Annotated in this window: 105 protein-coding genes and 1 pseudogene (2 of these 106 cut by a window edge); 41 read left to right on the forward strand and 65 right to left on the reverse strand. The window is 68.9% G+C overall.

The window, feature by feature from the left end:
• Positions 1-878, forward strand: partial view of a bifunctional tRNA (5-methylaminomethyl-2-thiouridine)(34)-methyltransferase MnmC2/FAD-dependent 5-carboxymethylaminomethyl-2-thiouridine(34) oxidoreductase MnmC1 gene (gene mnmC / locus QWJ38_RS16395; RefSeq protein WP_290360174.1) — the final stretch only. 1,045 nt of this gene lie to the left of the window's left edge; the window shows 878 of its 1,923 coding nt (coding positions 1,046-1,923); its start codon lies beyond the left edge, outside the window; it ends in the stop codon at positions 876-878.
• 121 nt (positions 879-999) lie between these two features.
• A complete protein-coding gene (locus QWJ38_RS16400; protein WP_290360175.1) occupies positions 1,000-2,742 on the forward strand; it encodes a methyl-accepting chemotaxis protein in 1,743 nt (580 codons plus the stop codon).
• A gap of 7 nt (positions 2,743-2,749) precedes the next feature.
• Here QWJ38_RS16400 and rpiA read toward each other — a convergent pair whose 3' ends face one another.
• The 3 genes from rpiA to QWJ38_RS16415 are packed head-to-tail and all read right to left on the reverse strand — an operon-like array spanning position 2,750 to position 5,497.
• Positions 2,750-3,409 (reverse strand): ribose-5-phosphate isomerase RpiA, encoded by a 660-nt coding sequence (gene rpiA / locus QWJ38_RS16405; RefSeq protein WP_290360176.1) that lies wholly within the window; start codon positions 3,407-3,409, stop codon positions 2,750-2,752.
• A 13-nt stretch (positions 3,410-3,422) separates the two neighbouring features.
• A complete protein-coding gene (locus QWJ38_RS16410; protein WP_290360177.1) occupies positions 3,423-4,550 on the reverse strand; it encodes a 3-deoxy-7-phosphoheptulonate synthase in 1,128 nt (375 codons plus the stop codon).
• A 29-nt stretch (positions 4,551-4,579) separates the two neighbouring features.
• Entirely contained in the window at positions 4,580-5,497 is a 918-nt protein-coding gene (locus QWJ38_RS16415) for a DMT family transporter (protein WP_290360178.1), read from the reverse strand.
• 108 nt (positions 5,498-5,605) lie between these two features.
• Here QWJ38_RS16415 and QWJ38_RS16420 point away from each other — a divergent pair, with 108 nt between their 5' ends.
• A complete protein-coding gene (locus QWJ38_RS16420) occupies positions 5,606-6,562 on the forward strand; it encodes a LysR family transcriptional regulator (RefSeq protein WP_290360179.1) in 957 nt (318 codons plus the stop codon).
• Positions 6,563-6,586: 24 nt separating this feature from the next.
• A complete protein-coding gene (locus QWJ38_RS16425; protein WP_290360180.1) occupies positions 6,587-7,627 on the forward strand; it encodes a quinone-dependent dihydroorotate dehydrogenase in 1,041 nt (346 codons plus the stop codon).
• A 48-nt stretch (positions 7,628-7,675) separates the two neighbouring features.
• Here QWJ38_RS16425 and QWJ38_RS16430 read toward each other — a convergent pair whose 3' ends face one another.
• From QWJ38_RS16430 to QWJ38_RS16455, 6 genes are all read right to left on the reverse strand, one after another.
• Positions 7,676-8,152 (reverse strand): FxDxF family PEP-CTERM protein, encoded by a 477-nt coding sequence (locus QWJ38_RS16430; protein WP_290360181.1) that lies wholly within the window; start codon positions 8,150-8,152, stop codon positions 7,676-7,678.
• 169 nt (positions 8,153-8,321) lie between these two features.
• Positions 8,322-10,652 (reverse strand): DNA topoisomerase IV subunit A, encoded by a 2,331-nt coding sequence (gene parC / locus QWJ38_RS16435; protein WP_290360182.1) that lies wholly within the window; start codon positions 10,650-10,652, stop codon positions 8,322-8,324.
• Positions 10,649-11,320 (reverse strand): lytic transglycosylase domain-containing protein, encoded by a 672-nt coding sequence (locus QWJ38_RS16440; RefSeq protein ID WP_290360183.1) that lies wholly within the window; start codon positions 11,318-11,320, stop codon positions 10,649-10,651. The genes parC and QWJ38_RS16440 overlap by 4 nt, the downstream gene beginning before the upstream one ends.
• Positions 11,317-11,859, reverse strand: a complete 543-nt coding sequence (locus QWJ38_RS16445; protein WP_290360184.1) for a GNAT family N-acetyltransferase — start codon at positions 11,857-11,859, stop codon at positions 11,317-11,319. The genes QWJ38_RS16440 and QWJ38_RS16445 overlap by 4 nt, the downstream gene beginning before the upstream one ends.
• The gene (locus tag QWJ38_RS16450; RefSeq protein ID WP_290360185.1) at positions 11,856-12,893 is read right to left on the reverse strand and encodes a histone deacetylase family protein; all 1,038 of its coding nucleotides are present in this window, start codon (positions 12,891-12,893) and stop codon (positions 11,856-11,858) included. Before QWJ38_RS16450 ends, QWJ38_RS16445 begins: the two co-directional genes overlap by 4 nt.
• A gap of 7 nt (positions 12,894-12,900) precedes the next feature.
• A complete protein-coding gene (locus tag QWJ38_RS16455) occupies positions 12,901-14,889 on the reverse strand; it encodes a DNA topoisomerase IV subunit B (protein ID WP_290360186.1) in 1,989 nt (662 codons plus the stop codon).
• A 453-nt stretch (positions 14,890-15,342) separates the two neighbouring features.
• On the opposite strand from QWJ38_RS16455, the pseudogene QWJ38_RS24030 reads away from it, so the two are divergent.
• From QWJ38_RS24030 to QWJ38_RS16485, 6 genes and pseudogenes are all read left to right on the forward strand, one after another.
• Positions 15,343-16,170 (forward strand): annotated as a pseudogene (locus QWJ38_RS24030) (amidohydrolase family protein); the annotation flags it as partial.
• Positions 16,171-16,417: 247 nt separating this feature from the next.
• Positions 16,418-17,641 carry an MFS transporter gene (locus QWJ38_RS16465; RefSeq protein ID WP_290360188.1) on the forward strand — a complete coding sequence of 408 codons (1,224 nt, stop codon included), beginning with the start codon at positions 16,418-16,420 and terminating at the stop codon, positions 17,639-17,641.
• A 106-nt stretch (positions 17,642-17,747) separates the two neighbouring features.
• Positions 17,748-18,296, forward strand: coding sequence for a class I SAM-dependent methyltransferase (locus QWJ38_RS16470; protein ID WP_434063997.1), 549 nt, complete (start codon positions 17,748-17,750; stop codon positions 18,294-18,296).
• A 55-nt stretch (positions 18,297-18,351) separates the two neighbouring features.
• Positions 18,352-19,233, forward strand: coding sequence for a 4-hydroxy-tetrahydrodipicolinate synthase (gene dapA / locus QWJ38_RS16475; protein WP_290360190.1), 882 nt, complete (start codon positions 18,352-18,354; stop codon positions 19,231-19,233).
• Between the two features lie 78 nt (positions 19,234-19,311).
• Positions 19,312-20,484, forward strand: coding sequence for an NlpB/DapX family lipoprotein (gene bamC, locus QWJ38_RS16480; protein WP_434063990.1), 1,173 nt, complete (start codon positions 19,312-19,314; stop codon positions 20,482-20,484).
• Positions 20,485-20,579: 95 nt separating this feature from the next.
• Entirely contained in the window at positions 20,580-21,359 is a 780-nt protein-coding gene (locus tag QWJ38_RS16485) for an MBL fold metallo-hydrolase (RefSeq protein WP_290360192.1), read from the forward strand.
• 119 nt (positions 21,360-21,478) lie between these two features.
• Here the strand turns inward: QWJ38_RS16485 and QWJ38_RS16490 are convergent, their stop codons facing one another.
• From QWJ38_RS16490 to QWJ38_RS16500, 3 genes are all read right to left on the reverse strand, one after another.
• Positions 21,479-21,685, reverse strand: a complete 207-nt coding sequence (locus tag QWJ38_RS16490) for a hypothetical protein (protein WP_290360193.1) — start codon at positions 21,683-21,685, stop codon at positions 21,479-21,481.
• A gap of 156 nt (positions 21,686-21,841) precedes the next feature.
• Positions 21,842-22,336 (reverse strand): hypothetical protein, encoded by a 495-nt coding sequence (locus QWJ38_RS16495; RefSeq protein ID WP_290360194.1) that lies wholly within the window; start codon positions 22,334-22,336, stop codon positions 21,842-21,844.
• Position 22,337: 1 nt separating this feature from the next.
• Positions 22,338-23,465: a JmjC domain-containing protein gene (locus QWJ38_RS16500; RefSeq protein WP_290360195.1), complete on the reverse strand. Its 1,128-nt coding sequence runs from the start codon at positions 23,463-23,465 to the stop codon at positions 22,338-22,340.
• A gap of 32 nt (positions 23,466-23,497) precedes the next feature.
• Between QWJ38_RS16500 and QWJ38_RS16505 the strand changes: the two genes are divergently transcribed.
• A complete protein-coding gene (locus QWJ38_RS16505) occupies positions 23,498-24,016 on the forward strand; it encodes an FKBP-type peptidyl-prolyl cis-trans isomerase (RefSeq protein WP_290360196.1) in 519 nt (172 codons plus the stop codon).
• 81 nt (positions 24,017-24,097) lie between these two features.
• Complete coding sequence (locus tag QWJ38_RS16510; RefSeq protein WP_290360197.1) at positions 24,098-24,766, forward strand: hypothetical protein; 669 nt, start codon at positions 24,098-24,100, stop codon at positions 24,764-24,766.
• Between the two features lie 32 nt (positions 24,767-24,798).
• Here QWJ38_RS16510 and dut read toward each other — a convergent pair whose 3' ends face one another.
• From dut to QWJ38_RS16565, 11 genes are read right to left on the reverse strand one after another with little or no spacing between them, the layout of a single operon-like run.
• The gene (gene dut / locus QWJ38_RS16515; RefSeq protein ID WP_290360198.1) at positions 24,799-25,251 is read right to left on the reverse strand and encodes a dUTP diphosphatase; all 453 of its coding nucleotides are present in this window, start codon (positions 25,249-25,251) and stop codon (positions 24,799-24,801) included.
• Positions 25,248-26,459 carry a bifunctional phosphopantothenoylcysteine decarboxylase/phosphopantothenate--cysteine ligase CoaBC gene (gene coaBC, locus QWJ38_RS16520; protein WP_290360199.1) on the reverse strand — a complete coding sequence of 404 codons (1,212 nt, stop codon included), beginning with the start codon at positions 26,457-26,459 and terminating at the stop codon, positions 25,248-25,250. The genes dut and coaBC overlap by 4 nt, the downstream gene beginning before the upstream one ends.
• Before the next feature lie 14 nt (positions 26,460-26,473).
• A complete protein-coding gene (gene trmB / locus QWJ38_RS16525) occupies positions 26,474-27,163 on the reverse strand; it encodes a tRNA (guanosine(46)-N7)-methyltransferase TrmB (protein ID WP_290360200.1) in 690 nt (229 codons plus the stop codon).
• Between the two features lie 39 nt (positions 27,164-27,202).
• Positions 27,203-28,519 carry a thymidine phosphorylase gene (gene deoA / locus QWJ38_RS16530; RefSeq protein ID WP_290360201.1) on the reverse strand — a complete coding sequence of 439 codons (1,317 nt, stop codon included), beginning with the start codon at positions 28,517-28,519 and terminating at the stop codon, positions 27,203-27,205.
• An 11-nt stretch (positions 28,520-28,530) separates the two neighbouring features.
• Positions 28,531-29,298 carry a deoxyribose-phosphate aldolase gene (deoC, locus tag QWJ38_RS16535; RefSeq protein WP_290360202.1) on the reverse strand — a complete coding sequence of 256 codons (768 nt, stop codon included), beginning with the start codon at positions 29,296-29,298 and terminating at the stop codon, positions 28,531-28,533.
• A complete protein-coding gene (locus tag QWJ38_RS16540; RefSeq protein WP_290360203.1) occupies positions 29,298-30,143 on the reverse strand; it encodes a purine-nucleoside phosphorylase in 846 nt (281 codons plus the stop codon). Before QWJ38_RS16540 ends, deoC begins: the two co-directional genes overlap by 1 nt.
• Before the next feature lie 7 nt (positions 30,144-30,150).
• Positions 30,151-30,573: a cytidine deaminase gene (gene cdd, locus QWJ38_RS16545; RefSeq protein ID WP_290360204.1), complete on the reverse strand. Its 423-nt coding sequence runs from the start codon at positions 30,571-30,573 to the stop codon at positions 30,151-30,153.
• Positions 30,573-31,532, reverse strand: a complete 960-nt coding sequence (locus QWJ38_RS16550; protein ID WP_290360205.1) for an ABC transporter permease — start codon at positions 31,530-31,532, stop codon at positions 30,573-30,575. Before QWJ38_RS16550 ends, cdd begins: the two co-directional genes overlap by 1 nt.
• A 3-nt stretch (positions 31,533-31,535) precedes the next feature.
• The gene (locus QWJ38_RS16555) at positions 31,536-32,651 is read right to left on the reverse strand and encodes an ABC transporter permease (protein ID WP_290360206.1); all 1,116 of its coding nucleotides are present in this window, start codon (positions 32,649-32,651) and stop codon (positions 31,536-31,538) included.
• Positions 32,648-34,201 carry an ABC transporter ATP-binding protein gene (locus QWJ38_RS16560; protein WP_290360207.1) on the reverse strand — a complete coding sequence of 518 codons (1,554 nt, stop codon included), beginning with the start codon at positions 34,199-34,201 and terminating at the stop codon, positions 32,648-32,650. The genes QWJ38_RS16555 and QWJ38_RS16560 overlap by 4 nt, the downstream gene beginning before the upstream one ends.
• Before the next feature lie 14 nt (positions 34,202-34,215).
• The gene (locus QWJ38_RS16565; RefSeq protein ID WP_290360208.1) at positions 34,216-35,202 is read right to left on the reverse strand and encodes a BMP family lipoprotein; all 987 of its coding nucleotides are present in this window, start codon (positions 35,200-35,202) and stop codon (positions 34,216-34,218) included.
• Between the two features lie 305 nt (positions 35,203-35,507).
• Here QWJ38_RS16565 and QWJ38_RS16570 point away from each other — a divergent pair, with 305 nt between their 5' ends.
• Positions 35,508-35,774 (forward strand): FeoA family protein, encoded by a 267-nt coding sequence (locus QWJ38_RS16570; RefSeq protein WP_290360209.1) that lies wholly within the window; start codon positions 35,508-35,510, stop codon positions 35,772-35,774.
• The gene (feoB, locus tag QWJ38_RS16575; protein WP_290360210.1) at positions 35,771-37,657 is read left to right on the forward strand and encodes a ferrous iron transporter B; all 1,887 of its coding nucleotides are present in this window, start codon (positions 35,771-35,773) and stop codon (positions 37,655-37,657) included. The genes QWJ38_RS16570 and feoB overlap by 4 nt, the downstream gene beginning before the upstream one ends.
• Here the strand turns inward: feoB and QWJ38_RS16580 are convergent.
• Both QWJ38_RS16580 and QWJ38_RS16585 read right to left on the reverse strand, forming a co-directional pair.
• The gene (locus tag QWJ38_RS16580) at positions 37,649-39,001 is read right to left on the reverse strand and encodes an MATE family efflux transporter (protein WP_290360211.1); all 1,353 of its coding nucleotides are present in this window, start codon (positions 38,999-39,001) and stop codon (positions 37,649-37,651) included. The genes feoB and QWJ38_RS16580 overlap by 9 nt on opposite strands.
• Positions 39,002-39,079: 78 nt before the next feature.
• A complete protein-coding gene (locus QWJ38_RS16585) occupies positions 39,080-39,547 on the reverse strand; it encodes a BON domain-containing protein (protein WP_290360212.1) in 468 nt (155 codons plus the stop codon).
• A 66-nt stretch (positions 39,548-39,613) separates the two neighbouring features.
• On the opposite strand from QWJ38_RS16585, the gene QWJ38_RS16590 reads away from it, so the two are divergent.
• A complete protein-coding gene (locus tag QWJ38_RS16590; protein ID WP_290360213.1) occupies positions 39,614-40,087 on the forward strand; it encodes a thioesterase family protein in 474 nt (157 codons plus the stop codon).
• Here QWJ38_RS16590 and QWJ38_RS16595 read toward each other — a convergent pair.
• Positions 40,072-41,349: an MFS transporter gene (locus tag QWJ38_RS16595; protein WP_290360214.1), complete on the reverse strand. Its 1,278-nt coding sequence runs from the start codon at positions 41,347-41,349 to the stop codon at positions 40,072-40,074. The genes QWJ38_RS16590 and QWJ38_RS16595 overlap by 16 nt on opposite strands.
• Before the next feature lie 49 nt (positions 41,350-41,398).
• Between QWJ38_RS16595 and QWJ38_RS16600 the strand changes: the two genes are divergently transcribed.
• The 7 genes from QWJ38_RS16600 (at position 41,399) to bla (ending at position 47,810) form a co-directional block, all read left to right on the forward strand.
• On the forward strand, positions 41,399-41,875 hold the full coding sequence (locus QWJ38_RS16600; RefSeq protein WP_290360215.1) for a protein-tyrosine phosphatase family protein: 477 nt from the start codon (positions 41,399-41,401) through the stop codon (positions 41,873-41,875).
• 1 nt (position 41,876) lies between these two features.
• Positions 41,877-42,482, forward strand: coding sequence for an RluA family pseudouridine synthase (locus QWJ38_RS16605; RefSeq protein WP_290360216.1), 606 nt, complete (start codon positions 41,877-41,879; stop codon positions 42,480-42,482).
• A 1-nt stretch (position 42,483) separates the two neighbouring features.
• Positions 42,484-43,092 carry a DUF938 domain-containing protein gene (locus QWJ38_RS16610; RefSeq protein ID WP_290360217.1) on the forward strand — a complete coding sequence of 203 codons (609 nt, stop codon included), beginning with the start codon at positions 42,484-42,486 and terminating at the stop codon, positions 43,090-43,092.
• Positions 43,089-43,853, forward strand: coding sequence for an SDR family NAD(P)-dependent oxidoreductase (locus tag QWJ38_RS16615; protein ID WP_290360218.1), 765 nt, complete (start codon positions 43,089-43,091; stop codon positions 43,851-43,853). The genes QWJ38_RS16610 and QWJ38_RS16615 overlap by 4 nt, the downstream gene beginning before the upstream one ends.
• An 83-nt stretch (positions 43,854-43,936) precedes the next feature.
• On the forward strand, positions 43,937-44,833 hold the full coding sequence (locus tag QWJ38_RS16620; RefSeq protein ID WP_290360219.1) for a Tim44 domain-containing protein: 897 nt from the start codon (positions 43,937-43,939) through the stop codon (positions 44,831-44,833).
• A gap of 92 nt (positions 44,834-44,925) precedes the next feature.
• The gene (locus tag QWJ38_RS16625) at positions 44,926-46,938 is read left to right on the forward strand and encodes a S9 family peptidase (protein WP_290360220.1); all 2,013 of its coding nucleotides are present in this window, start codon (positions 44,926-44,928) and stop codon (positions 46,936-46,938) included.
• Positions 46,938-47,810 (forward strand): class A beta-lactamase, encoded by an 873-nt coding sequence (gene bla / locus QWJ38_RS16630; protein WP_290360221.1) that lies wholly within the window; start codon positions 46,938-46,940, stop codon positions 47,808-47,810. The genes QWJ38_RS16625 and bla overlap by 1 nt, the downstream gene beginning before the upstream one ends.
• A gap of 13 nt (positions 47,811-47,823) precedes the next feature.
• On the opposite strand, the gene QWJ38_RS16635 is transcribed toward bla, so the two are convergent.
• From QWJ38_RS16635 to rpsP, 8 genes are all read right to left on the reverse strand, one after another.
• Positions 47,824-48,531, reverse strand: coding sequence for an SDR family oxidoreductase (locus tag QWJ38_RS16635; RefSeq protein WP_290360222.1), 708 nt, complete (start codon positions 48,529-48,531; stop codon positions 47,824-47,826).
• Positions 48,532-48,609: 78 nt separating this feature from the next.
• Positions 48,610-49,197, reverse strand: a complete 588-nt coding sequence (locus QWJ38_RS16640) for a TetR/AcrR family transcriptional regulator (protein ID WP_290360223.1) — start codon at positions 49,195-49,197, stop codon at positions 48,610-48,612.
• A 75-nt stretch (positions 49,198-49,272) separates the two neighbouring features.
• Positions 49,273-50,262 carry a CobD/CbiB family protein gene (locus tag QWJ38_RS16645; protein ID WP_290360224.1) on the reverse strand — a complete coding sequence of 330 codons (990 nt, stop codon included), beginning with the start codon at positions 50,260-50,262 and terminating at the stop codon, positions 49,273-49,275.
• Positions 50,263-50,299: 37 nt separating this feature from the next.
• Complete coding sequence (locus QWJ38_RS16650; RefSeq protein WP_290360225.1) at positions 50,300-51,001, reverse strand: NUDIX hydrolase; 702 nt, start codon at positions 50,999-51,001, stop codon at positions 50,300-50,302.
• A gap of 68 nt (positions 51,002-51,069) precedes the next feature.
• A complete protein-coding gene (gene rplS, locus QWJ38_RS16655; protein WP_088481338.1) occupies positions 51,070-51,423 on the reverse strand; it encodes a 50S ribosomal protein L19 in 354 nt (117 codons plus the stop codon).
• Positions 51,424-51,527: 104 nt separating this feature from the next.
• Positions 51,528-52,277, reverse strand: coding sequence for a tRNA (guanosine(37)-N1)-methyltransferase TrmD (gene trmD, locus QWJ38_RS16660; RefSeq protein WP_290360226.1), 750 nt, complete (start codon positions 52,275-52,277; stop codon positions 51,528-51,530).
• Positions 52,278-52,377: 100 nt separating this feature from the next.
• On the reverse strand, positions 52,378-53,001 hold the full coding sequence (rimM, locus tag QWJ38_RS16665; RefSeq protein WP_290360227.1) for a ribosome maturation factor RimM: 624 nt from the start codon (positions 52,999-53,001) through the stop codon (positions 52,378-52,380).
• Positions 53,002-53,005: 4 nt separating this feature from the next.
• Positions 53,006-53,257 carry a 30S ribosomal protein S16 gene (rpsP, locus tag QWJ38_RS16670; protein WP_290360228.1) on the reverse strand — a complete coding sequence of 84 codons (252 nt, stop codon included), beginning with the start codon at positions 53,255-53,257 and terminating at the stop codon, positions 53,006-53,008.
• A 184-nt stretch (positions 53,258-53,441) separates the two neighbouring features.
• Between rpsP and QWJ38_RS16675 the strand changes: the two genes are divergently transcribed.
• Positions 53,442-53,993: a GNAT family N-acetyltransferase gene (locus QWJ38_RS16675; protein WP_290360229.1), complete on the forward strand. Its 552-nt coding sequence runs from the start codon at positions 53,442-53,444 to the stop codon at positions 53,991-53,993.
• Positions 53,990-54,433 (forward strand): NINE protein, encoded by a 444-nt coding sequence (locus tag QWJ38_RS16680; RefSeq protein ID WP_290360230.1) that lies wholly within the window; start codon positions 53,990-53,992, stop codon positions 54,431-54,433. The genes QWJ38_RS16675 and QWJ38_RS16680 overlap by 4 nt, the downstream gene beginning before the upstream one ends.
• A gap of 47 nt (positions 54,434-54,480) precedes the next feature.
• Here QWJ38_RS16680 and QWJ38_RS16685 read toward each other — a convergent pair whose 3' ends face one another.
• From QWJ38_RS16685 to murJ, 9 genes are all read right to left on the reverse strand, one after another.
• Positions 54,481-55,491: an inorganic phosphate transporter gene (locus tag QWJ38_RS16685; protein ID WP_290360231.1), complete on the reverse strand. Its 1,011-nt coding sequence runs from the start codon at positions 55,489-55,491 to the stop codon at positions 54,481-54,483.
• A 19-nt stretch (positions 55,492-55,510) separates the two neighbouring features.
• A complete protein-coding gene (locus tag QWJ38_RS16690; RefSeq protein WP_290360232.1) occupies positions 55,511-56,158 on the reverse strand; it encodes a DUF47 domain-containing protein in 648 nt (215 codons plus the stop codon).
• A gap of 160 nt (positions 56,159-56,318) precedes the next feature.
• Positions 56,319-56,681, reverse strand: a complete 363-nt coding sequence (locus QWJ38_RS16695; RefSeq protein ID WP_290360417.1) for a DMT family protein — start codon at positions 56,679-56,681, stop codon at positions 56,319-56,321.
• On the reverse strand, positions 56,681-57,196 hold the full coding sequence (folK, locus tag QWJ38_RS16700; protein WP_290360233.1) for a 2-amino-4-hydroxy-6-hydroxymethyldihydropteridine diphosphokinase: 516 nt from the start codon (positions 57,194-57,196) through the stop codon (positions 56,681-56,683). The genes QWJ38_RS16695 and folK overlap by 1 nt, the downstream gene beginning before the upstream one ends.
• A 7-nt stretch (positions 57,197-57,203) precedes the next feature.
• On the reverse strand, positions 57,204-58,772 hold the full coding sequence (pcnB, locus tag QWJ38_RS16705) for a polynucleotide adenylyltransferase PcnB (protein ID WP_290360234.1): 1,569 nt from the start codon (positions 58,770-58,772) through the stop codon (positions 57,204-57,206).
• Entirely contained in the window at positions 58,769-59,437 is a 669-nt protein-coding gene (locus QWJ38_RS16710) for a histidinol-phosphatase (protein ID WP_290360235.1), read from the reverse strand. The genes pcnB and QWJ38_RS16710 overlap by 4 nt, the downstream gene beginning before the upstream one ends.
• Before the next feature lie 11 nt (positions 59,438-59,448).
• Entirely contained in the window at positions 59,449-60,111 is a 663-nt protein-coding gene (gene hda, locus QWJ38_RS16715) for a DnaA regulatory inactivator Hda (RefSeq protein WP_290360236.1), read from the reverse strand.
• A 95-nt stretch (positions 60,112-60,206) separates the two neighbouring features.
• Positions 60,207-61,079, reverse strand: a complete 873-nt coding sequence (locus QWJ38_RS16720; protein WP_290360237.1) for a SirB1 family protein — start codon at positions 61,077-61,079, stop codon at positions 60,207-60,209.
• A gap of 9 nt (positions 61,080-61,088) precedes the next feature.
• Positions 61,089-62,651: a murein biosynthesis integral membrane protein MurJ gene (murJ, locus tag QWJ38_RS16725; RefSeq protein WP_290360238.1), complete on the reverse strand. Its 1,563-nt coding sequence runs from the start codon at positions 62,649-62,651 to the stop codon at positions 61,089-61,091.
• A gap of 231 nt (positions 62,652-62,882) precedes the next feature.
• Here murJ and rpsT point away from each other — a divergent pair, with 231 nt between their 5' ends.
• On the forward strand, positions 62,883-63,179 hold the full coding sequence (gene rpsT, locus QWJ38_RS16730; protein ID WP_290360239.1) for a 30S ribosomal protein S20: 297 nt from the start codon (positions 62,883-62,885) through the stop codon (positions 63,177-63,179).
• A gap of 102 nt (positions 63,180-63,281) precedes the next feature.
• Here the strand turns inward: rpsT and QWJ38_RS16735 are convergent, their stop codons facing one another.
• Both QWJ38_RS16735 and QWJ38_RS16740 read right to left on the reverse strand, forming a co-directional pair.
• Entirely contained in the window at positions 63,282-64,091 is an 810-nt protein-coding gene (locus tag QWJ38_RS16735; RefSeq protein ID WP_290360240.1) for an alpha/beta fold hydrolase, read from the reverse strand.
• 175 nt (positions 64,092-64,266) lie between these two features.
• The gene (locus tag QWJ38_RS16740; RefSeq protein ID WP_290360241.1) at positions 64,267-64,608 is read right to left on the reverse strand and encodes a DUF3579 domain-containing protein; all 342 of its coding nucleotides are present in this window, start codon (positions 64,606-64,608) and stop codon (positions 64,267-64,269) included.
• A gap of 205 nt (positions 64,609-64,813) precedes the next feature.
• On the opposite strand from QWJ38_RS16740, the gene QWJ38_RS16745 reads away from it, so the two are divergent.
• The 4 genes from QWJ38_RS16745 to QWJ38_RS16760 all read left to right on the forward strand — a co-directional run bounded on the left by QWJ38_RS16745 (position 64,814) and on the right by QWJ38_RS16760 (position 69,362).
• The gene (locus tag QWJ38_RS16745; RefSeq protein WP_290360242.1) at positions 64,814-66,028 is read left to right on the forward strand and encodes an aspartate aminotransferase family protein; all 1,215 of its coding nucleotides are present in this window, start codon (positions 64,814-64,816) and stop codon (positions 66,026-66,028) included.
• Positions 66,025-66,987: an ornithine carbamoyltransferase gene (argF, locus tag QWJ38_RS16750; protein ID WP_290360243.1), complete on the forward strand. Its 963-nt coding sequence runs from the start codon at positions 66,025-66,027 to the stop codon at positions 66,985-66,987. The genes QWJ38_RS16745 and argF overlap by 4 nt, the downstream gene beginning before the upstream one ends.
• 157 nt (positions 66,988-67,144) lie before the next feature.
• A complete protein-coding gene (locus QWJ38_RS16755; protein ID WP_290360244.1) occupies positions 67,145-67,891 on the forward strand; it encodes a metallophosphoesterase family protein in 747 nt (248 codons plus the stop codon).
• Between the two features lie 10 nt (positions 67,892-67,901).
• Positions 67,902-69,362 carry a bifunctional serine/threonine-protein kinase/universal stress protein gene (locus QWJ38_RS16760; protein WP_290360245.1) on the forward strand — a complete coding sequence of 487 codons (1,461 nt, stop codon included), beginning with the start codon at positions 67,902-67,904 and terminating at the stop codon, positions 69,360-69,362.
• 17 nt (positions 69,363-69,379) lie between these two features.
• Here the strand turns inward: QWJ38_RS16760 and QWJ38_RS16765 are convergent, their stop codons facing one another.
• Entirely contained in the window at positions 69,380-69,841 is a 462-nt protein-coding gene (locus QWJ38_RS16765; RefSeq protein WP_290360246.1) for a copper chaperone PCu(A)C, read from the reverse strand.
• A gap of 64 nt (positions 69,842-69,905) precedes the next feature.
• Here QWJ38_RS16765 and QWJ38_RS16770 point away from each other — a divergent pair, with 64 nt between their 5' ends.
• A complete protein-coding gene (locus QWJ38_RS16770) occupies positions 69,906-70,238 on the forward strand; it encodes a YkgJ family cysteine cluster protein (protein ID WP_290360247.1) in 333 nt (110 codons plus the stop codon).
• 63 nt (positions 70,239-70,301) lie between these two features.
• Here the strand turns inward: QWJ38_RS16770 and QWJ38_RS16775 are convergent, their stop codons facing one another.
• Together QWJ38_RS16775 and QWJ38_RS16780 are read right to left on the reverse strand one after the other, a co-directional pair.
• Positions 70,302-71,471, reverse strand: coding sequence for a tetratricopeptide repeat protein (locus QWJ38_RS16775; RefSeq protein ID WP_290360248.1), 1,170 nt, complete (start codon positions 71,469-71,471; stop codon positions 70,302-70,304).
• A 130-nt stretch (positions 71,472-71,601) separates the two neighbouring features.
• Positions 71,602-74,328, reverse strand: a complete 2,727-nt coding sequence (locus QWJ38_RS16780; protein WP_290360249.1) for an alpha-1,6-glucosidase domain-containing protein — start codon at positions 74,326-74,328, stop codon at positions 71,602-71,604.
• 127 nt (positions 74,329-74,455) lie between these two features.
• On the opposite strand from QWJ38_RS16780, the gene QWJ38_RS16785 reads away from it, so the two are divergent.
• Both QWJ38_RS16785 and QWJ38_RS16790 read left to right on the forward strand, forming a co-directional pair.
• Complete coding sequence (locus tag QWJ38_RS16785) at positions 74,456-76,018, forward strand: alpha-amylase family glycosyl hydrolase (RefSeq protein ID WP_290360250.1); 1,563 nt, start codon at positions 74,456-74,458, stop codon at positions 76,016-76,018.
• Positions 76,018-77,880 carry a glycoside hydrolase family 13 protein gene (locus QWJ38_RS16790; protein ID WP_290360251.1) on the forward strand — a complete coding sequence of 621 codons (1,863 nt, stop codon included), beginning with the start codon at positions 76,018-76,020 and terminating at the stop codon, positions 77,878-77,880. The genes QWJ38_RS16785 and QWJ38_RS16790 overlap by 1 nt, the downstream gene beginning before the upstream one ends.
• Before the next feature lie 68 nt (positions 77,881-77,948).
• On the opposite strand, the gene malQ is transcribed toward QWJ38_RS16790, so the two are convergent.
• From malQ to QWJ38_RS16815, 5 genes are read right to left on the reverse strand one after another with little or no spacing between them, the layout of a single operon-like run.
• Positions 77,949-79,463, reverse strand: coding sequence for a 4-alpha-glucanotransferase (gene malQ, locus QWJ38_RS16795; protein ID WP_290360252.1), 1,515 nt, complete (start codon positions 79,461-79,463; stop codon positions 77,949-77,951).
• A 27-nt stretch (positions 79,464-79,490) separates the two neighbouring features.
• Positions 79,491-81,587: a glycogen debranching protein GlgX gene (glgX, locus tag QWJ38_RS16800; protein ID WP_290360253.1), complete on the reverse strand. Its 2,097-nt coding sequence runs from the start codon at positions 81,585-81,587 to the stop codon at positions 79,491-79,493.
• The gene (locus tag QWJ38_RS16805; RefSeq protein WP_290360254.1) at positions 81,587-82,510 is read right to left on the reverse strand and encodes an alpha/beta hydrolase; all 924 of its coding nucleotides are present in this window, start codon (positions 82,508-82,510) and stop codon (positions 81,587-81,589) included. Before QWJ38_RS16805 ends, glgX begins: the two co-directional genes overlap by 1 nt.
• Complete coding sequence (gene glgB / locus QWJ38_RS16810; protein ID WP_290360255.1) at positions 82,507-84,666, reverse strand: 1,4-alpha-glucan branching protein GlgB; 2,160 nt, start codon at positions 84,664-84,666, stop codon at positions 82,507-82,509. The genes QWJ38_RS16805 and glgB overlap by 4 nt, the downstream gene beginning before the upstream one ends.
• A gap of 28 nt (positions 84,667-84,694) precedes the next feature.
• Positions 84,695-87,211 carry a glycogen/starch/alpha-glucan phosphorylase gene (locus QWJ38_RS16815; RefSeq protein ID WP_290360256.1) on the reverse strand — a complete coding sequence of 839 codons (2,517 nt, stop codon included), beginning with the start codon at positions 87,209-87,211 and terminating at the stop codon, positions 84,695-84,697.
• Between the two features lie 328 nt (positions 87,212-87,539).
• On the opposite strand from QWJ38_RS16815, the gene QWJ38_RS16820 reads away from it, so the two are divergent.
• The 6 genes from QWJ38_RS16820 to QWJ38_RS16845 all read left to right on the forward strand — a co-directional run bounded on the left by QWJ38_RS16820 (position 87,540) and on the right by QWJ38_RS16845 (position 94,512).
• A complete protein-coding gene (locus QWJ38_RS16820; RefSeq protein WP_290360257.1) occupies positions 87,540-88,640 on the forward strand; it encodes an ABC transporter ATP-binding protein in 1,101 nt (366 codons plus the stop codon).
• On the forward strand, positions 88,637-89,842 hold the full coding sequence (malE, locus tag QWJ38_RS16825) for a maltose/maltodextrin ABC transporter substrate-binding protein MalE (RefSeq protein WP_290360258.1): 1,206 nt from the start codon (positions 88,637-88,639) through the stop codon (positions 89,840-89,842). The genes QWJ38_RS16820 and malE overlap by 4 nt, the downstream gene beginning before the upstream one ends.
• 5 nt (positions 89,843-89,847) lie before the next feature.
• Positions 89,848-91,497, forward strand: coding sequence for a maltose ABC transporter permease MalF (malF, locus tag QWJ38_RS16830; RefSeq protein ID WP_290360259.1), 1,650 nt, complete (start codon positions 89,848-89,850; stop codon positions 91,495-91,497).
• 10 nt (positions 91,498-91,507) lie between these two features.
• Positions 91,508-92,398: a maltose ABC transporter permease MalG gene (malG, locus tag QWJ38_RS16835; protein WP_290360260.1), complete on the forward strand. Its 891-nt coding sequence runs from the start codon at positions 91,508-91,510 to the stop codon at positions 92,396-92,398.
• A 168-nt stretch (positions 92,399-92,566) separates the two neighbouring features.
• Positions 92,567-93,454 (forward strand): aldo/keto reductase, encoded by an 888-nt coding sequence (locus tag QWJ38_RS16840; protein ID WP_290360261.1) that lies wholly within the window; start codon positions 92,567-92,569, stop codon positions 93,452-93,454.
• A complete protein-coding gene (locus QWJ38_RS16845; RefSeq protein WP_290360262.1) occupies positions 93,436-94,512 on the forward strand; it encodes a protein kinase family protein in 1,077 nt (358 codons plus the stop codon). Before QWJ38_RS16840 ends, QWJ38_RS16845 begins: the two co-directional genes overlap by 19 nt.
• Here QWJ38_RS16845 and QWJ38_RS16850 read toward each other — a convergent pair.
• The 3 genes from QWJ38_RS16850 to glk all read right to left on the reverse strand — a co-directional run bounded on the left by QWJ38_RS16850 (position 94,502) and on the right by glk (position 99,365).
• Positions 94,502-95,275 carry a sugar nucleotide-binding protein gene (locus QWJ38_RS16850; RefSeq protein ID WP_290360263.1) on the reverse strand — a complete coding sequence of 258 codons (774 nt, stop codon included), beginning with the start codon at positions 95,273-95,275 and terminating at the stop codon, positions 94,502-94,504. The genes QWJ38_RS16845 and QWJ38_RS16850 overlap by 11 nt on opposite strands.
• A 25-nt stretch (positions 95,276-95,300) precedes the next feature.
• Positions 95,301-98,069 (reverse strand): TonB-dependent receptor, encoded by a 2,769-nt coding sequence (locus tag QWJ38_RS16855; RefSeq protein WP_290360264.1) that lies wholly within the window; start codon positions 98,067-98,069, stop codon positions 95,301-95,303.
• Positions 98,070-98,375: 306 nt separating this feature from the next.
• On the reverse strand, positions 98,376-99,365 hold the full coding sequence (gene glk / locus QWJ38_RS16860) for a glucokinase (RefSeq protein WP_290360265.1): 990 nt from the start codon (positions 99,363-99,365) through the stop codon (positions 98,376-98,378).
• Positions 99,366-99,779: 414 nt separating this feature from the next.
• On the opposite strand from glk, the gene QWJ38_RS16865 reads away from it, so the two are divergent.
• The 3 genes from QWJ38_RS16865 to QWJ38_RS16875 all read left to right on the forward strand — a co-directional run bounded on the left by QWJ38_RS16865 (position 99,780) and on the right by QWJ38_RS16875 (position 102,710).
• A complete protein-coding gene (locus QWJ38_RS16865; RefSeq protein ID WP_290360266.1) occupies positions 99,780-101,708 on the forward strand; it encodes a glucokinase in 1,929 nt (642 codons plus the stop codon).
• Between the two features lie 95 nt (positions 101,709-101,803).
• A complete protein-coding gene (locus tag QWJ38_RS16870; protein WP_290360267.1) occupies positions 101,804-102,376 on the forward strand; it encodes a diguanylate cyclase domain-containing protein in 573 nt (190 codons plus the stop codon).
• Positions 102,377-102,395: 19 nt separating this feature from the next.
• A complete protein-coding gene (locus tag QWJ38_RS16875; RefSeq protein WP_290360268.1) occupies positions 102,396-102,710 on the forward strand; it encodes a DUF6172 family protein in 315 nt (104 codons plus the stop codon).
• Positions 102,711-102,717: 7 nt separating this feature from the next.
• Here the strand turns inward: QWJ38_RS16875 and QWJ38_RS16880 are convergent, their stop codons facing one another.
• From QWJ38_RS16880 to QWJ38_RS16920, 9 genes are all read right to left on the reverse strand, one after another.
• Complete coding sequence (locus QWJ38_RS16880) at positions 102,718-103,899, reverse strand: acyl-CoA dehydrogenase (RefSeq protein ID WP_290360269.1); 1,182 nt, start codon at positions 103,897-103,899, stop codon at positions 102,718-102,720.
• 37 nt (positions 103,900-103,936) lie between these two features.
• Positions 103,937-104,350: a RidA family protein gene (locus QWJ38_RS16885; protein ID WP_290360270.1), complete on the reverse strand. Its 414-nt coding sequence runs from the start codon at positions 104,348-104,350 to the stop codon at positions 103,937-103,939.
• Positions 104,347-104,772, reverse strand: a complete 426-nt coding sequence (locus QWJ38_RS16890) for an acyl-CoA thioesterase (protein ID WP_290360271.1) — start codon at positions 104,770-104,772, stop codon at positions 104,347-104,349. Before QWJ38_RS16890 ends, QWJ38_RS16885 begins: the two co-directional genes overlap by 4 nt.
• A complete protein-coding gene (locus QWJ38_RS16895) occupies positions 104,769-105,479 on the reverse strand; it encodes an ABC transporter ATP-binding protein (protein ID WP_290360418.1) in 711 nt (236 codons plus the stop codon). Before QWJ38_RS16895 ends, QWJ38_RS16890 begins: the two co-directional genes overlap by 4 nt.
• A 5-nt stretch (positions 105,480-105,484) precedes the next feature.
• A complete protein-coding gene (locus tag QWJ38_RS16900) occupies positions 105,485-106,255 on the reverse strand; it encodes an ABC transporter ATP-binding protein (protein WP_290360272.1) in 771 nt (256 codons plus the stop codon).
• Complete coding sequence (locus QWJ38_RS16905; RefSeq protein WP_290360273.1) at positions 106,248-107,189, reverse strand: branched-chain amino acid ABC transporter permease; 942 nt, start codon at positions 107,187-107,189, stop codon at positions 106,248-106,250. The genes QWJ38_RS16900 and QWJ38_RS16905 overlap by 8 nt, the downstream gene beginning before the upstream one ends.
• 2 nt (positions 107,190-107,191) lie before the next feature.
• A complete protein-coding gene (locus tag QWJ38_RS16910; RefSeq protein WP_290360274.1) occupies positions 107,192-108,112 on the reverse strand; it encodes a branched-chain amino acid ABC transporter permease in 921 nt (306 codons plus the stop codon).
• Between the two features lie 113 nt (positions 108,113-108,225).
• Positions 108,226-109,392 carry an ABC transporter substrate-binding protein gene (locus tag QWJ38_RS16915; protein WP_290360275.1) on the reverse strand — a complete coding sequence of 389 codons (1,167 nt, stop codon included), beginning with the start codon at positions 109,390-109,392 and terminating at the stop codon, positions 108,226-108,228.
• Between the two features lie 27 nt (positions 109,393-109,419).
• Positions 109,420-110,980, reverse strand: partial view of an AMP-binding protein gene (locus QWJ38_RS16920; RefSeq protein ID WP_290360276.1) — the 3' portion only. The gene runs 62 nt beyond the window's last position; 1,561 of the gene's 1,623 nt are visible here — the last part of the coding sequence; the start codon falls outside the window, past its right edge; the stop codon is at positions 109,420-109,422.

The raw sequence follows: 110,980 nt of genomic DNA on the forward strand, positions 1-110,980 counted from the left end.
CGATGCGCGCGCTGATCGCGCGCCAGCGCCTGCCGGCCGACTATGTGCAGGCGCTCGATGCCGCGGCGGCCGCCGCGCTCAGCGGCCTGCCGCTGCGCCAGCCGGCCTGGTTCTATCCGGCGGGCGGTGCCCTGCCACCGGCGGCCTATGTGCAGGCGCTGCTGCGCGCTTCCGGCGCAAGCCTGAGGACCGCGTGCACGGTCGTCCGGATCGAGCGTGCCGGCGAGCGCTGGCGGCTGTTCGACGCGCAGGATGGCCTGCTGGCCGAGACCGAAGCCCTGCTGCTGGCGGGCGGGCACGAGAGTCTCGCGCTGCTGCGCGACTGGGCGCCCGATCTGCCGCTGATCCGCCAGCGCGGGCAGCTGAGCCATCTGAGCCCGGCGGAGCCCCGGCCGCGGCTGCCGGTGGCCGGTGCCGGCTATGCGATCGACGATGGCGCCGGCGGCCTCTGGTGCGGCGCCACGAGCGAGGACGAGGACTTGGACCCGGCGCTGCGCAGCGCCGACCACGCGGCGAACCTGCGCCAATGGGCCCAGCTGGCCGGCCTGCCCGAGACGCCCAGCGGCGCGCCGGCCGGCCGCGTCGGCTGGCGGCTCTTGACGCCGGACCGGCTGCCCTTGGTGGGCGGCCTGGCCGATCCGGCCGCCCCGGCCGATCCGCAGCGGCTGGATCAGCCGCGCTTCGTGCCACGGCTGCCGGGCCTCATGCTCTGCACCGCCTTCGGCTCGCGCGGCATCAGCTGGGCGGCGCTCGCCGGCCGGGTCGCCGCCGCCCTGCTGAGCGGCGCGCCGGCGCCGCTGGAGGCCAGCCTGCTCGACGCGATCGATCCTGTGCGATTTGCGGTGCGACGCGCACGGAACGGCGCCGGCAAGCCCTAAAGATTTCGGCGCTGCGGTCGCAATAAAAGGGGTGGAGGCCCGTCCTGATCGATGGCCAGCGGCCTCCCACGCCGGTCTTGCCTCCCATACCTGCCCCTCCCACCGCCCCGCAGAAGTCCTCATGCTCGATTCCATCTTCTCCGGCCGCTCGATCGGCCACCGCCTGGGCGCCGTGCTGGCCCTGGTGCTGCTGATCTCCTTTGCCGGCTCTGGCATCGGCTACTGGGCGCTGAACCGGGCGGCTCAGGAGTCGTCCCAGATGTACGAGAACACCCTGGTCAGCGAGCGCATCGCCAGCGACTGGTACCGCAACATCACCAATGGCGTGAACCGCACCAGCGCGATCGCCGCCAGCGCCGACCCGGCCCTGGCCCAGTTCTTCGCCGTCGCCGCGGCCGAATCGAGCAAGCAGTCGGGCGAACTGCAGAAGAAGCTCGAGGGCCTGCTCAGCTCGCCCGAGGAGCGCGCCAAGTTCGAGAAGCTGTCCGAGGCGCGCAAGGGCTATCTGGCCGGCCGCGAGGCGGTGACCGCGGCCAAGAAGGCCGGCGACGCCGACCAGGCCAGGCAGCTGTTCGAGAGCCAGTTCCAGCCGGCCGCGGCCGCCTTCGAGGCGGCGATCAAGGACGTGGTCCAGCAGCAGCGCGACCAGCTCGATGCCGCCGCCAGGCGCCTGGACGAATCGAACCGCACCGCCCGCACCGGCCTGGTCGTGTTCGCGATCAGCGCGCTGGCCGTCGCCGTCGCGCTGGCCGTCTGGCTGACCCGCTCGATCACCGGCCCCCTGCGCGAGGCCGGCGAGCTGGCCGACGCGATCGCCCATTTCGACCTCAGCCGCAGCATCACCCCGCGCTCGAACGACGAGACCGGCCGCCTGCTGCGCTCGCTGCAGACCATGCAGGCAGCCCTGCTGAAGCTGATCGGCGAGGTGCGCGGCTCCACCGACAGCATCAGCACCGCCAGCAGCGAGATCGCCGTCGGCAACCACGATCTGTCGGCGCGCACCGAGCAGACCGCCTCCAATCTGCAGCAGGCCGCCGCCTCGATGCTGCAGCTGACCGGCACCGTGCAGCAGACGGCCGAATCGGCGACGACGGCCAATCAGCTGGCGAGCTCGGCCGCCGACGTGGCCCAGCGCGGCGGCGCGGTCGTGGCCCAGGTGGTGACGACGATGGACGAGATCAACGCCAGCTCGCGTCGCATCAGCGACATCATCGGCACCATCGACGGCATCGCCTTCCAGACCAATATCCTGGCCCTCAACGCGGCCGTCGAGGCGGCCCGCGCCGGCGAGCAGGGGCGCGGTTTCGCGGTCGTCGCCAGCGAGGTGCGCTCACTGGCCCAGCGCTCGGCCAGCGCGGCCAAGGAGATCAAGACCCTGATCGGCGCCAGCGCCGAGCGGGTCGAATCGGGCAGCCGGCTGGTGCAGGACGCCGGCGCGACGATGAGCGACATCGTCGCCAGCGTGCAGCGCGTGTCCGACATCATCGGCGAGATCAGCGCCGCCTCGCGCGAGCAGAGCGACGGCATCCACCAGATCAATGCCGCCGTCGGCCAGCTCGACCAGATGACGCAGCAGAACGCCGCCCTGGTCGAGGAATCGGCCTCTGCCGCCGAGAGCCTGAAGGACCAGGCCGGCCGCCTGGCGCAGGCGATTGGCGTGTTCCGCCTCGGCCAGGGGACTGCGCCGGTGCTCGCCGCGGCGCTCGTACCGGCTGCGCGGCCGGCACCGGTCGTCAAACCCGCCGTGAAGCCGGTACCCGCCAAGGCCGCGGCTCCGAAGCCGGCCCCCAAGCCCGCTCCCGCTCCCGCGCCTGCCCCGGCGACGGCGAGCGCCGGTGCGGACGGCGACTGGGAAACCTTCTAAGCGCCGCTCAGAAGTCCAGCGTCCTCACGCCCTCGGCCGTGCCGAGCAGGCAGACGCTGGCGCGGTTGCGCGCGAACACGCCGACCGTCACGACGCCCGGCCATTGGCTGACCTCGGCCTCGAAGCCGGACGGATCGACGATCTGCAGGCCGCGCACGTCGAGGATCTGGCAGCCGTTGTCGGTCGTCACGCCCTCGCGCAGCCGCGCCTCGCCGCCCAGCGCCGCGAAGCGCCGCGCGATCTGCGCCGTCGCCATCGGGATCACCTCGACCGGCAGCGGGAACTTGCCCAGGGTCCGGACCAGCTTCGACTCGTCGGCGATGCAGACGAAGCGCTGGGCCAGGTCGGCGACGATCTTCTCGCGCGTCAGCGCCGCACCGCCGCCCTTGATCATGTGGCCGCCATGGTCGATCTCGTCGGCGCCGTCGATGTAGACCGGCAGGCTCTCGACCTCGCCGGCCTCGAACACCCGGATGCCCAGGGCCTTCATCCGCTCGGTCGAGCGCACCGAGCTGGACACCGCGCCGGCGATCTGCATGCCGCTGGCGGCCAGCGCGTCGATGAACTTGTCCACCGTCGAGCCGGTGCCGACGCCGACGATGGTTCCGGGCGTCACATACTGCAGGGCGGCCTGGCCGACCAGGGTCTTCAATTCGTCTTGGGTCATGGTGAGGAACTCGTCAGGAAATCTGGCGGCGCGCACGCACGGCGGCGGCCAGCTCGCGCAGCAGCGGCTCGGTCTGGCTCCAGCCCAGGCAGGCGTCGGTGATCGACACGCCCGGCCGCAGATCGGCCTTGGTCTGGCCTGGGGCCAGGTCTTGCCGGCCCGGCTGCAGATGGCTCTCGATCATCACGCCGGTGATGCGGCGATCGCCGGCGGCCATCTGCGCGGCGACGTCACGGCCGACCTCGATCTGGCGCTCGTACTGCTTGCTTGAATTCGCGTGCGAAAAATCGATCATCACCTGCTCGCGCAGGCCCGAGGCGCGCAGCGCAGCGCAGGCGCTGTCCACCGAGGCGGCGTCGTAGTTGGGCGTCTTGCCGCCGCGCAGGATCACATGGCAGTCGGCATTGCCGCGCGTCTCGAAGATGGCCGCGGCGCCCATCTTGGTCATCCCCATGAATGCATGGCTGGCCCGTGCCGCCAGCACCGCGTCGGACGCCACCTTGATGCCGCCGTCGGTGCCGTTCTTGAAGCCGACCGGGCAGCTCAGGCCGGAGGCCAGCTGGCGGTGGCTCTGGCTCTCGGTCGTGCGCGCGCCAATCGCGCCCCAGGCGATCAGGTCCGAGATGTACTGCGGCGACAGCAGGTCGAGGAACTCGGTGCCGGCCGGCAGGCCCAGCGCGGTCACGTCCAGCAGCAGCTGGCGCGCCAGGCGCAGACCCTCGTTCATATGGAAGCTGCCGTCCAGGCGCGGGTCGTTGATATAGCCCTTCCAGCCGACCGTGGTGCGCGGCTTCTCGAAGTAGACCCGCATCACGATCAGCAGCTCGCGGCTCAGTTCCTCGCGCAAGCCCTTCAGCAGATGGGCGTATTGCATCGCCTGCTCGTGGTCATGGATCGAGCAAGGGCCGACGACGACCAGCAGGCGGTCGTCGCGGCCGTGCAGGATCGCGCCGATCTCCTCGCGGGCGCGTTCGACCAGCTCCAGCGAGGCATCGGGCAGCGGCAGCTCGTCCAGCAGCAAGGCCGGCGAGATCAGCGGGCGCACGGCGCCGATGCGGGTGTCGTCGGTGCGGGTCGTGTCGCGGGTCGCGTCGCGCGATCCGACTTCGCGGTCGTGCGCGGGGTCATCCAAAAGCTTCATGTCGGCGGGGTCCAGAGATCGGCCCGGCATTATCGGTGCTTGGCCGCCGCCACGCACACGGCCGCGGCCGACAGGGCAAAGCCCAGCAGCGCCAGCACCGGCAGCCGCTCGTCCAGCAGCAGAAAACCGAGCAACGCCGACATGCCCGGGATCAGGTAGAACAGCCGTGCCACCTGCGCTGCCTGGCCACGCCGCATCATCAGGAACATCAGGCTGAAGGCGCCGATCGAGTTGACCAGGGCCAGCCACAGCACGGCGAACACCAACTCCCCGCTCCAGCGCAGCGCGAAGCCCTCGACCGGCCCGGCCAGCACCGCGACCGCCAGCGCCGAAACCGCCATCTGCACCGCGGCGCCGCTGCGCAAATCCATCTGGGCGCAGAAGCGCTTCTGGTACAGCGTGCCGGCCACCAGACCGACCAGGCCCAGCAACGCCGCCGCATAGGCCGGCCAGCCGCCGTCCCCCTGCAAGGGCTTGCCGGCGACGACCAGGGCCACGCCCAGCAGGCCGCCCAGCAGGGCCAGCGCCTGGCGGCGACCAAGCCGCTCGGCCAGCCACAGCTGCGCGCCCAGCGCCGTGGCCAGCGGCATCAGCCCGATCAGCAGGCCGGCGACGCCGGCCGACAGGCCCAGGCGCAGCCCATAGTAGATGCCGGAGAAATGCAGCACCTGCATTAGCAGCCCGGCCACGGCCAAGTGCCCCCAGGCATGACGCCCGCGGGGCCAGCGCGCGTCGCCGGCCAGCGCAAGCAGGGCCAGCAGCAGCGCGGCAATGCCGAAACGCAGGCTCAGCAGGGTGAAGGGCCCGCTGTGCGCCAGGCCCAGCCGGCCGGCCACATAGCCGCTGCTCCACAGCAGGATGAAGAGCAGCGGCCCGCTGACCGCCGCCAGTGCGGCAAAGGGGTCCCGGCGCGGGTGCGGCAAGCGGGTGGAAAGGGTGGACAACATGGCGGATTCCTAGACAGAACGGTCAGGTGCTCACTGTAGAAATCTCCTTTTGAGGACACAATCTGCTTACTTGGAACAGCAGTGTTTCCAAACAGAGAACAAAGGACAATGAATATGGGCCGCCTGGAAGACCTGCAAGCCTTTGCCCGCGTCGTCGACGCGCGCGGTTTCTCGGGTGCGGCCCGCCTGCTGGGCAGTAGCAAATCGGCCGTCAGCAAGCAGGTCGGCCGGCTCGAAGCCCAGCTGGGCACCCGGCTGCTGCAGCGCACCACCCGCAGCGTCAGCCCGACGCCCGAGGGTCGCGGCGTCTACGAGCGCGCGCTGCGCCTGCTGGAGGAGGCGCAGCGGCTGGAGGACGAGCTGGCCGGACGCGCGGACGCGCCGCAGGGCGTGCTGCGCCTGTCGACCTCGACCGCATTCGGCAATCTGCAGTTCACCGCGCTGATGAGCGAGTTCTGCGCACTTTATCCGCGGCTGCAGGTCGCGCTGGGCTTGAACGACCGCTATGTCGACCTCGCCGAGGAGGGTTTCGATGTGGTGCTGCGGCTGACCGGTACGCCCGGGCCAGGGCTGGTGGCGCGCCGGCTGGCTGCGATCCGCTACCGGCTCTGTGCGGCGCCGGCCTACCTGGACGTGCAGGGCGAACCCGCCACGGTGGCCGAGCTGGCCGGGCACCGCTGCCTGCGCTTCGGCTATCTGCAGGCCCCCGACCGCTGGCGCTTCCGACACGAGAGTTCGGGCGAGGAGGCGGAGGTTCCGGTTCAGGGGGCGCTGCGCTTCGGGAGCGGGCTGACCGCCAACAGCAGCGAGTCGCTGCGCATCGCTGCCCTGGCCGGCATGGGGTTGGCAATACTGCCAACCTACGCGATCGGGCCGGACCTGCGCGCCGGCCGTCTGCGCGCGCTGCTGCCCGGCTGGGCGCCCCAAGGTGGCCTGGCGGACGCGCACACGCTGTACGCGGTCTACCTGCCGCATCGCCAGCCCAGCCCCAAAGTGCGGGCGCTGATCGACTTCATGCTGGAAAGGCTCGGGGAGTTGCCGCCCTGGGATCGGGACGCGGGCTGAGCCGGAATGCGAGAATCGCGCGCTATGCCTCTCGTTCCCTACGCCCTCACCCGCCCCTTCCTGTTCGGCCTCGATCCCGAGCATGCGCATGAGCTGACCCTGAACAGCATCGCCCGGCTGCAGAACACGCCTGCCCAATGCCTGTGGTCGCAGAGCCGCATCAGCGATCCGCTGCAACTGGCCGGGCTGAAATTCCCGAACCGCATCGGCCTGGCCGCCGGCCTGGACAAGAACGGCCGCTGCATCGACGGCCTGGGCGCGATGGGCTTTGGCTTCATCGAGGTCGGCACGGTGACGCCCAAGGGCCAGCCGGGCAACGACCGGCCCCGCATCTTCCGCCTGCCCAAGGCGCAGGCGCTGATCAACCGGCTCGGCTTCAACAACGAGGGACTGGACAGTTTTCTGGCCAATGTGCAGCGCGCGCATTCCTTCCGCGCCGCCGGCGGCCTGCTGGGCCTGAACATCGGCAAGAACGCCGCGACGCCGATCGAGAACGCCGTCGACGACTATCTGCTCGGCCTGGACGGCGTGTTCCCGCATGCCGACTACATCACCGTCAATATCTCCAGCCCCAACACCAAAAATCTGCGTGCGCTGCAGAGCGACGAGGCGCTGGATGCGCTGCTCTCCAGGCTGCAGGAGCGCAAGCTGAAGCTGGAGGCCGGCAGCGGCCGCAAGGTGCCGATGTTCGTCAAGATCGCGCCCGACCTAGACGAGGGCCAGGTCGGCGTGATCGCCAAGACCTTGCGCGGCAATGGCATTGACGGCGTGATTGCGACCAACACGACCATTTCCCGGGACGCGGTAAAAGGCTTGCCCCATGCGGACGAGGCCGGCGGTCTGTCCGGTCGACCGGTCTTCGAGGCGAGCAACCGGGTGATCGTCCAGCTGCGCGCAGCGCTGGGCAACGGCTACCCGATCATTGGCGTCGGTGGCGTGCTCAGCGGCGCCGATGCGCGCGCCAAGCTCGCCGCTGGGGCTGATCTGGTGCAGATCTACACCGGCCTGATCTACAAGGGCCCGGCCCTGGTGCGCGAGTGCGCCGCGGCCATGACCGCCGCATAAAAAACAAAGCGAACCGAAGTTCGCTTTGTCGATGGGGCAGAGTTCCGCTCAGTCGAAACGACGGCGACGCGCCAGGAAACCAACGACGCCAAGACCGGCCAGCAGCATGGCATAGGTCTCGGGCTCGGGCACGGCCGCAACACCGACTGTTGCAGAGGTCAGAACATAGCCGGCCGAGGCACTGGCCAAGCCACCGATCGCGTACACATAGGTGCCAGGATCAAGCAACCAGGTACCGGACTTTGCAGTCGTTCCACCAAAAGCCGCGCTGAACAGGGCCGTCGTGCCGGTTTCGTCATAGACGCCGAACGAACCGAAGGTGATGCCAGTCGCGACCAACGCTCCAGCCAGCGTCGACTGTTCGGTGAGAGTGAACTTGTAGGTATCCAGGAAGGACCCCACAGCCGGAGTAACCAGACCGCTAAGTTCAAAAACGTCATGCGCGCCCCAGTCAATATCGGCTGCTTGGCTGCTGAGCGCGGTGAAAGCAACCAGCGATGCGGCTACTAAAGGTTTCAGCTTCATAAAAGCACTCCCGTGGTTAGAGGTTGTGGGAACTGTCGGGGCTTATTGTGCGCAGCAGCACGTGAATTAATCCACAGACGGAACCCTTCAGCCTAGGGAGAACACTCGCCTTAATTGTGAGGGGCGGTAAGACGCCACCCCTAGTTCGTAAATACGGAGCCGCCGCCTATCAGGCAGGCAGAACCCGAACCACCTTCTGCAGCCCCTCGACGGGCTTGCCCTTGCGGGCACGCTTGCCGGCGTGGGCTGCCAGCGCAGCGCCCTTCAGTACGTCCTCCTTGGGCTTGCCACCACGGCCGCTGCCCAGCAACTGCAGCGCCTGGGTAAAGGCCGCAACGCTCAACAGTGCGTCCTTGGGCTCCAGATCCATCAGGGTCAGGCCGCGGCCGCCCTTGGGCTGGTGCTTCAGTTCGTCCAGCGCGTAGGTCAGCAAACGCCCCTGCAGCGACAGGCAGGCCAGTTGCAAACCCAGCACCTCGCCCATGGGCACGGCGGCCGGCGGCAGCGGTTTCTCCTCGCCCTCCAGGCTCAGGAAGGTCTTGCCGGCGCGCTTGGCGCTGATCAGATCGCCGACCTGGGCGATCAGGCCGAAGCCGCCGGTGCCGGCCAGCACCAGGCGCTGCGCACCGCCGGCGGCGTAGTAATGCGCGATCTGCGTGCCCGACTCGAGTTCGATCAGGGTCGTGATCGGCTGGCCGTCGCCGCGGCCGCCCGGCAGCAGCGAGACCGGCACCGAGTAGACCCGGCCGTTGCTGCCGAAGACGATCAGCGGATCCACGCTGCGGCAGGGGAAGACGCCGTAGAGCTGGTCGCCGGACTTGAAGGCCAGCGCGGCCGGGTCGATCTCATGTCCCTTCAGTGCCCGCACCCAACCCTTCATCGAGACGACCACCGTCACCGGCTCGTCGACGATGCGGACCTCGGCGACCGCCTTCTTCTCGGCCTGGATCAAGGTGCGGCGCTCGTCGCCGTACTGCTTGGCATCGGCCTCGATCTCCTTGACGACGGTGCGCTTGAGCACGCCCGGGTTGGCAAGGATGTCCTCCAGCTTGGCGCGCTCCTCGCGCAGCTTCTCGAGTTCCTGCTCGATCTTGATCGCCTCCAGCCGCGCCAGCTGGCGCAGGCGGATCTCGAGGATGTCCTCGGCCTGGCGGTCCGAGAGCCTGAAGCGCTCGATCAGCGCCGGCTTGGGCTCGTCGGCATTGCGGATGATGCGGATCACCTCGTCGATGTTCAGCAGCACCAGCTGGCGGCCTTCCAGCACATGGATGCGGTCCAGCACCTTGTCCAGGCGATGCTGGGTGCGGCGCTGCACGGTCGCGAGCCGGTAGCCCAGCCATTCGGACAGGATCTGGCGCAGGTTCTTCTGCGTCGGCCGGCCGTCGGCGCCGATCATGGTCAGATTGATCGGTGCCGAGGTCTCCAGGCTGGTGTGCGCCAGCAGGGTCGTGATCAGCTCCTGCTGCTCGACCGTGCGGCTCTTGGGCTCGAAGACCAGGCGCACCGGCGCGTCCTTGCTCGACTCGTCGCGCACGCCGTCCAGCACCGCCAGCACGCTGGCCTTCAGCTGCAGCTGCTCCTGCGTCAAGGCCTTCTTGCCGGTCTTGACCTTGGGGTTGGAGAGTTCCTCAATCTCTTCCAGCACCTTCTGCGAGCTGGTGCCATGCGGCAGCTCGGTGACGACCAGCTGCCACTGGCCGCGGGCCAGGTCCTCGATCTTCCAGCGCGCGCGCAGCTTCAGGCTGCCACGGCCCGAGGCATAGGCGGCGCGGATGTCCTCGGCTGCACTGATCAGCTGGCCGCCACCGGGGAAATCGGGTCCCGGCAGCAGGCCATAGAGCTCGTCGTCCGACAGCTTCTCGTTCTTCAGCAGCGCGACGGCGGCGGCCGCGACCTCGCGCAGATTGTGGCTGGGCACCTCGGTGGCCAGACCGACCGCGATGCCCGAGGCGCCGTTCAGCAGCACGAAGGGCAGGCGCGCCGGCAGGGTCTTGGGCTCCTCGGTCGAGCCGTCGTAGTTGGGCTGGAATTCGACCGTGCCCTCGTCGATCTCGTCCAGCAGCAAGCGCGCGATCGGTGCCAGCCGCGCTTCGGTGTAACGCATCGCCGCCGCGCCGTCGCCGTCGCGCGAACCGAAATTGCCCTGGCCGTCGATCAGCGGATAGCGCTGCGAGAAGTCCTGCGCCATGCGCACCAGCGCGTCGTAGACCGACTGGTCGCCATGCGGGTGAAAGCGGCCCAGCACGTCGCCGACGACGCGGGCACCCTTGACCGGCTTGGCGCCGGAGGTACCGGAGAAGCTCAGGCCCATGCGCTCCATCGAGTAGAGGATGCGGCGCTGCACCGGCTTCTGGCCGTCGCAGACATCGGGCAGCGCCCGGCCCTTGACGACCGAGAGCGCATATTCGAGATAGGCCCGTTCGGCGTAATGCGCCAGGGTCAGCGCGTCGCTGCCGTCTTCGGCGGCCGGGCTTCCAAAATCGATAGTGGTCTGGTTCATGGTTTGCTGCTGTGAATCTGCAGGTGCTGGGCCTGGGCCGGCAGGCTGCGCTGCAACAGGGCCCAGTACAACTCCAGCACCAGATGGACATGGGCCTGGGTTTCTTCGATGGCCGGCATCTGCCCGCCCGCCCGGCGCACCGCGCCCTCGCCGGCATTCCAGGCGGCCAGGGCCGCGTCGATGCGGCCGAAGCGTTTGATCAGATCGGCCAGCATTCTGGCGCCGGCCTGGACATTGGTGCGCGGGTCCAGCAGGCGCTGGCGCTCGCCGGTCGCGGCATAGCGCAGGCCCGCCTCGGGCGTCAGCTGCATCAGGCCCAGCGCGCCGCGCGGCGAGACCGCATCGTGCCGGTAGCCCGACTCGACGGCGATCACCGCCTTCAGCAGCTCCGTGTCGACGCCATGGCGCGCGGCCGCCTCGCGCAAAAATGGCTGGACCGCCTTGACCTCGGGCGCGATCTCCAGCCAGGTCAGCAGATGCAGGCTGCCGTCCTGCTTGCCCGGCACGCGGCCCTGGCCGGCCTCGGCCTGGCCCATCAAGAGCGCGTAATTGCCGTCCAGCGGCCGGCTGGCCAGATGCGCGACACCCTGACCGTCGACATAGCCCCACAACTCGGCGCGGGCCGCCAGACTCAGGCCGGCCAGCACGATGAGCAGCAGCCACCTCATGCGCCCTGCTCCTGGCCCAGCGCGACGCGGGCCTGGTATTCGCGATCGAGCATGGACATCACGATCAGCGAGTCGTAGCCGTCGGCCCCCTCGATGCTGACCCGCACGCTCTCGCGCAGCCGGCCTTCCTCGACGAAGCCCTCGCTGCGGTACAGGGCCTGCGCGCGGGTGTTCAGCGCCTTCACGTCCAGCCAGAAGCGGTGCGCCTTCAGCTGGGTGAAGGCGAGCTTCTTCAGCAGGCGCACGCTGGCGCGCCCCAGGCCCTGGCCCGTCCCTTGGAATTGAGGCGCCAGCACGATGCGCTTGAGCTCGACCGAGCCATGCGGGTTGCGACAGCCCTGCAGGATGACGAAGCCGGCCTGCTGCTGGCCGACCTCGATGATGAAGTGGCGCGAGTCCGGAAAGCGCAGCGCGCCCTCGTGCTGCGTGCGCTCCCAGGGCGTGATGAAGGGCAGGTTCGCCGCGTCGCGCTCGACCGAGACGACGAAGTCGAGGTCCGACAGCATCGTCGGCCGCAGATGCACCAGCGGCGGCGTCATGAGCCCGACTCGAAGCCCTGCAAGACCGCGACGACATTGAGGCCGATCGCCTCGGTCGCATAACCGCCTTCCTGCAGGAACAGCGTGCGCGGCGCGCCGAAGGCGGCCAGGCGCCGGCCGAGCGCGGCGAACTCGGGCCGGTCGAGCTTGAAATGCGAGATCGGGTCGCCGCCATAGGTATCGACGCCCAGCGAGACGATCAGCAGTTCGGGCGCATAGTCCGCCAGCCGCGCCAGCAGGCGCTCCAGCGCGGCAAACCAGGCCTCGTTCGAGCAGCCGGCCGGCAGCGGCTCGTTGGCGTTGAAGCCCAGGCCCGTGCCGGCACCGCGCTCGTCGGCATGGCCGAGGAAGAACGGATATTCGGTCTGCGGATCACCATGCAGGCTGGCGTAGAGCACATCGGCACGCTCGTAGAAGATCGCCTGCGTGCCATTGCCGTGGTGGTAGTCGACATCGAGGATGGCCACCTTCTGGAGCCCGGCGTCGAGCGCCGCCTGCGCCGCCACGGCCGCGTTGTTGACGAAGCAGTAGCCGCCGAAGAAATCGGCGCCGGCATGGTGGCCGGGCGGGCGGGTCAGCACATAGGCGGTCTTCTCCTCGCCCAGCGCGATGTCCAGGCCGGCCAGGCTGGCCTGCGCGCCCCAGTAGGCGGCGTCCCAGCTGCCCGCGGTCAGCGGCGTGCCGCTGTCCATCGAATACAGACCCATCCGGGCGGCGAAGCTTTTCGGCTCGACATCGGTGCGCAGCGTGCGCACCGGCCAGACGGCCGGGAAGGCGTCGCCCTCGCCGCCCAAGGCCCGCCATTCGGCGAAGGCGCCCTGCAGAAAACGCAGATAGGCCGGCGCGTGGACGCGTTCCAGCGGCGCCAGGCCCCGGTCGACCGGACTCAGGATCTCGCCCAGCCGCGCATCCTGCAGCGCCTTGAGCACATAGTCGGCGCGCGCCGGCACCTCGAAGGCCGGCACCAGGCGGCCGCGGAAGAACTCGTGCGTGGCCGCGTGCTGGCCATGGCGCTCGTTGTAGACGGTCTTCATCGCGGTCTCAGACGTCGATCTCGACCGAGTCGCCATGGATCTCCATCAGTTCGCGACGCGAGGCCGCCTCGCCCTTGCCCATCAGCTTGTTGATCGCCTCCTCGGTCTGGCCGAAGTCGAACAGGCCGTAGGCGACCGGACTCAGCCGCCGCGTCTCTGGGTTCAAGGTCGTGTCCCACAGCTGCTCGGCGCTCATCTCGCCCAGGCCCTTGAAGCGGCTGATGCTCCACGAGCCCTCGCGCGCACCTTCCTTGCGCAGCTTGTCCAGGGTCGCGGTCAGCTCGCCCTCGTCCAGCGCATAGAGCTTGGCGGCCGGCTTCTTGCCGCGCGCCGGCGCGTCGACGCGGTACAGCGGCGGCCGCGCCACATGGATGTGACCGGCCTCGACCAGCTTGGGGAAATGGCGGAAGAACAGGGTCAGCAAGAGCACCTGGATGTGCGAGCCGTCGACATCGGCGTCGGACAGGATGCAGACCTTGCCGTAGCGCAGGCCGGAGAGATCGGGGCTGTCCTTCGGCCCGTGCGGATCGACGCCCAGGGCCACCGAGATGTCATGGATCTCGTTGTTCTTGAACAGCAGGTCGCGCTCGACCTCCCAGCTATTCAGCACCTTGCCGCGCAGCGGCAGGATGGCCTGGGTCTCCTTGTCGCGGCCCATCTTGGCCGAACCGCCGGCCGAGTCGCCCTCGACCAGGAAGATCTCGTTGTGCAGCAGGTCGCGGCTTTCGCAATCGGTCAGCTTGCCGGGCAGCACGGCCACACCCGAGCCCTTGCGCTTCTCGACCTTCTGGCTGGCGCGCTGGCGCGTCTGCGCCTGCTTGATCACCAGCTCGGCCAGCTTCTTGCCGTAATCCACATGGTGGTTCAGCCACAGCTCCAGCGCCGGCTTCACATAGGCCGACACCAGGCGCAAGGCGTCGCGCGAATTGAGGCGCTCCTTGGTCTGGCCCTGGAACTGCGGATCCAGCACCTTGGCCGACAGCACGAAGCTGGCGCGCGAGAAGACATCGTCCGGCATCAGCTTGACGCCCTTGGGCAGCAGCGAATGCATCTCGATGAAGCCCTTGATCGCGCCGAACATGCCGTCCTTCAGGCCGGACTCGTGCGTGCCGCCGGCGACGGTGGGGATCAGGTTCACATAGCTCTCGCGCATCACCTGACCCTCTTCGGTGAAGGCCACCGCCCAGGCCGCGCCCTCGCCCTCGGCGAAGTTCTCGCTCTCGGCGCTGCTGGCGTATTGCTCGCCCTCGAACAGCGGGATCAGCGGATCGGCCGTCAGCGTCTGCATCAGGTAGTCGCGCAGGCCGCCCTGGTAGGACCAGGTCTGCAGCTCGCCCGACTTCTCGTTCTTCAGGGTGACGGTGACGCCCGGCATCAGCACCGCCTTGCTGCGCAAGAGATGCACCAGCTCGCCCTTGGGCAGCTCGGCCGACTCGAAATACTTGGCGTCGGGCCAGACGCGCACCGTCGTGCCCTGCTTGCGGTCGCCGCCGGCCGCGGCGCGCACGGCCACCGGCTCGACCACGTCCCCATGCTCGAAGGCCAGGGTCGCGACCTGCTTCTCGCGCCAGACCGTCACCTCCAGGCGCTTGGCCAGCGCATTGGTGACCGACACGCCGACGCCGTGCAGGCCGCCGGAGAAGCTGTAGGCGCCGCCCGAGCCCTTGTCGAACTTGCCGCCGGCATGCAGGCGGGTGAAGACGATCTCGACCACCGGCACGCCCTCCTCGGGGTGCAGGCCGAAGGGAATGCCGCGGCCGTCGTCGGCGATCGAGACCGAGCCGTCGGCATGCTGGGTCAGGTCGATGCGCTTGCCGAAGCCGGCCAGGGCCTCGTCGGCCGCGTTGTCGATCACTTCCTGGATGCAGTGCAGCGGGTTGTCGGTGCGGGTGTACATGCCCGGCCGCTGCTTGACCGGCTCCAGGCCCTTGAGGACGCGGATCGAGCCTTCGCCATAGGCGGCGGGCGTGCTGCTGTTCGCTTTGTTCGTTGCCATGGCGGCGATTGTAGGGAGGCTCGCGGTGGAGCCCCGGCGGACATCTGCTCACAGGCGCTGGCGGCAAAGCGGCGTAGCATGCGCGCCTGCTTTCCCCGCCTGCCCACCGCGACCCCGATGCGCTTTTCTCTCGCCGTCCTGCTCAGCTGCCTGTTTCTCGCGTCGGCCCGGGCCCAGACCGCCCCGGAACCGTTCAAGGCCAGCGCGCCGCTGGCGCTGGAGCTGCGCAACGCGCAATGGTTCGACGGACAGGCCTTCAAGCGCGGCACGCTCTATGTCGCCGACGGCGTCTTCAGCGCGCAAAAACCCAAGCGCGTCAACCGCCGCATGGACCTGAAGGGCCAGTTCCTGATCCCGCCGCTGGCCGAGGCGCACAACTACAACCTGCAGAACGACTGGGGCGTGACGAACTACGCCCAGCGCTATCTGCAGGACGGCGTGTTCTACGCCTCGATGCTGTGCGCCGACCCGGCCGAGGTGGCCGCCGTGCGGCCGCGCCTGAACGGCGAGGCCAGCCCCGACGTGCTGTTCGCCAGCGCCTGCATCACCTCCAGCGATGGCCAGCCGCTGGCCAGCCTGCTGGCCGCCCCCCCGGGTGCGCCCAAGCCGCGCCTGCAGGACATTGCCGACAAGGCGCTGATCCTCATCGACAAGCCCGAGCAGCTGGAGCAGAAATGGCCGCTGGTGGCGGCGCGCAAGCCCGACTGGGTGAAGATCGTGCTCAGCTACAGCGAGCGGCCCGAGCTGCGCGCGCGGCCCGAGCTGCGCGGAAAGCTGGGCCTGAGCCCGGAGACGGCCGCCGCCATCGTCCGCCAGGCGCACCAGGCGGGTCTGCGCGTCAGCGCCCATGTCGACAGCGCGGCCGATTTCGATACGGCCGTGCGCGCCGGCGTCGACCAGATCGCCCATCTGCCCGGCTATTTCAATCATCTGGGCGACGCGCCGGAGCGCTACCAGCTGGGCGCGGAGGCGATCGCCCTGGCGGCGCGCAACAAGACCGCCGTCGTCACCGCCACCGCCGCCACCAGCCTGTTCAAGACCACCCCCGAGCAGATGGAGGCGCTGCGCCAGGTGCAGGGGCGCAATCTGCAGGCGCTGAAGACGGCCGGCGTGCCGCTGCTGCTGGGCTCCGACGTGTTCACCGGCACCGTGCAGCTGGAACTGCGCAATCTGCTGGGCCTGGCCGTGTTCAGCAATGCCGAGCTGCTGCGCATCGCCACCGTCGACACCGCCCGCGCGCTCTATCCGAAGCGGCAGCTGGGCTGCTTCGAGCCCGGCTGCGAGGCCAGCTTCCTGCTGTTGTCCGGCAATCCGCTGCTGGACATGGAGGTGCTCGAGCGGCCGATGCTGCGGGTCAAGCAGGGCCGCATCCTGACGCAGATGGAAGACGTCGCCGCGTCCGCCGACGCCAGCAGCGTCTCGACCGAGGCGGCGGCCGCGGCCGCCAAGAAATCCAAAAAGATGGCCAAACCCAAGCCCAAGAGCGCCACCCCGGCAAAAAAACCCCGATTTGGCTACATTGCAGCGCATGAACGCCCATCCCCAAGCCGCAGCGGCCAAGCTGTCCATGACCCAGGTGCTGCTGTGCGGCGCGATGATCGTCACGATGTCCATGGGCATACGCCATGGCTTCGGCCTGTGGCTGCAGCCGATCACCTTGGAACGCGGCTGGACGCGCGAGACCTTCGCCTTCGCGCTGGCGGTGCAGAACATCGCCTGGGGCATCGCCGGGCCGGTGGCCGGCATGGTGGCCGACCGCTTCGGCGCCTTCCGCGTGATCGTCGTCGGCGCGCTGCTGTATGCGCTGGGCCTGGTGACCATGGCCCTGTCGACCTCGGGCCTGGCCTTCACCGGCAGCGCCGGCCTCCTGATCGGCATGGCCCAATCGGGCACCACCTATGCGGTCATCTATGGCGTGATCGGCCGCAATGTGGCGCCGGAGAAGCGCAGCTGGGCCATGGGCGTGGCCGCGGCGGCCGGCTCCTTCGGCCAGTTCCTGATGGTGCCGGTGGAGAACTGGCTGATCGGCCACAGCGGCTGGCAGAACGCGCTCTTCATCCTGGCCTGCCTGGCCCTGGTGATGCTGCCGCTGGCCTTCGGCCTGCGCGAGCAGCGCGCGGCCGGCGTCCCGGTCCAGCAGCAGAGCATCGCCAGCGCGCTGCGCGAGGCCTTCGGCTACCGCAGCTTCCAGCTGCTGATGGCCGGCTATTTCGTCTGCGGATTCCAGGTCGTCTTCATCGGCGTGCACATGCCCAGCTATCTGAAGGACCAGGGTCTGAGCCCCCAGGTCGCTACCTATGCGCTGGCGCTGATCGGCCTGTTCAATGTCTTCGGCACCTATGGCGCCGGCGTGCTGGGTCAGCGCTGGCCCAAGCGCTATCTGCTGTCGGCGATCTATGCGCTGCGCTCGGTCGCGATCGTGGTCTTCCTGAGCGTGCCGCTGACGCCCATGACGGTGTACGTCTTCTCGGCCGTGATGGGCCTGCTGTGGCTGTCGACGGTGCCGCCGACCAATGCGGTGCTGGCGCAGATCTTCGGCGTCCAGCATATGTCGATGCTGGGCGGCTTTGTCTTCCTCAGCCACCAGGTCGGCAGCTTCCTGGGCGTCTGGCTGGGCGGCAAGCTCTACGACGCCAGCGGCAGCTATGACATCGTCTGGTGGCTGGCGGTCGCCCTGGGCGTGTTCGCCGCCATCGTCAATCTGCCGGTGCGCGAGAGCGCGATCCCGCGCGCGGCGGCGCAGCCCGCATGAAGCTGCGCCTGGCGCTGTGGATCGCGGCCGGCCTGGCGCTGGCCCTGGTCTTCCTCGCCTATGCGCAGCCGGCGCTGATGCAGCAGCTGTCCGAACAGCTGTGGGCCTGCTTTTGAGCGGCGCCCCCTCCCCCTGGCTGCTGCGCTGGCGCCAGGCGCTGCGCCCCGGCGCCACCGCGCTGGACCTGGCCTGCGGCTCCGGCCGCCATCTGCGTCATCTGGCCGCCGCCGGCATGCAGGTCACCGGTGTCGATCGCGACGCGGCGGCGCTGGAACCGCTGCGGGAGCTGGCGGAGATCATCGTCGCCGACGTCGAGGCCGGCCCCTGGCCGCTGGCCGAGCGCCGCTTCGATCTGGTGCTGGTGACGAACTATCTGTGGCGGCCGCTGCTGCCGCGGATCGCGGCCGCCGTCGCACCGGGCGGCTGGCTGATCTATGAGACCTTCGCCGACGGCCAGCAGACGATAGGCCGGCCGGCCCGCGCCGAGTTCCTGCTGCGCCCCGGCGAACTGCTCGAGGCCTGCCGCGGGCTGCGCGTCCTCGGCTACGAAGACGGCTACGAGGAGCAGGCCGTCAACCCGCGCTTCGTCCAGCGCGTTGCTGCGGTTCGCGAACAAGCCGAGCCAGGGGTTTACCAGCGCTACGTCCTGGGCTGAGCCGTACGGCCGGCCGGCTTCAGTAGAATCGCCGGATTACGAGGAACCCTCCACAATGAACCCGATAGTAGGCAGCATCGTCGCCCTGGTGACGCCGATGCAGGAAGACGGCAGCGTCGATTACCCGGCGCTGCGCAATCTGATCGACTGGCATATCGCCGAGGGCACGGCCTGCGTCTGCGTCGTCGGCACGACCGGCGAATCGCCGACCGTCAGCATGGAGGAGAACCGCGAGATCATCCGCGCCGCGGTCGAGCATGCGAAGGGCCGCATCCCCATCATGGCCGGCACCGGCGCCAACTCGACCGCCGAGGCGATCGAGCTGAGCCACTACGCCAAGCAGGTCGGCGCCGACTGCACGCTGTCGGTCGTGCCCTACTACAACAAGCCCTCGCAGGAAGGCATCTACCAGCATTACAAGGCGATCGCCGAGGCGGTCGACATCCCGATGATGCTGTACAACGTGCCGGGCCGCACGGTCGCCGATATGGCGCCCGAGACGGCGCTGCGCTGCGCCGCCCTGCCCGGTGTGTTCGGCGTCAAGGAGGCCAGCGGCAATATCGAGCGCGCCGCCTTCCTGATCAAGAATGCGCCCAAGAGCTTCTCGATCTATTCCGGCGACGACGGCACTGCCGTCGCGCTGATGCTGCTGGGCGGCCATGGCAATGTCAGCGTGACCGCCAATGTCGCGCCGCGCGCGATGGCCGAGCTGTGCCGCGCCGCGCTGGCCGGCGACACGCGCGAAGCCAGCCGCATCCACTTCCAGCTGCTCTCGCTGCACAAGCAGCTGTTCTGCGAGCCGAGCCCGGCCCCGGCCAAGTGGGCGCTGTCGCGCCTGGGCCGCTGCGGCGCCACGCTGCGCCTGCCGATCACGCCGCTGACCGCGGCCGGCCAGGCCAGCGTCGAGCAGGCGCTGCGCGAAGCCGCTCTGCTCTAATCCCACCCCGGCAAGCCTGCCTGACCGCGTTTTTTGAAGACCGCCCCGCCGCGGTCCGGACCTTCGGAGATGTCTAGCGTGACTCGTTCTTCCATTGTTGTTTCCTCCCAGCCTGTGCGCCTGGCCTGCCTCGTCCTGGCGGCCTCGCTGGCCGGCTGCAGCTCGACGGACCTGTTCTCGTCCGACAAGGTCGACTACCGCAGCGGCGCCAAGCAGACCAGCGGCCTGGATGTGCCGCCCGATCTGACCCAGCTGGCCCGTGACAGCCGCCAGCCCGGCACCGTCGTCAGCGCCGCCGCGCTGCAACAGCAGCAGACCGCCGCGCCCAAGGCCGCCACCGCCGGCGCCGCGCCGAACTCGGTCGCGCTGAGCGCCGCCGGCGATGTGCGCCTGGAACGCGCGGGCAGCGACCGCTGGCTGCGCAGCTCGCAGACGCCCGAGCAGCTGTGGCCGCAGGTGCGCGCCTTCTGGCAAGAACGCGGCTTCGAGCTGAGCAAGGAGCAGGCCGAGGTCGGCGTGATGGAGACCAACTGGGCCGAGAACCGCGCCAAGCTGCCGCAGGACATCATCCGCTCGACGATCGGCAAGGTCTTCGACGGCCTGTACTCGACCGGCGAGCGCGATATGTTCCGCACCCGCATCGAGCGCGGCCCGAACGGCGGCACCGAGATCTTCGTCACCCACCGCGGCATGGTCGAGGTCTACAGCACGCCGCAGAAAGACCAGTCCGTCTGGCAGCCGCGCCCCAGCGATCCGCAGCTGGAGGCCGAAATGCTGTCGCGCCTGATGCTCAAGCTCGGCGCCAAGGAAGAGGAAGCCAAGGCCGTCGTCGCCGGCACCAAGGCCCCGCCGACCGCCACCGCCTTCGGCGCCCAGCCGCCGGTCAATGCGGCCACCCGCCCGCTGTCCGAGGTGCCCGACAGCCTGCAGATCAACGAGGGCTTCGACCGCGCCTGGCGCCGCGTCGGCCAGTCGCTGGACCGCCATGGCTTCACGATCGAGGACCGCGACCGTCCGCAAGGCCTGTTCTACCTGCGCTATGCCGACCCGAGCCAGGCCGGCAAGGAAGAGCCGAACTTCTTCCAGAAGCTGTTCAGCAGCGATGCCGGCCAGACCGCGCAGCGCTACCGCGTCTCGGTCAAGTCCGAGGGCGAGCGCACGACGGTGATGATCCTGGACAGCACCGGCAAGCAGCAGACGAACGAGAACGCCAAGCGGATTCTCAGCATGCTGATGGACGATCTGCGCTAAAACGCGCCTCAGTCCTCCACGCCACGCCGTCGCGCCGCAGGGCCGGCGGCGTTTTCATTGATTGATCGATCGATCCCAGCGATCTCCGGGCCACCATGCGTTTTTGCAGTCTGGGCAGCGGCAGCGGCGGCAACGCCACGCTGATCGAGGCCAGCCAGGGCATCACCAGCACCGAGTTGCTGGTCGACTGCGGCTTCAGCCTGCGCGAGCTGACGCGCCGGCTGGCGCGGGCCGGCAGCGCGCCCGAGCGCCTGGCCGGCGTCTTCATCACCCATGAGCACGGCGACCATGCCGGCTGCGCGCTGGCGCTGGCGCGCCGGCACCGCGTGCCGATCTACTGCAGCCGCGGCACCTGGCGCGCGATCGGCGACGCAGCGATCGACCCGGCGCTGATCCGCTTCGTGCGTGACGGCGAGGTGCTGGCACTGGGCGATCTCGAGTTGCGCCCCTTTGCCGTGCCGCACGACGCCAACGAGCCGCTGCAGCTGCGCCTGTCGGACGGCTGGCGCAGCCTGGGCCTGATCACCGATCTGGGCTCCCTGACGCCGTCGGTGGCCGCCGCGCTGCAGGCCTGCGAGGCGCTGCTGCTGGAATGCAATCACGACGAGCAGATGCTGCGCGACTCCAGCTATCCGGCCAGCCTGAAGCGCCGCATCCTGGGCAGCCACGGCCATTTGTCGAATGCCATCGCGGCCCAGTTGCTGGGCCAATGCCTGCACGGCGGGCTGCGCCATGTGGTCGCCGCGCATTTGAGCGAGCGCAATAACCGGCCCGCGCTGGCGGCCGCGGCATTGGCCGAGATACTGGCCTGCGACGCGGGCCAGATACCTATTGCAAGCCAGGAACTGGGACTGGCCTGGTTGTCATTGAGCTAGAGATACCAGTCAAAAACCGCTGGTTTACCAGTCGAGACCGGACACGGGACTCTCGTACGCCACAAAAGAAAAAGCCGCCCGGCTTGCGCCAAGCGGCTCTTGCAGCGATCGACGAGCGATTACTTGCTGGCAGCAGCCGAAGCAGCGTCGACGGCGGCCGAAGCGGCAGCCGAAGCGGCGTCAGCGGCAGCGGCGACGTCCGAAGCGGCCGGAGCCGGCGTGGCGACCGGAGCCGGCGGCACGACAACAGCGGTCTCTTCCTTCTTACCGCAAGCGGCCAGGGCAACAGCGGCAACCAGGGAAGCCAACAGGATCGACTTTTTCATATTTGTCCTCAAGAATCGTTAAACGACGATGCAATTACCGGTAATTTTTGAGGCCGCACCTGCAAACATTTGCGAACCCCAGCAATACAAGACGAGAAAAACCTCGAGCGCTTCTCCCGCCTAGCCGTTAATTATAGCGGGTACTTTCGTCACCCTTCAAAGCCCCAGAGTGGTCGCGGCGAATGATTCGCTCGATCGTTGCGCAAGGGCATCAAACCATTCCCTTGTGCGCAGCCCGTCCGAGGCCTCCCGCGAGACGCTGCCGCGCCATTGCTGGGCATCGAACAGTCGCAGCGACAGCAGGGCCCCGCCGCCGGTGAAAAGAGCCGCCGCCAGGCCCGCGCCGCCGCTCTGCGGCTCATAGGCGCGCGCCTCGACGCAATGGCCGAAGGCGGCCCGCCATTGGACAAAACGTGGATGGCGGCGGCGCAGATCCTCGTAGTCCAGCGCCAGCAGGTGCAGGCGCCGGCCCGGCAGGCGCGCCCAGCTGCTCAGCGCCTCGAGCAGCGCCGGCTCGGACAGCGGCCAGTCGACAAAGCCGGCATCGATCCAGAACTGCTCGCGACAGCCGCTGGCGCAGGCCTGCAAAAGCGTTTCGCGCAAGGCCTCGCCATAGGCCACATAACCCTCGAAGAGACCGGACGCGGCCATCTCAGCGCGCCTCCATCAGCGGCTGCAGCCAGCCGTCCTCCAGCCATTGCCCGAGCAGTTCGCGCGCCGGCTCGGACAGCTGGGCCAGTTGACGCGCCGCCAGCCGGCGCTCGTCGGCCAGCGTGCGCATCAGCCGCGCGTCGCGGCCACCGGCGCGAAACGATTCACCGTTGATGAAGACATGGGCGTCGTCGTACATCATGCGGCTGCGCCGATCGAGCGCGACGCCCTCGTCCGGCGCCAGCGCCGCCTCGCCCGGTTCGAACCAGACCTGCGGTTTCGGCTCGGTCAGCGCCTCGCCGAGCGCCCGTTCCAGCGCCAGCGGCTCGCGCAGCGCGCGCTCGGCGGCATCCTTGGCAAAGATTTGTAAAGCCGGCGGAATCAGCCCCGGCTGGGCGGTGGCTGCCTGCTTCGGGTCGGCGTACATGCGGTTCGAGTAGGGTCGGTCCTCGTCGTCCATCAGGCGCTGCAACAGCTCGCGCGCCAGTTCGGCCCGCCAGGGCGAGCGGAAGCCCACCGAGCAGGTCATGCACTCGCCCTCGGCCACGCCGTCGTGCGCCCAGCCGGGCGGCAGATAAAGCATGTCGCCGGGCTCCAGCAGGTATTCCTGCTCGGGCCTGAAGTTGGCGATGATCTTCAGCGGTACGTCCTCGCGCAGCACCGCATCCTTCTGCGCCGCTATGCGCCAGCGCCGCTTGCCGTGGACCTGGATCAGGAACACGTCGTAGGAATCGAAATGCGGGCCGACGCCGCCGCCATCGCTGGCGTAAGAGATCATCAAATCGTCGAGCCGCGCCTCGGGCACGAAGCGAAAGCGGTTCAGCAACTCGTGCGCCGCCGGCAGGTGCAGATCCAGCCCCTGGACCAAGAGGGTCCAGCCCGGCTTGGAGAACGGCGGCAGCTTGGGCAGCGGCCCCTGGCGCATCGCCCAGCGGCCCTCGAAGGCGCTGACCAGGCGCGACTCGACCTCGTCGCTGGCCGCCATGCGCGCCAGCTCGGCGCGCGTCGCCGGTGCCGCGATGCCCGGCAGCGCCTGGCGCACCAGCAGCGGTTTCTTCTGCCAGTGGCGGCGCATGAACTGCTCGGGCGAAAGCCCGCCGAGCAGCGGCAGGGAAGCGGTGATATCCATGGCGCGATTGTCGAGTATGAAACAATTGGGCCATGCAAATTTCCGCTCCCTGCGTCGTCTCCCTGAGCTGGAGACTCGAGGACGCCCAAGGCCAGTTGATCGACGAGCTGGCCGAACCGCTCGAGTTCCTCTACGGCGGCGACGATCTGTTCGCCAAGGTCGAGGAAGCGCTGGCGGGCCAGGAGACCGGCTTCGAGACCAGCCTGGCGCTGGAGCCCGAGCACGCCTTCGGTGACTACGACTCGAACCTGGTCTGCTTCGAGGCCAAGAGCCTGTTCCCCGACGGCGTCGAGCCCGGCATGCAGTTCGACGGCCTGCCCGAGGGCGCCGCCACCGAGGACATGCCGCCGGCCATCTACACGGTCACCGAGGTCTACCCGGAGCATGTGGTGCTGGACGGCAACCACCCGCTGGCCGGCGTCGGCCTGCGCATGCACCTGAAGGTGCGCGATGTGCGCGAGGCGACCGAGCAGGAGATCGAGGCCGGCAGCCTCGGCGAGGCGGTGTTCAGCGTCGTCACCGGCGCGCCGCCGGACGAACCGCTGCATTGAGCCCTCGCCCATGACCTGAAGCACAGGGCGCGCAAGAGCCCTTCCCCTAGCATGCGCGGACATTCATTCCGGAAGCCCCGCATGCCCGCTGCTCGCCTTCGCTGCTCCGCCATCCTGCTGCTCGCTGCCGCCCTTGCCGGCTGCGCGAGCATCCAGCCCGCGCGCATGGCCCTGCCCGAGGGGCTGGCGGCCGGCAGCGATCAGTTGCAGGTCCATGGCGTCGGCGGCGGTACGCGCGGCCAGATCAGCGTCGAGGGCCGCGAGCTGCGCTACGAGCGCAGCGCCTCGCGGCTCTCGCTGTTCGACGATCTCTACAGCAGCGAACGCAGCGCGCTCGCCTTCAGCTGGGGCGCCGACACGGCCAGCTGCAAGCTGCGCCAGCGCGACAGCCAGATCAATGTCGTCGCCATTCCGCTGAAGCCCTGGACCCTGAACTGCGGCCTGCCCGGCGGCGCGACGCTCACCGTCGTCGAGGCCAGCAAAGGCCCGCGCACGCTGCAGCGCGAGCGCCGCGGCGAGTTGCGCCAGGGCGAGCAGCGCTGGACGCTGCGCTCGGTCCACAAGCTCGAGGGCAGCGACTGGCCGGTGGCCGAGCCGATCGGCTATGTGCTGGAAGACCAGGGCCGCGCGGTCGCCGCGGTCGAGACCAATGGCGGCGATCTACGCCTCTTCCTGCCGCGCGATACGGCGGCACGCGCGGCGGCCGCCCCGGCGCTACTGGCCGTGGCCCTCTTATGGAGCCCGCAGTAGGGCCAGGAAAGCCTGAGAAAGCGGGGCCGGGGTCAGGCCTTGCCGGTTGAGCCGAAACCGCCCTCGCCGCGATGCGAGGCGTCGAAATCGTCGACACGGCGGAAGCTCGCCTGCACGACCGGCACCAGCACCAGTTGGGCGATGCGCTCCATCGGCTCGATGCGGAAGGTCGTCTGGCCGCGGTTCCAGCAGCTGACCATCAGCTGGCCCTGGTAGTCGGAATCGATCAAGCCGACCAGATTGCCCAGCACGATGCCATGCTTGTGGCCCAGTCCCGAGCGCGGCAGGATCAGCGCCGCCAGGCTCGGGTCGGCGATATGGATGGCCAAGCCGGTCGGAATCAGCGTGGTCTGGCCCGGTTCCAAGGTGATCGCCGCGTCGAGGCAGGCGCGCAGATCGAGGCCGGCGCTGCCGGGGGTGGCATAGGCGGGCAGTTGCTCGGCCATGCGGGCGTCGAGCACTTTCAGGTCAACGGTAGCGGTCATTGCAGTCTTGTGGCGATGTCGCGGATCAGCTCGCGCGCCAGGCTCAGTTTGTCGTTATGGGGCAGCTCGCGCTCGCCGTTCGCATCGACGAGCAGGAGCGCGTTGTCGTCGCGGCCGAAGGTGGCCGGGCCGATATTGCCGACGATCAGCGCCGCCTTCTTGCGCTCGAGCTTTGCACGCGCATGCTCGGCGAGCTTCTCGCTCTCGGCCGCGAAGCCGACGCACAAGGGGCGATCGGGCAAGGCGGCCACCGTCGCGAGAATGTCCGGGTTCTCCGTCATCTCGAAGCTGGGGATCCTGCCGCTGCCATCCTTCTTGATCTTCTGCTCGCCCACCTTTGCCGGCCGCCAGTCGGCGACGGCGGCCGTGGCGACGAAGACATCGCTCTGCGGCGCCAGCGGCAGCACGGCGTCGAACATCTGTTGCGCCGTCTGCACATCAATGCGGCGCCGCACGCCGCGCGGCGTGTCCAGATGGACCGGTCCGGCAACCAGGGTTACCTCGGCGCCGGCCTCGGCGGCGGCGCGCGCGATCGCAAAGCCCATCTTGCCGCTGGACCGGTTGCTCAGGCCACGCACCGGGTCGATTGGCTCGAAGGTCGGGCCGGCCGTGATCAGGAGCTTCTTGCCGGCCAGGCGCTTGGGCTGGAAGAAGGCGATCAACTCGTCGCGTAGCTCTGCCGCCTCCAGCATGCGGCCATCGCCGATCTCACCGCAGGCCTGATCGCCGGTGCCGACGGCCAGGACATGGGCGCCGTCGGCGGCGATCTGCGCGAGATTGCGCTGCGTCGCCGGGTGCGCCCACATCTCGCGGTTCATCGCCGGCGCCACCAGCAGCGGGCAGCGCTCGATCGGACGCGCCAGGGCGGTCAGGCTCAGCAGATCATCGGCGCGGCCCTGGGCCAGCTTGGCGATCAGGTCGGCGCTGGCCGGCGCGATCAGCATCGCATCGGCCTCGCGGCTCAGATTGATGTGCGCCATATTGTTGGGCTCGCGCGCGTCCCACTGGCTCGTGAAGACCGGTCGATTGGACAGCGCCTGCATCGTCACCGCGGTGATGAAGGCTTCCGCCCCCTCGCTCATGATCACCTGCACCGTCGCGCCGGCCTTGACCAAGAGGCGCACCAGTTCGGCGGACTTGTAGCAGGCGATGCCGCCGGACAGACCCAGCAGGATGTGGCGGCCGGCGAGTTGTGTGGCTTCGGACATGAAGCGGGACTCTATCAGCGCTTGCGGAAGACCAGGTCCCAGACGCCGTGACCCAGCTTGAGCCCGCGGTTTTCGAACTTGGTCAGCGGCCGGTAGCTCGGCTTTTCGGCATAGTCGGCGGCCGTGTTCTGCAGCAGCGGCTCGGCGGCCAGCACTTCCAGCATCTGCTGGGCATAGGGCTCCCAGTCGGTCGCGCAATGCAGATAGCCGCCCGGCGCGATGTGCCTGACCAGCTTGGCGACGAAGTCCGGCTGGATCAGGCGGCGCTTGTTGTGGCGCTTCTTGTGCCAGGGATCGGGGAAGAAGATGTGCACGCCGGCCAGCGAGGCGGGCGCGATCATCTGCTCGAGCACCTCGACCGCGTCGTGCTGGAAGATGCGGATGTTCTCGATCTGCTGCTCGCCGATCAGCTTCAGCAAGGCGCCGACGCCGGGCTCGTGCACCTCGCAGCCGATGAAGTCGTGATCGGGCAGGGTCTGGGCGATCTGCGCCGTCGCGCCACCCATGCCAAAGCCGATCTCGAAGACCAGCGGCGCCTGGCGGCCGAACACCGCCGCCGGGTCCAGCGTCCTGCCGGCTTGGAAAGGCAGCACATAGCGCGGCCCCAGCTCGGCCAGGGCCTTGATCTGGCCGGTGCCCATGCGGCCGGCGCGCACGACAAAGCTCTTGATGCCGCGGCGCGGACTTTCGGGGGTATCGGACATCGGCGGCAGACTCGGTCGGTCGAAATGCGGGCCGGCAGTTTAGCCGACGCGCTCCATCACGATGGGCTGCCCGGTCCAGGCGCTGCCCGGCTCGGCGAAATCGCAGGCGGCCTGCACGGCCGCGATCGCGCGCTCGGCCGCGGCCTCGTCGGCCGCATGGACGATGGCGATCGCCTCGCCGGCGGCCAGCTCGTCGCCGAGGTGGCGGAAGCGGCCGAAGCCGACGCTCATGTCGATCGCGTCGGCGGCCTTGCGGCGGCCACCGCCAAGTTCGACGACGGCCAGGCCGATGTCGCGCGTGCGCAGGCCCGTCAGCACGCCGGCGCGCGGCGCCGGCACCGGGCGCACGACCGGCGCCAGGCACAGATGGGCATCGGGCCGCTCGAACAGATCGGCCGGGCCGCCCAGCGCGGCCACCATCTGCGCGAACTTCTCGGCCGCGGCGCCGCTGTCCAGCGCGCGCTGCAGCTTGCTGCGCGCCGCCGCTTCGTCGGCCGCCAGGCCACCGATCACCAGCATCTCGGCGGCCAGCGCCAGCGTCACCTCGTGCAGGCGCGGCTCGCGTTCATCGCCGCTCAGGTAGGCGATCGTCTCGGCGATCTCCAGCATATTGCCGGCCGTGCTGCCCAGCACCTCGTTCATGTCGGTGATCAGCGCGCGGATCTTCAGGCCGGCGCCCGAGCCGACGGCGACGATGCTCTCGGCCAGTTCGCGCGCCATCTGCGGCGTGTCGCAGAAGGCGCCGTTGCCGCACTTGACGTCCATTGCCAGGCCCTCGAGGCCGGCCGCCAGCTTCTTGCTGAGGATGCTGGCCGTGATCAGGGGCACGCTTTCGACGGTGGCCGTCACGTCGCGCGTCGCGTAGAAGCGCTTGTCGGCCGGGGCCAGATCGGCCGTCTGGCCGATGATGGCGCAGCCCAGCGAGCGCACGATGCGGTCGAAATCGGCCGGCGCGGGCATGGTGGTGTAGCCCGGGATGGCCTCCAGCTTGTCGACGGTGCCGCCGGTGTGGCCGAGGCCGCGGCCGGCGATCATCGGCACATAGCCGCCGCAGGCGGCAACAAGAGGCGCCAGCATCAGGCTCACCTTGTCGCCGACGCCGCCGCTGGAATGCTTGTCCAGCACCGGGCCCGGCATGTCGGGCCAGCGCATCACGCGGCCCGAGTTCATCATCGCGCGGGTCAGCAGCACCGCTTCCTCGCGGCCCATGCCGCGCAGGAAGACGGCCATGCCCAGGGCCGCGACCTGGCCCTCGCTCCAGGAGCCGTCGACCAGGCCGCGCACGAAATGGGCTATCTGCGCCGCGTCGAGCGCACCGCCATCACGCTTGGCGCGGATGATTTCTTGAGCAAGCATGGGTTGTTGGTTCAGTACGCGCTGCCGGAGCCGGCGGCGGTCTTGCCGGACAGGACGGCCTCGATATCGTTCAGCAGGCCGCTGGCGCCGAAGCGGAAGCGCCGCGCATCGATCGCCGCCGCACCCAGGCTGGCCTCGACCAGCTGCAGATACTGCCGCGCATCGGCGACGGTGCGGATGCCGCCGGAGGCCTTGAAGCCGGCCGCCGGCAGGCCGCTGGCCTTGATCTCCTGCAGCATCACGGCCGCTGCCTCGGGCGTGGCCGAGACGGGCGTCTTGCCGGTGCTGGTCTTGACGAAGTCAGCGCCGGCCACCAGGGCCAGACGCGTCGCCTCGGCGATCAGTTCCGGCGTCTTCAGCTCGCCGCTCTCGATGATGACCTTCAAGGTCAGCGGCCGGCTGGCGAAGCGCACCTCGGCCAGGAACTCGGCCACCTCGCTGCGCTCGCCGGCGATCAGCGCGCGCCAGGGCAGCACGACATCGACCTCGTCGCCGCCGGCCTGGGCGATCAGCTGCACATCGGCCACCGCGCGGGTCAGGTCCAGCGCGCCGTCGGGAAAATCGGCCACCGCGGCGACCTTGATTGCGGCCGGCAGCGCCGCCCTTGCCTGCGCGACGAAGCGGGGCCAGACGCAGACCGCCGCGACCGGGCCCTGAGCCGTCTGCGCGCGCCGGCACAGCACCTCGATATCGGCCGGCGTGTCGGCGTCGTTGAGGCTGGTCAGGTCCAGGCAGGCCAGCGCCTGCCGGGCCGCCGCCTGCAGCTCGGCATCCATCATCAGCCCTGCAGCGAGGGCAGCTCGCTCAGGCCGGCGACCACGGCGCCCAGGAAGGCCGCTGCGCGCTCGCCCGAGGCGTTCGCCTGCTGCAAGGTCAGCGCATGGGTCAGCGCCTCATCGGACATGCCGGCCGCCATATTCGTGATCAGGGCCAGGCACATCACGCGCAGGCCGCAGTGGCGGGCCAGGATGGTCTCCGGCACCGTGCTCATGCCGACCGCGTCGGCGCCCCAGGCGGCGAACATGCGGATCTCGGCCGGGGTCTCGAACTGCGGGCCGACGGCCCAGCAGTAGACGCCCTCGTTGAGCACCATATTGCGCGATTGCGCCACCTTCAGCGCATGGGCGCGCAGCTCGGCGTCGTAGGCGGCGCTCATGTCGACGAAGCGTTCGCTGCCGGGCTCGCCCATGATGGGCGAGCGCTGCGGCGCATTAATGTGGTCGCTGATCAGCACCAGCGAGCCGGGCGGATTCTGCGTGCGCAGCGAGCCCGAGGCATTGGTCTGCAGCAGGGCCTTGACGCCCCAGCGCTTGAGCGTGCGCAGGGCGCCGGCCATGCCGGTGCAGTCGCCGCTTTCGTAGGTATGGGCGCGGCCGCGCAGCATGACGACGCGCTGCGCGCCTATGGTGCCGACGACGATCTCGTTGACATGGCCCTCGACCTTGGGCTGCGGGAAGGCCGGCAGCTCGGTATAGGCCAGGTGCTGCGCCCCCTCGACCAGGCTGACCGCGCCGGCCCAGCCGGAGCCCAGCACCACGGCCACTTCGGGCGCGGCGCCGAACAGTGCGTTCAGCTTGGCGACGCTGTCGCTGATCTTCGGTTCCAGGGTCTTGTTGTCGATCATGTTTTTTTCACTCCACTGATTTCAGATTGTCCGGCCCGAAGCTGAAGGGCAGCAACTCGGCCAGGGTCCACTGCTGGCGGATGCCCGAGGGGTCGCCGGCGATGATGATCAGCTCGGGCGCGCCGAACTCGCGCAGCTTCTGCCGGCAGCCGCCGCAGGGCGTGATGAGGTCGGGGCCAGGGCCGGTCACCAGCAGCGCCCGCGCCTGCCGGCCGCCGGCCATCAGCATCGCGCTCAGCGCGGTCGTCTCGGCGCACCAGCCTTGAGGATAGGCGGCGTTCTCGATATTGGCGCCGGCATGGATGCGGCCCTGCTCGTCCAGGATGGCCGCGCCGACCGCGTACTTCGAATAGGGTGAATGCGAGCGAGCGCGCGCAGCCAGCGAAGCGGCCAGCAAGCGCTGCCGCAGATCTTCGTTCAGGGTGAGCATCAGCGCTCCTTCACATAAGGCCGGCCCAGCGCCTTGGGCGCGAGGGCTTGGCCGATGAAGCCGGCCAGCAGCACGACGGTCAGGATATAGGGCAAGGCCTGGATCAGCTGCACCGGCACCTCGCCGATGCCAGGTAGCGCGACGCCCTGCAGGCGGATCGCCAGCGCATCGAGGAAACCGAACAAGAGGCAGGCGGCCATCGTCGGCAGCGGCTTCCACTTGCCGAAGATCATCGCGGCCAGCGCGATGAAGCCACGGCCGGCGGTCATATTCGGGCTGAAGTTGGCGTTCTGCGCCAGCACCAGATAGCTGCCGGCCAGGCCGCAGAGCACGCCGTTGATCAGCAAGGCGCCGTAACGCAGCGCCGGCACCGAGACGCCGGCGGCGTCCACCATGGCCGGGTTCTCGCCGACCGCGCGCAACCTCAGGCCCGGCTTGGTCCGCTCGAGAAAGAACCAGACGCCGGCCACCAGGGCAAAGGCCAGGTAGACGAGGATGTTGTGGCTCAGCAGGCCGTGGCCGATGAGCGAGCCGAACCAGCTGCCGGCCACCGGCTCGGCATAGGCGGAGCCGGTCAGGCGCACGGCCGCGTCGACCGGCGGCGTCTGGCCGCCCTGGGCGAACCAGGCAATGCCCAGGACGACGGTCAGGCCGGCCGCGACCATGTTCAGCGCCACGCCGGAGACCACCTGGTCGCCGCGATGGCTGACGCAGGCAAAGCCATGCACCAGGGACAGCAGGCAGGCAACGGCGATCGCCGCCGTCAGGCCCAGGGCGGTCGAATGGCCGACGCTGGCGGCGGCGCCGGCGGCGAAGGCGGCAAACAGCATCTTGCCCTCCAGGCCGATGTCGACCACGCCGGAGCGCTCGCTGACCAGGCCGGCCAGCGCGCACAGCAGCAGCGGCGTCGTCACGCGCAGGGTCGAGGCCAGGATGGAGCCGATCAGAATTTCATCCATCGCTCAGGCTCCCTTGCCGGCGAACTTGCCATACAGCTTGGCGAACATCGGCGCGCTGACGGTCGCCATCGCACCGGCGAACAGCACGATCAGGCCCTGGGCGGTGACGACCATCTCGCGGCTGAAGCCGGGAATCTCGAAGGACACCTCGACGCCGCCCTGGTAGAGCACGCCGAACAGCAGCGAGGCCAGCACGATGCCGACCGGATGGTTGCGGCCCATCAGCGAGACGGCGATGCCGGTGAAGCCGGCGCCGGCGACGAAATCCAAGGTCAGCTTGCCCTGCACGCCGGCGATCTCGTTGACACCGACCATGCCGGCCAGCGCGCCCGAGATGCCCATCGCGATCAGCACCTGCAGGCGCGGCCGGATGCCGGCGTAATGCGCGGCACGCGGCGCGCTGCCGACCGCGCGCAAGGCATAGCCGGCGCGGCTCTTCCACAGAAACCACCAGACGAAGACGCAGGCGGCCAGCGCGAGGATCAGGCTCAGGTTCAGCGGCGAGGACGGCAGCTCCAGGCCCATCTTGGCGGCCAGTTCGTGCAGCGCCGGCATGCGCGCGCTCTCGGCGAACTCGGCGCTCTCGACCGCCATGCTGCCCTTGGGGCGCAGCCAGTTGACCAGCAGATAGACGTTCAGGCTGCTGGCCAGGAAGTTGAACATGATGGTGGTGATGACGATATGGCTGCCGCGCCAGGCCTGCAGATAGGCCGGCACCGCCGCCCACAGCATGCCGAAGGCGGCCGCGGCCAGCACCACCAAGGGCAGCATCAGCACGGCCGGCAGATGCGGGCCGAGCGCCAGGCCCAGCAGCGCGACGCCCAGGCCGCCCAGCGTCGCCTGGCCCTCGCCGCCGATATTGAACAGGCCGCCATGCGCGGCCACCGCGACGGCCAGGCCGGCGAAGATGAAGGTGGTCGTGTAGTACAGCGTGTAGCCGAGGCCGCGCACGCTGCCCAGGGCGCCCGGCAGCAGCACGCTCAGCGCCTGCCAGGGGCTCTGGCCGATCGCCAGCACGACCAGGCCGGTGACCAGCAGGGCCACGGCCAGATTCCACAAGGGCAGCAGACCGATATCGATCCAGCGCGGAAGCACGATGGGTTGACTGCTGCTGCTCATGAATGGGCCTTGTCCGCGGCCATCAGCAGGCCCAGGGTTTTCTCGTCGCAATCGGCGATGTCCAGCTCGCCGGTGACCCGGCCGCCGTTCATCACGACGACGCGGTCGGCCAGGGCCAGGATCTCGTCGAGCTCGCTGCTGACCAGCAGCACCGCGCAGCCGGCGTCGCGCAGCGCGCGCAGCTGGCCATGGATGAATTCGATCGCGCCGATGTCGACGCCGCGCGTCGGCTGGCCGACCAGCAGCACCGTCGGTTGCTGGCCGATCTCGCGCGCCAGGATCAACTTCTGCTGGTTGCCGCCGGAGAACTTGGACGAGCCGAGGTTGACGTCGCGCGGCCGCATGTCGAAGCGCTCCTGCATCGCCGCCGTCTGCTCGCGCATCACCGCATGGTTGAGGCTGGCACCGCGGCCGTAGACCGGCAGATGCTGGTAACCGAGCACCGCCGTCTCCCAGGCCGGGAAGTCCAGCACCATGCCGCAGCTGTGGCGGTCTTCCGGCACATGGGCCAGCTTCAGCTCGCGTGCGCGGCCGGGCTCCAGCCAGGCCTCGGCGGCGAAGCGGGCCTCGCCCAGCTGCAGCGTGCCGCTGTCGGGAGCCCGCATGCCGGACAGCACCTCGAGCAGCTCGCTCTGCCCATTGCCGGAAACGCCGGCGACGCCGACGATCTCGCCGGCGTGCAAAGTGAGATGGACGCCGTCGAGCTGGGGCACGCCGTTGGCGCCGCGCAGGCTCAGGCCTTCGGCGGCCAGCCGGGTCTGCCGGCCGCTGCTGCGCACGCCGGCCTGGCGGCCCAGATTGACCTTGCGGCCGACCATGGCCTGGGCCAGGTCCTCGGGGCTGGTGTGCGCTTTTGGCGTCGTCTGCACGACCTGGCCGGCGCGCATCACCGTCACCGCGTCGCACAGGGCCATCACTTCCTTCAGCTTGTGCGTGATCAGGATGATGGTCGTGCCCAGCGCCTTCAGCCGGCGCAGGGTCTCGAACAGCTGCTGCGTCTCCTGCGGCGTCAGCACCGCGGTCGGCTCGTCGAGGATCAGGATCTTGGCGCCGCGGTACAGCGCCTTCAGGATCTCCAGCCGCTGCAGCTCGCCGACCGGGCAGTCGCCGACCAGCGCGTCCAGATTCACCTGCAGGCCGGTGTCGCGCATCAGCGCTTCCAGCCTGGCGCGCACCTGGCGCTGGCCCGGCTTCAGGAAAAAGCCCGGCTCGGCGCCCAGCATCACGTTGTCCAGGCAGCTGAGCGTGTCCACCAGCATGAAGTGCTGGTGCACCATGCCGATGCCCAGGGCAATCGCCTGATGGGAGTTGTGGATCGCGACCTGGCTGCCATGGACCTCGATATGGCCGGCGTCCGCCTGGTAGTAGCCATAGAGAATGGCCATCAGCGTGCTCTTGCCGGCGCCGTTCTCGCCGACCAGGCCATGGACGCTGCCGGCGGCGATGTCGAAGGAGACCTCGCGATTGGCCTGCACCGCGCCGAAGCGCTTGGAGATCTCGCAGAGGCGGACGGCCGGTGGCTGTGCACCGGCCTGGACAGCTGCTGTCATGTTGCCGGGGGCGCTCAGTACTTGCAGGCGTTGTCGGCCATGTAGTCGGCGACCTTGATCTTGCCGGCGATGATGTCGGCCTTGATCGCGTCGACCTTGCCCTTCAGCGCCGGCGTGATCAGCTTGGCGTTGTGCTCGTCCAGCGCGTAGTCGACGCCGCCCTCCTTCAGGCCCAGCACGCTGATGCCGGGCTTCCAGCCCTTCATCACGTTGTAGACGGCCACGTCCACGCGCTTGACCATCGAGGTCAGCATGGTGCCGGGCTGCACATGGTTCTGGTTGCTGTCGACGCCGATGGCCAGCTTGCCGGCGTCCTTGGCGGCCTGGTAGACGCCGATGCCGGTGCCGCCGGCGGCGGCGAAGACCACGTCGGCGCCCTTGGCGAACTGCGCCTTGGTCAGCTCGGCGCCGCGGGTCGGGTCGTTCCAGGCGGTCGAGGTCGTGCCGGTCATGTTCGAGAACACCTCGGCCTTGGGATTGGTCGCCTTGGCGCCCTGCTCGTAGCCGCACTGGAACTTGCGGATCAGCGGGATGTCCATGCCGCCGACGAAGCCAACCTTGCCGGTCTTGCTGGACAGGATGGCCATCGCGCCGACCAGATAGCTGCCCTCATGCTCCTTGAACAGCACCGACTGCACATTCGGCTTGTTGACCGAGGCGTCGATGATGGCGAACTGGGTCTTGGGGAAGTCCTTGGCCACCTGCTCCAGCGCCGAAGCCTGGGCGAAGCCGATCGAGATGATCGGATTGGCGCCGCGCTCGGCCATGCGGCGGATCGCCTGCACGCGCTGCGTGTCGTTGCTGATCTCGAATTCGAGATAGGGCTTGCCGGTCTCCTTCTTCCACTGCTCCGCGCCCGCATAGGCGGCTTGGTTGAAGGATTTGTCGAACTTGCCGCCCATATCGAAGATGACGGCCGGCGACTGCGCCCGCGCTGCGCCGGCGGACAGGGCCAGGGTCGCGGCGACGATGCCGAGGATGCGGAAACGGGCAAGCTTCATGGTTTGAGCAGGCTGGCTGGAGGGTTTGGCTGCGCGCCCGGGGGCGCGGGACCCGCGGCAATCGCGGCGACCGCGCATTGTAGGAAATCTCAGTGTATCGACTCCCGCAGGAAAACGCTAAACGTTTGCGCGCTCCAAATTATGCATTTGCGCAAAGGCGAAAAGCGGCTCGACTCCCCCTGGATGGAGGACTTGCCTTTGATCAAAAAACGGCGGTCCGGCGCCGCAGCGGCGAGTCCGAACAGGACATACAATGCGAATAATTCTCGATTGCAAACGACCGCCTCGCGGCACGACAGCCACCCATGCCCATTGAAGTCCCCGCCAGCCTCGCCCTGGCCGACATTGGCGACGCCCTCTGCGTGCAAAGCGTCAGCGCGCCCAGCCATGCCCCGGAATGGGCCGGCTGGCTCGAAGAGATCGGCTTCCTGCCCGGCGAGCCGGTGCGCGTGATGGCACGCGGCGTGCCGGGCGCCGATCCGCTGGTCGTGCGCGTCGGCGAATCGACCTTTGCGCTGCGCCGCGCCGAGGCGGAATGCGTGAAGGTCGGCCGCGCCGAGGCGGCGCAATGAGCGCCGCCGAAGCCGTCGTCCACGTTCACCCGGCCGGCCGTCTGCTGGCCCTGGTCGGCAATCCGAACTGCGGCAAGACCGCCCTCTTCAACCGCCTGACCGGCAGCAACCAGAAGGTCGCCAACTACGCCGGCGTCACCGTCGAGCGCAAGGAAGGCCGCCTGAAGAGCGCCGCCGGCAAGACGCTGCGCCTCTTGGACCTGCCCGGCACCTACAGCCTGCATCCGCGCTCGCCCGACGAACGCGTCACCTGCGATGTGCTGGCCGGCCGCGCGCGCGGCGAGAAGCGGCCCGATCTAGTCGTCTGCGTGCTCGACGCCACCAATCTGCGCCGCAATCTGCGTCTGGTGCTGGCCGTCAAGCGCCTGGGCCTGCCGGTAGTCATCGCGTTGAACATGGCCGATCTGGCCGCGCGGCGTGGCCTGGCCATCGACGTCGAGGCGCTGGGCCAGCGACTGGGCGTGCCGGTCGTGCGCACGGTGGCGACGCAGGGCGAAGGCATAGACGAGTTGAAGGCCTTGCTGGACCGGCCCGATGTCTGGTCGCCCAGCGGTGGCGTCGCCGTCGCCAGCCCGGCCAGCCAGGAGGCCGATCACGCGGCCGTGCGCCAGATCCTGCAATCGCTGAATCTGGACCGCCACCTGCCCCATCTGCCCAGCGACCGGGTCGACCGCGTGCTGCTGCATCCGCTCGTTGGCCCGCTGATCCTGATGGTCGTGCTCTTCCTCCTCTTCCAGGCGGTGTTCTCCTGGGCCGAGGCGCCGATGGATGCGATCAAGGCCGGCATGGCCGCGCTCGGCGAAGCCGTCGGCGGCGCCCTGCCCGACGGCTATCTGCGCAGCCTGATCGTCGACGGCGTGATCGCCGGCGCCGGCAGCGTGCTGGTCTTCCTGCCACAGATCTTGATCCTGTTCTTCTTCATCCTGGTGCTCGAGGAATCGGGCTATCTGCCGCGCGCCGCCTTTTTGCTGGACCGGCTGATGGGCAGCGTCGGCCTCTCGGGCCGCAGCTTCATCCCGCTGCTGTCCAGCTTCGCCTGCGCGATCCCCGGCATCATGGCCACGCGCTCGATCGCCAATCCGCGCGACCGCCTGGTGACCATCATGATCGCGCCGCTGATGACCTGCTCGGCACGGCTGCCGGTCTATGCGCTGCTGATCGGCGCCTTCATCCCGAACCGCGAGGTCGGGGGCGGGCTGGAACTGCAGGGCCTGGTGCTGTTCGGCCTCTACCTGGCCGGCATCGTCGGCGCGCTGGCGGTGGCCTGGGTGCTCAAGCGCTTCACCAGCGCCGGCTCGCAGGTGCGGCCGCTGATGATGGAGCTGCCCAACTACCACTGGCCGCATCCGCGCAATATCGCCATCGGCCTGTGGCAGCGCACCGAGATCTTCGTCAAGCGCGTCGGCGGCATCATCATGATCCTGACGATCGCGCTGTGGGCGCTGTCCAGCTTCCCGGCGCCGCCGGCCGGCGCGCCGGGCCCGGCGATCGAGTACTCGATCGCCGGCTGGCTGGGCCGCGGGCTGGCGACCGTGCTGGAGCCGATCGGCTTCAACTGGCAGATCAGCCTGGCCCTGGTGCCCGGCATGGCCGCGCGCGAGGTTGCCGTCAGCGCGTTGGGCACCGTCTATGCGCTGTCGTCCACCGCCGAGGACGCGGCCCAGGCGCTGAGCCCGCTGATCGCCGAGAGCTGGAGCCTGCCGACCGCGCTGTCGCTGCTGGCCTGGTATGTGTTCGCGCCGCAATGCATCTCGACGCTGGCGGCCGTCAAGCGCGAGACCGGCGGCTACAAGCTGCCGGCCATCATGCTCGGCTATCTGTTCGCGCTGGCCTACGCGGCCTCCTTCATCACCTACCGCGTCAGCAGCTGGCTGCTAGGCTGAGCCGGCCAGGCGCCTGACGCGCCGGTGGGTGGCGCGCGCATGCGGCACCCAGCCCAGCGTCACCCAGCGACGCCACATGATCAGGCCGCGTATCCACTCGTCGGCCGCATAGGCGATCCAGACGCCGACCAGGCCCAGGCCCAGGTGCACGCCCAGGAGCCAGCTGCCGCCGGCCAGCACGATGAGCATCGAGGCGGCCCCCGCGGCCACCGGGAAGCGCGCATCGCCGGCCGCGCGCAAGGCATTGATGACGACCAGATTGAAGGTGCGGCCCGGCTCCAGCAGCACGGTCCACCACATCAGCGTCGTGCCCAGCGCGATGATGTGCGCGTCCTGCGTGAAGGCGCGCAAGAGCCAGGGCGCGGCCAGCGCCGCCGCCGTCGCGACGACCACGCTCACCGCCAGGCCCAGCGCCAGCGTGCGCCGCACCAGCCGGTAGGCATCGTGCAGATGACCGGCGCCTATCATGTGGCCAACGATGATCTCGGCCGCAAAGCCGGTCGCCAGGCCGAACAGCAGCACGCCATACATCAGCTGCGAGGCATAGGCCTGCGTCGCCAGCGCCTGCGCGCCCAGGGTGCCGACCACCGCCACCGAGACCATGAAGGCGAGCCGGTAGGCAATGTTCTCGGCCGCGCCGGGCAGGCCGATATGCAGGATGGCCGCCAGCTCGGCACGCGGCAGCCGCCACCAGTCCGGCGCATGCGGCCGCAGATTCAGCCGCGCCCGCCACAGCCATAGATGCAGGCCCAGGCCCAGCGCACGCGCGGCAATCAGCGCCAGCGCATAGCCGGGCAGGCCCAGGCGCGGCATCAGCGGCAGGGCCAGCGCCAGCGTCGCCAGCTGCATCGCGACGATCACCATCAAGGTGTCGCGCGTGCGCAGATGGGCGCGCATCACGCTGCCCATCGAGGCATTCCAGGCATCGAGCAGCAGCGCTGGCGCCAGCCATTGCAGCAGCGGCGCGGCCAGCGGCAGCAGGCCCTCGGGCGCGTTCAGCAGACGTAGCAACGGCGTTGTCGCCAGCAGGGCCAGGCTGGCCGAGAACAGGCCCAGCCAGCTGCTGGCGCCGACGGCGGCGCGCGCCAGCGCATCGGCCTGGTCACGCCGGCCGCCGCCCAGGCTTTGCGTGACGACGACGCTGACGCCGGCGCCAACGATGCGGAACAGGATGAACAGCGTGCCGCCGACATGGTTGGCCAGCGCGAAGGCGGCGCCGCTGTCGTCGGACAGCCGCGCGGCCAACGCCGTGCCGACGACGCCGACGCCGATGCCCAGCAGCAGTTCCAGAAACAGGGGCCAGGCAAGCGAGAACAGGGGGGGACGGGAGGCGGTGGCGGACATCGGGAACACAGGCGGTTGCGGGCGCCACTGTAGCCGGCGCGGCCGTAACCGTGCCGTTACCGCGCCCTGATCGGCCCCTCAGCGGGCCCGGACCTGCAGCTCGTCGATGACCTGCTCGACCTCGTCGACGCCGCCGAGCAGTTCGACCAGCGCCCTCGCCTGCTCGCGGCTGCGCACGCAGCCCTGCAAGACGATCCAGCGCCGCTGGCCCGTTGCCCAGACGCTGCTGTCGGCGAAGCGCCCGTCGGCCGCCACCGCGCGAACGACGCGCGCCATGATCTCCTTGTCGTAGAGATAGGAGTTCGGCAAGCGGCAGCGGCCCGCCTGGTAGCAGCTGGTGCCGCGCTCGGCGCGGCCATGCGCCTGCGCGCGCATCTGCGCCTCGGTGATCAGCGGCCCCGCGGGCAGCGGGCAGGCGGCAATGCCGGCGCTCAGTCGCTCGAAGGGATCATTGAAATAGTTGGCGCGGGGCTGCGCCGCCGCCAGCGCCGGCAGCAGGAGCGCAAGCCATAGCGCGAGCCAGATCGAGAGGCGGCAGGGCGTCATCGCGGGCAGCCTAGCTAGGGCACACCCGCTGCGCAAGCGGGCGCCGATGCGCTAGCGTGAGCCCCCATGAGCTGCCCCTCCTCCGTCTTCGAGCCCGAGTTCACCGAGCGCCTGTGCGCGATCTTCGAGGAGCACATCGCCTTCAACAAGGTGCTGGGCCTGCAGATCGACGCGCTGGAGGCCGAGCTCGTGCGCGCGCACATCACCATGAAGCCCGAGCTGATCGGCCATTTCACCCACCAGCGCCTGCATGGCGGGGTGATCAGCGCGACCCTGGACGCGATGGGCGGCCTGGCGGTGATGGCGGCGATCGGCGCGCGCCATCTCGACGAAGCGCCGGCCGCGCGGCTGCAGCGCTTCGGCAAGCTCGGCACCATCGATCTGCGCATCGACTACCTGCGCCCGGCCACCGGCGCGCGCTTCGGCGCCACGGCCCAGGTCTTGCGCCTGGGCAGCCGGGTCGCGTCCACGCGGATGGAGTTCTTCGATTCGGAAGGCCGCCTACTCAGCAGCGGCGCCGGCGCCTACATCGTGTCCTGAACCGGCGCGCGGCGCTCGCTCCGCGACAGCCGCAACAGCTGCAAGGCGGCGCCCAGCGCCGTCGCGCCGCCCAGGCCCATGATCCAGCGCGTGTCCAGCAGCGCCAGCAGCCCGCCGGCAATGGCGATCGCGACATTGGCCAGGCAGAAGATCGTCGACAAGAGACCCATCACCCGGCCCTGGCCATGGGCGGCAAAGCGCTCCGACATCCAGGCCGGCAGCAAGGTGTTGTAGATCGCCAGCGGCACGCCCAGCGCAACGATGACCAGCATGCCGGCGCGGCCGGGCAGCAGGGCCAGCGCCGTCAGGCCCAGCGCGGCAACCAGGGCCATCAGGCTGGCGCGGTGCAGCGGCTGGCGCGCCTGGCCGGCGACGCGGCCGGCAATCACGCTGGCCAGGGTCATGGCCAGGCATTGGCAGGCGGTCACGAAGGCGATGCCGCGGCCGTCCAGGCCCATGTTCTGCAAGAGCCACAGCGGGGCGAACTCGTACAGCGCATTGCAGCCCAGGCCGTAGCAGAGCTGCAGCCAGAACAGGCGCCGCAGCACCGCATCCTGGCGCAGCAGGCCCAGCGACTGGCGCTCGCGCATCGCGGCCCAGAGCCCCTGCCCCGGCTGCAGCGGGGAGCCCGGCACCGCCCAGCCGAGGATGGCCAGGCAGGGCAGCATCGCCAAGGCCGCCAGCAAAAAGGGCACCGGCTCGCCCCAGCCCACCGTCAGGCCGCCGATCAGCGGCCCCAGCAGCCAGCCGCCGTACAGGCAGGCATTGAGCCAGGCGAAGCCCTTGCCGCGGTCGATACGCGGATGCAGATCGGCCAGCAGCGCCCGCGCGACGGCCACATTGCCCTCGGTCAGGCCGGTGACGAAGCGGGCGGCCAGGAAGAGCGGATACCAGCGCTCGGCCAGCCCCCAGGCGGTCAGCAGATAGCCCAGCAGGGTCGCGCTCAAGGTCACCGTCAGCACGCGGCGGCGGCCGTAGCGGTCCGACAGCGGGCCGACAAAGAGGCTGCCGATCAGGATGCCCAGCGGATTGGCGGCCAGCGCGATGCCCATCAGCAGTTCCGGCGGCAGGCCCAGCCAGTGGGTGAAGTCGTCGACCGGCCCACCGACGAAGATGGGCGCGAGGATCGGGTACGGCATCGCCACGCCGGCGGTGCTCATCAGCGCGAGCGCGCAGACGGCGAACAGCACCCATTGCGGATGGCGGATCTCGGAGTCGGACGAGGCGGCGAGCGGGGAAGCGGAGGAGGAAGATGCGGGCACGGCGCTATTGGAACATCGGCAACATCCCGCATGATCGAAAATAGCGGCCATGCCATTCCGATCCCTTCCCCTGCCCGCGCCGACCGCCGGCCGGCTCTGGCTGCAGTCGATGCCCGGCCGCCTCGAATCCTGGGGCGCCTTTCTCGACGAGGCGCGGCTGCAAAAGCTGCATGTCGTCGTCTGCCTGAATCCGCTCGAGGAGGTGGCGCAGCTCTCGCCCGGCTATCACAAGGCGATCGCCGAGGGCCGGCTGCCGTTTCGCTGGCAGCATCTGCCGATGCGCGATTTCGGCCTCGGCGCCGACCCGGCCGCCTTTCGCAGCGGCATCGAGCAGATTGCGCAAAGCCTGAGCCTGGGCGAGCAGGTGCTGCTGCATTGCGCGGCCGGCATCGGCCGCACCGGCACGGTCGCTGCCTGCGTGCTGAAGAAGCTCGGCGCCAGCAGCGAGGAAGCGCTGCGCCGCGTGCGCGAGGCCGGCTCGAACCCGCAGTCGGCGCTGCAATCGGGCTGGATCGACCGCTTCTGACATGGACATCGTCCATCTCGACGCCGAGGTGATCGTCGTCAACAAGCCGGCCGGCCTGCTGTCGGTGCCCGGCCGCGGCGAGGACAAGCAGGACTGCGCGATCCACCGCGTGCAGCGCGTGCATCCCGAGGCGCTGATCGTGCACCGGCTCGATATGGCCACCTCGGGCCTGCTGCTGCTGGCGCGGGGTGCGGCGATGCAGCGGCGCCTGAGCATGGCCTTTGCCGAACGCCGGGTCCACAAGCGCTATATCGCGCTGCTGCAGGGCCGGCTGGCGACCGAAGGCTGGGCCGAGGTCGACCTGCCGCTGATCTGCGACTGGCCGAATCGGCCGCGCCAGATGGTCGATCCCGTCCGCGGCAAGCCCTCGCGCACGCGCTACCGCGTGCTCGAGCGCGGCGCCGCGCAGACCCGCGTCGAGCTCGAGCCCATCACCGGCCGCACGCACCAGCTGCGCGTGCATATGCTGGCGCTGGGCCATGCGATCGTCGGCGATACGCTCTATGCTGCAGACACCCAGCCACCAGCCCCGCGGCTGCTGCTGCACGCCAGCCGGCTGAGCCTGCCGGAGTTGGGCCTGCAGCTGGAATCCGCGCCGGAGTTCTGAGATGAGCCCCCTGCAATCGCCCGCCGCCGAACGTAACAAGCAGCCCATCCTCGAGGCGCTGCTGAGCCGCCTGCCGGCGCAGGGCCTGGCGCTGGAGATCGCCAGCGGCAGCGGCCAGCATGTTGCGCATTTCGCTCCGGCGATGCCGGGCTGGTCCTGGCTGGCCTCGGACCTGGACGCGCAGGCCCTCGATTCGATCGCCGCCTGGTGGCCCACCGGCCCGGCGCCGCTGCGGCTGGACGTGCACGAGGCCGACTGGCCGCTGCCGCCCAGCCACCGGCAGCTGGACCTGATCTTCTGCGCCAATATGCTGCACATCTCGCCCTGGAGCAGCTGCGCGGCGCTGATGCGCGGCGCGGCCCGCCATCTGCGCATCGATGGGCGGCTGGTGGTCTACGGCCCCTTCCTCGTGCCCGGCGAGCCGACCGCGCCCAGCAATATCGCCTTCGACGCCGATCTGCGCCACCGCAACGGCAGCTGGGGACTGCGCTCGCTGGCCGATGTGACGGGCGAGGCGCAGGCGGCCGGCTTGCGCCTGGCCGAGCGCCTGGCCATGCCGGCCAATAATCGGCTGCTGATCTTCGAAGCTTTCCAAGCACCCCAAGCATGAGTTCCAAGCAACAACTGTTCATCATCACCGGCGCCTCGCGCGGCATGGGCGAGGCGATCGCGCGCCAGCTGCTGGCGCCCGGGCATCGCGTCATCGGCATCTCGCGCAGGCAAAGCGCCGCGCTCGCGGCCGAAGCGCAGGCGCGCGGCGCCGCCTTGGAGCAATGGGAGCAGGACCTGGCCGAGCCGCTGGCCGCGGCCGAGCGCCTGCAGGCCTGGCTGGCCGCGCAACCGGCCGCCAGCTTCGAGTCGGCGACCCTGATCAACAACGCCGGCGTCGTCGCACGGCCGGGGCCGGTCGAGCAGACGCCGCTGGTCGAGCTGTCGAACGCGATCCGCGTCGGCCTGGAGGCGACCCTGCTGCTGAGCGCCGCCTTCCTCGCCAAGACCGAGGCGCTGGGCAAGGCGCGCCGCATCCTGAACATCTCCTCGGGCCTGGGCCGGCGCGCGATGGCCGGCAGCGCCGCCTACTGCGCGGCCAAGGCCGGCATGGACAATCTGTCGCGCGCGATGGCGCTGGACGAGGCCGGCAAGCCGGCCGGGGCGGCCATCGTCTCGCTGGCACCGGGCATCATCGACACCGAGATGCAGAGCCAGCTGCGCGCCGGCGATCCGAGCGGCTTCCCCGACCACGCCACCTTCGTCGGCTTCAAGACCAGCGGCGCGCTGATGAGCCCCGACGAGGCGGCCGCCAAGGTGCTGCGCTTCCTCGCCAAGCCCGGCTTCGGCAGCCAGGTGCTGGCCGACGTCCGCGAGGTGTAGGCGCGAGGTATAGACTTGAAATCAGGCCAGCCGACCCCAGCTTGGCCGGCAAGGCCAAAACCTTTGGCCCAAAGGAGATCGAAGTGAAACGTATTGCCCTGACCCTGCTGGTCGCCGCCCTGAGCCTGGGCCTGCCCGCCCTCGATGCCGAGGCCAAGCGCATCGGCGGTGGCGGCATGAAGCGCAGCATTCCGACGCAAAGCAGCACGACGCCACCGCCCAAGCCGGCGACGCCGACGCAGCAGCAGCAGGCCGCGCCGGCCCAGCAGGCGGCGCCGACGCAGACGGCCGCCGCCCCGGCCGCCGCGGCCGCACCGGCCAAGCGCTCCTGGATGGGCCCAATCGCCGGCCTCGCGGCCGGCCTGGGCCTGGCCGCGCTGGCCAGCCATTTCGGCTTCGGCGAGGCGCTGGCCAATGTGATGACCATGGTGCTGATCGGCATCGTCGCGATGATGCTGATCGGCTTCCTGATGCGCCGCTTCGGCAAGGCCAAGGCGCAGCCGCAGGGCATGCAGTACGCCGGCGCCGGCGCGCCCTTCCCTCAGCAAGCGCAGCCGCAGCCCATGGCCTACCAGCCGCAGGCGGCGGCGGCGCCGGTCGCGGCGGCCGATGACGGCTTCGACACGGCCGGCTTCGAGCAGATCGCCAAGCGCGTCTTCATCCGCCTGCAGGCGGCCAACGACAACGCCGACCAGGCCGATCTGCGCCGCTTCACGACGCCCGAGATGTATGGCGTGATCCAGCAGGAGCTGCTCGACCGCAAGAACGCCAAGCAGAGCACCGAGGTGCTGCAGCTGGACGCGCGGGTGGTCGACCGCGCCGTCGAGGAGGGCCAGCAGGTCGTCAGCGTGCGTTTCTGGGGCCTGATCCGCGAACAGAGCGAGGCCGCGGCCGAGCATTTCGACGAGGTCTGGCATCTGGTGCGTCCGCAGGACGAGAGCCGCGACTGGGCGATCGCCGGCATCCAGGTCACCGCCTGAACCAGAGACCGAACCAGCGGACATCCCCCAGGGCGCTGCGGCGCCGCTTCGGGACAAAATCGGGGCCTTCCAAGGCCCCTTTTCTTTTGCCGATGTTCACCATTCCCCACCCCCCCCGTCTCCTGAAGCTGGGCGGCATCGCCGCGCTGCTGCTGAGCCTTGCCGCCGGCGTCGGCGCACAGCAGCAGGCCGTCGTGCAGCCGAATGCCAATCTCTTCGTGCAGGGCATTCCGGCCATCCCGCAAAGCCTGGCCGATGCGGTCGCGCGCTACACCGACTTCCGCGGCCATGCCTTCGTCGACTGGCATCCGAGCAAGCGCGAGATGCTGGTCTCGCACCGCAAGGCCGGCGCCAACACGGCCCAGCTCTTCCGCGTCAGCGCGCCGCTGGCCGAGCCCGAGCAGCTGACCGATGGCGCCGATCCGGTCAGCCAGGCCAGCTACGAGCCGCGCGAGGGCCGCTACGTCGTCTTCGAGCGCAGCGCCGGCGGTTCCGAGGTCGCACAGATCTACCGCCTCGATGACAAGGACAAGGCGCCCGTGCTGCTGACCAACCCGGACGAGCGTCATGACATCGTCGGCTGGCTCAACAACAGCAGCCAGCTGCTCTACACGGCCGTGCCCATCGACCGCACCGCCCAGGGCGGCAGCCGCGCGCAGATCAGCACCGCACTGTGGATCATCGACCCGGCCAAGCCGGAGACCAAGCGCAAGATCGCGGACCTGCCGGGCCCGGGCTGGGGCGCCGCGCGCCCGTCCTGGGACGACAAGCAGGTCGCCCTGATCCGCTATCTGTCGGCCAATGAGTCGCAGGTCTGGCTGCTCGATCTGGAGAGCGGCAAAACGCGCCAGATCCTGCCGGCCGCCAATGAGCCGAATCTGAAGGCCGTGCACTTCCCCGGCGCCTTCAGCCGCGACAACAAGGCCATCCATCTGGTCAGCGACCGCTTCGGCGAGTTCCGCGAGCTGATGAGCTACGAGATCGCCAGCGGCAAGCTGACCCGCATCACGGCCGACATCCGCTGGGACGTCAGCGGCGCCGCTGTCACCGAGGATGGCCGCAAGCTGGCCGTGCAGATCAATGTCGACGGCCGCGACGAGCTGCATCTGTTCGACGGCCAGAGCTTCAAGGAACTGCCGGCTCCGAAGCTGCCGGCCGGCAATGTCGGCACGGCGCGCTTCCATCCCAAGTCCAACGAGCTGGTCTTCAGCCTCAACAATGCCCAGGGCCCGAGCCAGATCTACACACTGGGCGCCGACGGCCGCAGCGAGGCCTGGACCAAGCCCTATGCGCCGCCGGGCGTCGACCCGAGCAAGTTCGCCGAGCAGCAGATCGTGCGCTGGAAGAGCTTCGACGGCCTGACGATCTCGGGCCTCCTGACCCGCCCCGACAGCAAGCGCTTCCCGGGCAAGCGGCCGGTGATCATTTCGATCCACGGCGGCCCCGAGGGCCAGGCGACGGTCGGCTTCCTGGCGCGCAACCAGTACTACGTCAACGAGCTGGGCATCGCCTTCCTGCAGCCGAACGTGCGCGGTTCCGAGGGCTATGGCAAGAGCTTCCTAGCCATGGACAACGGTTTCAAGCGCGAGGACTCGGTCAAGGACATCGGCGCCCTGCTCGACTGGATCGCCACCCAGCCGGACCTGGACGCCTCGCGCGTGCTGGTCACGGGCGGCAGCTATGGCGGCTATATGACCCTCGCCGTGTCCACCCACTACGCCGACCGCATCGCCGGCTCGGTCGACATCGTCGGCATCTCGCACTTCGTCACCTTCCTGCAGAACACCGAGAGCTACCGCCGCGACCTGCGCCGCGTCGAGTACGGTGACGAGCGCGACCCGGCGATGCGCGAGCATCTGGACAAGATCTCGCCGCTGACCAATGCGGCCAAGATCAAGAAGCCGCTGTTCGTCGTGCAGGGCAAGAACGACCCGCGCGTGCCCTATACCGAGGCCGAGCAGATCGTTGCCAAGGTGCGCGAGGGCGGCACCCCGGTCTGGTATCTGCGCGCCGAGAACGAGGGCCATGGCTTCCAGAAGAAGGAAAACCAGGACTTCCAGTTCTACGCGACCATCCTCTTCATGCAGCAGACCCTGCCGAAGTGATGAGGCGACGCCGCCTGGTCATCGGCAGCGCCTTGCTATTGCCCGGTCTGGCGCAGGCCGCCGCCCCGGCCATCGCGGCGCGGCTGGCGGAACTGGAGGCGCTCAGCGGCGGCGAGCTGGGTGTCTGCGCGCTGGACAGCGGCAGCGGCCAGCTGATCGGCCACAAGGCCGAGCAGCGCTTCGCGATGTGCTCGACCTTCAAGGCCCTGCTGGCGGGCCAGGTGCTGGCGCGCGTCGAGGCCGGGGCGCTGAGCCTCGCTCAGCAGTTGCCGGTCAAGCGCGCCGACCTCCTGCCGCATGCACCGGCCGTCGAGGCGAAGCTGAAGGACGGCCGGATGACGGTGGCCGAGCTCTGCGCCGGCAGCGTCGAGCTGAGCGACAACGCCGCCGCCAATCTGCTGCTGAGCCTCTGCGGCGGCCCCAAGGCGCTGACCGCCTGGCTGCGCGATATCGGCGATCCGCTGACGCGCCTGGACCGCAGCGAGCCTGAGCTGAACAGCAATATCCCCGGCGACCCGCGCGACAGCACGACGCCGGCGGCCATGGCCGAGACGCTGCGCCGCCTGCTGCTCGGCGAGCAGGCGCTGCGGCGCGCCGAATCGCGCGCCCAGCTGCTGGGCTGGATGGAGCGCTCGCCGACCGGGCGCGCGCGCTTGCGGGCCGGCCTGCCTGCGGGCTGGCGCGCCGGCGACAAGACCGGCACCGGCACGCGCGGCGCCGTCAACGATGTCGCGATCGTGTTCCCGCCGGGCCGCGCGCCCTGGCTGATCGCGGTCTACATGAGCGGATCGGCCCAGCCGGTCGGCGAGCTGAGCCGCCTTCACGAGCTGGTGATGCGGGCGCTGCTGCCGGCCCTGCAGGCGCCGAGCTAGGAGTCGGGTCGGATCAGCGCTCCAGCGCCTGCAGATAGACGGCCGGCTCGGCCGACAGGCTCTTGTGCACGGCGCGGCTGATCTCGTCGGCCAGCACCTCGCTCGCGCCGGCCTCCAGACCATCGAAGGCCGCCTTGACGATGGCCTCCGGGCTGCTCTTCGGCAGCTCGATGCCGCGCGTCAGATCGGTGTCGATGAAGCCGGCGTGCAGGCCCAGCACCTGCGTGCCCTGGGCCTTCAGCTCGATGCGCAGGCCATTCGTCAGCGCCCAGGCGGCCGACTTGCTCGCGCCATAGGCGCCCAGCAACGGCCCGTTGATCCAGCTGGCCACCGACAGCACATTCAGGATCGCGCCGCCGCCATTGGCGCCCAGCACCGGCGCGAAGGCCTGGGCCAGCCGCATCGGGCCGAAGAAGTTGGTGTCCAGCATCTGCTGGGCGGCAGCCGCGCTGTCCTCGTTCAGGAAACCGCCCAGGCTCGCGATGCCGGCGTTGTTGATCAGCAGCGTCAGATCGCCGGCCGCGCGGGCGGCGGCGGCGATGTCCTCCGGCCGCGTGACGTCCAGCTTCAGCGGCACGACGCCGGGCAGGGTCAGCTGCGCCGGATCGCGCGCCGCCGCATAGACCTTGCGCGCGCCGCGCGCCAGCGCCTCGCGGGCGAAGACCAGGCCCAGGCCGCGATTGGCGCCGGTGATCAGGACGGTGGCGTTGTCGAGTTTCATGACGGGACTTCCTTTGATCGATCAAGCTCGGTGGGCGGCCAAAAATATGTTGATCGTCATATTCATGGGCAAAAAAAATCAGGAGCGCTCGTAACGCGCCAGCAGGCTGGCGCGCGTCGCCGCCAGCAGTTCGCCGCCGCTTTCGGGCCCGAGCACGCGGGCCAGCTGCAGCGCGCCGACCATGGTCGCGGCGATCACCTGCGCATCGTCGTCTGCGGTCTCCCCGTCCAGCGCCTGCCGGACCGTCGCGACCAGCGCCCGCACCCGCTCGGCCCCCGCCTCCTGCAGTGCCGGCGCCTGGCGCGGCATCTCGGAGCTCAGCGCCGCCACCGGGCAGCCGAGTTCGGCGCCGACGCGGTGAGCCTCGGACAGATAGGTCTCGATGACGACCCGCAGCGCCGTCTCACCGGCCGCCCGCCGAGCCTGCACATGCTCGGCGAAGGAGGCGCCGCTGGCGCGGCCGGCATGCCCCAACGCCTCGGCCAGCAGGGCAGCACGCGAGTCGAAATGGGCATAGAAGCCGCCATGGGTCAGGCCGGCCTCCTTCATGATGTCGGCCACGCCGACGCCGTCGTATCCGGCACGCCGGATCGCCCGCGAGGCGACCTCGACGATGCGCTGGTGGCTCAGCTCCTTCTTGCTCGGTGTACTTGGCGACAGGTCCATGGCCGCATGATAGGTCAAAATATGACAATCGTCATATTTATCGAAAAGCCCCAGCCGCAAGCAGGGCTGGAAGGCTCAGCCGATCAGATTGGCCAGGGTCAGGAGCGCCAGCAAGAGCATCCACAGCACGACCGAGCGCCAGACCAGGCCGACCACGCTTTGCAGATGGCCCAGTTGCGGCGTCTGGCCGGGGGTCGAGCCGTCGGCACGGGTGGCCTCGGCGTCGACGCCGGAATCGAAGGTCTTGCTGCGGTCCGGCGTCACGCCGGGCGCGGCCGCGCCCCCGAGTTGCAGGCCCAGCGCGCCGGCGGCCGAGGCGAGGATGATGCCCTCGTTGGCATGCAGCCACAGGCCTGCATCGCGGCGCCAGCCGTTCACCGCCTCCTCGAAATTGCCGACGATGGCGAAGCCGGTCGCCGTCATCCGCGCCGGCACATAGTCGATCCAGCCGAACAGGCGCCGCGACAGCTGCATCAGGCGCTCGTTGGTCGGCGCATCCAGCGTGCGGCTCTTGAAGGCCCAGTAGCGGCTGGCGAACTCGGCCATCCGGTACAGCACCGCGCCGGCCGGGCCCAGGCCCAGGGTCGACAACACGACGAACCAGAAAAAGACGCCGAAGACATGGCGGTGCGCGGCCAGCAAGGAGTGCTCGATCGCGTGGCGCAGCAACTCGGTGCGCGGCAGCTCGCTGGCATCCAGATGCCGCCACTCGCTCAGCAGCCGGCGCGCCTCGAGATCGTCGCCGCGCTCGAGCGCATCGCGGATGTCGGTGAAGTAATGGCTGAACTGGCGAAAGCCCAGGGTGAGATAAAGCACCAGCACATCGAGCGCCAATGCCAGCAGCACGCTGACCTTGCTGACGGCCAGGTAGACCAGCGCGGCCAGCAGCGCCGGGCCCAGCACCGTGATCGCCCAGACGATGCCGGCATGGTGTTCGCGGCCGGCATCGAAATTGCGACCGGTCCAGCGCACCCAACTGATCACGCCGTGATGGATGCTATTGCCATGCCGCAGGGGTTTGAGCTGTTCACACAGCAGCGCCAACAAGACCGCAAAGAAGTTCATGGCCCGGGATGATAGCGGGCGCTTTGGCGCCCCGGGCTCAGGCGGCGAGGAATCGGTAGAGATTGCGCAGCATGGCGGCGGTCGCGCCCCAGATGAAGTATTCGCGCGGCACGCCGCCCTCGGCCGGATCGGGCGCGATCCAGGGCATCGAGAGGAACTGGCGCTCGCCGCCCTCCCAGCTGAAGCGATGGCGCTGGTGATGCGCCGGATCCATCAGGAAGGCCAGCGGCACCTCGAAGGCCTCGTCGACCTCGAAGGCGTCCAGCGTCAGATTGAAGCCGGGCCGCACCAGGGCCACCACCGGCGAAACCTCGAAGGCGGTCACCGTCGTGTAGATCGGCAGGCTGCCGATCACCTCGATATGCTCGCGCGCCAGGCCGATCTCCTCCTCGGTCTCGCGCAGCGCGGTCGCGATCGCGCCCTCGTCCTCGGGCTCGACGCGGCCGCCCGGAAAGCTAATCTGGCCGGCGTGGTCGCGCAGATGCGCGGTGCGGCGCGTCAGCAGCAGGGTCGTGCCGGCCTCGTGCATCACCAGCGGCACCAGCACGGCGGCGGCGGCCGGGCTGCGCTGCGTGAAGCGGCCGCCGTCACCGGGAATCTCGGGCGCCCAGTCCGGCGGCGCGGCAAAGCGCCGGCGCAACGCCTCGGGGGTCAGGGCCGCAGCGGGCACGGCGGGCAGATGATGATCGGCGCCGCTGACGGGCACCGCTTGCGGATCCAGGATGGGCGGGCGGGACATGGACGCGAGCATAGGCCGGAAAACAAAAAACCGCCCTGAGGCGGTTTCTTGCAAAGCCAAAGCGGCGATTAAGCCAGCTTCTCTTTGATTCGAGCCGACTTGCCCGAACGCTCGCGCAGGTAGTACAGCTTGGCGCGGCGCACATCGCCGCGGCGCTTGACTTCGATCGAGGCGATCAGCGGGCTGTACAGCTGGAAGGTACGCTCGACGCCTTCGCCGCTGGAGATCTTGCGGACGATGAAGCTGCTGTTCAGGCCGCGGTTGCGCTTGGCGATCACGACGCCTTCGTAGGCCTGCACGCGCTTGCGGGTGCCTTCGACGACGTTGACGCTGACGATCACGGTGTCGCCGGGGGCGAAGGCCGGGATGGTCTTGTTCAGGCGAGCAATTTCTTCTTGCTCAAGGGTTTGGATCAGGTCCATGGGTTCTCCTAGTGATCGTGGCGGCGTCTGAAATTCTTGGGAGCCGTCAGGGTGACGACTGAACCCGCCAGAGGATCGGACAGCCCGCTAGTATAGCCGCAAATTCAAAGACTGGCCAGGAAGCGCTCGTCCGCTTTGCTCAACAGCCCGGCCGCGCGGGCCGCGGCGATCAGCTCGGGGCGGCGCTGCCAAGTGATCTCCAGCGAGCGCTCGCGCCGCCAGCGCTCGATCTGCGCATGGTGGCCGGACAACAGCACGGCCGGCACCTGCTGCCCGTCGAATAGCTCCGGCCGGCTGTAATGCGGGCAGTCCAGCAAGCCGGCCGAGAAACTGTCCTGCTGGTGCGAGGCGGCGTCGTTCAGCACGCCCTCCTGCAGGCGCGCGATGGCATCCAGCAGCGCGATCGCCGGCAGTTCGCCGCCGGACAGCACGAAGTCGCCCAGGCTCAGCTCCAGCGTCACATGGCGGTCCAGGAAGCGCTGGTCGATGCCTTCGTAGCGGCCGCACAGCAGCACGCCGCCCGTCCCCTGTGCCAGTTCGCGCACCAGGGCCTGGTCGATGCGGCGGCCGGTCGGGCTGAAGTGGATGACGGCCGGCGCGGCTTCGCCGCCCTGCCCGCCCCGGTCGGCCTTGACGGCGGCCAGCGCGCGCTCCAGCGGCTCGATCAGCATCACCATGCCGGGGCCGCCGCCGAAGGGGCGGTCGTCGACGCGGCGGTAGTTGTCCTCGGCGTGCTCGCGCAGCTGCCACAGCCGTACGTCGACCTGGCCGCTCTCGAAGGCACGGCGAGTCACGCCCTGGCTCAGATGCGGGCCGAACAGCTCGGGGAATAGGGTGATGACGTCGAAGCGCATGGGCGTATTCAGCCCGAGGATCCGAGAAGGCGCCGGGCCGCCCCAAGCCTCCTCGCGCCCCCTCGGGGGGCAGCCGTCGCGACGCGGCGGCGTGGGGGCATTAGTAATCCAGGCCCCAGTCGACGGTGATCAGGCGCTGCTCGAGGTCGACGTCGTCGACGAAGGCGGCGACGAAGGGGATCAGCCGCTCCTGGTCCGGCTTGACCGGCGCCGTCAAGCCCGGCGGCACGATGCGCAGCACGCTGTGCGGGCCGGTGTCGATCAGGCCGACGACCTCGCCGAGCGTCTCGCCCTGGCGATTGACCACATTCAGGCCGATCAGATCGACCCAGTAATACTCATTCGGATCGGCGCTGGGGAAGGCCGAGCGCGAGATGAAGATGCGCGCACCGCGCAGCGCTTCGGCGCCATTGCGATCGTTGACGCCCTGGACGCCGGCCACGATGCCTTCGCCATGGTCGCGCACCGCGAGAATCTTCAGCAGCTGCGGCAAAGCCGTTTTGGGCTTGGCCATCAGCGGCTTGCTCTCCTCGGGCGGCTGGAGGAACCAGCGGCGCGAGGAGAACAGGGCCTGGGCATCGCTGGAATAGGCTTGCACCTTGATCCAGCCCTTGACGCCCCAGGCGTCCAGAATCCGCCCGACCTCGATCGCGTCCTCGGGCCAGGCCAGCTCGTCGGAGCTGCCGGCGGAGGCGGCGCGGTTCTCGGCGGGCGTTCCGGTCATCGACTTAGACCGCGGCCTTCTTGGCCTGGCCGACCAGACGCTCGACCGTCGGCGACAGCTGGGCACCAACGCCGACCCAGTAGGCGACGCGGTCCGAAGCGATGCGCAGCGACTCGGCGGCACCCGAAGCGACCGGGTTGTAGAAGCCGACGCGCTCGATGAAGCGGCCGTCACGGCGGTTTTGGCTGTTGGCCACGACGATGTTGTAGAAGGGGCGCTTCTTGGAGCCGCCGCGAGCCAGACGAATAACAACCATGATGTTTCCTAGAGAACTTGAGAAGGATCGACCGCGCAAGGAGACACCCAGGGCGAGAAGATCGGAGTGGCGACGTCGATGAATTCAACCTCGCCGCTTTCGGTGCCGTAGATACGCCGGGCTTCAATCCAGCCAGCACCAGAACCCGGCATTATAGACTCGGGAATTCAACAAGCCAAAATCCATGAGCCAAGAAACCGAATCCGGCGCGCCGGCGATCACGCTGCGCCTCAGCACCGAGGCCGACATCCCGGCCATCCAGGCCATTTACGAACACGCCGTGCTGCACGGCACCGGCACCTTCGAGACCGAGGTGCCCGAGCCGGCCGAGATGGCACGCCGCCGTGCCGAGGTGCTGAGCCGCGGCCTGCCCTGGCTGGTCGCCGAGCGCGGCGGCCAGGTGCTGGGCTATGCCTATGCCAATTATTTCCGCCCGCGCATGGCCTACCGCTTCTGCCTGGAGGATTCGATCTATCTGGCGCCGGCCGCACAGGGCCAGGGCCTGGGCCGCCTGCTGCTGGCCGAGCTGATCGCCCGCTGCGAGGCAGCCGGCGCGCGCCAGATGCTGGCCGTCATCGGCGATGCGGAGAACAAGGGCTCGATCGGCCTGCATGCGGCGCTGGGCTTCGAGCACACCGGTGTGCTGAAGAGCTCGGGCTGGAAGTTCGGCCGCTGGCTCGATGTGGTGCTGATGCAGCGCCAGCTGGGCCCGGGCGACCGGAGCCGCCCCGAATGAGCGCCTACAAGTCAAAGGCGGTCGCGACCTGGACCGCGCTGCTGCTGGGCAGCTTCGGCCTGCACCGCTTCTATCTGCATGGCTTCTCCGACCGCCTGGCCTGGCTGCACCCCTGGCCCACCCTGATCGGCCTGTACGGCGTCCAGCGCATGGGCCAGCTGGGTCAGGACGACCGCCTGGCCTGGGTGCTGATGCCCATACTGGGCCTGATGCTGGCGCAGGCAATGCTGTGCGGCATCGTCTACGGCCTGACGCCGGACGAACGCTGGAACGCCCAGCGCAATCCCGGCCAGGCGCCACGCGCCAGCGGCTGGGGCACCATCATCGGTGTGATCGCCTGCCTGATGATTGGCGGCACCGTGCTGATGACGACGATCGCCTTCAGCGCGCAGCGCTATTTCGAGAGCCAAGTCGAAGCGGCACAGGCGATCAGCCAGTAAGTTGAACGGGGCCCGCGGGCCCCGTTTTTTTCTCGTCCGACTGCCGCTCAGAACAGCGTGAAGCTGAGCCAGTAGCAGACGCCGGCGATGAAGGCCGAGGCGGGAATGGTGAAGATCCAGGCCCAGACGATATTGCCGGCCACGCCCCAGCGCACGCTGGAAGCGCGCTGCGTGGAGCCGACGCCGACGATGGCGCCGGTGATGGTGTGGGTGGTCGACACTGGCACGCCCAGCGCCGTCGCCAGGAACAGCGTGATCGCGCCACCGGTCTCGGCGCAGAAGCCGCCGACGGGCTTCAGCTTGGTGATCTTCTGACCCATGGTGCGAACGATGCGCCAGCCACCGAACATGGTACCCATGCCGATCGCCAGATAGCAGACGACGATGACCCAGCTCGGCGGCGCGTGCTCGCCGGCACTGGCATAGCCGGAGGCGATCAGCAGCATCCAGATCAGGCCGATCGTCTTCTGCGCGTCATTGCCGCCATGGCCCAGGCTGTACAGGCCCGCCGAGACCAGCTGCAGCCGGCGGAACCAGTTGTCCACCCGCAGCGGCGAACTGCGCCGGAACAGCCAGGCGACGATCACCATCAGCAGCGAGCCCAGCACGAAACCCAGCAGCGGCGAGACGAAGATGAACAGCACGGTCTTGCCGATGCCGCTCATGATCAGACCCTTGGTGCCCGCCTTGGCGATCGTCGCGCCGACCAGGCCGCCGATCAGCGCATGCGAGGAGCTCGAGGGGATGCCATAGAACCAGGTGATCACGTTCCAGGCGATCGCGCCGATCAGCGCGCCGAAGATCACATGATGGTCGACGACGCTGGCGTCGATCGAGCCCTTGCCGATCGTGGCCGCCACCTTCAGCTCGAAGAACAGCACCGCGATCACATTGAAGAAGGCGGCGAACAGCACCGCCTGCTGCGGCTTGAGCACGCCGGTGGAGACCACCGTCGCGATCGAGTTGGCCGCATCATGAAAACCGTTCATGAAGTCGAAGGCCACGGCCAGCACGACCAGCAGCGCAACGACCCAGAAAGCTACCTGTACCGATTCCATCGCGATGAACCGCTGTCGATCAGGAGTTCTCGAGGACGATGCCCTCGATCAGATTGGCCACGTCCTCGCAGCGATCCGAGATCGACTCGAGCTGCTCGTAGATCGCCTTCAGCTTGATCAGCTCGCGCACGTCTTCCTGCTCGCGGAACAGCTTGGACATCGCCGAGCGCATCACGCGGTCGGCATCGCTTTCCAGCTTGTCGATCTCCTCGCAGGTCTTGATCGCCGCCTCGGCCGTCTTGGGTTCGCTGAGCTTGGGCAGCAGGGTCACCGCATACTGCACGCGCTCGCAGCACTTGGCCGACAGCTCGCCCAGGCGCAGCACCTCGTCGGGGATCGAGCGCACGTCGTACAGCGACATGGTCTCGGTCGAGTCCTGCAGCAGATCGAGGATGTCGTCCATCGCATTGATCAGGCTGTGGATCTGCTCGCGGTCGATCGGCGTGATGAAGGTGCGGTGCAGCAGGCGGTTGACCTCGGCGGTCACGCGGTCGGCCTGGTGCTCGGCCTTGTCGACCTCGCCGGCGTACTTCTCGCGCAGGTCCAGATCGTTGTAGTTCTGGATCATCAGCATGAAGGCGCGCGCGCCCTCGACGATCTGGCCGCCATGCTCATTGAAGAGCTCGAAAAAATTGCCCTCGCGGGGCAGCAACTTGCCGAAAAACATGGGTTCTCCTCGCGCGCGCCGGCCGCTTCGACCGCCACGCCGCAACAACGGCTTTCACAAAATCTTCATCGCCGCGTCATGTTTTCGATGCAGGCGGCAAGGGCGAGAGTGTAATTGCCCGCCCGCCGGATCGGCATCGGGGGCGGCAATAAAAACGAATTCAGGCCGAACGGAAAATGAAGTAGACGGCGCCCATCAGGCACAGGCCGGCCCAGATGAAATCCGTCCGGAAAGGCTGGCCCATATAGAACATCGAGAACGGCACGAACACCGCCAGGGTGATCACTTCCTGGGTGATCTTCAGCTGCGCCAGATCGAAGCCGGCGCCATGGCCGATGCGGTTGGCCGGCACCTGCAGCAGGTATTCGAACAGGGCGATGCCCCAGCTGAGCAAGGCCGCGATCCACCAGGGCTTGGCGGCCAGGTCCTTCAGGTGGCCGTACCAGGCAAAGGTCATGAAGACATTCGACAGGATCAGCAGACCCACGGTCTGCCAGCCGGAAGCGCCCGAGAACAGATTCATCAGCATGCGATGGGGGCTTTCAAGGCTTGGTCAAGGCGCTGCAGGCGCTGGCCCGCGACAGCCGGCAAGCGCTCGCGCAGCGCGCCCAGCCCCGGCACCTGCAGCGCGGGGGCCAGGTCGAGCAGCGGCCGCAGCACGAAGGCGCGCTCATGCAGGCGCGGATGCGGCAGGCTCAGCCGCGGGGTCTGCAGCGAGCACTCGCCCTGCAGCAGCAGGTCCAGGTCGAGTGTGCGGGGCGCATTGCGGTAGGGCCGCTCGCGGCCGTGTGCCTGCTCGATCGCCTGCAGCGCGTCGAGCAGGTCCAGCGGCGCCAGCGCCGTGTCCAGCGCCGCGACCGCGTTCAGGTAGTCGGGGCCGCCGGCATCGACCGGCGTCGTGCGGTAGGCCGGCGACACCGCCACCAGCCGCGTCTGCGGCAGCGCGGCCAACGCGGCCAGCGCCCGCTCCAACGTGCCGATCAGGTCCACGCCCAGATTGGCGCCCAGGCCGATATAGGCGCGCTCCGCGGCCGGCATCACGGGCTCAGGAGCCGGCGCCATCGGCCGCGGCGCCCTCGGCAGCAGCGCCCGCGCTCTTGGGGCGGCGGCGACGGCGGCGCTTCTTGGCGGCGGGGCCGGCTTCGTCATCGGCGGCCGGCTCGTCGGGCGCGGCAGCCTTGGCCGGCGCGCTCTTGCGCGGCAGCTGGTGCACCTTGGGGCCGCGGCTCTTCTTGTCGGCCTCGCGCGCCTCCTCGATCAGGGCGGCGCGATCCTCGTCGCCGCCCAGCGCAAAGTCCTCCCACCAGTCGGCCAGCGCAGCGTCGATCTCGCCGGCATCGGCGCGCAGGCGCAGGAAGTCGAAGCCGGCGCGGTAGCGCGGCTGCTCGACCAGCGTGTAGACGCCGGAGCCCGAACGGCGCTCGAAGCGCGGCTGCATCATCCAGATCTCGCGCATATCGGTGGCCAGCTTGCCGCGACCGGAGATGTCGCCGATGCGCGCGTCGAAGACCTCGTCGATTGCCATCGACAGCGCCGGCACCGTCGGCTCGCCGCCCTCGCGGATGCGCGTCCAGCGCTCGAGCACCTCGCGCCACAGCATGCAGGCCAGCATGAAGCTGGGGCTGACACCGCGGCCTTCCTGCACGCGGCGGTCGGTGTCCTCGAAGGCCAGGCGCACGAACTGGGCGGCCGGCCCCTCGCCGAGCTCGCCCTTGGCGTCCAGCATCGCGTCGAGGATGGGGAAGACGCCGCGCGCCAGGCCCTGCTTTCTCAGCTCGCCCAGGCTGGCCAGCGAATGACCGGTCTGCAGCAGCTTGATCATCTCGTCGAACAGGCGCGAGGCCGGCACATTGGCCAGCAGCGCCGCACAGGTCCTGATCGGCGCACGCGTCTTGGGTTCGACCTCGAAGCCGAGCTTGGCGGCGAAGCGCACGGCGCGGATGATGCGCACCGGGTCCTCGCGATAGCGCGTCTCCGGATCGCCGATCATGCGCAGCACGCGCTTCTTGGCGTCGGCGATGCCGCCGTGGTAGTCGACGACGATCTGGCGCTGCGGGTCGTAGTACAGCGCGTTGACGGTGTAGTCGCGCCGCGCGGCGTCCTCGATCTGCGGGCCCCAGACGTTGTCGCGCAAGACCCGGCCCTCGGCATCGACGACATGGCTCTTGCCGGCCAGCTCGGCCTTGGAGGTCTTCTCGTTGCCGCTGACCTGCTCGGCGCCGTCATTGGCCAGCAGCGCGCGGAAGGTCGAGACCTCGATCACCTCGTGCTCGCGGCCGCGGCCGTAGACGACGTGGACGATGCGAAAGCGCCGGCCGATGATGAAGGCGCGGCGGAACAGGCCCTTGACCTGCTCCGGCGTCGCATTGGTGGCGACGTCGAAGTCCTTGGGCCGCATGCCCAGCAGCAGATCGCGCACCGCGCCGCCGACGATATAGGCCTCGAAGCCGGCATCGCTCAGGGTCTGCACCACGCGCACCGCGCGCTCGTCGAGCAGGTTCGGATCGATGCCATGCTCGGCCGCCTGCACCTCGACCCGCTTGCCCAGCGGCGAGCGGGCACCGGCCTTGCCGGCCGGCTTGCCCAGCAGCTTGTCAATGAATTTTTTGATCATTTGAACAATTCAAGAATGGGCCAGCCGCGGGCGGACGCGATGTCCGCCAGCGCCGGCGTCGGATTGGTCGCCACCGGGTGGCTGACCAGTTCCAGCAGCGGAAGATCGTTGACCGAATCGCTGTAGAAGCTGATGCGCTCGAAATCCTGCCATTGTCGCCCCAAGCCGGCCAGCCAGTCGTGCACCCGCGCGATCTTGCCGGCCTGGAAGGACGGCACGCCCTCGACATGGCCGGTGTAGGCGCCGTCGGTGTCGCGCTGCAGGCGCACGGCGATCAGGTGCTCGATGCCGAAGGCGGCGGCGATCGGCGCGGTGACGAACTCGTTGGTGGCGGTGACGACGGCGATCAGATCGCCGGCCTCCTGGTGGCGGCGCACCAGCGCCCTCGCCTCCGCGCGCAGCTGCGGCGCCATCACCTCGGCCATGAAGCGCTCGCGCACGGCCAGCGCCTCGGCCGCCGGCCGCTGCCGCCAGGCCGAGGTGGCGAATTCGATGTACTCGTCCAGGTCCAGGCGCCCGGCCTGGTAGTCGGCATAGAACTGGTCGTTGCGGGCGGCCCAGGCCGCGCCGTCGGCCCAGCCGATGTCGACCATGAAGCCGCCGAAGGCGTGGTCGGAGTCGCCGGGCAGCAAGGTGCCGTCGAGGTCGAACAGGGTCAGGTTCATGCGCTATTCATTCATTGATCGGCCAGCATCTGGCGCAGCAGGGGAATGGTCACCGCCCGCTTGGCGGCCAGCGCGAACTCGTCGAGCCGGTCCAAGAGGCGCATCAAATGCTTCAGGTCGCGGGCGAAGCGGGTCAGCAGATAGTCGATCACCTCGTCGCCGAGCAGGATGCCGCGTCGGTCGGCTTCGCGGCGCAGCGCCGCGCGCATCTCCGGCTCGGAGAGCGGCTGCAAGGCAAAGGTCGGCCCCCAGCCCAGGCGGGTGCGCAGGTCCTCGCGCAGGGCCAGGTCGACCGGCGGCGCGCTGCCGCTGGCCACGACGGCCAGGCCATGGGTGGCCGCCTCGACGAAGAGCGCGAAGGCCGCATGCTGCTGGCCGGCATCGAAGCGCTCGCAGTCGTCCAGCAGCAGCAGGCTGGGCTGGCTAGGCATCTCCCAGGGCAGGCCGGTGTCGGCGTCGTACCAGCCTACCTGGGCGCCGGCCGCCTGCCAGGCCTGGGCCAGCGCGCGCAACGCATGGGTCTTGCCGCTGCCCGGCGGGCCCCATAGAAACACCGGCGGCGCGCCGTTCTTCAGCGCCTGCAGATGGGCCAGCGCCGCGGCATTGGCGCCGGGCAGGAAATTATCGAAGGTGAAGACCGGCGCCGGGCCGATCGCTAGAGGAATCTGTTTCAAAACTACCCAGCCCGTACCGCCGGCTCCTCGGAAAGACGACATGGCGATTGCCGCCATCGTCTGGACCGCGGCGCGCCGTGCGGCGGCGATTCTAGTTAATGCAGCGGCGGTCCGCCCCGCGCACGCAATTGCTGCAGGCGCTGGCGCAGCGCCGCGGCATCGGCGGCGGCGCCCTGCTCCTGCAGATAATGGGCGAGATCATCGGCCGCCGCGGGCCAATGGCCCAGCGCCTCCAGCACCAGGCCGCGGTCGCGGCGCTCGGCCGCATCCTGCGGCAGCAGCAGCACCAGGCGCTGCTGGACGGCCAAGAGCCGCGGCCAGTCCTCGGCCGCGCGGTGGATCTCCTTCAGATTGCGCAACATGCGCGCCAGGATCTGGCGCGGCGGTGCCGCCTGCAGAAAGAGCTCGATCGGCAGCTCGGCATCGTCGGGCAGGCCGCTGCTCTGGCGGTAGACCTGCAGGAACTCGTCCAGGCTGGCCCGCGACAGCGAGCGGCCGCTGAACGGGTCCAGCACCACCTCGCCGGCGCCGACCCGCAGCTTGACCAGGAAATGCCCCGGGAAGGCGATGCCCTGCGCGCGCAGGCCCAGCTGCGCGGCCAGCTCAAGGAAGATCACCGCCAGGCTGATCGGGATGCCGCGCCGGGTCGCCAGCACCTGGTGCACATAGCTGTTGGCGCAGTCGTAGTAGTTGTTGACATTGCCGGCAAAGCCCAGCTCTTCGTGAAAGTAGCGGGTCAGCGCGCGCAGCTTGTAGTTGGCCGAGGCATCGGCCGGCAGGCGCTGGCGCAGGCGCTGGACCAGCGCGTCGACCTCGGCCAGCACCGCCTGCACGTCCAGCTCGGGGAAATCGTCCTGGGCGATCGAGGCGGCCGCCTCCAGCAGGTTCAACCCGGCGTCATCGGCCACCAGGGTGGCAAAGTACTGCAAGGGCGTGGGCGCCTGCAGGCGCAGGAACGAAGAGGCCATGGGCCGAGTTTAGGCCCGGCGGGCGAACTGGCGCAGCTTCAGGCCGCTGGCCAGCAGCAGCGCGAAATACAGCAGCGCCGAGCCGAGCAGGCTGCCGGCCATCGCCAGCGCGCGCAGGCCCTCGCTGCGACCCAGTGCGATCCAGTCCAGGCGCTGGGCCAGCCACCACTGCAGCGCACCCATGGCCAGGCTGGCGAGCAGCACGCGCAGGAAGAAGCCCCGCCAACCCGGCGCCGGCCGGTAGCTGCCCAGGCGCCGCAGGCCGCGCAGCAGCCAGCCGGCATTGATCAGCGCACCCAGGCCGATCGACAGCGCCAGCCCGGCCACGCCCAACCAGGGCACAAAAACCAGGTTCATCAGCTGGGTCAGCAGCAGCACGCTGATCGCGACGCGCACCGGCGTGCGCATATCCTGGCGCGCATAAAAGCCCGGCGCCAGCACCTTGATCGCAACCAGGCCCATCAGGCCGACGCCATAACCCATCACCGCGCTGCTGGTCTGCAGCACGTCCTTCGCCTCGAAGGCACCGCGGTGGTAGAGCACCGACACCATCGGCTGGGCAAATACCAGCAGCGCCACCGCGCAAGGCAGGGTCAGCAGCAGCACCAGGCGCAGCCCCCAGTCCAGCAGGGCCGAATAGCGCTCACCTTCGCCCTTCGCCTGCGCGGCCGACAGCTGCGGCGTCAGCACCGCACCGAGCGCGACGCCCAGCAGCGCGGTCGGGAATTCCATCAGCCGGTCGGCATAGGTCAGCCAGGACGCCGCGCCGGCTCCGACTAGCAGCGCGACCTGGGTGTTGATCAAGAGCGACAGCTGGGCGACACCGACGCCCAGCAGCGCCGGCGCCATCTGGCTCAGCACCCGCCGCACGCCCTCGTGCGCCCAGGCCCGGCGCAGCCCGCGCAGCGACAGGCCCAGCCGCGGCAGGACGCCGATGCGCGCCAGCGCCGGGATCTGCACCACGAGCTGCAGCACGCCACCGATCATTACGCCCAGGGCCAGGCCATAGATCGGCCGCCAGCCCCAGGCCTCCAAGCGCGGCACCAGCAGCCAGGCGGCGGCGATGACCGACAGGTTCAGCAGCACCGGCGTCGCCGCCGGCACCATGAAGCGCTTCCAGGTATTCAAGATGCCCGCGGACAGCGCCACCAGCGACATGCAGCCGATATAGGGGAACATCCAGCGCGTCATCACGATCGCCGCCTCGCGTCCATCGGCCGGCAGGCCGGCGCCGAGCAGCCAGACCAGCAGCGGCGCGCCGGCGATGCCCACCAGGCAGGTTGCCAGCAGCGCCCACAGCAGCACCGTCGCGACCGCGTCGATCAGGCCATGCGTGGCCGCGTCGCCCTCCTTGGCCCGCGTGCCAGCCAGCACCGGCACAAAGGCCTGCGAGAACGCACCCTCGGCAAACAGGCGGCGCAGCAGATTGGGGATACGGAAGGCAACCTGGAAGGCATCGGTCAGGCTGGACGCGCCGAACAGCGCGGCAACCAGTTGCTCGCGGATCAGGCCGGTGATGCGCGAGGCCAGCGTCAGCACGGAAATCAGGGAGGCGGCGCGCAGCAGATTCATGGGTTCTTGGTGGGGAGGGATGCGGGCGCAAAGCCGGCCGGGCGGCCGAGCGGGAAATGGCGCCGCATTATCATCGCGCCGGCCTGCTGGAGCCTCGGCGTCGCCTGGCCCTCGCCTCCACGGCGCCGAGGCAGCCCCGTCATCAAGGCCTGCATAGGCCCGTGCACATTGTTGAGCTCTGATTTCAGTGCTATACTCGCGGTCTTTGCACCAACTGGGTAGATTTACAGCATGGCAACTAGCTCCAAAGCCAAGAAGAAGACGGTCCGTTTGGCATCGGGCCTCAAGCGCGCCCGCCAGGACGTCAAGCTCAACGCTGCCAACACGGCGCTGCGTTCCCAATTCCGCACGGTCGTCAAGAACGTGCAAAAGGCTGTTGTCGCCGGCGACAAGGCCAAGGCTGCCGATCTGTTCAAGACCGCCCAGGCCGTCATCGACTCGGTTGCCGACAAGGGCATCTTCCACAAGAACAAGGCTGCTCGCCACAAGAGCCGCCTGTCCGCGAAGATCAAGGCGCTGGCCGCCTAAAAACCAGTTCGGTGCAAAAAGCGAAGGCCCGCCGCGGCGAGCCTTCCGAGCCCAAGGCCCACTCCGGTGGGCCTTTGCTTTTTCCGCACCGCAGCCGCCGCCTCAGCGCAAGGAGCCGGCCGGCACGCCCTGCATCGCCCGCGCGCGCAGCCAGTCGCCGACCGCGCGCGCAACCCAGGGCGGATCGTCCAGCGGCAGGTCATGACCGGCCTTGGTATGCAGGCGCAGCGGCGCCCCCCAGGCGCGGCTGATCGCCTGCGAGCAGCGCCAGTCGACCAGGCCGTCGCGCTTGCTGCACAGCAGCAGCACCGGCGCCGCCGGCCGGCCGCGGCTGGCCCGGTACAGCATCGCGGCCAGCAGCTGCCGTATCGTGTTGCGCAGCCCGGTCCGGCGCTGGCGCTGCAGATCGACCCAGTTGTCCAGCACCTCCTCGGGCCGCGGCAGCAGCCGCGTCGTCAGGTCCAGCACCCTCGCCTCACGCTGGCGCGTGCTGAAGCGGGTCAGGCTGAGCAGCAGCAGGGTGAAGAAATTCAGCGGCCGCAGCCGCCGGTAGAAAAAGCCGAAGGGACGCAGGCTGCTGTTGATCAGCACCGCGCCGCCGATCTCCTGCGGATAGCGTTCGACCCAGTCGCTGACCACCATGGTCCCCAGCGACATCGCCAGCAGGTGGACCGGCCCGGTGATGCCGCGCAGCGCCAGCTCGGCCCGGCAGGCCTCGACCATCGCCGACACGTGGATCGGGCTCGCCTGCGCGTGCAGCACGCCGTTGCCGGGCAGGTCCAGCAGCAGCAGCCGCGCACCGGGCTGCTGGCTCTCGATCTCCTGGCGCAGCAAGTGCGGGAACTCGCCCCAATGGCCGCTCTCGCGCGACAGGCCGCGCAGCAAGACCCAGGTGACCGGTGCAGCACTCATGGTGCGACCGATGCGGCCCACCGACGCCAAGCCGAAACCACGACGGAATTCATGCGGAAGATGCTGCCGGAGATGAGGACGGCAGTAAGCATAGCCGCGCCCGATCGCGCCAGCCAGCGCCATGTGGCCCGACAATTAGGGACGTCGAAGGCCGCCGTTAGATCGCTGGGACGGCCTAGACCGGCTTGGCCGGCACCGTGCCGCTATCGGGCAGCAGGCAGGCCTCGGCAACCTGCAGATTGTTGTCGCGGGCGAAGTTCATCACGAAGTCCCAGGCCATCGGTTCGATGCTCTTCAACTCCTCGTTGACGATCACGCACTTGACCCCGTTGATCAGCCGCGGCACGCAATACGGCGAATAGCCGATGTGCGCGCCCGGGCCGCCACGGGCGCCGCCCGGGCGGAAGCAAGACATGGCCCCGGCGAGCCGCTCGGCCCAGTCGCTGGGCCGGAAGGTGCGTCCGTCCAGGGTCAGGCCCTGGATGAAGACTTCGCGCGGTTTGGGGGACGAACTCATGAATGCAATAGGCGGTCGCGGTCAGCGCGACAGCCCGCTATTGTGCCCTGGATGTGTTGCGCCGCAGCACGGCCTGAGCCCAAAGCTGCTGCGATCGCCCGGTCGTCCTTCACGCCGCCCGCCAAATAGCGGGTCGACCCTTAGAATCGAATGGCGCATGGCATCCGGCCGGCGCGCTTCACCAACCCACGTCTAGAAAGACCCGATGAACGCCCCTGTCCCCTCGTCCGAACCGCAAGTGATGCAAACCTATGGCCGCCTGCCGATCGCCCTGTCGCACGGCAAGGGCTGCTGGGTCTGGGACACGAACGGCCGACGATACCTGGACGGCCTGGGCGGCATCGCGGTCAACACGCTGGGCCATGCGCATCCCAAGCTGGTGCCGGCCCTGCAGGAGCAGATCGCCCGGCTGATCCACACCAGCAACTACTACCTGGTGCCGCTGCAGCAGCAGCTGGCGGCCAAGCTGTGCGAGATCTCGGGCCTGGCCAACGTCTTCTTCTGCAACAGCGGCCTCGAAGCGAACGAGGCGGCGCTGAAGATCGCCCGCAAGTTCGGCCATGACCGCGGCAACAGCAGCCCCGAGGTGATGGTGTTCGAGGGCGCATTCCACGGCCGCTCGATCGCCACCCTGTCGGCCACCGCCAATCCGAAGATCCACGCCGGCTTCGGCCCGCTGGTTCCGGGCTTTGTGCGCGTGCCACTGAACGATATCGCTGCGGTCGAGGCCGCCCTGAAGGCGCATCCCAACATCACCGCAATCTTCCTGGAGACCATCCAGGGCGAAGGCGGCGTCAACCCGGCCCGCATCGAGTTCCTGCAGGCGCTGCGCCGCGTCTGCGACCAGCACGACCTGCTCCTGATGCTGGACGAGGTGCAATGCGGCATCGGTCGCACCGGCAAGTGGTTCGCCCACCAGTGGGCCGGCATCCAACCGGACGTGATGCCGCTGGCCAAGGGCCTGGGCTCGGGCGTGCCGATCGGCGCTGTCGTCTGCGGCCCGCGCGCGGCCCATGTGATGCAGCCGGGCAACCACGGCACGACCTTCGGCGGCAACCCGCTGGCGATGCGCGCCGGCGTCGAGACGCTGACCATCATGGTCGAGGAAGGCCTGCTGGCCAATGCGGCCCAGGTCGGCGCCGAGCTGAAGGCGGCGCTGCAGCAGGGCTTGGCCGGCGAGATCGCCAGCGGCGGTGTGGTCGAGGTGCGCGGCCAGGGCCTGATGCTGGGCATCGAGCTCGACCGCCCGGCCGGCGCACTGCTGGCCCAGGCGGCCGAGGCCGGCCTGATGATCAGCGTCACCGCCGACCGCGTGATCCGCCTGGTGCCGGCGCTGATCCTGTCCAGCGACGAGGCCGCGCAGATCGCGGCCATCCTGGTGCCGCTGGTCAAGGCCTTCCTGGCCCAGCCGAAGCCATGAAGCCGGGACAGAGCCTGATGCGGCATTACCTGCAGTTCAAGGACCTCCGCGCCGAGGAATACGCCCATCTGTTCGAGCGCGCCGCCATCATCAAGCGGCGCTTCAAGAACTACGAGAAGTACCAGCCGCTGGCGGACCGCACCTTGGCGATGATCTTCGAGAAGGCCAGCACGCGCACGCGCGTCTCCTTCGAGGCCGGCATGTACCAGATGGGCGGGTCGGTCGTGCACCTGACCACCGGCGACAGCCAGCTCGGCCGCGCCGAGCCGGTCGAGGACAGCGCGCGGGTGATCAGCCGCATGGTCGACATCGTGATGATCCGCACCTACGAGCAGACCAAGCTCGAGCGCTTCGCCGCGCATTCGCGCGTGCCGGTCATCAACGGCCTGACCAACGAATACCACCCCTGCCAGATCCTGGCCGATCTGTTCACCTTCATCGAGCAGCGCGGCATGGACCGGCGCGGCGCGATCGACATGGAATGCCTGAAGGGCCGTGTCGTCGCCTGGGTCGGTGATGGCAACAATATGGCCAATACCTGGCTGCAGGCAGCCGAGATCCTCGGCTTCACCGTCCATGTCAGCACGCCCAGCGGCTACGAGATCGACCCGGCCGTGGCCGGCGTGCGCGACACCGGCTGCTACAAGCTCTTCAAGAGCCCGCTGGAGGCCTGCCGCGGCGCCGATCTGGTGACGACCGACGTCTGGACCAGCATGGGCTACGAGGCCGAGAACGAGGCCCGCCGCAAGGCCTTTGCCGACTGGTGCGTGGACGCCGAGATGATGGCCGTGGCCAAGCCCGACGCTCTCTTCATGCACTGCCTGCCCGCGCATCGCGGCGAGGAGGTCAGCGCCGAGGTGATCGACGGCCCGCAATCGGTGGTCTGGGACGAGGCCGAGAACAGAATGCACGTGCAGAAGGCACTCATGGAGTACCTTCTGCTCGGGCGGATCGGCTGAAAGCCGAGACGCGCCCCGGAAACGGGGCGCATTCTGTTCGGGCTTGGCTAACTTTGCGCAGCAAAGTTAAGCGCCGTCAGGCGCGGCCAAGACCAGAACCGCCCTCTCGCCTCTCTCTCTCAGCCCCACGTCAGCCGCCTCGGGCATGCTAGTTTCCATGGGAATCACCGCCCTGATCACCGATGTGCATGCCAACCGCCAGGCGCTGGAAGCGGTGCTCGAGCATGCGGCCGCGCGCGGCGCGACGGCCTATGCCTTTCTCGGCGACCTGGTCGGCTACGGCGGCGATCCGGGCTGGGTGGTCGACACCATTGCCGCCCAGGTCGAGGCCGGCGCGGCGGCCGTGCTCGGCAACCACGACGAGGCGGTCGTCAAGGGCAGCACCGCGCAGATGCACGAGGACGCCCGCGCGGCGCTGGACTGGACGCGCCGGCAGCTGAGCCCGCGGCAGCTGGACTTCCTGGCCGCGCTGCCGCTGAACCAGCGCCGCGGCGACTGCCTGTTCGTTCATGCCAATGCCTATGACCCGGCCGGCTGGGACTATGTGCAGGGCCGCATGGAGGCGATGCGCAGCCTGCATGCGACCGACGCCGTCTACACCTTCTGCGGCCATATGCACGAGCCCAAGCTCTACCACCTGTCGGGCACCGGCAAGGCGGGCGACTTCACCCCGCAGCCGGGCATCGCGATCCCGCTGCTGAGCCACCGCCAATGGCTGGCCATCCCGGGCTCCTGCGGCCAGCCGCGCGACGGCAATCCGGCCGCCTGCTACGCGCTCTTCGACGCGGCCGCCGGCGAGCTGAGCTTCGAGCGCGTGCCCTATGACATCGAGGCGGCGGCGGCGCGCATCCGCGCGGCCGGCCTGCCCGAACGGCTGGCGCAAAGGCTGACGGAAGGTCGCTAAACTCCGCGCCATGCCTGACACCGGCCCCGCCAGCATCAGCACCCTGCCCCCGCTGGCGGCGCTGCAGGCCGGCATGGTGATCGACGGCTTCCGGCTCGACGAGCAGCTGCACGAGGGCGGCATGGCACGGCTGTGGGCCGTCTCGCGCGTCGAGCCCAGGCCCGGCGAGGACTTCCCGCTTATCATGAAGGTGCCGCGCATCAAGGGCGGCGAGGACCCGGCCACCATCGTCGGCTTCGAGGTCGAGCAGATGCTGATGCCGGCGCTGAAGGGTCCGCATGTGCCGCGCTTCGTCGCCCGCGGCGACTGGACCCGCCAGGCCTATATCGTGATGGAGCGGATCGAGGGTCAGACCTTGCGCCCCCGCCTGGACGCGGCGCCGCTGGCACTGGAGGAGCTGGTCGAGATCGGCTCGCGCGTCGCCCTGGCCCTGCATTCGCTGCACCGCCAGCATGTCGTGCACCTGGACGTGAAGCCCAGCAACATCATGTTCCGGCCCGACGGCGAGGTGGTGCTGGTCGATTTCGGCCTCTCGCGCCACGACCACCTGCCCGATCTGCTGGAGGAGGAATTCTCGCTGCCGATGGGCACCGGCCCCTATATGTCGCCGGAGCAGGTGCAGTTCATCCGCAACGACCCGCGCAGCGATCTGTTCGCGCTGGGCGTGATCCTCTACCACCTGGCCACCGGCGAGCGCCCCTTCGGCCAGCCGACCTCGGTGCGCGCGCTGCGGCGGCGGCTCTACGTCGACCCGGTGCCGCCGCGCGCGGTCAACCCGCACATCCCGCCCTGGCTGCAGGAGATCATCCTGCACTGCCTGGAGGTGCAGCCGGAACGCCGCTACCAGAGCGCCGCCCAGCTGGCCCTGGACCTGCGCCAGCCGCTCGGCGTGCAGCTGACGCGCCGCGCCGATCTGATGCAGGTGAGCGGCGGCATGCGGCGGCTCAAGCGCTGGTTCTTCGCGCTCGGCGCCGAGCCGCGGTCCGCAGCCGCGGCCGCCCCGGCCGCCGAGCAGCTGGCGCGCAGCCCCATCATCCTGGCGGCGGTTGACACCGCCAATGCCAGCGCCGCGCTCCTGGAGCAGCTGTGCGAGACGGTGCGCCGCATCGTGCAGACCGAGCCAGGCGCGCGACTGGCCTGCCTCAACGTGATGAAGACGGCGCGCATCGGCATGGACGAGCTGACCGACAAGGACGGCCGCAGCCTGCACGTCAAGCAGCTAATCGCCCTGCGCCACTGGGCGAGGCCGATCAGCCGCGCGCTGAGCCTGGAGGATGGGCGGCTGACCTTCCATGTGCTGGAGGCACCGGACGTGGCCAATGCCATCATCGAGTTTGCCGCCCGCAACGGCGCCGACCACATCGTGATGGGCGCGCGCGGCAGCTCGACCCTGCGCCGCTATCTGGGCAGTGTGTCCTCGCAGGTGCTGGCCGAATCGGGCTGCACCGTCACCGTCGTGCGGGAGCGCTAGCTAGCGAGCGCTGCCGTTCAGTGCTGATGCGCGGCGGCGGGCGCGCCGAGCTGGCGCGCCTCGGCCTTGATCTCGACCGTCTGGCGCTTCTTGTCGCGGTCCTCGAAGACCAGGGTCAGCGGCAGCTGCTCGCCGGCGGCGATCGGCTTCTTCAGCGCCATCAGCATCAGGTGATAGCCACCCGGCTTCAGCTCGACCGGCTTGCCGGCGGGCAGTTCGAGGCTGGCGACCGGCCGCATCTTCATCGTGTCGCCGTCCATCGCCATCTCGTGGATCTCGACCAATTCGGCCAGCGGCGTCTTCACCTCGACCAGGCGGGCGTCGGCGGCCGATTGCAGGCGGAAGAAGGCGCCGGTCGCCTTCTGCTGCGCCACCGTCGCGCGCACCCAGGCCTGCTCGACCTTGACCTGGGGCTGGGCCTGCGCGGCCAGCGCCAGCAGCAGCGCCGGCAGCATCGGCATCGTCGTCTTCGTCTTCATGGTCGTCGCTTCGCTCTTGGGTTCATGCGGATCGCCGCATCATAGTGGGCTCTACACTGGCGCGATGACGACGACGACGAACCCCTGCACCGACTGCGGTGCCTGCTGCGCCAGCTTCCGGGTCGACTTCGCGCGCGCGGAACTGCAGTCCGAGGGCGGCTGCGTGCCCGACGGCCTGGCCGTCGAGCTGAACGACAGCCTGGCGCGCATGCGCGGCAGCGATCATCTGCGGCCGCGCTGCGCGGCCCTGGTCGGCACGGTCGGCGTCAAGGCCAGCTGCGGCATCTATGAATGGCGGCCCTCGCCCTGCCGCGAGTTCGGCCTGCGCGCGCCCATGGGCATCGGCGACGAGGCCTGCGCGCGCGCCCGGGCGCGCCACGGGTTGGCGCCGCTCTAGGGAGTCTGGGCCCTTGCCAGACTCAAGGCGGACCACGCGCTCGGCCGCGCAGACTCCCTGTCTCTATCGGATCGGAGCCCGGTGCGTGTTCAGCCAGTCGAGCTTGGCCGCGTAGACATCGTGCTCCTTGCGCGTGGTGCTGTTCTCCAGCGCCAGCGCCATATGCTTGCGCGCCGGGCCCATCTCGCCCATGCCGTAGCTGGCCAAGGCCAGCCAGAAATGGAACTCGTGCGAATAGGCCGAGCGCGCCACCTCCTTGGCGAACCAGTCGCGCGCCAGCCGGTAATTGCCGTCCTTCATCGCCTGCATGCCCAGGTCGAAATAGCGGAAGGGCGGATAGGGCTGCAGCTCGCGCAAGGTCGCCGCCATCTGCTCCGACTCGGCTTGGCGGCCCAGGTCCTTGTAGACCAGGACCAGATTGGCGATCGCCTGCAGATTGCCCGGCTCGCGCTCCAGCACCAGGCGCAGCGCCCGCTCGGCCGCGGCCGCATCGCCATGGCGGCGGTAGATGACGGCCAGGGTGTTGTAGCCGGACATGAAGCGCGGATCCTGCAGCACCGCGGCGCGCGCCCACCAGTAGGCCTCGTCGAGCCGGCCGTCTTGCAGGTTCTCGGCCGCGCGGTTGTTCATATACATCGCGATGATGGTCGACTCGTCGATCGAGATCGCGCGCTGGCCGCGCAGCATCTCGGGCGGCAGGAAGTCGATCGTCAGCAGCTCCGGTTCGCCGCCGACGGTGCGGATATTGTCGATGCGGGTGCCCAGGCTGACGTTGACATGGCCGGACAGGAAGTAGAGGTCGCCGCTGCGGCTCCAGAAGTCCTCGACAAAGACGCTGCGGTAGCGCACCGGCAGGTCCAGATGCTTGGCGAAGGCCGCCGTCATGATGACCAGGGACAGGCAGTTGCCGCTGCGCGCATCGAAGGCCTCGGAGGCGTTGCGGGTGATCTCGGCGTCGTACTCGAGCTTCAGCTGCGTCTTCGTGTACAGCGCGTCGATCAGGCCCTGGCGCTTGCCGCGGGTGCGCTGCAGCATCGCGAACTCGGTGTCGAGGAACTGCTTCATCGCCGGGCTGAAGGCGAACACATCCTCGGCATTGATGCGCTGGGTGCCCGGCTGGAACTGGGCGTCCTGAAGGAGCTGCGCCGGCGGCGGCAGTTTCGAGGTCGAGGCGCAGGCAGCCAGCAAGCCGCAGGCCGCGGCCACGATCCAGGTTCGCAGGGATCCGTTCATGGTCTCCTCCATTGCCGAATCGGCGGCCGACCGACGAGCCTGGGGGTCGCGACCGCCTGCAGCGATGCTAGCGCCGAACGCACACCCATGCCGCTCGTCACCCCTGCGGCCCAGGGGTCCAGCGAGGAGGCTAGCGGACGACGAAGACCACGGCGCTGCGCGGCGGCACCTCGAAGCGGCCGCTGGCCGGCTCGAAGCGGGCCTCGGCGGCGATGCGCTTGTCGGCCGCGCCGGCGGCCAAGTGGACCGGGTGCAGCCGGTAGGGCCGGCCCTGCTCGCCCGGCAGCTCAAGCTGAGCCGGCGTCGTGCCGGTGTTGAGCAGATAGACCAGGCGCTCGAAGCCGGCGCCGGCCAGGCCGCGGCCGTCCAGCAGGCCGGCGATCAGCGCCGGGTTCTGCTGCGGACCACTGCCCGGGAAGCTCAGGCGATGGCGGATCTGCGCCGCATCGGGCAGGCGCAACAGGACCGAGCTGGCGCGGATCCGCAAGAGGTCGCGGAAGGCATCGCGCATCCAGGCGATCTCGGTCGGGCCCGGCTTGATCGCCGGGTCGGCCAGCAGCGGCGCCAGCAGCGCATAGTCGGCGCCGTTGTCGCCCTTGGGCGGCAGGCCGGCGGCAAAGCCGTTGTCGGTGTAGCTCCAGTCCAGCCGGTTGAACCAGTCGCCGGAATCATAGCTGTTGCGATCCAGCGACTTCGAACGCAAGAGGTCGATACCGGCGTGGTAGTAGGCCACGCCCTGGCTGAAGGCGGTCAGCGCCGCGCCGAGCAACTGCACGCGGGCGCGGTCCTCGCGCGAAGTGCCGCGCGGCAGGCGGAACACATTGATGTCAAACAGGGTCTGGTTGTCGTGGTTGTCCACGTAGTTGACGACCTCGCCCGGCTGCGAGACATAGCCGGCCGGCTGGTCGCCGTAGGCGATGCTCTCCAGCGGCAGGGTCTGGCCCTGCCAGGTCGTCAGCGGGTAGTCGCGCAGGGAGCCGGCCAGGCCGACGCGGATCATGTCGGCCGTCGCCGCCGTCGGCTGCTCGGCGTTGAGCCAGCCGGTGTTGCGCAAGAGCGCCTCGCCGCTGTCCCCGGCACTGCCGCCGCGCGCCGCGTCGCGGCCGCGGTCGCTGAAGGTGGCGATGCCGGAGCCGTTTAGCGAGAGCTGCGAGGCCTGGACGAAGCGCGCGCCATTGGCGATCTCGCCAAAGTTCCAGCCCTCGCCGATCAGCTGCACCCGGCGGCCGGCCGCCGCGTCGACGCGGGCCTGCAGCCGCTCCATGGCTGCGCGCGGCTGGTGCGCCATCAGGTCGAAGCGGAAGGAGTCGATCTTGTAGTGGCGGGTCCAGCGCTCGGCCGTGTCGACCATCAGCTTGGCCATCATCCGGTGCTCGGTGGCCGTGTTGTCGCAGCAAGTCGAGCGCTCGACGACGCCGGCCGCGTCCAGCCGCTGGTAGTAGCCGGGCACGATGCGATCCAGCACGGACTTCTGCTGCTGGCCGGAGGCGGCCGTGTGGTTGTAGACGACGTCCATGCCGACCCGCAAGCCGGCCCGGTGCAGCGCCTGCACCATCTGGCGGAATTCGACGATGCGGCGCGCGCCGTCGGCGGCATCGCTGGCATAGCTGCCCTCGGGCGCGCCGTAGTGGAAGGGGTCATAGCCCCAGTTGAAGCAGTCACGCTCGGCAACGGCCATCACGGCCGCCTGCTGCGCCTCGCTGTCGGGCGCGGCACTGGGCACCTGGGGCGTGACGCACTGCGTCTCCGGCACCGTCGCGAAGTCGAACACCGGCAGCAGATGCACATCGGTCAATCCGGCCGCAGCCAGTGCGCGCAGATGCTTCATGCCGGCCGAGTCGCTCTCGGTGAAGGCCGCGTACTTGCCACGCCTGGCCGGCGGCACCGTCTGGTCGCCGATCGAGAAATCGCGCAGATGCAGCTCGTAGATGACCATATCGGTATGCGCCTTGAGCGCCTTGGGCCGCGGCGTCGCATCCCAGCCGGCCGGCTTCAGTGCCGGCGCGGACAGATCGGCGACATAGCTGCGGCGCGAATCGGCGCCGAGGCTCACCGAATAGGGGTCGCTGACGCGGTTGCGCACCAGGCCGACGCCGCGCACGAACACATCGACCAGGTAGCTGTAGTACTGGCCGCTCAGATCGCCGGGCTCGGTCAGGCTCCAGATACCGCTGGCCGGATCCAAGCGCATTGCCCGCTCGGCAATCGCCGGCCCGCCGTCGGACGCATAGCGGCACAGCGAGACCTTTTGCGCCGTCGGCGCCCAGAGCTTGAAACCGGTCTGGTTTTTGCCCGGGCTGGCGCCCAGATCGGCGACGTCCTCGGCCGCCGCATAGCGATCATCGAGCGCGCCGGCGATCTGCAAGGCAGTCGCCGCCAGCAGTTCGCCGGCCGGCGTTTCCCGGACCAGCAGCAATTGCCCCTTCAGCAGCGCCGGCAGGCGCGGAAGATCGGCCTCGCGCACGGCCAGCCGCACCCCGCCCGCGATGAATTTGAAGCGCTGTGCCAGCTCAGGCGACAGCGCGCTCTCCGACGGTTCCAGATCGAGCACCGCATCGGCGCCGACCACCGCCCGGCCCGGTTGCCACAGCAGCGCGGCCTCGGCCGAGTGATAGAGCTTGTAGCGCGCGCCGGCCGGCTCTGCGCCCCCCTGCCCCGGCCACTGGATCAGCCGGCTGTCCAGCCAATGGGCACGCGCCTCGACGACCGCACTGGCCGCCTGCGGGCGCAATACCGTCTGGAACTGCGAGCCGTCGCAGGCGCTGTCGGCCCAGACGGCAGCGGGAAGCAGGCAGGCAGCACCCAGCAGCAGCCGGCCGGCCCACAGCGGCGCGCGGCGGCAAATCGTCGATCTCACGGCGTCGGTCTCCTTGTTTTGCAAAATAGTAGCAAAACTACATCTGATTGGTCGCCGAGGACTTCTACCGAAGTCGAATCGCACAAGATGATTGAGAATCGTCCGTAATTTAGCTACAAGATCACCCATGCCATCCGTCTCTTCCCAAGGCCTTGCCGCCGCCCTGCTGAGCCTGGTCGGTGCTTGCCACGCCGCTGGCCCGGCAACAAGCCCAAGCCCCCTGGCGCCGCACTGGGCCCAGGGCACTTTCATCGAGATCTTCGTGCGCGGCTACCAGGACAGCGACGGCGACGGCATCGGCGATCTGCGCGGCCTGACGCAGCGGCTCGACTATCTGAAGGAACTGGGCGTCACCGGCATCTGGCTGATGCCGATCACGGCCAGCGCCGATCACGACCATGGCTACGCAACCAGCGATTACCGCGCACTGGAGCCGGCCTATGGCACGCTGGCCGATCTGGACGAGTTGCTCAGGCAGGCCCATGCACGCGGCATCGGCGTGATCGCCGACTATGTGGTCAACCATGCGGCGCGCAGCCACACGCTATTTCAGCTGGCCGAGCGGGACCGCAGCTCGCCCTGGCGCGACTGGTTCGTCTGGCAGGACCGCGCCCCCGCGGGCTGGGACATCTGGGGCAAGAATCCGTGGACGACGACCGCGCAGGGCAGCTTCTTCGCCACCTTCGGCCCGCACATGCCGGACTTCAATCTGAAGAACCCGGCCGTCGTCGACTACCACTTCGACAGCCTGCGCTTCTGGCTGGACCGCGGCCTGGACGGCTTCCGCCTCGACGCGGTGCCGCATCTGGTCGAGAACAATGCCAAGGACTGGAACGACCAGCCGGAGAGCCGGCGCCTGGCCAAGCGCATGCAGGACCTGATCAAGAGCTATCCGCAACGCCATGTCGTCTGCGAGGCCACGGCCAATCCCAAGGTCTACGCCCGGCCCGAGGTCTGCGGCAGCGCCTTTGCCTTCGGTCTCGAGCAGCAGGTGATCAAGGCCGCGCGCGGCGAGGCCGCGTCGGTCAAGGCCGTGGCCGAGTACTTCAAGACGGCCCCACCGACGATGGCGACCATGCTGTCCAACCATGACATCTTCGCCGGCGAGCGGGTCTGGGATCAGCTCAAGGGAAACGAGGCCCGCTACAAGCTGGCGGCCGCCACTTATCTGCTGCAGCCGGGCATTCCCTTCATCTACTACGGCGAGGAGATCGGCATGGCCGGCATCGCCGGTCTGCCCGGCGACGAACCGCTGCGCGCGCCGATGAGCTGGGGCACGGACATCCAGGGCTTCACAAGCGCCGACAGGCCCTTCCGCCCGCTGGCGCCTAACGCCGCCACGCACAATGCGGCGGCCGAGGCCCAGGATCCGGCCTCGATCCTGAACTTCTACAAGGCGATGCTGCAGCTGCGCAAGTCCCGACCCTCGATTGCCCGCGGCAGCTATCCGGCCGCGCAGGCCGAGGGCCAGACCCTGGTCTTCCAGCGCCTGCTCGGTCGCGAGCGCAGCCTGATCGCCATCAACTACGGCGCTGGCGAAAAAACGCTGACCGCCGCACAGCTGCCCACGCATGCCAAGCTGCGCGCGCTCTACCCCGCACCGAGCACGGCCACGCCGAATGCCGATGCCGCCGGCCGCGTGAGCCTGACGCTGCCGCCGCTGTCCGTCCTTGTCTTCGACGTCCAATGATGATCAAACCACTTCTCACGGCCTTGCTGGCCGCGGCCCTGCCGCTGCTCGCTTGCGCCGCCCCGACGACCATCGAGCATCTGGAACCGGCCTTCTGGTGGGCCGGCATGAAAAACGGCCGGCTGCAGCTGATGGTCCACGGGGCGGGCGTCGCGGCGCTGAAGCCCCGGCTGGCCGCCTACCCCGGCGTGCGCCTGCTCGGCAGCACGGCCGGCGCGAACCCGAACTATCTGTTCATCGACCTGGAGATCGCGCCAAACGCGAAGCCGGGTCAGTTCCGCATCGACTTCCTGCAGGGCCCGACGGTCGCCGCCGGTTACGACTACCGGCTGCTGCCACGCGAGCCCGGCTCGGCCCAGCGCCAGGGCTTCGACAGCCGTGACGCGATCTACCTGATCGTGCCCGACCGCTTTGCCAATGGCGACCCGTCCAACGACGACATCGCCGGGATGGGTGATCCGGCCAATCGCGGCGATCACGGCGGCCGCCATGGCGGCGACATCACCGGCATCGCCCAGCATCTGGACTACATCGCCGGCATGGGCTTCACCCAGCTGTGGCCGACGCCGCTGTTGGAGAACCGCCAGCCCCAGTATTCCTATCACGGCTATTCGCCGACCGATCTGTACAAGATCGATCCGCGCTTCGGCAGCAATGAGGACTACCGCCGCCTGGTCGAGCAGGCGCGCGCCAAGGGTCTCGGCGTGATCCAGGACATCGTGCCCAACCACATCGGCTCCGGCCACTGGTGGATGAAGGACCTGCCGGCGCCGGACTGGATCAATAACAGCGGCGGCCCCTACGTCGAGACCAACCACCGCCACGTCGCGCAGATCGACGCCTATGCGGCGCCCGGCGACGTCCGGCGCTTCACCGAGGGCTGGTTCGTGCCGACGATGCCGGACCTAAACCAGCGCAATCCGCGCCTGGCCACCTATCTGATCCAGAACGCGATCTGGTGGATCGAATATGCAGGCCTCAGCGGCCTGCGCGTCGACACCTACCCGTACTCGGACAAGGCTTTCCTGAGCCGCTGGACCCGCGCCATCCGCGACGAGTACCCGCGGCTCGGCATGGTTGGCGAGGAGATGAGCAACAACCCGCTGATGCTGTCCTACTGGCTGGACGGCGCGCGCAACGCCGACGGCTATCGCGGCGCGATGCCCGCGATGATGGACTTCCCGCTGCACGGGGCCCTGCGCGATGCGCTGACCGAGCCCGAAGGCCAGGGCTACGGCACGGGCCTGGGCAAGCTCTACGAGGCCATGGTCAACGACGCGCTCTACCCGGAGCCGGCGCGCATGGTGCTGTTCGAGGGCAACCACGACACCAACCGCATCTTCTCGGCCCTGGGCGAGGACGCCGCGCTGAACCGGATGGCCATGGCCTTGATCGCGACGACGCTGCGCACGCCGCAGCTGTTCTACGGCAGCGAGATCCTGCTGAAGAGCCCGATCCAGCGCGCCGACGGTGAGGTGCGCGCCGATTTCCCGGGCGGCTGGGCCGGCGATGCGGTGGACGCCTTCAGCGGCCGCGGCCTGACGCCGGCACAGGCCGATGCGCAGGCGTACCTGCGCAAGCTGATGAACTGGCGCAAGACGGCCAAGGTCGTGCACCAGGGGCGCTTGATGCACTACAACCCCTTGGACGGCATCTACGTCTACTTCCGCTACACGGCCAGCGAGAAGCTGATGGTGGTGCTGAACAAGAACACGGCGGCCAGCCGGCTCGCGACCGCGCGCTTCAAGGAGATGCTGGGCGATGCGAAGGCCGGCGTCGACGTGATCAGCGGCGAACGCCATCCGCTGGCCGAGAGCCTGAGCGTGCCGGCCCGCTCGGCGCTGATCCTCGAGGTCCGCTAGCGCAGAAAGTTGGCGCCGAAAAACGAAAGGCCCCTCGCGGGGCCTTTGTATTTTTGGGAGGCTGTGCCTCAGGCCGGCAGCCGCAGCAACTCGAAGGGCCCGCGGCCGCTGGCGGCCGTGATCAGGCCCAGCACGCGGCCCGGCTCGGCGCCGATCATGTCCCAGGCGAAGCGCCAGCTCCAGTTGCCGCCCAGCACGCCCGGCACATTCATCCGGTGCGCGCTGGGGAGGCCCAGCACGTCCTGCAGCGGGTAGACGGCCATATTGGCGACCGAGTTCGCGCAGCCGCGGATCATCGCCCAGTGCACGTCCTGCTCGCCGCAGGCGAGGTAGGAGCCGGCAAAGGCGCGCTCGCGCGGGCTGGCCGCGTCCCACCAGCCGCGCACCGTGTCGTTGTCGTGCGTGCCGGTGTAGGCAACGCTGGCGCGCGGCCACATATGCGGCAGGAACTCGTGGTCGGCCTCGCCGCCGAAGCCGAACTGCAGGATCTTCATGCCCGGGAAGCCGCAGCCGTCGCGCAGTTGGTGCACGTCCTCGGTGATGAAGCCCAGGTCCTCGGCGACGATGGGCAGCTTGCCCAGGGCCTGCTCGATCGCGTCGAACAGCGCCTTGCCCGGGCCCTGGAGCCAGCGACCCTGCTTCGCGTCCGGCGCATCGCCGGGGATCTCGTAATAGCCGGCGAAGCCGCGGAAATGGTCGATGCGGAACACATCGGCCTGGCTCAGCGCGCGGCGCACGCGGGCGGTCCACCAGGCGTAGCCGTCCTCGGCCATGCGCTCCCAGCGGTAGAGCGGATTGCCCCAGCGCTGGCCGTCGACCGACATCGCGTCGGGCGGCACGCCGGCGACGACCGCGGTGTTGAAGTTCTCGTCCAGATGGTAGAGATCGGGCCGCGACCAGCAGTCGGCGCTGTCGTGGGCGACGAAGATCGGCAGGTCGCCCATGATGGCCACGCCCTTGCCATTGGCATAGGCCTTCAGCGCCGCGCTCTGGCGGTCGAACTGCCATTGGACGAAGTTCCAGAAGGCTGTTTCTTGGGCGTAGTCCTTGCGCGCCTGCGCCAGCGCCGCCGGCTCGCGCCGCATCAGCGATGCCGCCGGCCATTGCCACCAGGGCTGGCCGTTCAAGGGCGAGCGGATCGCCATGAACAGCGCATAGTCGGCCAGCCAGTCCTGCTGCGCTTCGCACCAGGCGGCGAAGTCGGCGCGGTCGGCCGCGGATGCCTTGGCGAAGAAGCCGGCCGCCGCCGCGCGCAGCTGGGCCTCGCGCCAGGGCAGGACCTCACCGTAGTTGACCCGCAGCGGGTCGAAGCTCGGGACCTGCGGCGCGGCCAGCCAGCCCTTCTGGATCAGCGGCTCCAGCGCCACCATCCACTGGCTGCCGGCAAAGGCCGACACGCCCTGGTAGGGGCTGTCGCCGGGGCCGATCGGCGTCGTCGGCAGCAGTTGCCAGAGGCGCTGGCCGGCGCTCGCCAGCCAGTCGACGAAGCGGTAGGCATCGGGGCCGAAGTCGCCGATGCCGTGCGGGCCGGGCAGCGAGGTGATGTGCAGCAGCACACCGGAGGAGCGTTGGTTCAGGTCCATGGTTTTTCGTTTTCGCAAAGGGTCGGTTCAGGAACGGCGCAGCAGCACGAGCAGCGACTGCGCCGGAACGATCAGCGGGGTGGCCGGCGGCAGCGGCTGGGGCGCCAGTTCATCGCTGCTGTCCAGCAGCAGTTCCCAGGGCCCGTTGGCCAGCGTGAAGGGCAGCGTCTGCGCCTCCGGGTTGAAGATCAGCATCAGCCGCGGCGCGGCCGTGGCGCTTTCGCGCAGCTGCGCACTGAAAGCCGCGTTGCCGGCATCGTGCCAGTCCTGCTGCTGCATCTCGTGGCCGGTCGGGGTGAACCAGGCGATGCGCGCCTCGCCCTCGCCGAACCATTGCGGCTGGCGCAAGAGCGGCTGCTGGCGGCGCAGTTCGAGCAGGCGGGTGACCAGGGCCTGCGTATCGGCCTCGGCCTCGTCCCAGCCGAGCCAGGTCGTCGCATTGTCCTGGCAGTAGGCGTTGTTATTGCCCTGCTGGCTGTTGCCGATCTCATCGCCCGCGCACAGCATCGGTGTGCCCTGCGCCAGCAGCAGGGTCGCCAGCATCGCGCGGCGCACGCGCCGGCGGGCGGCGTTGATCGAAGCGTCTTCGGTCGGCCCCTCGACGCCGAAGTTGCCGGAGAGCTCGCCGTCGCGGCCGTCGCGGTTGTCCTCGCCGTTCGCGTGGTTGTGCTTCTGCCGGTAGCTGACGACATCGGCCAAGACCCAGCCGTCGTGCACCGAGACGAAGTTGACCGAGGCGGCCGGCGGGCGCTGGCCATGGTGGAACAGATCGCTGGAGGCGGTGAAGCGCCGCGCCAGCTCGCCCCGGCCGACGCCCGGATCGCTGGAGCGCAGCCAGTAGCCGCGCACCGCGTCGCGGAACTTGTCGTTCCATTCGAGGAAGCGGCCCGGAAAGCGGCCGACCTGGTAGCCGTCGTAGCCGGCGTCCCAGGGCTCGGCGATCAAATGCACCTGGGCGAGCAGCGGGTCCTGGCGCAGGGCGGTGAAGAAGGCCGCCTGCGGGTCGTAGCCATGGGCCGTGCGGCCCAGCACCGGCGCCAGGTCGAAACGGAAGCCGTCGACGCCCATCTCGGCCACCCAGTAGCGCAGCGAGTCCAGCACGAACTGGGTCACGCGCGGATGCTGGCAGTTCAGGGTATTGCCGCAGCCGGTCAGGTTCTCGCTGCGGCTGCGGTCGTCGGCGACCAGGCGGTAGTAGCTGGCATTGTCCAGGCCGCGCAGCGACAAGGTCGGGCCGAACTCGTTGCCCTCGGGCGTGTGGTTGTAGACGACGTCGAGCACCACCTCCAGGCCGGCCGCATGCAGATCGGCCACCATCTGGCGGAACTCGGCCGTCACCGCGGCCGGATCGTCGCGATGGGCCGGCTGCGCCAGCCGCGGATCGGGGCAGAAGAAGCCCAGCGTGTTGTAGCCCCAGTAGTTGGGCAGGCCCTTGTCGGCCAGATGTGGCTCGGGGATGCAGTACTGCACCGGCAGCAGCGACAAGGTCGTCACGCCCAGCGACTTGAAGTGCGCGATGGCGGCCGGATGGGCCAGGCCGGCATAGCTGCCGCGCAGCTCGGCCGGGATGTCCGGATGCTGCATCGAGAAGCCCTTGACATGGACCTCGTAGAGCACGAGCTCGTCGGCCGGAATGCGCGGCGCCGTCGCGCGCGGCGAACCGGCCAGCGGCGCGGCGACGCGGGCCTTCAGCGCCTGCGCCGCGTTGTCGCGCGTGTCGAACGAACGCGGGCCGTCCGGATGGCCCAGCTCGTAGCCATGGTGCTCGGCGCGCCAGCCGAAATGGCCGACGATTTCGCGCGCGTAAGGGTCCAGCAGCAGCTTGTGCGGATTGAAGCGATGGCCCTGCTCCGGCGCATAAGGCCCATGCGCCCGCAGGCCGTAGACCAGGCCCGGCCCCACGCCGGGCAGGAAGCCGCTGAACACGCCGTCGACCGGGCCCTGCAGCCGATAACGGCGCAGCTCGCGCTGGCCCTCCGTGTCGAACAGGCACAGCTCGACGGCCGTCGCATATTCGGAGAAGACGGCGAAGTTGACGCCGGCAGCCCCTTGTTCCAGGCGCGCCGTGGCGCCCAGCGGTTCATGGCGGCCGGGTAGCAGCTTGTCGGGAAGTCGGACCAGCATCAGCGCTTTGCTCCAAGCAGGAATTGCAGCGGCTGGTCCAGGCGCGCCCGCCAGGCCGCTTCGTTATGACCGGCGCCCTCGAACACCCGAGAGACGACGCGCGGCGGCCCGTAGCCCTTGCGAGCCAGCAGCGCATCGACCCCGGCCTGCGCCCGGTCGTAGAGCGCGTCCAGCTCGGTCGTGCCGCGGTCCATGTACAGCCGCAGCCGCTCGGGCGGTGGCAGGCGGCGCTCCAGATAGGCCAGCGCCGCGGCCGGGATTGCCTCGTTGCGTTCGAACAGGCCGATCCAGTGCGTGCTGAGCGCCGCGGCGGCGCCGAAGACCTGCGGGTACTCGCAGAGCGCGTAGACGCTGATCAGGCCGCCCATGCTGGAGCCCATCAGCAGCGTGGCCTCGCGCTCGGGCCGGGTGGCGTAGCGGGCATCGACGGCCGGCTTCAGCTCCTCGACCAGGAAGCGCAGATAGGCATCGCCGCGCGGCTGCCCCTGCAGGGCCTCGTCGATATAGCGCTGGCGCTCCGACGCCGGCTCGATCAGCGGCAGCCAGGCCTGCGGGAAATACTCGGCGCGGCGCGCCTCGCCGGCGTTCCAGATGCCCACGACGATGAAGTCCTGCAGCTTGCCTTCGGCCAGCAGCGGCGCCGCCACCTGGTCCAGCGCCCAGGCCTGCTGGTTCCAGGTCGTGGCCGCGTCATAAAGCATCTGGCCGTCGTGCATATAAAGCACCGCATGCGGCCGTCGACCGTCATAGCCGGGCGGCAGCCAGACCTCGACCGGGCGCTCGGCCACATGGCGCCAGGCCGGCAGCGTCAGCCGCTCCAGCCGCCCATGGCGGGGTTTCTGCAGCGCCGCGTCGCCGCGCACCATCGCAGGAGAGAACATGCCCAGGGCCCCCAGACGGGCGATCAGGTCCCGTCGTTTCATGCGCATTCTCCGTCGCCAGCCACCGGCAGCAGGAACAGGGTCGCCAGCGGTGGCAGGTTCAGCGTGATCGTGCCATCGACGGCCCGCAGCGGCGCATCGAGATTGCCGACATTGCTGCCGCCGTAATGGGCCGAATCGGTGTTCAGCACCTCGTGCCAGGACTTGACCCCGGCCGGCACCGGGATGCGGTAGCCGCTGCGCGGCACCGGCGTGAAGTTCGAGATGACCAGCACCTGACCGCCCTGCCCGTCCTTGCGCAGCCAGGCCAGCACCGATTGCTCGGCATCGTCGGCCACCCGCCATTCGAAGCCGGCCGCCTCGCAGTCCAGCCGATGCAGGGCCGGCTGTTCACGGTAGAGCCGGTTCAGGTCCTTGACGAGGCGCTGCACGCCGGCATGGCGCGGGTCGTCCAGCAGATCCCAGGGCAGCTGGGTGTCGTGGTTCCATTCGCTGACTTGAGCGAACTCCTGGCCCATGAAGAGCAGCTTCTTGCCCGGGTGGCCCCACATGAAGCCGTAGTAGGCGCGCAGATTGGCATAACGCTGCCAGTCGTCGCCGGGCATCTTGCCCAGCAGCGAGCCCTTGCCGTGCACGACCTCGTCGTGCGAGAGCGGCAGCACGAAGTTCTCGCTGAACGCATAGACCAGGCCAAAGGTCAGCTTGTCGTGATGCCAGCGGCGGTGAATCGGGTCCTCGCGCATATAGCGCAAGGTATCGTTCATCCAGCCCATATTCCATTTGTAGTGGAAGCCCAGGCCGCCGGCGCTGGTCGGTGCCGAGACGCCGGGGAAGGAGGTCGACTCCTCGGCGACGGTGATCGCGCCGGGCGCCTGCTCGCCCACCAGTTCGTTGGTCCGGCGCAGCAGCGCGATCGCCTCGAGGTTCTCGCGGCCGCCCTGCACATTCGGGATCCACTCGCCCGCGGGCCGCGAATAGTCGCGGTAGAGCATCGAGGCGACCGCGTCGACACGCAGGCCGTCGACGCGCCAGCGCTCGATCCAGTACAGCGCATTGCCGGCCAGGTACTGGCGCACCTCGTCGCGGCCGAAGTTCGGGATCAAGGTGTTCCAGTCGCGGTGGAAGCCCTCGCGCGGATCGGCGTACTCGTACAGCGCCGTGCCGTCGAAACGGGCCAGTCCATGCGGATCGGCCGGGAAATGGGCCGGCACCCAGTCGAGCAGCAGGCCCAGGCCGGCCGCATGGCAAGCGTCGACGAAGCGGGCGAAGCCCTCCGGCGGGCCGAAGCGGCTGCTGGGCGCATAGAGGCCCAGGGTCTGGTAGCCCCAGGAGCCGTCGAACGGGTGTTCGCTGATCGGCAGCAGTTGCAGATGGGTGAAGCCCAGCTCGGCGGCATAGGCCGGCAGGCTCGCGGCCAGCTCGTCCCAGCTGGGGAAGCCGCCGTCGGCACGCCGCCAGGAAGCTGCATGGACCTCGTAAATGCTGATCGCCGCCCGCCGTGCATTCGCCTCGGCGCGATCTGCGGGCAGCGAACGGATCGCCGGCAGCGCGGCGACGATGCTGGCCGTCTCCGGCCGCAGCTGGGCCGCGCGCGCGTAGGGATCGGCTTTCAGCGGCAGCAGCTCGCCATCGGCGCCGACGATCTCGTACTTGTACAGATCGCCGAGGGCCGCATGCGGGACGAAGATCTCCCAGACGCCGGCCTCGTGGCGCAGCCGCATCGGATGGCGGCGACCGTCCCAGCCATTGAAGCTGCCGACGACGCTGACCCGGCGCGCATTCGGCGCCCAGACGGCAAAGCGCACGCCGCCGTCCTGCGCATGGGCGCCAAGCAATTCGTAGGGCCGTGGATGCCGGCCGGCCTGCAGCAGGGCCAGGTCCTGCTCGGCCAGCAGCGGGCCATAGGCATAGGCGTCGGCATATTCGCCGCTCGCGCCATCCTGCCATTGCACGGCCAGCCGGTAGTCGAAGCGCTTGCGGCGGCGCGGGATCGACGCTTCGAAGAAGCCCGGTTCACGCTCGGCGAGCGACACCACGGCGCGGCCACCGGCGGCCTCGACCACGCCAACCGCGCGCGCGCCGGGCAGCAGCGCGCGCAGCCAGAGCCGGCCGCTGTCGTCCGCATGCAGGCCCAGCGCCGCGAACGGGTCGCCGTGGCGCGCTTCCAGCAAGGCCCTGATCTGGCTTGGCTCCAGCATCGAGGCGTGGTCTCCTGTCCGTCCGGGTTCAGCCCAGGCTCTTGACCGACCAGACGCGCTCGACGTATTCGGCGATCGTGCGATCGGACGAGAACCAGCCCATGCCGGCCACATTCAGCACCGCGCGCTCGCCCCAGGCCCGCGCGTCCTTGTAAAGCGCGTCGACCTTGGACTGCGTGGCCGCGTAGTCGGCGAAATCGGCCATCAGCATATAGGTATCGCGGCCCAAGAGCGCATCGACCAGCTGGCGGTAGCGCGAGGCGTCGCCGCCGGAGAAGGCGCCGCCGGCGATCGCGTCGATGACGTTCTTCAGCGCGCGGTTCTCCTCGACATACAGGCGCGGGTCATAGCCCAGCGCCTTCATCTTGGCCACGTCCTCGGTCTTCAGGCCGAACACGAACATGTTCTCGGTGCCCATGGCCTCGGCCATCTCGATATTGGCGCCGTCCCAGGTGCCGATGGTCAGCGCGCCGTTCAGCGAGAACTTCATATTGCCGGTGCCGGAGGCCTCGGTGCCGGCCGTCGAGATCTGCTCGGACAGGTCGGCCGCCGGGATGATCATCTCGGCCAGCGAGACGCCGTAGTTGGGCATGAAGACCAGCTTCAACTTGTCGCCGACGCGCGCATCGCTGTTGACGATGCGGCCGACGTCATGTGCCAGGCGGATGATGCTCTTGGCCATCTGGTAGGCCGAGGCCGCCTTGCCGGCGATGACCACGGTGCGCGGTGTCCAGTCGGCGTTCGGGTTCGCGACGATGGCCTGGTAGCGCGCGATCACGTGCAGGATGTTCAAGAGCTGGCGCTTGTACTCGTGGATGCGCTTGATCTGCACATCGAAGAGGCTGTCCGGATTGACGGCGATGCCGGTCTCGCGGCGAATCAGTTCGGCCAGGCGCTCCTTGTTCGCGCGCTTGACGCTGCGGAATTGCTGGATCAGAGCGGTGTCGCCGGCCAGCGGCTTCAGCTTGGACAGCTGCGACAGATCCTGGCGCCAGGTCTTGCCAATGCGCTCGTCGATCACGCTGGAGAGCGCCGGATTGCACTGCTGCAGCCAGCGGCGCGGCGTCACGCCATTGGTGACGTTATGGAAGCGGCCGGGGAAGATCTTCGCGTAGTCGGCGAAGATCGTCTGCACCATCAGCTCCGAGTGCAGGGCCGCGACGCCGTTGACGCGGTGCGAGGCGACGATGGCCAGCGCGGCCATGCGCACGCGGCGCTCGCCGCCATGGCCATGGTGGCCCCCCTCGTCGATCAGCGAGACGCGCGCCAGCAGCGCCTCGTCGCCGGGGAACTGCGCGCGCACTTGTTCGAGGAAGCGGTGGTTGATCTCGAAGATGATTTCCAGATGGCGGGGCAGCAGGGCCTCGAACATCTGCAGCGGCCAGGTCTCCAGCGCCTCGGGCATCAGCGTGTGGTTGGTGTACGAGACCGCCTGGCGCGTGATCGCCCAGGCCTCGTCCCAACCCATGCCATGCTCGTCGAGCAGCAGGCGCATCAGCTCGGCCGGGGCCAGGGCCGGATGCGTGTCGTTCAGATGGATCGCGTTCAGCTTGCCGAGGCTGTGCAGCGACCTGAACTCGCGCAGATGGCGATGGATCAGGTCCTGCAGCGAGGCGCTGACCAGGAAGGCCTCCTGCTTCAGGCGCAGCTCGCGGCCCGGGTCGGTCGAGTCGTCCGGGTACAGCACCCAGTTCAGCGCGTCGGCCGAGACCCGGTGCTTGGCCGCCTGCGGATGGGCGCCGCGGCAGAAGGCATTGAAGTCGATCGGCGCCTCGGCCGTTGCATGCCACTGGCGCAGGGTCGAGACGCGCTCGCTGTGATGGGCCGGCACGATGAAATCAAAAGCCTGGGCGACCAGGCGCTCGGCCGGCACCCAGCGGCGGCTGCCGTCGGCATCGACCTCGACGCGGCCGCCGAAGCCGACCGGATAACGCACATCGGGGCGCGGCAGTTCCCAAGGTTGGCCCAGGCGCAGCCAGTCGTCGGGTACCTCGACCTGGCGGCCGTCCTGGATGCGCTGGGCAAACATGCCGTACTGATAGCGCAGGCCATAGCCGAAGGACGGCAGGCCCAACTCGGCGAAGGAATCGAGGAAGCAGGCAGCCAGGCGACCGAGGCCGCCATTGCCCAGGGCGGCATCGCTTTCGCGCTCGAGCACATCGGGCAGGTTCTGGCCCTCGGCCGCAAAGGCCTCACGCAAGCTCGCGTCCAGACCCAGGGCGGCCAGGGCATTGCCCAGCGCGCGGCCCATCAGGAATTCCATCGACAGATAGTGGACGCGGCGCACCGGCGCCTTGGCCGGATCATCGCCGCGCGCGGCGTCGGCGCGCTGGGTCGTCGCCCAGCGCTGGCCCAGCAGTTCGCGGCAGGCGCTGGCGGCGGCGCGCATCAGCGCCTCGCGGGTCGGGCCTTCGCTGGACTGGGCGAGTTCGCGCTGCAGCGCGGCCTGGAAGGCGGCCTGCAGCTCGGCGGGAGCCGGGGAACTGGACGAGGTGTTGTTGTTCATGGCAGCGGTCTCGGGGCTGGCGGTCGTGCAGACGGTCATCAGGGTGTTTCTCGCGGCGCGGCCGCGATCGGGCTGGATGGAACGGATGAAAGCGTGCCGGCGTAGCGCCGGCTTGGAGTCAAGTATCGCCCAGGCCTTTGAATTTTTGTAGTTTCACTACATCGGGTAATCCCGGCAGCCGACTCAACCCATTGATTTTAGGGGATTCATTCGGGTTACGGCCGGGAAAGCGCTGTTGTTCAACTACATCCAGCCATGTATATTCTCTACAAATAACGGGGTCAGCCCGCCCTCCCGGCGCCGCCAGCCCCACCACCCAAGATAGTTAAAGAAAGCCCGCCGCATGGCGCGGCGCGGAGACAGACAAGTGGCGGATGTTCAGCTGGCCGGCGTGGCCAAGGCCTACGGCGATGTCCAGATCCTGCACGGGATCGATCTCGAGATCCGCGACGGCGAGTTCATGGTCTTCGTCGGGCCCTCGGGCTGCGGCAAGTCGACGCTCTTGCGCACGATCGCCGGCCTGGAGGACATCACCTCGGGCGAGATGCGCATCGGCGGGGTTCTGGTCAACGACGTGCCGCCGGCCGAGCGCGGCATCGCGATGGTGTTCCAGTCGTATGCGCTCTACCCGCATATGAATCTGTACGACAACATGGCCTTCGGCCTGAAGCTGGCCAAGGTGCCCAAGGACGAGATCGAGCGCGCCGTGCGCTACGCCGCGCGCATCCTGCACATCGAGCACCTGCTGGAGCGCAAGCCCAAGGACCTGAGCGGCGGCCAGCGCCAGCGCGTCGCCATCGGCCGCGCGATCGTGCGCAAGCCCGAGGTCTTTTTGTTCGACGAGCCACTGTCCAATCTCGACGCCGCGCTGCGCGTGCGCATGCGCTACGAGTTCGCCAAGCTGCACGAGGACCTGAAGACGACGATGGTCTATGTGACGCACGACCAGGTGGAGGCGATGACCCTGGCCGACCGCATCGTCGTCCTCAGCGCCGGCAAGATCGAGCAGGTCGGCACGCCGCTGGAGCTCTACGAGCATCCGGACAATCTGTTCGTGGCCGGCTTCATCGGCTCGCCGAAGATGAATTTCATTGACGCGGAGATCGTCTCGGCCGCGGCCGAGCACGCGGTGGTCCGCCTCAGCGACGGCGCGACGATACGCGCCCATGTGGACGCCTCACGCGCCAAGACCGGCGACAAGGTCACGCTGGGCCTGCGGCCCGAGCATTTCGAGGTCGGCGGCGATGACAACCTGATCTCGAGCACCGTCACCTTCGTCGAGTCGCTGGGCGGTGTCACCCACGCCTACTGCGCCTATCCCGGTGTCGAGGACGCGCTGACCTGCGAGTTCGACGGCCGCACCCGCGCGCGCTCGGGCGACATCTTGAAGCTGCACTTGCCGGCCGAGCTCTGCTATCTGTTCGACGCTCAGGGCCTGGCCTTCAAGCGGCTCGGAGCGGCGGCATGAAGGATTCGCTGAAGGCCGCGCGGCTGGTTCTGGGCGCTCTTGCGGCGGCCACCCTGCTGGCCACCCAGCCGGTCGCCGCGCAGACCGCGCCGAAGCTGCTAGTTTGGATCAATGGCGACAAGGCCTATAACGGCCTGCAGAAGGTCGGCGACGCTTTCGAGCGCGCCTCGGGCGTCAAGGTGCTGGTGGAGCATCCGGTCGACGCGCCGGAGAAGTACACGCAGGCGGCCGGCGCCGGCAAGGGCCCGGACGTGTTCTGCTGGCCGCACGACCGCGTCGGCGAATGGGCCAAGGCCGGTCTGCTGACGCCGGTGCAGCCGCGCAAGCCGCTCTACGAGGAGCTGGAGCCGGCGGCCTGGCAGGCCTTCCGCTACCAGGGCCGCTTCTGGGGCTATCCGATCGCGATCGAGACCACCGGCCTGATCTACAACAAGGCCCTGGTCGCCAAACCGCCGGCCAGCTGGGACGAAGTGATCGCGCTGGACAAGGAGCTGCAGAAGCGCGGCAAGCATGCGGTGCTGTGGGACTACAACAAGAGCTTCTTCAGCTGGCCGATGTTCGCCGGCGCCGGCGGCGTGATCTTCGGCCGCGATGCGCAGGGCGATTTCGATGCGAGCAAGGTGGCCGTCAACAACGAGGGCGCGCAGGCCGCCGGCCGCATGCTCGAGCGCCTGATCAAGGACGGCGCGATGCCGCGCGGCGCGCGCTACTCCGAGATGGAATCGAGCTTCGCCCGCGGCGAGGTGGCGATGATGATCTCCGGCCCCTGGGCCTGGGACAACGCGCGCAAGGCCGGCATCGATATCGGCGTCGCGGCGATTCCCGCCGTCATTCCCGGCAAGCCGTCCAAGCCCTTTGTCGGCGTGCTCGGCTGCATGATCTCGGCCCCGTCCAAGAACAAGGACCTGGCGCGCGAGTTCATCGAGCAGCATCTGATGCGGCCGGCCTCGCTGAAGCTGCTCGATGCCGACGTGCCGATCGGCGTGCCGGCCAACAAGGCCTTCTATGCCGAGCTGGCCGTCAATCCGCTGATCCGCGCCAGCATGGAGAACGCCCGCGCCGGCGAGGCCATCCCGAACATCCCCGAGGTGGGCCGCTTCTGGACCGCGATGGACGCGGCGCTGGAGGCGATCACCAACGGCCTGCAAAGCCCCAAGGATGCACTGGACGGCGCGGCCGGCCGGATGCTGCTCAAGCAATGAACGCCATGACCGCATCGACCTCGGCCCCTTCTGCCTACCGGGCCGCCTCCCTGCCCGGCTCGCCGCTGTCCGAGGCCTACACGCGCCAGCCGCCCAGCGCGCTGGACAAGCTGGCGAAGGCGCTCTACTGGCCGACGATCGCCGTCATCGCGCTGGCCGCGATGCACCTGGTCTTCATGCTCTACGCGGCCGGCCTGACCGCCTGGGCGCTCGGCGCGCTCCTGCTGTTCGGCGCCGGCTTTGCGATCTATCTGAGCCGCGCCGGCTTAGCCTACCGCTATCTGTTCCCCGGCGTCGCCGGCATGCTGCTCTTCATCGCCTTCCCGCTGCTGTTCACGACGCAGATCGGCTTCACCAACTATTCGTCGGCCCATTTGCTGAGCCAGGAGCGCGTGCGCGAGTTCCTGCTCGAGCAGCACGACACGGTGCTGGACCAGGTGCGCGACTACAGCGTGCACGGCGACGGCAAGGAATTCCGCCTCGTGCTGCGCGACCCGGCCGGCTCTGCCGTGGGCAGCGAGCAGTTTGTCTCGCCGCCGCTGGCGCTGCGCAGCGGCGACAAGCCGCTCACCGTGGCGATGCAGGCCCTCGGCCCGGCCAGCGGCACACTGGGCCCGGCGCTGTCGCTGAAGGAACTGGTCGAACACCGCGCCGCGCTGGCGCAGCTGCGGTTGCAATTGCCCGGCCAGACCGGTGAATCGGCAACGCTGCGCTATCTGGGCCTGCGCGAGTTCGGCCCGGTCAAGGCCCACTACGAGGAACAGGCCGACGGCGCGCTCAAGCGCGTCGCCGACGGCGCCCTGTTCAGACCCGACCCCGCCACCGGCTACTACGAGGGCCAGGGCGCGGCCGCCGGCACGCATCTGGCACCGGGCTACAAGGTGATGGTCGGCGCACAGAACTACAAGCGCATGCTGTTCGATGCCGAGTTCCGCGGCCCCTTCCTGTCGATCTTCGGCTGGACCGTCGTGTTCTCGCTCCTGACCGTCGTCTTCGCGACGGCGATCGGCATGATGCTGGCCGTGCTCCTGAACTGGGAAGACCTGAAGTTCCGCACGACCTACCGCACCCTGCTCTTCCTGCCCTATGCGGTGCCGGGCTTCATCTCGATCCTGGTGTTCAAGGGCCTGTTCAACCAGAACTTCGGCGAGATCAACGCGATCCTCGACGCCTTGTTCGGCGTGCGGCCGGCCTGGTTCGCGGACCCGACCTTGGCGCGCACCATGCTGCTGATCGTCAACGTCTGGCTCGGCTATCCCTACATCCTGATCCTCTGCGCCGGCCTGCTGAAGGCCATCCCCGCCGACCTGTACGAGGCCTCGGCCCTGGCAGGCGCCGGTCCGCTGACCAATTTCTTCAAGATCACGGCGCCGCTGATCATCAAGCCGCTGTCGCCGCTGCTGGTCTCGGCCTTCGCCTTCAACTTCAACAACTTCGTCGTCATCGCCCTGCTCACCGACGGGCGGCCCGACTATCTGTCGACCAAGATCCCGGCCGGCCAGACCGACATCCTGGTCAGCTACACCTACCGCATCGCCTTCCGCGATTCGGGCACCGATTTCGGCCTCGCCGCGGCGATCTCGACGCTGATCTTCGTGCTCGTCGCATCGATGTCGCTGCTGAACCTGCGCCTGATGCGCAAAGCAAACCAATAAAGGCATAGACATGGCCATCGTTCGAGGCAAGCAAGCCCGCTGGCGCGTGTTCGCGGCACATGCGCTGCTGTGGGGCTTTCTGGCGATCACGCTGTTCCCGCTGCTGGCCGTCCTTTCGATCTCGCTGCGGCCCGGCAATTTCGCCACCGGCAGCCTGATCCCCGCGACGATCAGCCTGGAGCACTGGCAGCTGGCGCTGGGCATCCCCTACCAGGCGCCGGACGGCTCGCTGGTCCAGCCGCCCTTCCCGGTGCTGACCTGGCTGTGGAACTCGATCAAGGTCGCGACGATCTCGGCGGCGCTGATCGTCGCGATCTCGACCACGGCCGCCTATGGCTTCGCGCGCCTGAAGTTCCCCTTCAAGACCGGCATCCTGAACAGCATGCTGCTGCTGCAGATGTTCCCGGCCGTGCTGGCCCTGGTGGCGATCTACGCGATCTTCGAGACCATCGGGACCTTCGTGCCCTGGCTGGGCATCGAAACCCATGCCGGCGTGATCGTCGCCTACCTCGGCGGCGTTGCCGCGCACATATGGACGATCAAGGGCTATTTCGAGACTATTCCCGTCGAAATCGAGGAGAACGCCAAGGTCGACGGCGCCACCCACTGGCAGACCTTCCGCCTCGTCTTGCTGCCGATGGCCGTGCCCATCCTGATGGTCGTCTTCGTGCTGGCCTTCATCGGCTGCATCATCGAGTACCCGGTCGCCTCGGTGCTGCTGCGCGAGGAATCGAACCTGACCCTGGCCGTAGGCTCCAAGTACTACCTTCACGACCAGCGCTTCCTCTGGGGCGACTTCGCCGCCGCGGCCGTCCTGTCGGGCCTGCCGATCACCTTGGTCTTCCTGTTTGCCCAACGTTGGATCGTCTCGGGCCTGACCGCCGGCGGCGTGAAGGGTTGAGGCCCCTCGTCCAAGGAGTACCTTGGCCGGTCCCCCGTGGGGACGGCGATAACCGCCGGATCGACCGGCAAGCACATCGCCAGGACGGGCCGGCTTGGGAGCGGCCCGGCGCTCGGCCCGCGATTTTTACGCGTCGCAGTCGCTGCACCGCAGAATGGAAACACTGAGATGGAATTGAGAGATATTGGCTGCACAGGCCTGCGCGTCTCGGCCCTGGGCTTCGGCGCGATGCACATCAACGACGAGCGCGTCGGCGAGGACGAGGCCGGCCGGCTGTTGAACGCGGTGCTCGATCTGGGCATCAATCTGATCGACACGGCGCGCAGCTACGGTCTGTCGGAAGAGCGCATCGGCCGCCATCTGGCGCATCGCCGCGGCGATTTCGTCCTGTCGACCAAGGTCGGCTACGGCGTCGACGGCGTGCCGGACTGGACCTACGACTGCATCGTCGGCGGCGTCGAGCGCGCGCTGCGCCTGATGCGCACGGACTGGCTGGACATCGTCCACCTGCATTCCTGCCCGCTGCAGACCTTGCAGGCGGACGAGGTGATCCGCGCGCTGGACGACTGCCGGCGCGCCGGCAAGCTGCGCGTCGCCGCCTACTCGGGCGACAACGCCGAGTTGGCCGCCGCCCTCGACGATTCGCGCTTCGGCGCCGTGCAGACCTCGATCAGCGTCTGTGACCAGATCAATCTGAGCGAGAACCTGCCGCGCGCCGCCGAGAGGGGCATGGGCGTGATCGCCAAGCGTCCGCTGGCCGGCGCCGTCTGGCGCCATGCCCAGCGGCCCGACGATTTCGCCGAGGGGCAGTACTGGGATCGCTGGCAGGCCATGGGTCTGGACGCCCAGATCGCGCCCGAGGCGCGCACCGAGATCGCCTTGCGCTTCGTCGCCCACCTGCCCGGTGTGGCGAGCAGCATCGTCGGCACCTCCAAGCTCGCGAACCTGCAGCAAAACCTAGCCCTGCTCGCCAAGGGGCCGCTGCCGGCGGCGCAGCAGGCCGCCTTGCGCCAGGTCTTCGCCGACAAGCAAGCGGCATGGGCGGGCCTGATCTGAGCCTGGACGCGCAGCGGCAGCGGCGCAATCTGGATTTCCTGGCCAGCGGTGCCGAATTCGACTTCGGCGATGCGGCCGACTGCCCGCTCCCGCCGGCGGAGCTGGCCGCACTGCAGGCCGACAGCCCCGGCGTCGAAGCCGTCGTCACCGGCGGTCTCAGCGCCGAGGTGCTGAAGCTACGCGTCGGCGAGCGCCTGTTCGCCGTCAAGAAGGCCCGGCCGCAATGCCGGGTCCGCAACGTCGACGGCCAGACCTCCTTTCTGAACGAGCTGCAGCGCCATGCCGAGCTGCGCGCGCTGGCGCTGCCGGGCGTGTTGAAACCGGTCTACGGCTCGCTGCGGCACGGTCTGATCGTCTCGCCCTGGATAGCCGGCGGCAACCCGCAGCGCTTCGATCAACGCCAGACCGCCCAGCTGCTGGAGAGCGGCTGCGCGCTGGTGGCCGCCGGCTTCTTCGAGTGGGACTTCAGCCCCGGCAATCTGCTCGACGATGGCCGCCGGCTCTGGCTGTTCGACTTCGGCTATCTCTACCGCTTCGATCCGCTGAGCCAGTACAACAGCGCCGGCATGGGCAATGACTGCCCGCAGTTCCACCTGGCCGAGCGCATCATCAGCCGCCACCTGTCCGGCCAGCTGCTGATGCTGGACGACACCGAAGCGCTCCCTGCCTTCCGGGACTTCATCGGCCTCGCCCTGCCGGCCTATGAGGGCCTGCAGCGCCAGCTGCGCGAGCGCGGGGCAAGAGCGCATGTGCTGAGCTGGCTCGAGACCATCATGGCCGCATGGCGCGCCGGACTCGACGGCGATCTCGGCCCGCTATTCCTCCAGCAATGCTGGCAGGCCCATGCCCACGATCTCGACGACGATCTGCGTGGACAGAGTTGCACGGCAAGAACGCTGCGGCGGGCCGAGTGGCTGGCGCAGACGGCCGAGCGCGAGCACGCGACGCTGAAGCACAGCGGCGCCCTGCCCGCGGCGCTCGCCCAGCTCGATGCCAATGCGTTGGGTGCGCATTACCGCGGCCTCGGCGCGCAGGCTCGGGCCTACCTCATCGCCTGAGCAGCGCCGGCAGGCGCATGCTCAGATCCGGCATCCAACCCTCTTCATCGCCGGCCAGACGCTGGTCGTGACGGTAGTCCTCATGGACCTCGATCCGCCAGTCGCTGCGCTCGAAGCGCTCGCGCAGCGCGGCCGCGATGCGGTCGAAGCTGTGGCCCTCGCGCGCATTGCTGTCCAGATGGACGGGACCGGCCGATGGCGTCTTGGCAAGCAGCAGATCGAGCAAGGCCGCGGCGGTGTCCTCCATGAAGGAGCAGGCCGGGATCCAGGCGCGGCTGGCGCCGACACGGCCCTCGCGGCGCTGCCATTCATCGAGCGCCGCCAGCATATTGTTGCCGCGGCCGTCGGCGGCGATCTGCCAGCCGATGCGCGTGATCGTCGCGGCCGGATGGGCCGCCCGCACGGCATCCTCGCAGGCGATCTTGTAGCGGCCGTAGTCGTCCTTGGCCGTGCGCACATCGCCGGGGCGATGCGGACCGTCGGGAAGCTGGTCGAAGACCATCGCCGTGCTGGTGAACAGGAAAGGCCGCTTATTGCGTGCCGCCCAGCCGGCCAGGTTCTCGGCCCAGTCCGCGCCGCCCATCGCCAGATGCGCGATCGCATCGGGCTGCCGGGCATCGAGCCAGGCCTGCCCGGCGGCGAGATCCTGCGGATCAAGCAAAACGCGGTCCCAGCCCAGAGGCCGGAGACCGCGTTCCTGTGCCAGCGCCGCAAGCTTGGGCGCCAGCGTGCCGTTCAGGCCGGTGATCAGCAAACTTGCCATCGCCGGCCTTCGGCTTCGCTGAGATTTAGAACTTGTAGTTCGCGCCCAGCAGGTAGCTGCGGCCCCACTTGATCGACTCCAGCGGGCGGTCCTTCGTGCCGGCATAGGTCCGGTAGTCGGAATCGCCCAGGTTGTTGACCTGGAACAGCAGGCCCAGGCCCTTGGCCCAGCCGTCGCTGAAGGTGTAGCCGATCTGCAGGTCGGTGACATCCTCGCCGACCACATAGCGCAGCGTGCGGTTGCCGTCGAAGTTGCCGATCTCGCCGATGAAGTCCGAACGCTTGCGCTGGCTGATCCGCGCCTCGAAGCCCTTGTGCTCGTAATAGGCGGTCAGGTTGTAGACCCGCTCCGACAGACCCGGCAGCGCGATCTCGCCAGGGCCGACGCTGCTGGCGCTGTCGGGAGCCTTGATCTTGATATTGCTGTCGGTGAAGCTGGCGCTGGCCATGATGCCGAAGCCGCTCAGTGCCGGCGTGAACAGGCTCAACGGCAGCGAGGCCGCCAGCTCGATGCCCTGCAGCTTGCCGCCCTTGCCGTTGTACGGGGCGGTGAAGTTGCCGGTCGTCTGGGCCGGCGGGCAGGCGCCGCTGCCGCCGTTGCAGGTGTTCGGCGGTGCATAGCCGGCGATGAACTTCGAGAAGTCGTAGCTGCCGTTGGTCTGCGTGTAGATATAGCTCTTCAGGTCCTTGTAGAAGGCGGCCGCAGCCACATAGGCCTTGTTGCCGAAGTACTTCTCGTAGGACAGGTCGACCGCATTGGCCAGCCAGGGGTCGAGCTCCGGGTTGCCACCGCTGGCGCCCGGCTTGCCGGTGGCCGTGTCGATGCCGAAATCGACGCCGGCACGCAGCTCGTCGACGCGCGGACGCGCCATCTGGCGGGCCAGGGCGAAACGCACCGTCTGATCGTTACCGAGCGAGAAGGCCAGGTTCAGGCTGGGCAGCCATTCGGTGTCGGTCTTGCCACCGGAGATCGGCCTGACCTGCTCGCCGGCCGGCTTGGTGCCGTCGAAGTAGTTCGCGTTCGAGGACTGCTCGACGCGCACGCCCTGCAGGCCGACATTGCCGCGCACCGGCACGCCGCCCCACTGCGCGTCGATATTGGCCTTGGCGAACAGCGTCGTCGTCTTCTCCTCGACGGTCCAGGCCTTGGCGATCAGGTAGCCGGCCGAGGTCTCGCTCGGGTTGAAGGTCATGTAGCGGCCGACGGCGCCGGGCACGTTCCAGGCCGGGATCTTGCCGACGCCGGCGAAGCCCAGGTCCACCAGGCCGTACTGCAGATCGGAGGCGATCGCCGTGTCGCCCTGGGCGCCGACATTGATATTGCCTTCGGGCTGGTGCTTTTCCTTCGAGCGGTCGGCGTAGTTCAGACCCACGTCGATGTCGGAGAACAGCCCCTTGGCGAAGGGAGTGGCCCAGTTGCCAACCAACTTGAAGCCCTTCAGTTCGTCCTCGACGCTGGGCACCTTGCCGTAGCCGGAGCCGTAGATCGTGCCGGTCAGCAGCAGCTTGCTCGGATCGGAGTAGCTCAGCCCCGGCGTCAGCTGCGAGAAACCGTTGCCGTTGAAGGCCAGCTTGACCGAATCGAGCTGCGGCTTGGGCACCAGCTGGGTGTTGTTCTCCAGGCTCAGCTCGTCGCGCTTGGCGTGCGAGTAGTTCAGGTCGGCCGTCAGCGTGAAGTCGTCGCTGAAGCGGAACTTGTTGTTCCAGCCGGCAGCCTTGATCTCGTCCTCGCGCTTGTTGTACATGCCGCGAACCAGCGGGTAGACGTTCTGCGCGGTGCCGCCGGTCATCGTGTTGCTCGAATTGACGGTCACGCCGGTGAAGTTCAGCCCCGGGTTGTAGCCGCCGTTGTAGCCGCCGATATGGACCTCGAACTGGTTCGCCGTGTTCTCCTGCTCGGCCTTGGTGAAGAAGCCGTCGACGACGCTGGTCCAGCTGTCGCTGGGACGGAACTCGACCGTGCCGATGAAGCCATCGCGCTTGGAGACGCCGGTGCGGCGCAGGGCCTTGATGCCGTCGGTGATGTAGGTGCCGGCCGGCACGCCGGGGCGGCCCTCGACCTTCCAGGGCTCGTACAGGCCGACCTGCTCTTCCGCCACCGGGGTCTCCAGGTGGGCGTAACCGAGGGCAACGCCGATGGTCTTGCCGTTGAACTGGTCCACATAGCTGGCGCTGAAGCGGTTGCCGGTGTCCTTGGCATTGGCCGCATCGCCCATCGAGGTCTTCGAGCCCCGGGCGTTCAGCACGATCGCGCGGCTGCCGAAGGCCAGCGGGCGGATCGTCTGCATGTCCAGCGTGCCGGACAGGCCCTGGCCGACCAGGCCGGCATCCGGCGTCTTGTAGACGACGACGCCGCTGAGCAGTTCGGACGGGTACTGGTCGAACTCGACGCTGCGGTTGTCGCCGGTGGAAACCATCTCGCGACCGTTCAGCAGCGTGGTCGCGAAGTCGGGCGACAGACCGCGCACGCTGATCACCTGGGCACGGCCGGCGACGCGCTGCGCCGACAGACCGGGCAGACGGGCCAGCGACTCGGCGATCGAGACATCGGGCAGCTTGCCGATGTCTTCGGACGAGATCGCCTCGACGATGGAGTCGGAGTTCTTCTTGACCGAGATCGCCTCTTCGATGCCTTTGCGAATGCCGGTGACGGTGACCGTCTCCAGCGTCGACGCCGCCTGCTGCGCTTGCGCACCGGCGACCAGCATCAGGAGGCCGCAGCCGACGGCTACCGGACTCACCTTGAACAGGGTTTCACGCGGCTGGGCCACGCGCTTTTCTTTGGACGTATTCATATCTGTCTCCTCAAGCTCACTGGAACAAAGATTCCGCTATGCACACGAGGCCCGCCAAACAGCGGGCATCGTCGACACAGGGTTCAAGAACCCAAGGTCTTACATCGGTTTGTATCAAAACTAGATAATTCTGCGAGCCGACGTAAACCCTAGACGTTGCTTTACTACCACCTGTTTCGCACCGTTACCGGCAGACAACCCAGGGTTACTACTGATTTTCTATTTGAATCCCTAGCTTTCAATCACTATTCGCCCGGTCGGTACACTGTTGCATGTAGTCGAACTACATTTCATAAAACGAAATTTCTAGGCGCCATGCTGCTCGATGGCCTGAGCGGCCCCGTCCAGCGCCGCCATCGTGTCGGTGATCAGCAGGGTCGGAATCGCCTGCAGATAGCCGCGGAAGCGCCCCTTGGCCTCGAAGCGCTCGCGAAAGCGCGAGGCAAAGAAACGCTCGCCGAGCCGCGGCACGATGCCACCGCCGATATAGACGCCGCCGCGCGCACCCAGCGTCAGGGCCACATTGCCGGCAAAGCCACCCAGCAGCGCGCAGAACGCGTCGAGGGTGCGCACGGCCAGCGGATCGACGCCGGCCAGGCCCTGCTCGACGATGGCCTCGGCGCTCAGCGGCTCGGCACTCGCGCCCTGCACGGCCACGACGGCGCGATGCAGCAGCGGCAGACCGATGCCGGACAGCAGGCGCTCGGCCGAGACATGCTCGTAATCGCGCCGCACATGGTTCAGCAACTCGCTCTCGAAGGCGTCCGCCGGCGCCAGCGTCGCGTGACCGCCCTCGCCCGGCAGCGCCAACCAGCCATGCGCGGCGCGCACGACGCCGGCCACGCCGAGACCCGTGCCCGGGCCGATCACGGCCAGCACCGCATCGGGCGCGGCTTCCGCCGGGCCGGGCCAGCGGCGCAGCTGATGCCCATGCAGGCGCGGCAGCGACAGCGCCAGCGCCTCGAAGTCATTCAGCACCAGCAGCACGTCCAGTCCCAACTCGCCTTGCACCGCATCGCGCGAAAAGCTCCAGTGCCCGTTGGTCAGCTCGACCCGGTCGCCACCATCCAGCGCCGTTGCGACGGCAAAGGCCGCGCCATGCGGCGCGGCGTAGGCGGCGCCGAGCCGCTGCGCCAGAGCGGCCAGATAGGCGCGCGCCGCGGCCGCCGGCCCCGCATGGTCGGCGACGGCCAGCACCTGCACATGCTCGACGACGGCGCCGGCCGCCGCCACCCAACCGAAGCGGGCATTGCTGCCGCCGATATCGGCCACCAGCCAGGGAAAGCCGGCGCTCATGATGCGGCCGCCGGCCGCTCATCGGCCCGGATTGCCCGTTCAGGGGCGCAACAGAAATTCGCGTCTTGCACGGTCGGATCAATCTCGCTGCGCGCTGCTGGCACGGTGCCGGCGGCGCTGGGTGTTCGTTCTTCCGATCGCCGGCACGCCCCGAGGACAGCGCCGGCCGCTGCTTCACAAAACGGAAGCGAATCGAAAGGTAGCAAAACTACATTGTGAACACAATAGCAAGCTTTCCACCTGGAACTTTCCCTGGTAGTCCGTGTTAACAGGCGCCAAAGATGCTTGCAAGGAAGATGTAGTCGAGCTACAAAACAGCCAGTCCGCAAGTCGCCCAAGCCGGGTCGGCGCGGGCCGCGCCGGCCTGCCGTCGCCGCAGCCCCATAATGACGCGCCATTGATCATCTGCCGCCCATGACGCCAAGCTTCGACAGCCCCCGACTGATTGCCGACATCGGCGGCACCTATGCGCGTTTCGCGCTGGAAACCAGTCCCGGCGAGTTCAGCCATATCGCCTCGCTGCGCTGCGCCGAACATGCCGACTTCCATGCCGCGGTCAGTGCCTATCTGGGCACGCTGTCGGCCGAGGAGATCGGCAGTCAGGCGATCGCCCATGCGGCGATCGCCATCGCCAATCCGGTCGAGGGCGACCAGGTGCGGATGACCAATTACCACTGGCAGTTCTCGATCGAGGAAATGCGCCAGCGCCTGGGCCTGGACACCCTGGTCGTCGTCAACGACTTCACCGCGCTGGCCATGGCCCTGCCCAAGCTGGCGCCCGGCGATGCGCGCCAGATCGGCGGCGGCCAGGCGCGCCGGCCCAGCGTGATCGGCCTGCTGGGCTCGGGTTCGGGCCTGGGCGTGTCGGGCCTGATCCCGTCCGGCGACGGCTGGATTGCCCTGGGCACCGAGGGCGGCCACACCAGCTTCGCGCCGCGCGACGAACGCGAAATCGTGATCCTGCGCCATGCCTGGCAGCAGTTCGAGCATGTGTCCTTCGAGCGCCTGCTGTCCGGCCCGGGCATCGAGCTGATCTACCGCGCGCTGGCCGAGCATGCCGGCCAGGCGGCGCAGGCGCTGGCCGCGCCCGAGATCACCCAGCGCGCGCTGGAGGGCAGCGATGCCGTCTGCGTGGACACGCTCGAGGTCTTCTGCAGCCTGCTCGGCACCGCCGCGGCCAATCTGGCCGTGACGCTGGGTGCCCTGGGCGGCATCTATATCGGCGGCGGCATCGTGCCGCGGCTGGGCGCCTATTTCGACCGCTCGCCCTTCCGCTCCCGCTTCGAGGACAAGGGCCGCTTCAGCGACTATCTGGCCGCGATCCCGACCTTCGTCATCACCGCCGAACACGCGACCTTCAAGGGCGCCTCGGCGATCCTGGAGGCGCAACTGAGCAGCCTGCAGAGCGCGCCGGGCACCGCGATCCTGGGCCAGATCCGGCGCGCTCGCGCCGGCCTGTCGCCGGCCGAGTTGCGTGTCGCCGACCATGTGCTGGCCCATGCCCGCTCGGTGCTCAACGACCCAATCGCCGAGATCGCGCGCGCCGCCCAGGTCAGCCAGCCGACAGTGATCCGCTTCTGCCGCTCGCTGGGCTGCGAGGGCCTCTCGGACTTCAAGCTGCGCCTGGCCTCCAGCCTGACCGGCACCGTGCCGGTCACGCATACCCAGGTCAAGAGCGACGACTCGATGCTGGAGCTCGGCGCCAAGGTGCTGGGCAACACCGCCTCGGCCATCCTGCAGGTGCGCAGCGCGCTGAACCGCGAGATGACCGACCGCGCGATCGATCTGCTGCTGGGCGCCGGGCGGATCGAGTTCTACGCGGCCGGCCATTACGGCGTCGTCGCGCAGGATGCGCAGTTCAAGTTCCTGCGCTTCGGCATGTCGGCCGGCGCGCACACCGATCCGCGCCTGCAGATGCTGGCCGCCAATGTGCTGAAACCCGGCGACGTGGCCGTCGTCATCAGCAGCAGCGGGCGCCTGCCCGAACTCCTGGAGGTGGTCGAGAAGGCCCATGAGCGCGGCGCCTATGTGCTGGCCATCACGGCCAGCCAGAGCCCGCTGGCGCGCAAGGCCGATGTGGTGCTGATCGTCGACCATGTGGAGGACGTGTCCACCCATCTGCCGATGATCAGCCGCATCCTGCACCTGCTGGTGATCGACATCCTGGCCGTCGGCGTGGCGATGCGCCGCGCTCCGGAGGGCGTGCCGCTGCTCGGCGGTCAGGTCGAGGAGCGGCTCGATGAAGGCGGCGCGCCGGCGCCGGCCGCCAAGGGCGCACGCAGCGCCGCGCCGGGCGTCAGCCTGGCCGCGCCGCTGGCCCGGCTGACCTCGCACAGCCGCTGAACGCGGCGCGATCTGCACCGCGGGTATAGGAGCATGCGGGGCGCCCTCGGCGCTGTACTAGCATGGGGGCATCACCGCCAACCAGGAGTGCGCCCATGAGCATCGTCCACGCCAATCTGCAGGCCCTGCCCGGCGTGCTCGACCGCCGCGCGATGCTGCAGGCGCTGGAGGCGGCGGCCCAGGCCGCGCGCGCCAGCGGCCATTCGCTGGCGCTGCTGACCCTGGACCTCGACCACTTCAAGGACTACCAGGATGCACAGGGCCCCGGCGCGGCCGAGACCGTGCTGACCCAGTTGGCGATGCTGCTGCAGCAACTCCAGCCGGGCGGCGCGCGCGTGGCCTATCTGGGCGCCGATGAATTCGTCATGCTGCTGCCGGATCTGAGCCTGGCAGCCGCCGCCGCGCTGGCCGAGCGCCTGCGCGAGCGCATTGCCAGCGCGCTGGCCCAGCTGGGCGGCCAGCCGCCGCTGAGCGCAACCATAGGCGTGGCCGCCAGCCCGGCCGGCCAGGACTGGGCCGCGCCCAGCCTCTTGGCCCTGGCCGATATGCGCATGACCTTTGCCAAGCGCCGCCTGACCCCGCACCACAATCTGGTCTGGGCCGGCTCCCTGCCCTCGGACTGGTATGCGCGGCTGGACATCGATCCGGCCCGCTGGCCCAGCCAGTGAGACCGCCGATAATGGCGGCGTGAAAAAGACCTTCAACCTGAAGATCGACGGCAAGCACCCCGAGCGCCTGCTGGAAGCGATCAAGCACGAAATCCGCAAATACCTGGCCCGCGAGCGCCGCAAGCCGCTGCCCAAGGGGGCGGACTTCTGGGATTTCGATTGCCGCTTCGGCGCCAGCGAAGAGACGGCCGAGGCGGTCCGCGTCGGCGCGATCACCGAGCTGATCAATGCCAGCGCCGCCAGCGGCGCCGAGCAGTTCTACATCGAGCTGCTGGCCAGGCCGGGCCAGCGGGTCCTCAAGACCCCGGTGGTCAGCTACGACAAGGCCGAGTAGGCCTGAATCAGAAGGCCGCGATGCCGGTCATCGCCCGGCCGAGGATCAGCGCATGGATGTCGTGCGTGCCCTCGTAGGTGTTGACCACCTCCAGGTTCACCAGGTGGCGGGCGATGCCGAACTCGTCCGAGATGCCGTTGCCGCCCAACATATCGCGCGCGCTGCGGGCGATGTCCAGGCTCTTGCCGCACGAGTTGCGCTTCATGATCGAGGTGATCTCGACCGAGGCCGTGCCCTCGTCCTTCATCCGGCCCAGGCGCAGACAGCCCTGCAGGCCCAGGGTGATCTCGGTCTGCATATCGGCCAGCTTCTTCTGCACCAGTTGGTTGGCCGCCAGCGGCTTGCCGAACTGCTTGCGGTCCAGCGTGTACTGGCGCGCGGTGTGCCAGCAGTCCTCGGCGGCGCCGAGCGCGCCCCAGGCGATGCCGTAGCGCGCCGAATTCAGGCAGGTGAACGGCCCCTTCAGACCGCGCACATCCGGGAAGGCGTTCTCCTCCGGGCAGAAGACCTCGTCCATGACGATCTCGCCGGTGATCGAGGCGCGCAGGCCGACCTTGCCGTGGATGGCCGGGGCACTCAGCCCCTTCCAGCCCTTCTCCAGCACGAAGCCGCGGATCTGGCCGCCATCGTCCTTGGCCCAGACCACGAACACGTCGGCGATCGGGCTGTTGGTGATCCACATCTTGGAGCCGCTCAAGCTATAGCCGCCGTCGACCTTTTTCGCCCGGGTGATCATCGAGCCCGGGTCCGAGCCGTGGTTGGGCTCGGTCAGGCCGAAGCAGCCGATCCATTCGCCCGAGGCCAGCTTGGGCAGGTATTTGCGCTTGGTCTGCTCGTTGCCGAACTCGTTGATCGGCACCATTACCAGCGAGCTCTGCACGCTCATCATCGAGCGGTAGCCGGAGTCGACCCGCTCGACCTCGCGGGCGATCAGGCCGTAGCACACATAGTTCAGGCCGGCGCCGCCGTATTGCTCGGGGATGGTTGCGCCCAGCAGACCCAGCTCGCCCATCTCGCGGAAGATGCTGGCGTCGGTCTTTTCGTGCCGGAAGGCCTCCAGCACCCGCGGCGCCAGCTTGTCCTGGCAATAGGCGCGGGCGGCATCGCGCACCGCGCGCTCCTCTTCGCTCAGTTGCTGGTCCAGCAGCAGCGGATCGTCCCAGTGGAAGGAAGCCTTGGTCTTGCTCATATCGATGTCTCTGATGGGGTGGAATATTGCTTGAATGCTAGCCCTGGACGGGCACGACCGCTGTCACCTCGATTTCGACCTTGGCGCGGTCCTCGATCAGACCGGCGACCTGCACGGCCGTCATCGCGATGCCGAACTCCCGGCCCAGGATCTCGCGGTAGGCGGCGCCGACCTCGCGGCCGCGCGCCACGTACTCGCGTTTGTCGAGCAGATACCAGGTCATGCGCACGATGTGCTCGGGGCCGGCACCGGCCTCGGCGAGCACCGCCTTGATATTGGCCAGGGTCTGCCGCAGCTGGGCGACGAAGTCGTCGCTCTCGAACTCGCAATGCGCGTTCCAGCCGATCTGGCCGGCGACGAAGATCTGGCGGCCGCTCGCTGCGACGCCGTTCGCATAGCCGCGCGGCGCGGCCCATCCCGCCGGTTGGAGGACTTGTTTTTCTGTCGTCATTCCTGCTCTCCTAGCGCCCGCTCCAGCGCGGCGCGCAAATCATCGGGAAAGGGCTGGGCCGCATGCGTGTCCAGCGAGGTGCAGACCAGCACCTGCTCGAAGGCCACGCGCAGGCCGTCCTCGCACTCGAAGGCGATCGCCAGGCCCAGCGATGTGCGGCCCAGCTTCTCGATGCGGATGCGCTGGCTCAGCCAGTCGCCCATGCGGCTGATGCGCCTGAAATCGGCCGCCAGCCGCACGCTGGGCATGCCGGTGCGGCGCGCGCCCAGCAGCTGCGCATAGTCGATGCCCAGGCCGTCGGTGAACCAGTCCTCGACCAGCGCATTGAGCATCTCGAAGTAGCGCGGGTAGAAGACGATGCCCGCCGGGTCGCAATGGCCGAAGCGCACCAGCTCGCGGCGCTCGAAGGCGGTGTTCTTCATGTGCCGACCCCCAGGTAGCGCTGCCACAGGCCCGGGTCGGCGGCCAGCGCCGCCGAGTCGCCGGCCCAGACGACGCGGCCGCGCTCGACGATGCTGTGCCGATCGGCCAGGCGAATCAGCCGCCGCACGTATTTGTCGACGACCAGAATCGTCTGGCCGGCCGCGCGCAAGGCGTCGAGGCAGCGCCAGATCTCCTCGCGGATCAGCGGCGCCAGGCCCTCGGTCGCCTCGTCGAGGATCATCAGCTTGGGGTTGGTCACCAGCGCGCGGGCGATCGCCAGCATCTGCTGCTCGCCGCCGGAGAGCTGGTTGCCCATGTTCGCGCCGCGCTCCTTCAGCCGCGGGAACAGGGCCAGCAGGCGCTCGACCGTCCAGCGCTCGGCCCCCGCGCCGCTGCGGTTCGCCGCGAAGGCCTGCAGATGTTCCAGCACCGTCAGGTTCGGGAACACCTGCCGCCCCTCGGGCACGATGGCCAGGCCCAGGCGCGCGATGCGGTCGGCGGGCCAGCCGGTGACGTCCTCGCCGGCGAAGCGGATGCGGCCGGCGCTGGGGCTCATCCAGCCGCTCAGGCAGCGCAAGGTCGTGCTCTTGCCCATGCCATTGCGGCCCAGCAGGGTGACGACCTCGCCGGCCCGTACCGTCAGATCGAGGTCGAACAGCACCTGGCTGCCGCCGTAGCCGGCCTGCAGGCCGCTCACTTCCAGCAAGACGCTCACAGGGCGGCCTCCATCGCTTCATCGCCCAGATAGGCCTTGACGACCTCCGGATGCGCGCGGATCTGCTGCGCCGTGCCGCTGGCGATCACCCGGCCGCTGACCAAGGTGGAGATGCGGTCGGCCAGGCGGAACACCGCGTCCATATCGTGCTCCACCAGCAAGAGGGTCAGGCCTTGCAGACGCAGCGACTGCAGCAGCTCGACCATGCGCTCCGACTCATCGGGCCCCATGCCGGCCATCGGCTCGTCCAGCAGCAGCAGGCGCGGCCTGGCGGCCAGCGCCAGGCCGACCTCCAGCTGGCGCTGCTCGCCATGGGCGAGACTGCCGGCGATGCGTCCGCCCTGCCCCGCCAGACCGATCTGCGCCAGCAGCGCCTCGGCCTCGGCGTACAGCGCCTCGTCGGCGAGGGCCGCGCGCCACCAGCTCGGCCGGCCCGGGCGGCGCGCCTGCAGCGCCAGCGCCAGGTTGTCGAGCACCGAATAGCGCCTGAAGATGCTGGTGATCTGGTAGGAACGCACGAGGCCGGCGCGCACATGGGCGGCGATGCCGGCATCGCGCAGCTCGCGCCCGTCGAAGACGATGCGGCCGCCATCGGCGCGCAGGGCGCCCGAGATCTGGTGGATCAGCGTGGTCTTGCCGGCGCCGTTGGGGCCGATCAGCGCATGGATCTCGCCGCCGCGCACCTCGAACGAGGCCTCGTCGGTGACCGCCAGCGCGCCGAAGCGCTTGACCAGTTTCTCGACCTTCAGCAGGGGCTCATCAGCCATGACGGGCCCTCTTTCTGATCAGGCCACCCAGGCCCTGCGGCGCGAACAACACGACGGCCAAGAGCAGCAGGCCCAGCGCCATCTGCCAGTGCAGGGTGTAGCCGGACAGCAGTTCCTCCAGCAGCAGCAAGACGGCCGCGCCGAGCGCACCGCCATAGAGCCCGCCGGCCCCGCCGATGATGACCATGATCATCAGCTGGCCCGATTGCGACCAGTGCAGCATATGCGGCGTGACCAGGCCGTTCAGGTTTGCCAGCAGGGCGCCGGCCAGGCCGGCCAGCGCGCCGGCGACGACGAAGGCCTGCCACTGGATCGCGAAGACCGAGGCGCCGACGGCGCCCATGCGCTGCTCGTTCTCCTTCGTGCCCTGCAGCAGGCGGCCGAAGGGCGAATTGACCAGGCGCTGCAGGAACAGCATCGCCGCTGCCGTCAGCGCCAGCACCAGCCAGTAGAACTGCGCATCGTCCTTCAGCACCCGGGTCGGCAGCGGCAGCCCGTCCTCGCCGCCATAGGCCTTCAGCGACACGACCAGGTAATAGAACATCTGGGCGAAGGCCAGGGTGATCATGATGAAGTAGACGCCGCGCGTGCGCAGGCTGACCGCCCCGATCAGCGCCGCCGCAAGACCCGACACCGCCATGGCGGCCGGCCAGGCGACCCAGGCCGAGGCGATGCCGGCGTCCATCAGGATGCCGACCGTGTAGGCGCCCAGGCCGACGAAGGCCGCATGGCCGAAGCTGACCAGGCCGCCGAAGCCGAGGATCAGGTTCAGGCTGCTGGCGGCGATCGCGAAGATCAGCACCCGGCTCAGCACGCCGACATAGAACTCCATGCCGAAGGCGCTCAGGAGCGGCGGCATGGCGGCCAGCAGCGCCAGCAGCGGAATCGCCCAGCGGCCGAGGCCCTTGTGATGAAGAAGGCTTGTTCTCCTCATCATCAGCCTCGCGCGGGGAACAGGCCCTGCGGCTTCCAGAACAGCACGGCCGCCATCAGCAGGTAGATCAGGATGGACGCCAGCGCCGGGCCCAGGTTCGAGGCCACCTCGGCAGAGGCGAGTTGGCGCAGCAGCGCGGGCAGCAGGGTGCGGCTGCAGGTATCGACCAGGCCCACCAGCAGCGAGCCGACCAGGGCGCCGCGGATCGAGCCGATGCCGCCGATGACGATGACGACGAAGGCCAGGATCAGGATGCTCTCGCCCATGCCCACCTGCACCGCCAGCAGCGGCCCCAGCAGCGAGCCGGCCAAGGCGCACAGCGCCGCACCGAAGCCGAAGACCGCCGTGAACAGCCAGCCGATATTGACGCCCATCGCGGTCGCCATCGCGCGGTTCGAGGCGCCGGCGCGCACCCACATGCCCCAGCGCGTCTTCGTTACCAGCACATAAAGCAGCGCCGCCACCAGCAGGCCGACGACGATGATCAAGAGCCGGTAGGCCGGGTACAGCAGGCCCGGCAGCAGTTCGACCGGGCCGGACAGGGCGGCCGGCGTGTTCAGCATCACCGGCTGCTCGCCCCAGATCATGCGCACGCCCTCGTTGCAGATCAGGATCAGCGCGAAGGTCGCCAGCACCTGGGACAGGTGGTCGCGCGCATAAAGCCGGCGCAGCAGCCCCACTTCCAGCAGCATGCCGAAGGCGGCGGTGCCGAGCAGGGCCGCCAGCACCGCCAGGCCGAAGGAGCCGCTGGCCTGCAGCGCGGCGGCCATCAGGTAGGCGCCGACCATGTACAGCGAGCCGTGGGCCAGATTGATCATGTCCATGATGCCGAACACCAGGGTCAGCCCGGCGGCCAGCAGAAACAGCATCAGGCCGAACTGCAGGCCGTTCAGGGCCTGCTCGGTGACGAGAATCCAGTCCATTTCAGCGATTCACGACGGCCTGCATTGACTGAGCGGCACCCGTGGAACTGGCTCTGCCAGGCCACCGGGTGCGCCCCCTTGAGGGGGAGACGCGAAGCGTCTACGGGGGTGGGTCATTTCATCTTGCACGAGGCCGCATAGGCGTCCGCGTGGTTGGTGAAGATCTTGCCCAAGGTCTTGTTGGTCACCCGGCCCTGGCCGTCCTTGGTAATCACGCGCAGGTAGTAGTCCTGCACCGGGTACTGGTTGTTGTTGAACTTGAAGGGGCCTCGCACCGAGGCGAACTTGGCCGCCTTCAGCGCCTTCAGCACCGCCTCCTTGTTCTCGACCTTGCCCTTCACCTCGCGCACCGCCGCGTCGATCAGCAGCGCCGCGTCATAGCCCTGCGAGGCATACAGCGAGGGCAGGCGGCCGTATTCCTTCTGGAAGTCGGCGACGAAGCGCTTGTTGGCGGCGTTGTCCAGGTCATGCGCCCATTGCGAGCTGTTGAACATGCCCAGCATCGGCTCGCCGACCGCGCGGATCACGTCCTCGTCGGCCGAGAAGCCCGGGCCGAACAGGGTGATGTCCTTGGACAGGCCGGCGCCGACGAACTGCTTGATGAAGTTGATGCCCATGCCGCCGGGCAGGAAGATGTACATCGCGTCCGGCTTGGCCGCGCGCGCCTGCGCCAGCTCGGCCGAGTAGTCCAGCTGGCCCAGCTTGGTGTAGATCTCGTCGGCGACCGCGCCCTTGTAGAAGCGCTTGAAGCCGGTGATCGCGTCCTTGCCGGCGGGATAGTTCGGCGCCAGCACGACGACCTTCTTGAAGCCCTTGTCGGTGACCGTCTTGCCGACCGCCTCGTGCAGGTTGTCGTTCTGCCAGGCGATGTTGAAGAAGTACGGATTGCACTGCTCGCCGGCGTACTGCGAGGGGCCGGCATTGGCACTGATGTAAGGCGTCTGGCTCTCGAACACGCTGGGGCCGACGGCCAGCATCACGTTCGAGAACACGATGCCGGTCATGAAGTCGACCTTGTCGCGCTTGAGCAGGCGCTCGGCACTCTGCTTGGCGACATCGGGGTTCTGCTGGTCGTCGGCGGTGACCACCTCGGCAGCCAGGCCGCCGAACTTGCCGCCTTGGTGCTTGAGGGCCAGATTGAAGCCGTCGCGGATGTCGACGCCGAGGCCGGCGCCCGGGCCGGACAGGGTGCTCAGCATGCCGATCTTGATCTTGTCGGCGGCAAAGGCCGGCTGGGCCAGGGCGATCAGGACTGCGGCGCTCAGAACAGTGTTCTTCATCATCATCGTGTCCACCTCCAAATGGATTCAGGTTTCTTGACGCAAACGAAAGCGTTGCAGCTTGCCCGTCTCGGTGCGCGGCAGGCTCGCGCGGAACTCTATCGCACGGGGGTACTTGTACGGCGCGATCGTCGCCTTGACGAAGTCCTGCAAGGTCTTGACCGTCTCGGCGCCCGCCCCATGGCCCTCGCGCAGCACGACGAAGGCCTTGACGATCTGGCCGCGCTCCTCGTCGGGTACCCCGACCACACCACATTCAGCTACCGCTGGATGCGCGAGCAGCGCCGACTCGACCTCGGGTCCGGCGATGTTGTAGCCGCCGGAGATGATCATGTCGTCGGTGCGCGCGTGGTAGACGAAGTAGCCGTCCGCGTCGACCAGATAGGCGTCGCCGGTCAGGTTCCAGCCGTTCAGGACATAGTTGCGCTGGCGCTCGTCGGCCAGATAGCGGCAGCCGGTCGGACCCTTGACGGCCAGCCGGCCGACCTGGCCCGGCGGCAAGACCCGGCCCTCCTCGTCGAGCACGCAGGCGCGGTAGCCCGGCACCGGGCGGCCGGTGGCGCCGGGCCGGGCACTCGCCTCGTCGTGCGAGATGAAGATGTGCAGCATCTCGGTCGCGCCGATGCCGTCGATCATCTCGATACCGGTCACGTCCTTCCACAGCTTGCGCGTCGCCGCCGGCAGCGCCTCGCCGGCGCTGACGCATTTGCGCAGGCTGGAGATGTCATGGTTCTTGACCAGCGGCGCCATCGCGCGGTAGGAGGTCGGCGCGGTGAAGCAGACGGTGGCGCGGTACTCGGCGATCGCTGGCAGCAAGGCCTCCGGCGCTGCCTTCTCCAACAGCACCGTCGACGCGCCGACGCTCATCGGGAACAGCAGCAGGCCGCCCAGGCCGAAGGTGAAGGCCAGCGGCGGGCTGCCGATGAAGACATCGTCGGCCGTCGCGCGCAGGCAATGCACCGGCCAGCAGCGCAGAACAGCGATCACGTCGCGGTGGTTGTGCATCGTGCCCTTGGGCTGGCCGGTCGTGCCGGAGGTGAAGGCGATGATGCAGCAGTCCTCGGCGGCGGTGTCGACATTGTCGAAATGCGCGCGCTTGGTCCTCGCTCGCGCCTCCAGGCCCTCGGCCGCCTCGCTGCGGTAGAGCACCGTAGTCTTCAGGCTGGGGCATTGCGCCTGGGCCAGCGCCAGCTCCTCGGCCAGCGCGGCGTCGCACAGCGCATGGCTGACCTCGGCCTTGTCGATCACCTGCTTCAGTTCCTTGGCGCGCAGCAGCGGCATCGTCGCCACCGCGATCGCGCCGACCTTCATGATGGCGAACCAGCAGGCCGCCAGCTGCGGCGTGTTGGCGCCGCGCAGCAACACGCGGTTCCCGGGCACGACGCCCATGTCCTCGACCAGCACCTGGGCGATGCGATTGGCTTCGGCCCGCAACTGGGCGTAGGTCCAGCGCAGGCCTGCGCCCTGGATGCACGGTCGATCGCCCTGCCCGCTCTCGACCCAGCGGTCCAGCAGATCGTGGGAACAATTCAGCCGCTCCGGAAACAGCAGCTCCGGCAAGTCGAAGATCAACTCAGGCCATTGCTCG

This window comes from Roseateles violae, assembly GCF_030410485.1.
GTDB classification, from domain to species: domain Bacteria; phylum Pseudomonadota; class Gammaproteobacteria; order Burkholderiales; family Burkholderiaceae_C; genus Roseateles_D; species Roseateles_D violae.

Excerpts from the sequence above, each read along its gene's own strand:
- folK (WP_290360233.1), bottom strand. The coding sequence starts at position 57,196 with ATGCCGGCCGCGGAGCGCGCCTATATCGGCCTGGGCGCCAATCTGGGC.
- QWJ38_RS16785 (WP_290360250.1), top strand. The coding sequence starts at position 74,456 with ATGCCATCCGTCTCTTCCCAAGGCCTTGCCGCCGCCCTGCTGAGCCTG.
- QWJ38_RS16450 (WP_290360185.1), bottom strand. The coding sequence starts at position 12,893 with ATGAAGACCGTCTACAACGAGCGCCATGGCCAGCACGCGGCCACGCAC.
- QWJ38_RS16870 (WP_290360267.1), top strand. The coding sequence starts at position 101,804 with ATGAGCATCGTCCACGCCAATCTGCAGGCCCTGCCCGGCGTGCTCGAC.
- QWJ38_RS16425 (WP_290360180.1), top strand. The coding sequence starts at position 6,587 with ATGCCTCTCGTTCCCTACGCCCTCACCCGCCCCTTCCTGTTCGGCCTC.
- murJ (WP_290360238.1), bottom strand. The coding sequence starts at position 62,651 with ATGAATCTGCTGCGCGCCGCCTCCCTGATTTCCGTGCTGACGCTGGCC.
- glgB (WP_290360255.1), bottom strand. The coding sequence starts at position 84,666 with ATGCTGGAGCCAAGCCAGATCAGGGCCTTGCTGGAAGCGCGCCACGGC.
- QWJ38_RS16585 (WP_290360212.1), bottom strand. The coding sequence starts at position 39,547 with ATGACGCCCTGCCGCCTCTCGATCTGGCTCGCGCTATGGCTTGCGCTC.
- QWJ38_RS16430 (WP_290360181.1), bottom strand. The coding sequence starts at position 8,152 with ATGAAGCTGAAACCTTTAGTAGCCGCATCGCTGGTTGCTTTCACCGCG.
- QWJ38_RS16760 (WP_290360245.1), top strand. The coding sequence starts at position 67,902 with ATGCCTGACACCGGCCCCGCCAGCATCAGCACCCTGCCCCCGCTGGCG.
- rpsT (WP_290360239.1), top strand. The coding sequence starts at position 62,883 with ATGGCAACTAGCTCCAAAGCCAAGAAGAAGACGGTCCGTTTGGCATCG.
- QWJ38_RS16605 (WP_290360216.1), top strand. The coding sequence starts at position 41,877 with ATGGACATCGTCCATCTCGACGCCGAGGTGATCGTCGTCAACAAGCCG.
- QWJ38_RS16550 (WP_290360205.1), bottom strand. The coding sequence starts at position 31,532 with ATGGATGAAATTCTGATCGGCTCCATCCTGGCCTCGACCCTGCGCGTG.
- QWJ38_RS16740 (WP_290360241.1), bottom strand. The coding sequence starts at position 64,608 with ATGAGTTCGTCCCCCAAACCGCGCGAAGTCTTCATCCAGGGCCTGACC.
- deoA (WP_290360201.1), bottom strand. The coding sequence starts at position 28,519 with ATGCTTGCTCAAGAAATCATCCGCGCCAAGCGTGATGGCGGTGCGCTC.
- QWJ38_RS16505 (WP_290360196.1), top strand. The coding sequence starts at position 23,498 with ATGCAAATTTCCGCTCCCTGCGTCGTCTCCCTGAGCTGGAGACTCGAG.
- QWJ38_RS16770 (WP_290360247.1), top strand. The coding sequence starts at position 69,906 with ATGACGACGACGACGAACCCCTGCACCGACTGCGGTGCCTGCTGCGCC.
- malQ (WP_290360252.1), bottom strand. The coding sequence starts at position 79,463 with ATGGACCTGAACCAACGCTCCTCCGGTGTGCTGCTGCACATCACCTCG.
- QWJ38_RS16455 (WP_290360186.1), bottom strand. The coding sequence starts at position 14,889 with ATGGCAACGAACAAAGCGAACAGCAGCACGCCCGCCGCCTATGGCGAA.
- QWJ38_RS16415 (WP_290360178.1), bottom strand. The coding sequence starts at position 5,497 with ATGTTGTCCACCCTTTCCACCCGCTTGCCGCACCCGCGCCGGGACCCC.
- QWJ38_RS16565 (WP_290360208.1), bottom strand. The coding sequence starts at position 35,202 with ATGAAGCTTGCCCGTTTCCGCATCCTCGGCATCGTCGCCGCGACCCTG.
- QWJ38_RS16555 (WP_290360206.1), bottom strand. The coding sequence starts at position 32,651 with ATGAGCAGCAGCAGTCAACCCATCGTGCTTCCGCGCTGGATCGATATC.
- QWJ38_RS16625 (WP_290360220.1), top strand. The coding sequence starts at position 44,926 with ATGTTCACCATTCCCCACCCCCCCCGTCTCCTGAAGCTGGGCGGCATC.
- QWJ38_RS16615 (WP_290360218.1), top strand. The coding sequence starts at position 43,089 with ATGAGTTCCAAGCAACAACTGTTCATCATCACCGGCGCCTCGCGCGGC.
- QWJ38_RS16735 (WP_290360240.1), bottom strand. The coding sequence starts at position 64,091 with ATGAGTGCTGCACCGGTCACCTGGGTCTTGCTGCGCGGCCTGTCGCGC.
- QWJ38_RS16710 (WP_290360235.1), bottom strand. The coding sequence starts at position 59,437 with ATGAACCTGACCCTGTTCGACCTCGACGGCACCTTGCTGCCCGGCGAC.
- QWJ38_RS16790 (WP_290360251.1), top strand. The coding sequence starts at position 76,018 with ATGATCAAACCACTTCTCACGGCCTTGCTGGCCGCGGCCCTGCCGCTG.
- malE (WP_290360258.1), top strand. The coding sequence starts at position 88,637 with ATGAAGGATTCGCTGAAGGCCGCGCGGCTGGTTCTGGGCGCTCTTGCG.
- QWJ38_RS16440 (WP_290360183.1), bottom strand. The coding sequence starts at position 11,320 with ATGAGGTGGCTGCTGCTCATCGTGCTGGCCGGCCTGAGTCTGGCGGCC.
- QWJ38_RS16720 (WP_290360237.1), bottom strand. The coding sequence starts at position 61,079 with ATGGCCTCTTCGTTCCTGCGCCTGCAGGCGCCCACGCCCTTGCAGTAC.
- feoB (WP_290360210.1), top strand. The coding sequence starts at position 35,771 with ATGAGCGCCGCCGAAGCCGTCGTCCACGTTCACCCGGCCGGCCGTCTG.
- QWJ38_RS16885 (WP_290360270.1), bottom strand. The coding sequence starts at position 104,350 with ATGACGACAGAAAAACAAGTCCTCCAACCGGCGGGATGGGCCGCGCCG.
- QWJ38_RS16465 (WP_290360188.1), top strand. The coding sequence starts at position 16,418 with ATGAACGCCCATCCCCAAGCCGCAGCGGCCAAGCTGTCCATGACCCAG.
- QWJ38_RS16540 (WP_290360203.1), bottom strand. The coding sequence starts at position 30,143 with ATGATCGACAACAAGACCCTGGAACCGAAGATCAGCGACAGCGTCGCC.
- QWJ38_RS16845 (WP_290360262.1), top strand. The coding sequence starts at position 93,436 with ATGGGCGGGCCTGATCTGAGCCTGGACGCGCAGCGGCAGCGGCGCAAT.
- QWJ38_RS16775 (WP_290360248.1), bottom strand. The coding sequence starts at position 71,471 with ATGAACGGATCCCTGCGAACCTGGATCGTGGCCGCGGCCTGCGGCTTG.
- argF (WP_290360243.1), top strand. The coding sequence starts at position 66,025 with ATGAAGCCGGGACAGAGCCTGATGCGGCATTACCTGCAGTTCAAGGAC.
- QWJ38_RS16400 (WP_290360175.1), top strand. The coding sequence starts at position 1,000 with ATGCTCGATTCCATCTTCTCCGGCCGCTCGATCGGCCACCGCCTGGGC.
- QWJ38_RS16420 (WP_290360179.1), top strand. The coding sequence starts at position 5,606 with ATGAATATGGGCCGCCTGGAAGACCTGCAAGCCTTTGCCCGCGTCGTC.
- QWJ38_RS16890 (WP_290360271.1), bottom strand. The coding sequence starts at position 104,772 with ATGAAGAACACCGCCTTCGAGCGCCGCGAGCTGGTGCGCTTCGGCCAT.
- QWJ38_RS16695 (WP_290360417.1), bottom strand. The coding sequence starts at position 56,681 with ATGAATCTGTTCTCGGGCGCTTCCGGCTGGCAGACCGTGGGTCTGCTG.
- QWJ38_RS16880 (WP_290360269.1), bottom strand. The coding sequence starts at position 103,899 with ATGAGCAAGACCAAGGCTTCCTTCCACTGGGACGATCCGCTGCTGCTG.
- QWJ38_RS16635 (WP_290360222.1), bottom strand. The coding sequence starts at position 48,531 with ATGAAACTCGACAACGCCACCGTCCTGATCACCGGCGCCAATCGCGGC.
- QWJ38_RS16495 (WP_290360194.1), bottom strand. The coding sequence starts at position 22,336 with ATGGCCGCGTCCGGTCTCTTCGAGGGTTATGTGGCCTATGGCGAGGCC.
- rplS (WP_088481338.1), bottom strand. The coding sequence starts at position 51,423 with ATGGACCTGATCCAAACCCTTGAGCAAGAAGAAATTGCTCGCCTGAAC.
- QWJ38_RS16915 (WP_290360275.1), bottom strand. The coding sequence starts at position 109,392 with ATGAAGAACACTGTTCTGAGCGCCGCAGTCCTGATCGCCCTGGCCCAG.
- dut (WP_290360198.1), bottom strand. The coding sequence starts at position 25,251 with ATGACCGCTACCGTTGACCTGAAAGTGCTCGACGCCCGCATGGCCGAG.
- trmB (WP_290360200.1), bottom strand. The coding sequence starts at position 27,163 with ATGTCCGATACCCCCGAAAGTCCGCGCCGCGGCATCAAGAGCTTTGTC.
- QWJ38_RS16910 (WP_290360274.1), bottom strand. The coding sequence starts at position 108,112 with ATGGACTGGATTCTCGTCACCGAGCAGGCCCTGAACGGCCTGCAGTTC.
- bla (WP_290360221.1), top strand. The coding sequence starts at position 46,938 with ATGAGGCGACGCCGCCTGGTCATCGGCAGCGCCTTGCTATTGCCCGGT.
- QWJ38_RS16610 (WP_290360217.1), top strand. The coding sequence starts at position 42,484 with ATGAGCCCCCTGCAATCGCCCGCCGCCGAACGTAACAAGCAGCCCATC.
- glgX (WP_290360253.1), bottom strand. The coding sequence starts at position 81,587 with ATGCTGGTCCGACTTCCCGACAAGCTGCTACCCGGCCGCCATGAACCG.
- QWJ38_RS16445 (WP_290360184.1), bottom strand. The coding sequence starts at position 11,859 with ATGACGCCGCCGCTGGTGCATCTGCGGCCGACGATGCTGTCGGACCTC.
- coaBC (WP_290360199.1), bottom strand. The coding sequence starts at position 26,459 with ATGTCCGAAGCCACACAACTCGCCGGCCGCCACATCCTGCTGGGTCTG.
- QWJ38_RS16510 (WP_290360197.1), top strand. The coding sequence starts at position 24,098 with ATGCCCGCTGCTCGCCTTCGCTGCTCCGCCATCCTGCTGCTCGCTGCC.
- QWJ38_RS16580 (WP_290360211.1), bottom strand. The coding sequence starts at position 39,001 with ATGTCCGCCACCGCCTCCCGTCCCCCCCTGTTCTCGCTTGCCTGGCCC.
- trmD (WP_290360226.1), bottom strand. The coding sequence starts at position 52,277 with ATGCGCTTCGACGTCATCACCCTATTCCCCGAGCTGTTCGGCCCGCAT.
- QWJ38_RS16680 (WP_290360230.1), top strand. The coding sequence starts at position 53,990 with ATGAGCGCCTACAAGTCAAAGGCGGTCGCGACCTGGACCGCGCTGCTG.
- QWJ38_RS16600 (WP_290360215.1), top strand. The coding sequence starts at position 41,399 with ATGCCATTCCGATCCCTTCCCCTGCCCGCGCCGACCGCCGGCCGGCTC.
- deoC (WP_290360202.1), bottom strand. The coding sequence starts at position 29,298 with ATGATGGATGCCGAGCTGCAGGCGGCGGCCCGGCAGGCGCTGGCCTGC.
- QWJ38_RS16410 (WP_290360177.1), bottom strand. The coding sequence starts at position 4,550 with ATGAAGCTTTTGGATGACCCCGCGCACGACCGCGAAGTCGGATCGCGC.
- QWJ38_RS16745 (WP_290360242.1), top strand. The coding sequence starts at position 64,814 with ATGAACGCCCCTGTCCCCTCGTCCGAACCGCAAGTGATGCAAACCTAT.
- QWJ38_RS16490 (WP_290360193.1), bottom strand. The coding sequence starts at position 21,685 with ATGAAAAAGTCGATCCTGTTGGCTTCCCTGGTTGCCGCTGTTGCCCTG.
- QWJ38_RS16675 (WP_290360229.1), top strand. The coding sequence starts at position 53,442 with ATGAGCCAAGAAACCGAATCCGGCGCGCCGGCGATCACGCTGCGCCTC.
- QWJ38_RS16840 (WP_290360261.1), top strand. The coding sequence starts at position 92,567 with ATGGAATTGAGAGATATTGGCTGCACAGGCCTGCGCGTCTCGGCCCTG.
- pcnB (WP_290360234.1), bottom strand. The coding sequence starts at position 58,772 with ATGATCAAAAAATTCATTGACAAGCTGCTGGGCAAGCCGGCCGGCAAG.
- QWJ38_RS16590 (WP_290360213.1), top strand. The coding sequence starts at position 39,614 with ATGAGCTGCCCCTCCTCCGTCTTCGAGCCCGAGTTCACCGAGCGCCTG.
- QWJ38_RS16855 (WP_290360264.1), bottom strand. The coding sequence starts at position 98,069 with ATGAATACGTCCAAAGAAAAGCGCGTGGCCCAGCCGCGTGAAACCCTG.
- QWJ38_RS16865 (WP_290360266.1), top strand. The coding sequence starts at position 99,780 with ATGACGCCAAGCTTCGACAGCCCCCGACTGATTGCCGACATCGGCGGC.
- QWJ38_RS16900 (WP_290360272.1), bottom strand. The coding sequence starts at position 106,255 with ATGGCTGATGAGCCCCTGCTGAAGGTCGAGAAACTGGTCAAGCGCTTC.
- QWJ38_RS16560 (WP_290360207.1), bottom strand. The coding sequence starts at position 34,201 with ATGACAGCAGCTGTCCAGGCCGGTGCACAGCCACCGGCCGTCCGCCTC.
- malF (WP_290360259.1), top strand. The coding sequence starts at position 89,848 with ATGACCGCATCGACCTCGGCCCCTTCTGCCTACCGGGCCGCCTCCCTG.
- rimM (WP_290360227.1), bottom strand. The coding sequence starts at position 53,001 with ATGACCGGAACGCCCGCCGAGAACCGCGCCGCCTCCGCCGGCAGCTCC.
- rpsP (WP_290360228.1), bottom strand. The coding sequence starts at position 53,257 with ATGGTTGTTATTCGTCTGGCTCGCGGCGGCTCCAAGAAGCGCCCCTTC.
- QWJ38_RS16805 (WP_290360254.1), bottom strand. The coding sequence starts at position 82,510 with ATGAAACGACGGGACCTGATCGCCCGTCTGGGGGCCCTGGGCATGTTC.
- QWJ38_RS16650 (WP_290360225.1), bottom strand. The coding sequence starts at position 51,001 with ATGTCCCGCCCGCCCATCCTGGATCCGCAAGCGGTGCCCGTCAGCGGC.
- QWJ38_RS16690 (WP_290360232.1), bottom strand. The coding sequence starts at position 56,158 with ATGTTTTTCGGCAAGTTGCTGCCCCGCGAGGGCAATTTTTTCGAGCTC.
- QWJ38_RS16500 (WP_290360195.1), bottom strand. The coding sequence starts at position 23,465 with ATGGATATCACCGCTTCCCTGCCGCTGCTCGGCGGGCTTTCGCCCGAG.
- QWJ38_RS16755 (WP_290360244.1), top strand. The coding sequence starts at position 67,145 with ATGGGAATCACCGCCCTGATCACCGATGTGCATGCCAACCGCCAGGCG.
- QWJ38_RS16485 (WP_290360192.1), top strand. The coding sequence starts at position 20,580 with ATGCGTTTTTGCAGTCTGGGCAGCGGCAGCGGCGGCAACGCCACGCTG.
- QWJ38_RS16765 (WP_290360246.1), bottom strand. The coding sequence starts at position 69,841 with ATGAAGACGAAGACGACGATGCCGATGCTGCCGGCGCTGCTGCTGGCG.
- QWJ38_RS16640 (WP_290360223.1), bottom strand. The coding sequence starts at position 49,197 with ATGGACCTGTCGCCAAGTACACCGAGCAAGAAGGAGCTGAGCCACCAG.
- cdd (WP_290360204.1), bottom strand. The coding sequence starts at position 30,573 with ATGCTCACCCTGAACGAAGATCTGCGGCAGCGCTTGCTGGCCGCTTCG.
- rpiA (WP_290360176.1), bottom strand. The coding sequence starts at position 3,409 with ATGACCCAAGACGAATTGAAGACCCTGGTCGGCCAGGCCGCCCTGCAG.
- QWJ38_RS16645 (WP_290360224.1), bottom strand. The coding sequence starts at position 50,262 with ATGAACTTCTTTGCGGTCTTGTTGGCGCTGCTGTGTGAACAGCTCAAA.
- QWJ38_RS16905 (WP_290360273.1), bottom strand. The coding sequence starts at position 107,189 with ATGAGGAGAACAAGCCTTCTTCATCACAAGGGCCTCGGCCGCTGGGCG.
- parC (WP_290360182.1), bottom strand. The coding sequence starts at position 10,652 with ATGAACCAGACCACTATCGATTTTGGAAGCCCGGCCGCCGAAGACGGC.
- dapA (WP_290360190.1), top strand. The coding sequence starts at position 18,352 with ATGAACCCGATAGTAGGCAGCATCGTCGCCCTGGTGACGCCGATGCAG.
- QWJ38_RS16570 (WP_290360209.1), top strand. The coding sequence starts at position 35,508 with ATGCCCATTGAAGTCCCCGCCAGCCTCGCCCTGGCCGACATTGGCGAC.
- QWJ38_RS16815 (WP_290360256.1), bottom strand. The coding sequence starts at position 87,211 with ATGACCGTCTGCACGACCGCCAGCCCCGAGACCGCTGCCATGAACAAC.
- QWJ38_RS16685 (WP_290360231.1), bottom strand. The coding sequence starts at position 55,491 with ATGGAATCGGTACAGGTAGCTTTCTGGGTCGTTGCGCTGCTGGTCGTG.
- malG (WP_290360260.1), top strand. The coding sequence starts at position 91,508 with ATGGCCATCGTTCGAGGCAAGCAAGCCCGCTGGCGCGTGTTCGCGGCA.
- QWJ38_RS16850 (WP_290360263.1), bottom strand. The coding sequence starts at position 95,275 with ATGGCAAGTTTGCTGATCACCGGCCTGAACGGCACGCTGGCGCCCAAG.
- glk (WP_290360265.1), bottom strand. The coding sequence starts at position 99,365 with ATGAGCGCCGGCTTTCCCTGGCTGGTGGCCGATATCGGCGGCAGCAAT.